The sequence below is a fragment of the Luteimicrobium sp. DT211 genome (assembly GCF_049844995.1).
Classification (GTDB): Bacteria; Actinomycetota; Actinomycetes; order Actinomycetales; family Cellulomonadaceae; genus Luteimicrobium.
This window is the reverse complement of record NZ_JBNCMC010000004.1, coordinates 282,988-398,330: the sequence shown is the minus strand read 5'-3', so window position 1 is coordinate 398,330 and position 115,343 is coordinate 282,988. Positions and strand designations below refer to the sequence as shown.

The window sequence follows — 115,343 nt, the reverse complement described above, 5'->3', positions numbered from 1 at the left end:
GCCGTTGAGGAGCACGCCGACCGTCAGCACGGCGACGGAGCCGGTAGTCGGGCCGAGCCCGAGGAGGACGAGCGCGAGCGCGCCGACGACGGCCGCGGCGGACAGCGCAGCCCTGCCTCCGACCCGCTCGACCACGGCCCCCGCGACGGCGACGGTCGCGAGGGCACCGACCGACCCGGCGAGCAGCACCAGGCCCAGCTCGGCGGTGCTGATGCCGAGCTCGGCCTTGACCGTCGGGATGCGCGCGAGCCAGCTCGAGAAGGTCAGGCCCATGAGGAGGAAGAGGCCGAGCAGGCCGAGGCGCGGGCGCCAGAGCTGGTCGGGCGCGGCATGCCGCGATCGAAACGATTCGAACGGCATGCCACGACCGCTCTTCGAATCGTTTCGAGGCATGGGGTCGATTGTGCGGGTACGCTGGCCGCGACGTCAACCGGATCAGGCCCTCGGGCGGTCCCGACGCCGCAGACCAGGGCGCCCCGCGCCGCGACCCGCCGGAGGAACCTGTTGCCGACGAACCCGCAGCCAGGCACGAGCGCCCCGCACGAGGGCACGAAGAACGGTCGGACGACCCTCTCCGAGGTCGCCGCGCTGGCCGGCGTCTCCGTGTCGACCGCGTCGCTGGCGTTCTCCGGCTCCGGCCCCATCGCCGACGCCACCCGTGACCGGGTCCTCGCCGCCGCGGCCGACCTCGGCTACACCGGCCCCTCCCCGCTCGGCCGGCAGCTGCGGTCCGGCCGGTCCGGGATCGTCGGGGTCGTCATCGGCGACCACGTCTCCCGCACCTTCCGCGACCCCGTCTCGATCAAGGTCCTCGACGGCCTCGTCTCCGAGCTGGGCACGCACGGCGTCGGTGTCCTGCTCGTCCCCGCGGTTCCCACCGACGGCGCCGCCGACCCCCTCGTGGCGTCCGCCGCGATGGACGTCGGGATCCTCGTCTGGGGCGCGCGCCGCGACGACCCCACGCACGACGCGCTCGTCCGGCGCGGCATCCCCGTCGTGATCGGCGAGGGAACCGCCAAGCCCGGCGCTCCCGTCGTCGGGCTCCAGGACAGGCAGGGCGCGGCCGAGCTCGGACGCCACCTGCGCGAGCTCGGGCATGAGCGCGTCGCCGTCGTCGCCCTGCCCGTCGCGTTCCCCGAGCGCACCGGTCCGGCCGACGCCGCGCGCCTCGCCGACGTCGAGAAGACGCCGACGCGCAACCGGCTCGACGGGCTCGCCGACGCGGGCATCCATCCGGTGGCGGTCTGGGAGACCGAGGCCTCGCTCGTCGAGCACGGCCGTACCGCCGGACGCGCCCTGCTCGACGTCCCTGCCGGTGAGCGCCCGACGGCGATCGTCGCCCAGTCCGACCTGCTCGCCGCGGGTGTCCTGCTCGCCGCGCGCGAGCTCGGCATCGACGTGCCGACCGAGCTGTCCGTGGCCGGGTTCGACGGCGTCGACCTCCCGTGGCTCGGCGCGGACGTCCAGCTGACGAGCGTCCTCCAGCCGTTCGAGGAGAAGGGCGCCGCGCTCGGGCGCTCGGCGCTCCAGCTGGTCGCGGGCGACGAGGTCGAGGACGTCCTGCTGCCCGTCGAGCTGGTCGTGGGCACGACGACGGGCCCCGCCCCGCGCTGACGCGCTACCGCACTACCTCGCGACGTAGTCGGGCCCCCGTATACCTCGCAGGGCAGCTCAGCGGAGCCGCACGACCGCCTGCGTCTTGGCAAGGACGCGCACACCGTCGAGCGCAACGGTCAGGTCGATCCGCGCGGTCCCTGCCTCGGGGTCGAGCGCGCCGACGACGCCGGTCACGGTGAGGGTTGCGGTGCCCGGGTCGGGCACGGGGACGGGGCGCGCGAAGCGAGTCTGGTAGTCGACCACGGCCCCGGGGTCGCCGGCCCACTCCTCGACGAGCGGCACGGCCACGCCCATGGACAGCATGCCGTGCGCGATGACGCCGGGCAGGCCGACCTCGGTCGCGAACCGCTCGTTCCAGTGGATGGGGTTGAAGTCGCCGCTCGCGCCGGCGTAGCGGACGAGGCGCGCACGGTCGAGCACGACCTCGCGGGTGCCGATCTCCTGGCCGACCTCGAGGTCGGCGAGCACGGGCGCGCTCATGCGTCCTCCCCTCGGACCGCGAGCGTGGACCGCACGGTCGACACGGGCTCGCCGGGGTTCCCGTCGGCGTCGGCGGCGAAGATCTCGCACCGCGTGCTGACCATCGTGATGCCGGCGCGCTCCCGGAGGGAGTCGACGTGCAGGACGGTCACCAGCTCGTCACCCGCGACGATGGGCCGGTGGTGGGTGAAGCGCTCGTCGGCATGGACGACGCGGGAGAAGTCGATTCCCGCGCCCGCGTCCTCGATGTACTGGGCCTCGGCGCGCTGCGCCACGACCACGGCGAACGTGGGCGGCGCGACGACGTCCGGATAGCCCGCACCCCGCGCAACGGCCACATCGTGGTGCGCGGGGTGGGTGGATCCGACGGCGTCGGCGAACTCGCGGAGCTTCTCACGCCCGACCGCGTACGGGGCGGTCGGTGGGTACTGACGGCCTTCGTACTCCGGGTTGACGGGCACGAGCGCTCCTTCGCGGGTCGCCGACGGTCACCGCCGGGTGGGTGCTACGAGACGCGACCGAGGGTCAGCGGGTCTCGCGGTGCGAGGTGTGCTTGCCGCAGCGCGGGCAGAACTTCGCCAGCTCGAGCCGGTCGGGGTCGTTGCGGCGGTTCTTCTTGGTGATGTAGTTCCGCTCCTTGCAGTCCACGCAGGCGAGCGTGATCTTCGGGCGAACGTCTTGGCTCTTGCTGGCCATGGCTGGTGCCACCTCTCGCGCCCCCGGAAGGCGCTTGTGCTGTGCAGGGCACGACGCCGGCCGTCGTACCACCAGGTCTGCGGCACGAGCCCGAGGGCCCGTCCACCAGAAGGAACAGGAACGCGACGCGACGTCGCCGCGAGCGCACCGTTCCGCGGTAGCGGAGGCGGGGATCGAACCCGCGACCTCACGATTATGAGTCGTGCGCTCTAACCATCTGAGCTACCCCGCCGCGTGGGCACCGCGGCGCCCGGAGGACCTATGGTCCCACGGCCGCGTGTACGGCACCAACAGAGCCCCCGATGGGAATCGGACCCATGACCTCAGTCTTACCAAGACTGCGCTCTACCACTGAGCTACGGGGGCAGCGCGGAAAACTCTACAAGACGCGAGGCCTGCGGCGAAATCCGTATCCTTCCCCGCCGCGGGCGGTGCCGCTTACGGACCATGACCACGCCCGCGGACCCGCCCCACCACGTCGACGAGGACGTCGCCGCGACCTACGACGCCGACTCCGCCACCAGGTCGTCGCCCGAGGTGCCGGGGTCGACGATCGACCTGCTGGCAGGGCTCGCGGCCGACGGCGCGGCCCTCGAGCTCGCCGTCGGGACCGGCCGCGTGGCGCTCCCGCCCGCGGCGTGCCCGTGCACGGGATCGAGCTCTCCGAGGCGATGGCGCCGCGGCTGCGGGCCCGGGACCCCGGCGGGACGGTCGGCGTCACCCTCGGCGACATGACCACGGCCCGGGCGCCGGGCACGTTCCGCGTGGCGCACCTCGTCTTCAGCACCGTGTCGAACGTCACGACGCAGGGAGGCCAGGTGGCGTGCTTCCGGAACGCGGCCGGCGAGCGCTACGTCCCGTTCGGTTCCGTCCGGTACACGTGGCCCGCCGAGCTCGACCTCATGGCCCGGCTCGCCGGGTTCGGGCTGCGCGACCGCTGGGCCGGCTTCGACCGCTCGGAGCTCACCGCGACGAGCCCCGTCGCACGTGTCGGTCTGGGAGAAGCCGCCGGCCTGAGGCGCGCCGGGCGCCCCGAGGACGACGAAGGCCCCGGACCGTGAGGTCCGGGGCCTTCGAGCGAGCGTGGCAGGTGAGGGATTCGAACCCACGTAGTCGATGACGGCTGATTTACAGTCAGCTCCCTTTGGCCGCTCGGGCAACCTGCCGTGGCGAGGCAACGATACCCGGAGCGGGCGCTCCGGAGAAATCCGTTCCCCGCCGTAGGCTCGCACGGTGACACCCCCTGCCCCCGACGCGCCCCCGCAGACCACGCCCGCCGAGACCGACGCCCGCCGCGAGCACCGTCGCGGGCTCGCGGCGGGCTTCGGGGCGTACCTCCTCTGGGGCGCGATGCCGCTCTACTTCCCGTTGCTCGAGCCCGCCGCGCCGCTCGAGATCATCGCGCACCGCGTCGTGTGGTCGCTCGTGTTCTGCCTGCTCCTGCTGCTGGCGACGCGGTCGTTCCCCCAGCTCCGGGCTGTGCTGCGCGACCCACGGCTGCTGACGACGCTCGGCATCGGTGCGGTGCTCGTCGCCGTGAACTGGAGCATCTACGTCTGGGCCGTCCTCGAGGACAGGGTCCTGGACGCGGCCCTCGGCTACTTCATCAACCCCGTCGTGACGGTGCTGCTGGCGGTCCTGGTGCTGCGCGAGCGGCTCCGGCCCCTCCAGTGGGTCGCGATCGGGCTCGGCATCGTGGCCGTCGTCGTGCTCACCGTGGGGGTCGGCCACGTGCCGTGGGTGTCGCTCGCGCTCGCCTTCTCGTTCGGCCTCTACAGCCTCGTGAAGAACCGGGTCGGTGGGCGGGTCGCCGCGGCGCCCGGGCTCGCGGCGGAGACCCTCGTGCTCGCTCCCTTCGCCGTCGGCTACCTCGTGTACCTGCAGGCCCAGGGCACCAACACGATGACGTCGCACGGCGCGGGCCACCTGCTGGCGCTCGCTTCCGCGGGCGTCGTGACCGCGGTCCCGCTCCTGCTGTTCGCGGCGTCGGCCCGGCGGGTGCCGCTGCGCGTCGTCGGGCTGCTGCAGTACCTGACGCCCGTGCTGCAGTTCCTCGTCGGGCTGCTGGTGTTCCACGAGACCATGCCCGTCGCGCGGTGGGTCGGCTTCGTCCTGGTGTGGGCGGCGCTCGTCGTCCTGACGACCGACGGGCTGCGGGCGGCGCGGGCGCTGCGGCTCGCCGACCCGCGCCGCCGCCGGGCGGCGACCGCCCCCGCCGCGCCTGCCGAGGGCGCTCCAGCCGATACGGTGGAACCGATCACCTGACCCGTCCGTCGCGCCGGCGCGCACGGACCGCTACCCGAGGGAGCAACCGTGGCCGATTCGTCGTTCGACGTCGTGAGCAAGGTCGACCGTCAGGAGGTCGACAACGCCCTCAACCAGGCCGGCAAGGAGATCGCGCAGCGCTACGACTTCCGCAACGTGGGCGCCTCGATCGCCTGGAGCGGCGAGAAGATCGTCCTGGTCGCGAACTCCTCGGAGCGCGTCCTCGCGATCCTCGACGTCTTCGAGACCAAGCTCATCAAGCGCGGGATCTCCCTCAAGTCGCTCGACGCGGGCGACAAGGAGCCGAAGGCGTCGGGCAAGGAGTACCGCCTCGAAGCGACCCTCAAGGAGGGCATCGCGAGCGACCAGGCGAAGAAGATCACCAAGATCATCCGCGACGAGGCGCCCAAGACCGTCAAGACCCAGATCACGGGCGACGAGGTCCGCGTGACCAGCAAGTCGCGCGACGACCTGCAGGCCGTCATCGCGCTGCTCAAGGGCGCCGACCTCGACGTGGCGCTGCAGTTCGTCAACTACCGCTGACGTGCGGCTCCTCGTCCTCGGCGGCGGGGGGTTCGTCGGGCAGGCGGTCGTCGAGGCCGGCCTCGCTCGGGGCGACGACGTCACGACCTTCACGCGCGGTCTGCTGCCCGTGCCCGCGGGGGTCCGCCGACTCCATGGGGACCGCACCGCGCCCGACGACGTCGCCCGGCTGGCGGCCTCCGCACCCACCGGCGGTTGGGACGCCGTCGTGGACACGTGGGCCGGCGCTCCGGGAGCCGTCCGGTCGTCCGCATCCGCGTTGGCGGACGTCGTCGGCCGCTACGGGTACGTCTCGAGCCGGGCGGTCTACGCTCCCCCGCTCGCCGTGGGGCTCGACGAGTCGCACCCGACCGTGGAGCCCGCGCAGGACGATGCGACCGTCGAGGACGCGGCCTACGGGGCGGTGAAGCGCGGCGGGGAGCTCGCGGTCACGGACGTCCTCGGCGACCGCGCGCTGCTGGCGCGCTGCGCCCTGGTCGTCGGCCCCGGCGAGGACCCGCCGAGGCTCCCCGTATGGCTCCGGCGCGCTGCCCGGGGCGGACCGCTGCTCGCGCCGGGCGCGCGCGACCAGCCCTGGCGCCTCGTCGACGTGCGGGACCTCGCCGCGTGGCTGCTCACCGCCCTCGCGCCGGGCTCCGACGTGCGGGGCCCCGTGAACGTCGCCGCGCCCGAGGACCACGCGACGACGGCCTCGGTGCTGGGCGCCGTCGTCGACGTTACCGGCGAGCACGCGATCCGGGCGAGCGGAGCGCCGGCTCGCCTCCGCTGGCGCTCCTGGGCGGAGCTCGAGGCGTCCGGCACGGACCGCTGGGCCGTGCTCCCCGGCTGGGTCCCCCGCACGCAGGAGACCGAGGGCCTGATCAGCACCGACGTGTCCCGTGCCGCCGCAGCGGGCCTGCGGTGCCGGCCGGTCGAGGAGACGGTCCGCGACACCTGGGCTGCGCTCACGCCTGCGTGAACCAGGCGCGCCTCCGGGGCGTCCGCTCCGTCCACGATCGGCAGGTGGAGAGTGAGGCCCGCGATCCGCCAGAGGCTCGACGGCAGCACGGTGAGCGGGACCAGCAGCGCCGCGACCCGCGCCCACCGAGGGACGCCGACGACGGGCTCGTGCAGACGGCGCCAGACCCCGGGGGCCCCTCGCGCGGGGCGGTGGACGAGTGTGGTCGACGAGGTGTTCATGCCTCGACCCTCGGCGACCTCGCCGCGCGAGGGCTCACCCCGCCAGGGGAACGACGTCCCCCGGCCGGGGGACCCTGCCACGGGCCGGACCGCGGCGTCAGCCGACCGTGACGTCAAGCTCCACGTCGACGTTGCCGCGCGTGGCGTTCGAGTACGGGCACACCTGGTGGGCGGCCTCGACCAGGGAGTCGGCCTGGTCCTGCGCCAGGCCGGGCAGCTCGACGCTCAGGACGACGGCGAGCCCGTAGCCCCCCTGCCCGTTCGGGCCGATCGAGACCTCGGCGGTCACCGAGTCGTCGGCGAGCGTGAGCCCCTTCGAGCGCGCGACGCCGCGCAGCGCCGAGTGGAAGCACGCCGCGTAGCCGGCCGCGAACAGCGCCTCCGGGTTGAGGCCGCCGCCGGGGCCGCCCATCTCCTTCGGGATCGCGAGGTCGGCGTCGAGCGTGGCGTCGGACGTGCGGACGTGGCCGTTGCGGCCGTCGCCGGTGGACAGGGCGGATGCCGTGTAGAGGATCTCCATGCCTGTACGAACCATTCCGGGACCGCTTCGCTTCCCGCGTCAGGCCTCCGAGCGCAGGGCCTTCTCGAGCCGCCGCAGCTCCTTCGCGCGCGACCGGGGCGTGCCGTCGGCGCGACGGTACGTGCGGCCGACGACGGCGACCAGCCAGTCCGCGAGGTACGCCCACGGGTCGGTGCACACGAGCAGCCAGCGGTGCTCGTCCTCGCTGCACCCGTCGTCGAGCAGCGCGTCCGCGACGATCGCGATGCCGTCCGCGTCGACGAGCGAGCCGACGGACTCCAGCAGCCGCCGCTGGACGACGGGCGCGACGCGGGCCCGCACCTGGCGCCGGAACGCCGCGCGCTCGTCGTCGGGCACGTCCTCGCCGCGCCACGAGGTGTCCACGCGCCGCACGAGCTCGCGCAGCGTCGCCGCGTCCCAGTGCTGCTCTTCCACGGCGCAGGACCGTAGCAGCGCGCGCTGTCCGGGGACCACGGCAATTCGCCGGCCTGTGGGGTCGCTGTGGGCCCGGCGACGCGCCGCCGAGCGCACGGGGACCTCCGCGTGACGCCTCGGTGAACTCTTGCCCAACCCGGGCACTTCACGTTCGTCAACTACCTACGGTCGACCGGGAGCGCCCGCTCCCCGACGGGAGGAGCCCACGCATGCCAGCAGCACGACCAGCCCGGTGGCGCGCGACGGCCGCCGCCGTCGGCCTCGGGCTGGCGACGCTCGGGCTGGCGGGCTGCACGGCCTCGGGGGCCGACGGCACCGGGAGCCCGACCACGCCGTCGGACGGCGTGAGGTCCGCGGCCGTCCACGCCGGGCAGAGCGACTGCGGCGCCGGGTGGACCGGCGGCCCGGCCGGCACCTGGCGCCTCGACGCCACCAACACGTCCACGGGCGGCATGGACGTGGCGGTCGCCGAGGCGGTCCCCGACATGACGCGGGCCCACGAGTACCTCGAGCTCGAGGCCCTGGGGCCCGGGGCGGCGGCCGCCGCCGAGGTCACGCTGGCGGCCGGGAGCTACCGGGTGGTCTGCGTCCAGGCCGACGAGGAGCCCGTGCTCGGGCCCGTCGTCCGCGTCACGGGGACGCTGCCCGCGGGCACCGCGGCGACGCCCGGGATCGTCCCGATCACCCAGGCCGACCTCGTCCCCGCCGTCAAGACGTACGAGGCCTGGGTCGGGGCGCACCTCGCGACGCTCGCCCGCGAGGTCGGCACCCTCGACGACGACGTCGCGCGGGGCGACCTCCGCGCCGCCCGGCGCGACTGGCTCACCGCCCACACGACGTACGGGACGCTCGGCGGCGCGTACGACGCGTTCGGCGACCTGGGCGACGCCATCGACGGGCTCCCCGCGACAGGGACGAGCGCCCTGGCCGACAGCGGCCTCACCGGGTTCCGGCGCGCCGAGGCGCTGCTCTGGGCCGGCCGGCCCGCGAGCGCCGTCCGGCCCGTGACCCGCGGGCTCGTCAAGGAGGTCGCGGCGTTGCGGGCCGACTTCCCGGCCGCGCAGGTGGACCCCGTCGACCTGGGGATCCGCGCGCACGAGATCCTCGAGGACGCCGTCCAGGTGCAGCTGACCGGGGCCGCCGACGGCGCCAGCGCGACGACGCTCGCCGAGGTCGAGGCGGCGGTGACCGGGACCCGCGAGCCGCTCACCGCGCTGCGGCCGCTGCTCAAGGCGCGCGGCGTCGACCTGACCGACGTCGACGACGCCCTCGACACGCTCGAGCGCACCGTGCGCGGCTACGACCACGACGGCCGCTGGACGGCCCGCACCGACCTGACGACCGCCCAGCGCGAGCGGCTCGACGCGGAGGCCGACGCCTGCGTCGAACGCCTCGCCGCCGTCGCCGCGCTCACCGACCCCCGGAGGGCCCTGTGAACCACGCCGACCTCGACGCGGCACGCGGCGGCACGCCGACGCAGCCCGACCGCGCCGACCCGCTCCCCGCGGGCGGGCCGGGACGGCGCACGTTCCTCCGCTCGGTCGCAGGGGCGGCCGGCGTCGTCGGGCTGGGGGCGCTCGCCCCCCGCACCGCACGCGCCGCCACCGACGCACCCGCCACGACGACCGACGACGGCGCCCGCGGCGTGCCGTTCCACGGCCCGCACCAGGCGGGGATCCTCACGCCGCTCCAGAAGCAGGCGGCGTTCCTCGCGCTCGACGTCACCGCGGGCTCGCGGGCCGAGCTCGAGGAGCTGTTCCGCACGCTCACGGACCGCGCGCGGTTCCTGACGACGGGAGGGACGCCCGCGGGCGCCGGCGCGGGCGCTCCCCCGGTCGACTCCGGGGTCCTCGGGCCCGACGTCGTGCCCGCGGGCCTGTCGATCACCGCGTCGGTCGGGGCGTCGCTGTTCGACCACCGGTTCGGGCTCGCCGACCGCCGGCCCGCCCGGCTGCGGCCCATGGACACGTTCCCCGACGACGCCCTCGACCGCGCGCGGTGCGACGGGGACCTGCTGCTGCAGGTCTGCGCGGACGACGCGGACGCCGTCGTGCACGCGGTGCGGGACATCGCCCGGGCGACGCGCGGCGCGATGCAGGTGCGCTGGCGCCAGGACGGGTTCGCGTCCCCGCCCCGGCCCAGCGGGACGCCGCGCAACCTCCTCGGCTTCAAGGACGGCACCGCCAACCCGTCGACGACCGACGGGGACGCCGTGCGAGACGTGGTGTGGACGCGCGCGGGGCGGGTGGCCGCGGTCGACGGGCTGCCCGCCGTCGTGGAGCCCGCCTGGACGGCCGGCGGGAGCTACCACGTGGTGCGGCTCATCCGGATGCTCGTCGAGTTCTGGGACCGGGTGTCCCTGCACGAGCAGGAGAACATGATCGGCCGCCGCCGCGACACGGGCGCCCCGCTCACCGGGACCCACGAGTTCGACGACCCCCACCTCGAGCGCGACCCCACGGGCGACGTCATCCAGATGGACGCGCACATCCGGCTCGCCAACCCGCGCACCCCCGGCACCGACGGGCTGCGGATGCTGCGGCGCCCCTACAACTACGACGCAGGCACGGACGCCAACGGCAACCTCGACATGGGGCTCGTGTTCGTCGCGTTCAACCAGGACCTCGACCGGCAGTTCGTCGCGGTGCAGAAGCGCCTCGCGGGCGAACCGCTCGTCGACTACATCTCACCCTTCGGGGGCGGCTACTACTTCGCGCTCCCGGGGGTGAGGGCGGCGGACGACTGGTACGCCAGCCGGCTGCTCGCCTGACTGCCCCAACCCCCCCACAGAGAGGCACCCCCATGGCTCTGTTCGCCACGCGGACGCGCACCGTCGCGTCCGCCGCAGCGATCGCCGGGCTCGCGCTCGCCGGCGGAGGCGTCCTGCCTGCCGTCGCGTCGAGTCACCACGCGACCGCCCGGAGCACCGTGACGACGACGTCGTCGCGGTCCAAGGGCTCGCCGGCGTCGTCCACGACGACCCCGATCCAGCACCTCGTCGTGCTGTTCGACGAGAACGTCTCGTTCGACCACTACTTCGCGACCTACCCGCAGGCCGCGAACACCGACGGCACGACGTTCACCGCCGCCAAGGGCACCCCGAAGGCGGACACGGCCAAGGCCGCCGGGCTGCTGACGAAGAACCCCAACCTGTACGCCCCGACCCGCCTGGCGTCCACGCAGGCCGTGACGTGCGACCAGAACCACAACTACGGCCCCGAGCAGCTCGCGATCGACAACGGCGCGATGGACAAGTTCGTGCAGAACACCAGCAAGGACACCTGCACCGGACAGTTCGGCGCCCCCGGCCTGGGCATGGACTACTACGACGGCAACACCGTCACCGGCCTGTGGAACTACGCCCAGCACTACGCCATGAGCGACAACAGCTGGGACGCCACCTTCGGGCCGTCCACGCCGGGCGCGCTCAACCTGGTCTCCGGCCAGACGCACGGCGCGATCTCCTACGACCCGACGACGGGCAAGCAGACCGCGACGCCCGACGCGTACGGCGTGAAGTCGCCCAACGCGGCCGGCGTCGGCACCGTGACGGCCGACCCCGACCCCGTCTACGACGACTGCGCGGACGCCGACCACACGTCCACCAACGCCGTCGTCGGGATGCAGGGCACCAACATCGGCGACCTGCTCAACGCCAAGAACGTCACGTGGGGCTGGTTCCAGGGCGGCTTCCGCCCCACGACCACCTGGGACGGGAAGACCGGCGACTACGCCAAGTGCGACGCCACCACGACCAACGTCGCGGGCGCGTCCGTCGTCGACTACTCCCCGCACCACAACCCGTTCGCGTACTACAAGTCGACGTCGAACCCGCACCACCTGGCGCCGTCGTCGACGGCCGCGATCGGTCACACCGACCAGGCGAACCACGAGTACGACCTGACCGACTTCGACACCGCGCTCGCGCAGGGCAACCTGCCCAGCGTGTCGTTCCTCAAGGCCCCCGAGGCCCAGGACGGCCACGCGTCGTACTCCGACCCGATCGACGAGCAGAAGTTCCTCGTCAAGGAGATCAACGCGATCGAGAAGTCCAAGTTCTGGGACAGCACCGCGATCGTGGTCTCGTACGACGACTCGGACGGCTGGTACGACCACGTCGCGCCCGCCGTCTCCAACGGGTCGAACGACGCCGCGAACGGCGACACCGGCCTGTGCACCTCGGTGACCACCGTCGCCGGCGGGTACGCCGACCGCTGCGGGCCCAGCCAGCGGCTGCCGCTCGTCGTCATCTCGCCCTACGCGAAGACGAACTACGTCGACCACACCCAGACGACCCAGGCCTCCGTCCTGCGGTTCGTCGAGGAAAACTGGAAGACGGGGCGGATCGGCGACGCGTCCTTCGACGCCACCGCCGGGTCGATCGGGTCGATGTTCTCCTTCGCAGGGAACAGCGCCGGCAAGGCTCCCCAGGTGGTCCTCAAGGACGACGGCTCCGTGAAGTCCGTCGTCGCCGCGCACGGCAACGGCAACGGCAACGGCAACGGCAACGGGAACGGGAACGGCCAGGGCAGCGGCCACGGCAAGCCGTCCAAGCCCGGCCACGGCGCGGGCAACGGGTCGGGCCGCGGCTCGCCCGGCTGCGCCACGTGGTTCTGATCACCGCACCGTGACAGGCAGCGCGCCTGCACGGTGAACGCGACGCCCGGGTCGGTCACGGCCCGGGCGTCGTCGTGTTCCCGACGACGGCACGCGCGAGGATCTCGCAGCTCTCCCGCCCGGGCCGTCGGGCCGTGCACGGGATCCCGGCCCCGCGACAACGGGCTCCCGGTCCGTCCGCGGCAGCGGACGGACCGGGAGCCCGTGTTCGGCAAGAGGGGGGTGGGGCGGGGGCCCCGGCGCCGGTCGACCGGTCAGAGGGCGGTGAGGATCACGGGACCGTCGGCGGTGATCGCGATGCTGTGCTCGACGTGCGCGGCGCGGCCGCCCGAGCGCGACAGGAGCGTCCAGCCGTCGTCGCCGTACCGGTACGCGCCGGAGCCGCCGAGGATGAACATCGGCTCGATGGCGATCGTCATGCCCGCGCGGAGCTCGCCGCCCTTGTGGCGGCGACCCTCGTTGGGGATGAACGGGTCCTCGTGCATCGTGTGCCCGATGCCGTGGCCGCCGTGGTCCTCGAGGTTCCCGTAGCGGCCCTTGCGGGCGATCTTGTCGATGGCGTAACCGATGTCGCCGATGCGGTTGCCCACGACCGACGCCCCGATCCCCGCCTCGAGGGCGCGCTCGGTGGTCGCGATGAGCTCGAGGTCCTCCGGCCGCGCGTCGCCGACGACGAACGAGACCGCCGCGTCGCCAGTCCAGCCGTCGAGCGTGGCCCCGCAGTCGATGCTCACGAGGTCGCCGGCCGCGATCGCGTACTCCGTGGGGATGCCGTGCACGACCTCGTCGTTCACGCTGGCGCAGATGACGCCCGGGAACGGCGTCGGCGCCCACGACGGGTGGTAGTCCAGGAACGGCGAGGTGGCACCGGCGCCGAAGATGACGTCGCGGGCGACCTGGTCGAGCTCCTTCATCGTCACGCCGACCGCGGCGGCCTCGCGGCACGCCTGCAGGGCGCGGGCGACGACGCGCCCCGCCTCCCGCATACCGTCGATCTCGGCGGGGGTCTTCAGTGCCACGGGCGTGCGCTCCAGTCGGTCGGGCTGCGGGGACGGTGGTGCGGGCTCAGTAGTAGGTGATGCCGCCCTGCTGGCCGGCCATGGCCTCGAGGCGCTGGATCCGGTCCGCCATGGGCGGGTGCGTCGAGAACAGCTTCGAGACTGCGCCCGCCTTGAACGGGTTGGCGATCATCAGGTGCGAGACGTCGACGAGCTTCTGGTCGGCGGGCAGCGGGGCGGCCTGGGTGCCGCTCTCGAGCTTGCGCAGCGCCGACGCGAGGGCCATCGGGTCGCCCGTCAGCGTAGCGCCGTCCTCGTCCGCGTCGTACTCGCGGGTGCGGGAGATCGCGAGCTGGACGACCGTCGCCGCGAGCGGTGCGAGGATCGCCAGCGCGAGCGCGGCGATCACGTTGCCGCCGTTGTTGTCCCGGCGGTCGCCGCCCCCGCCGAAGAAGAGCAGGAACTGGGCGAGCGACGTGATGACGCCGGCGACCGCGGCCGCGATCGACGACGTGAGGATGTCCCGGTTGTACACGTGCATGAGCTCGTGGCCGAGGACGCCGCGCAGCTCGCGCTCGTCCAGCAGGCCCAGGATGCCCTCGGTGCAGCACACGGCCGCGTGCTCGGGGTTGCGGCCCGTGGCGAAGGCGTTGGGCGCCTGGGTCGGCGAGACGAACAGCTTGGGCATCGGCTGGTTCGCGCGCGCGGAGAGCTCGCGCACGACCCGGTACATCACGGGCTGCTCCTGCTCGGTGACCGGGTAGGCCTGCATCGAGCGGATGGCGATCCTGTCCGAGTTCCAGTACCCGTACGCGGTCGAGGCGAGGCCGAGGAACACGAAGAACCACAGCATGCCCACCGAGTTGCGGAAGAACAGCGCCCAGATCGCGAGCAGGACGGCCCACAGCACGCCGAAGAGCAGCGCGGTCTTGAGGCCGTTGAAATGACGGTGTCCCATGGCCCCACGCTACCCGGGCAGGCTGAAGGCCGGCTGGGCGCCGTCGGTGGACGACGCCCGGCCGGCCTGGGTGGGGCTCAGTCCTTCGGTGTGGCGCGATCCAGCGAGATCGCGACCTGCTCGTCGCGCGGGACGACCTTGACGCGCTTGCGGCCGTGCGGCTCGCCCAGCCCGCGCTCGTGCTCGTCCAGGCGCAGCCAGCCGGTCCAGTCGATCGCGTCGACGCCGCGCTCCGCGAGGAAGTCGAGGATCGCCTGGGGGTCGCGGTGCGCGGCCTCGGGCAGCGGCGTCGTCGGGACGGCGTCCTCGGTAGCGGCCGCATCCGCTGCGTCTTCGACCAGGTGCCGGATCGTCTCCGACGCGTCCGACTTGGTGTGCCCGATCAGGCCCACCGGACCCCGCTTGATCCAGCCGGTCGTGTACACGCCGGGGATGTGCTCGCCGTCGATGTCGATGACGCGGCCCTCCCGGTTGGGCACGACGCCCTTGAGCTCGTCGAACGGCAGCTCGGCGAGCGGCGACCCGAAGTAGCCGACGGCCCGGTAGACCGCGCCGACCTCCCAGTCGTGGAACTCGCCCGTGCCCGACGCGGTGCCGTCCCCGTTGAGCCGCATGCGCTCCGTGCGCAGCCCCGTGACGCCCGACTCCTCGTCGCCCAGCACCTCGGCCGGCGCGTGGAGGAAGTGCAGGTGCAGCCGGCGCGACGCCGTGAACGAGGCCGGGTCCTTGAGCGTCCAGTCGGTGAGGGTCTTCACGACCTGCTTGGTCTGGTTCGACGAGCTGATCGCCGCCATCGACCCGTCGTCGAACTCGAAGTCCTCCGGGTAGACGATCACGTCGACGTCGGGCACGTGGCCCAGCTCGCGCAGCTCGAGCGGCGAGAACTTGGCCTGCGCCGGACCGCGGCGCGCGAACACGTGCACGTCCGTGACGGGGCTCGACCTGAGGATCTCGTACACGTTGGCCGGGATCTCGGTGGGCAGCAGGTCGTCCGCGTGCTTCGACAGGACGCGCGCCACGTCGAGGGCGACGTTGCCGGCGCCGAGCACGGCGACCTTCTGCTGGTCGAGCGGCCACGTCCGCGGCACGTCCGGGTGCCCGTCGTACCAGGACACGAAGTCGGCGGCACCGTACGAGCGGGGCAGGTCGATGCCCGGGATCGGGAGCGCCGCGTCGCGGATCGAGCCGGTCGAGAAGATCACCGCGTCGTAGAACTGACGCAGGTCGTCGAGCTTGAGGTCGACGCCGTAGTCCACGTTCGCGATCAGGCGGATGTCGCCGCGGCCCAGCACCTTGTGGAGCGCGTCGATGATCATCTTGATGCGCGGGTGGTCGGGGGCGACGCCGTACCGCACGAGGCCGAACGGGGCGGGCAGCCGTTCGAAGAGGTCGATGCTCACGTCGAGGTCGGTCTTCGACAGGATGTCCGAGGCGTAGATGCCTGCGGGGCCGGCGCCGACGACGGCGACGCGCAGGGGCCGGTTGCTGGTCACGTGGGATGACGCCTTCCGTACGGGGATTCAGACACTGGGTGTTCCGGACGCTGTGGTGTCCCCGACGCCGTCCGCGGACCGCTGCCGCTCACCTGCCGGGAGGCGGGCGGCTCGGCGTCCTGCGCCGGAGCCGGAACGGTGAGGCCGCAGCGTCGTCGAGGGTGTGCTCCCCCGAGTCTAGGACGCCGACCTTGCACGACCAGTGTGGCGTCCGTCTCGCGCCTCGGATAGGCCGTCTCAGCGGACGGACGAATGTGTCTGCGCGGGGTGCGACCGCTCAGCCTCCCGCGACCGCCGGGGCGCCCGAGATCTCCCGCACGGCGCGCTCGAGATCCTGCCGCGAGGCGGAGCCCGCCATCGAGCGCATCGGCCGGTACGCCGGAACGACCGCGAGCACGACCGCGCCCGACCGGACGGTCACCTGCACAGCGTCACGGTGACGCGCGCCGAACACCGCCGACGCCACGTGCACCGAGGCGACCTGGACGCGCGGCACGCTCCAGCGCGGCTCGTCGTCCTTGCCGACCCACACCTCCAGCCGGTCCGGGAGCACCGCCACGGCCACCACCGAACCGCCCTGGCCCGAGATCCCGCGACGCGAGGCACCGAGCGCGAGGGCGACGTCCGCCATCTCCGCCGCCGCCGACGCGGGGACCACGGCCGCGCCGGGCCGACGCCGCGCGACGCGTCGGGCGAGCGCACCGATCCGGCGCAGCACCACCGCCACCGTCACCACGACGACCAGCGCGACCACGAGCACCGCGATCACCCAGACCGCCGCGTCGCTGCCGTCGCGCCCCACCTGCACCGCGAGCCTCAGCACGCCGACGACCGCCACCGCGACCAAGACCCACAGGTACCCGCGCCGACGCCCTTCCGCCGCAGACCCGTCGTTCTTCGCCATGTCACTCCCCCTCCCGAGCCTCACGTCGACCCGCATACGGACGACAGCGGGGCGGTGGCACGTCGCCACCGCCCCGCCGTCGTCGTGCGATATCAGCCGCGGATACCCGACGCCAGCTGCGAGTCCACGTCCGACAGCGTCTGCGCCGCCTGCTCCAGGAAGTGCGCCATGCCCTCGATACCCGACACCGCCTGCGTCGTGCCGTGCGTGAACTGCTCGTACGACGTCTGGAACGCGCCCGACGCCTGGTCCGTCACGAACCCGCCCGCGACCAGGTTGTCCACGAGCTGCTTCAGGTGCTGCAGCGTGTCCGTCAGCTGCTGCTGACCGTTGCGCAGCTGCCCCGCCGCGTTCCGCATCTCGTCGTAGGTGACATTCACGTTCGCCATGACAAAGCTCCCAGGTTCGGTCCTCGCGAGCCCCTGCGGCCCGACTGCACGGCCACCATAGCCGCCCGGCCGCGCTCTCCGACATGGGGAGCCCTCCCCATGTGGACGACGACGCCGGCCGGTCCCGGACGACGGCGTCGCGCGGCCCCGCAGACGACGGAACGGCGCACGGGGACGGGCCCCGTGCGCCGTCCGCGCCCTGCGGAAGACGTCAGCCGCGGATGCCCGAGGCCAGCTGCGAGTCCACGTCCGACAGCGTCTGCGCCGCCTGCTCCAGGAAGTGCGCCATGCCCTCGATACCCGACACCGCCTGCGTCGTGCCGTGCGTGAACTGCTCGTACGACGTCTGGAACGCGCCCGACGCCTGGTCCGTCACGAACCCGCCCGCGACCAGGTTGTCCACGAGCTGCTTCAGGTGCTGCAGCGTGTCCGTCAGCTGCTGCTGACCGTTGCGCAGCTGCCCCGCCGCGTTCCGCATCTCGTCGTAGGTGACATTCACGTTCGCCATGACAAAGCTCCCAGGTTCGGTCCTCGCGAGCCCCTGCGGCCCGACTGCACCCCACCGTAACGGCCACCCCCAGCCACCCGACATGGGGAGCACTCCCCATGCCCTCGCCGGGATTTCGGTACGGTGTCAGGCACACCCGGCCACCCCGCCACGACCCACGGAGCATCATGTCCGAGCAGCACGACCGTCTCGTCGCCCGAGGCCGGCGCACCCGGCTCACGACGTCGGCCCTCACCTTCGTCGGCGGCGTCCTGGTCGTGGTCGGGATCGTCGGGCACCTCGCCGCGCTCGTATGGGTGGGTGCCGTGATCTTCGTCGTCGCGTGCGCCCTCACCGTGCTGGGAACCCTGTCGATCGCCCGCGCGTCGAGGAGCATCGCCACCCAGGACGCGGTGCGCGACCCCAGGAGCTGACTCACCGGCGCCCGCTCAGCGGCGGCGCGTCCGCAGCCAGACCAGGGCCTCGATCAGCGCCGTCACCGCGGCACCCGCGAGACCGCACCAGCCGACGACCCGCCACGTGGTGCCGTCGGACAACCCGGCTCCCACGGCACGGAAGTAGTCGAACGGGTCGCCCGTCCCCGTCCCCTCCCGCAGCAGCCATCCCGTCATCACGACGACGAACCCGATCGCCGCCCCGCCCACCGCACCGACGACGGCCATCTGCCAGGGTTCGGGACGCGCACGCCGAGCCATCGTTCCCCTTCCGAGTCCGGTCGCCGGGCCCGGCGACCGTTCGTGAGAACGGTACCGGTCCGCCGAGACGACGGAACGGCGCACGGGGACGGGCCCCGTGCGCCGTTCGCACCCTGCGGAAGACGTCAGCCGCGGATGCCCGAGGCCAGCTGCGAGTCCACGTCCGACAGCGTCTGCGCCGCCTGCTCCAGGAAGTGCGCCATGCCCTCGATACCCGACACCGCCTGCGTCGTGCCGTGCGTGAACTGCTCGTACGACGTCTGGAACGCGCCCGACGCCTGGTCCGTCACGAACCCGCCCGCGACCAGGTTGTCCACGAGCTGCTTCAGGTGCTGCAGCGTGTCCGTCAGCTGCTGCTGACCGTTGCGCAGCTGCCCCGCCGCGTTCCGCATCTCGTCGTAGGTGACATTCACGTTCGCCATGACAAAGCTCCCAGGTTCGGTCCTCGCGAGCCCCTGCGGCCCGACTGCACCCCACCGTAACGGCCACCACCACCCACCCGACATGGGGAGCACTCCCCATGCCCGTCAGGCGAACGACTCGCCCGACCCGAGCGCCTCGCCCGAGCGCCAGTACTGCAGCCCGCACCACAGCCCCACGAGCAGCAGCGGGACGCCGCCCGCGAGCAGCGCGGCCTGGAGCACCGCGAACGCGTGCGCGTCGCCGGAGGACATCTCGCCGTCCGGGGTGCTCGCGACGAGCCACGCGACCCCCGCCCCCATCGACACGGCCGCCGCGCCGAGCCCGCTCAGCCACAGGTCGAAGCGCCACCGGTAGTCGAACCACCGCCAGAACGCCGACGGACGCTCCGGGGCCGGCGCCCCCCGGCGCGCGCGGCGCGCCAGCGCGAGCTTCTTGACCAGGGAGACGAGGAGCACGCCCGAGACGAAGCCCGTCACGAGCCCGCAGAACCACCACAGCACCGCGAAGCTTCCGTCGTCGGGCTCGTCGAGGAACCATCGCCCGTCGAGGCCGACGCCGACGAACAGGACCGTCAACGCCACGAGGAGCACCAGCCAGGCGACGTGCCAGCCGATCCCCAGCGGCCGGATGCGGGCCACGTTCGTGCCCTGCGGCAGGAGCGTCGTGCGCTCGCGGGTCGAGCGCGCGACCCGCCCGCGCCGGCCCAGCTCGGCGACCCAGACCAGGCTCATCACGACCAGCCCGCCGACGACCACGCCCACCCAGCCGACCGCCGCGAGGGTGTCCGCGGCGGACAGCGGGCTCCCCGCGCGCGCGGCCCGGATCGTCGCGCCCCCCGCGACCACGACCCAGCCGACGAGCGCGACCGCGAGCACCACCGAGCCGTACCAGAACCAGCCGGCACCGGCGACCGCACGCCACGCCCCACCGCCGACGGGGATCGAGGCGTCCTCGAACGGCACCCCTCCGCCGGCGTCCGGCGCCTCGTCCGCGTCCCGCCCCGCGAACCAGGCCTCGAGCCGGGCCTCGTCGTCCGCGGCCTCGGGCCGCTGCTCGGGCGTCACGACCGGGGCTCCGCGGCACCGGCGACGTCCTGCGGCTCCGCGGCCCCGTCAGGCTGCGGGGTCGCGGGGCGACCCCGGCCCGGCGCCCAGCGGAGGGAGTCCACGATCTCGTCGAACAGCGTCGCGAAGGGCTCGACCTCCGGGATCGTGGGCACGTTGACGCGCAGCAGGAGCAGGACGCCTGCCGGGTCGGGCACCAGGTACTCCAGGTGCAGCGTGAAGTAGCTCGACTCCCCGACGGAGTCCCGCGTCAGGTCCGTCGTGCGCGCGACCGGCCCGTGCGCCATCTCCACGATCTCGCGGTCCGGGAACGCGGACGCGAGCGCGTCCGCGACCCGGCCCTCCTCGAGCAGTCCGGCGACGTCGTCCGGCCAGGCTGCGTCCGTGCCGACCACCGCCGCCGGGAAGGGGACGCCGGGCAGCAGCTCCAGCGCCAGGAGGAACGTGTGCGCGCCGACCTCGACCGCCTGCGCCACGGTCGCGAGGACGTCGTTCACGGCCTCGCGGCGGAGCCGAGCGAGCCGGTCGGCGCGGCCCACCCGGTCGCGGACGGTCCGGCGGACCTCGGCCTGGGCGCGGGCCGCGTCCTCCATGGGCACGCTGACCCACGATCCGGGGAGCACCATCCGCAGCCGGCCCTCGTCGAGGGTCAGGGGACGGGTCATGCGGGAGCCTCCTGCGTCGACACGCGCAGACCCCCGCAGAGCGACGCCGCCTCCGCGACCGTGTCCGCGAACGTCGACATGCTGTCCGGCAGCACCAGGACCTCGACCATGTCCGGGGTCCCGTGCGGGAACACGGACACGACGACGCGCTCCTGCAGCACCGGCAGGACGGCGTCGTCGTCCTCCTCCTGCTCCGCGATCTCGGTGGCGACCAGGTGGGCGCCGCGCGCGGGCCCCGCGGGCACGTCGTCGATCCCGAAGGCCTGGGCGAACACGGCACCGCTCGCGAGGGCGTCCTCGACCACGGCGTCCAGCTCGAGCTCGTACCCCTCCACGGTCACGCCGCGGTGGACCGTCACGGCGACCATCGCGTCCGCCAGCCCGCTCTCGGGCTGCCGGACCAGCACCGCCCCCAGCGCCCCCTCGGAGCGCCCCGGGCGCAGCACCTCCACGACGCGCGCGAGGTCCTCGGCGAGCGACGCCGCCACGCCGACGGCCGCGCCGGCAGCCAGGCCGGCCGCGAGCTCGCGGGCCCACGCCTCGTCGGCGGCGGACGGAACCTCGTGCCAGCCGTCCGGCAGCGCGAGGGAGAGTGCGGTGACGGAACCCACCGGGCTCCTTCCTGGGTCGGTGACGGTCAGACCATCTCGTCGATCGTGTCGGCGAGGTCCTTGATCGAGCCCAGCCCGGAGACCATGTCGCCGAAGCTGCCCTCCATCGGCCGCGTCCCGATCGCCGCCGACCCGGTGACAGTACCGAACGCGTCGCTGCCCGTCGCCGCCTGGTACACCCCGACGCCGGCGCGACCGAGCGAGAAGACCGCGTTGGCATGGGCGCCGAGCTGCAGGAGCGCGGTCTGCGCGTGCATCCCGTCGGTGAACAGGTTCGGGTGGTCCGCGGCCAGCTTGCCGAGCTTCTCGACGCTCTCGTTCTGGAAGAGCCACCGCTCGGCCCCGCCCTTGAAGGGGTTGGCCGGGAAGGCCTCCGTCGCCGACTGCTTGAGGATGCGGCCGAACGCGGGGAGCTTGTCCGCCGACGTCTGGAAGTCGCGGAACATCTCGCGCTGCGCGGTGCTCCGGACCCACGGCGACTTCAGCATGCCGAGCAGGCGCTGGCCCGTCGACTGGCCCATCGTCCGGTAGGCCGCCGTGAGCTCGCTCCCGACGCCCGCCGTCTCGCGCGCCGCGGTCGGGCCCACCCGCTCGGCGAGCGTGAGGACGGCGCGGCCCTTGACCGCGTCGGCGCCCAGCGCGAGCAGCTTGCCGCCGAAGATCGTGAGCGCCGCCATGCCCGCCGCGAGGAACAGGTCGCCCCAGCTCCCCTTGCCGGTCGCGACGTTGACGGCCGCCTCGACGACGGACAGCACCGCCCCCACGGCGGCCAGCACGATCAGCGCCTGGCCGAGGAACGGCACCCAGCCCAGGAAGATAGAGAGCACGCCCGCGATGTCGCAGACGACCTTGAAGACCTCGTACGCCTTGCCCAGGTAGAACGTGAACTTGTCCCACCGCGAGTCCTTGAGCCCGTGCACCCTCGAGCCCGACACGACCTCGACGATCGCGCTCCGCGCCGCCTCGGCGGCGACGTTCTTCGACGCCTCGGCGTCGTCCCAGATCTTCTGCGCCGCCGCGAGCTCGTCCTCCACGTCCTGACGCTCCTGCGTGGCCCGGTGCGCGATGCGCTTGGCGTCGGCGACGTCGTCGGGGTGGGACGACGACGCAGACGCGGTCGAGTCCGCGTTCTGCTGCGCGTGGAACTCGGAGCTCCGCGCGGCCGACAACGCGGCGTGGAGCGCCGCGATCCTCGCGACCTGGGGGTTCCCGTCGGCGCGCGCCTGGCTGAGCACCTTCTCGTACTTGGCCAGCGCGTCGCCGGTCGTGCGGTAGCGGTCGAGCGCCTTCGAGATGTCCTTCGAGACGTCGCGCGCGAGGCTGCGCGTCTTCTCCATCGCGAGCGACTTCTGCTCGACCTGGTCGGCGATCTTGTCGAGCGTGCGGGTGGAGCGCTGGATCGCGTCGGCGATCTCCTGGTACCTCGTCGCCTTCTTCGCGAGCGTGCCGGGGTCGCCCTCGATCTCCCCGTACTGCCGGTCCGACACGGTCAGCTCCCCGCCTTCTGCTCGAGCGCCTTCGCGAGGTCGCTGTCGACCTTGCTGAACGTGTCGACGATCTGCTGGACGATGCCCTGCAGCTTGCTCACGTCGTCGATCATCTCCGCGCGCTTCGCCTTCCAGCCGTCCGCGAAGTCCTGGACCTCGCTGCGCAGGCCGTCGTGGCCCGTGGCGTCGGCCGTGTCCTCGGAGTTGTCGTCGGCGTCGTTGAACTCGTCGAGGACCGACTTCAGGTCCTTCGCGAGGTCGCGCAGCTCGTCCATGTCGAGCTTCAGGTCGTAGCCCGCCACCCGTCACCCCTCTCCTCGTCGCGTCGCCCCGCGCCCGGTCCCCCCGAGCGTCCTCCGCACGGTAGGCGATCCTGCGCGGGCCGGTCGATGGGGAGCACTCCCCATCGACCGGCCCGCGCGGCCCCGGTCAGCTCGGGTCGTCGAGCACGAACGGCAGCTGCACCCGGATCGCCTTGCCGCGCGCGACCCAGGCGCCGCGCCCGGGCGGGAACTCGCTGCGCGGGGCGCGCGGGATCGCGGTGCGCAGCAGCGACTCGCCGTCCATCGGGTCGGGCTGCAGCAGCAGGCCGCGCCGCGCCGCCTTGACCTCCGCGAACAGCGGCCACGACGCGTTCCACGCCGACGTCTCGCCGTCGGCGATCACGAGGTGCCGGCTCGACCGGGCCGCCTTGACGAGCTCGACGATCGCCCGGTCGGCCGTCGACTGGAGGTACTCGTTGATCGACTCGACGACGACGACGATCCGGCCGTCGGTGTCCTCGTCCGTGAGTGCGGCCGTCAGGTCCGCGAGCAGCGACGCGGCGGCGTCCACGGTGACCGCCTTGTCGGCCCACGGCACCGTGCCCACGAGCGCCGAGCGGGCCGGGCCGACGAAGTACGCGCGCGTCTCCGGGTCGGCGCGCAGCACCGAGCGCACCAGCCAGGTGAGCGCGTTCGTCCGGCCCGACGCCGGCGGCCCGGCGACGAGCAGCGCGCCCTCGGGTGCGAAGGTCGCCGGCTCGAGGGTGACGGTGTCGAGGCCCAGCACCGGCAGGCCACCGACACTCGCGGGGAGGCGGGACGCCGGGTACTCGGCCGGGACGACCGCGACCTCGGGCGCAGCGCCGACGCCGGCGCGGCGCATCGCGTCGGCGAGCCGACCGGTCGCCGCGGCCTGCTCGGCGACGGCCGCGGTGCCGCCCAGGACCGCGATCTGCACCTCGACGTTGTCGACGATCGCGCGCCCGTTCGGCGACGACGGCGTGATGACGTCGCGCGGCGCGCCGAACGCGAGGTAGCCGTCGTCGACGAGGCGGTGCAGGACGTTGCGCTGGACCAGCGAGCGCACGTATGTCGGGACGGCGCCCGAGCGGTCCGCCGTGAACACGACGTGCACGCCGAGCTGACGACCGTTCGCGAGGATGTCGCGGAAGACGTCGAACCACTCCATCCGGCCTGCGCCGGCCTCGTACTGGTCGCGGAACTCGGGCAGGTTGTCGATCAGCAGCAGCAGGCGCGGCGTGTCCTTCAGGCCCGTGATGCGGCGGTACTCCGCGATGCTCGACGCGTTGGCGGCCGCGAACGCCTCCGCGCGCCGCTCGAGCTCGCCGCGCAGCGTCCGGAACAGCGACACGACCCGCTCGGAGTCGTCGCCGTTGATGACCGCGCCCACGTGCGGGAGCGCCTCCAGCATCCGCAGCGCGCCGGCCGCGAAGTCCAGCGCGTAGACGTGCACGGGCCCGCCGCGGGGCGTGATGCCGGCCGCGCCCGCGAGGGTGCGCAGCGTCGTCGACTTGCCCGCGCCGCTGGTGCCGTAGACGCCCAGGTGGCCGTCGACGTCGGGCAGGAAGTACACGGGCGACTGGACCTGCTGCTCCGGCCGGTCCGCGACGCCGAGCACCAGCTCGGTGTCGGTGCGCTGGTGCAGGCGCGCGAGGTCGTAGGTCGTCGCGAGCTCGTCCTGCCACGGCCGGCGCGGCGCCGGGATGCGGGCCCGCTCGGCCGCGTCCACGACCGCGCGGACGAGCCGCTGCTGGTCCGTGGGCCCGAGGTCCTCGAGCTCGGGGACCTTCTCGCCCTCGGGCTCCTCCCACCGCACCTCGCCGCCGAACCGCAGCTCGGCGACCTCGACGTCGAGCCGGTCCGGCTCGCGCGTCGTCCAGCCGCCCGCGTACGCCGACTGGAAGACCTGGAGCCGGCCCGGCCCGGTCTTCGCCAGCCCGCGGCCGGGCAGGCCCGGGTCGAAGTGCGCCGGCTCGGCGATGTCGACGACGTCGACCGCGTCGGTCTCGTCCGCCATCCGGAGCGCGACGCGCAGGTTCGTGTTGGCGCGCAGGTTGTCCTTGATGACGCCCGCGGGGCGCTGGGTCGCCATGATCAGGTGGATGCCGAGCGACCGGCCGCGCTGCGCGATGTCGACGACCCCGTCGACGAACTCGGGCACCTCGCCCACGAGGGCCGCGAACTCGTCGATCACGAGCACCAGCGCGGGCGGGCACTCGGGGTCGCCCCGCTTCTCGAGCTCCAGCAGGTCCTTGGCCTTCTTGCGGTTCAGCAGGTGCTCGCGGTAGTGCAGCTCGGCGCGCAGCGACGTGAGGGCGCGCCGCACGAGGTGCGGCGACAGGTCGGTCACGAGGCCCACGCAGTGCGGCAGGTTCACGCAGTCCGCGAACGCCGAGCCGCCCTTGTAGTCCACGAACAGGAACGTGACCCGGTCCGGGCTGTACTCCGCCGCCATGCCGAGCACCCAGGCCTGCAGGAACTCCGACTTGCCGGAGCCCGTGGTCCCGCCGACGAGCGCGTGCGGCCCCTGCGAGCGCAGGTCGAGCTGCATGGCGTCGACGCCCGCCGACCCGATGATCGCGCGGAGCGTGCCCGCCTTGCGGCGCTTCGGCTGCGCGCCGGGGGTGCGGTCGTGCAGGGACTGGTTCTGCTGCCAGCGGTCGACGACGGCGTCCGCGGACTCCGCCATGTCGTGCCCCAGCAGCGTGATGAGCGAGACCGAGCGAGGCAGGTCGCTCGAGTCCTCGACGATCGCGCCGGCGTCGAACACGGGCGCCATGCGCCGCGCGTAGTCGTACGCGGTCTGGGTGTCGACGACGTCGGCGCTCACGTCGACAGGCTGGATCCGCTCGCCGAGGCGCACCAGGCCGACGGCGGCCGTCCCGGACGTGTCGTACTCGAGGTAGGTGCGGCACGCGCCGGGCAGGCGGTCGACGCTGGGCGCGAGCCAGATCGGGTAGACGCCCGCGTCGGCGCCCGCCTCCGCGAGCTGGGTCAGCCGCGCGCGGTCCACGTCGGCGTCGTCCGAGATCAGCACCACGATCGCCGGGAGCGGGGCCTTCGTGCCCTCCTCGTCCTTGCCGACGGTCGCGCCGCGGTCCAGGGCGCCGTCGTCGGCCTTCATCGCGCCGCGGCGGCGCACGCCGCTCTTGGCGAGCCGCGTCTGGACGACGCCCTCGAGCTCGGCGAGGAGCACCGCGGCGCTCGACGGCGAGTCGGCGAGGTGCGGTCCCGTGACCGGCGACTGGGGCGACGACGTGTGCGGGACCCACGACAGCCAGCCGAGCTGGCGCGTCCAGGCCGGGCTCACGATCGCGGCGACCGCGAGCTCCGACGGCGAGTGCAGGCCCGTGAGCTGGACGAGCAGCGCGTGCAGCGTGCCCAGCGTGAAGGTGGGCGAGCCCGCGATGCCGAGCGCGCCGGCGTCGTGCAGGTTCTCGATCACCGGCACCCCGGGGACGGTCCGGTAGCGCTCCACGAGCGTGTCGAGCCGCTCCGTGTACTCCGGCAGCATGTCGCCGCGGCCGCCCTGCTTGACGACCGTCCGGCTCGGCATCGCGCCGACTCCCAGGCGGACGTTGAGGAACGACCAGTGCTCCGGCCGCCGCGTCCACAGCAGCGGCCCGCGCCGCACCGCCTCGGCGAGCGTCGCCGCGGTCGACGGCGCCTCCGCGAGCCGGCCCTCGTGCTCGGCCTTCGCCTGGGTCTCGAGCGTCGCCGCGAGGCCCTCGAGCCGCTCGTCGAAGCGCTCGACCAGGCGCTGCCGGCGGCGCACCTTCTGCTTCTTCTGGGTCGTGAAGTTGCCGATCAGCATCATCGGCGTCATGAACACGAAGATCAGGGACGTCGGGTTGTGCGTGATCATGTACATCGCGCCGCCCATGAGCAGCGGAGCGATCATCCCGATCAGCGGGAACGGCGAGCGCTCCTCCTCGGGCGGGGCGTCCGGCGCCGCCAGCTCCACCCCCGTGAAGCGCGGCTCGACGCGCGGCGAGCGGTTGAACGGCACCGGGCCTGCCGACGCCTCCACGCCCGACAGCACCGTGCCCGCGACCGGCTCGACGAGCAGCACGGTGTTGCCCATCGACAGCCGCACCTGGGCGTCGACCCGCACCCGCTGCACGAGGCCGCCGTCGATCTCGATGCCGTTCGCCGATCCCAGGTCGACGAGCTCGATCCCGCGCGCCACGTCGAGGCGCGCGTGCCGCTTCGAGACGAGCGCGTCGGTCAGGCGCACGTCGCACTCGGGCGCACGGCCGACCGTCCAGCTGCCCTCCGGCAGCTCGACCCGCAGCCCCGCGTCCGGGCCCTCGACGACCTGCACCGCGACGCGGGCCGGCGCCTGGCCGACGGCGGCGCCGGACCGGTGGGACCGGCCGTCGATGACCGCGACCGCCGCGCCCGAGCCGATCCACGCCTCGCCGACGGGCACGTCCGGGGGTAGCACCACCGGGCGCTCCTGGCCCGGGAGCTGGGCCTGCAGCGTCAGCGCCGGGCCGGCGTGGCCGCCGGGCGCGCCGACGTGGGCGCCGGCCGTGCCCGCCCCCGCGAGCGGGCCGCGCGGGTCCACGCGCGCGATCGTCCGCGCCACGTCCTGCACGGTCGTCGCCGCGTCCGCGGTCACCACGACGTCGTCGCTGGTGCCCTGCGTGCGGACGAGGGTCAGCTTGAGTCTCATCGGTCCTCTCCGGAGCCGTCCGCGGGCGCGTCGGCGGGGTCGAGATCGAGCAGGGGAAGGTCGTCGGACGTCACGAGGCGGCTCGCCACCGCGTACTCCACGAGGCGCGCGCGCCGGTTCTTCGCGTGCGAGGCCGGGCCGCCGCGCAGCCCCTTGACCCCGATCCGGTCGAGCTTGTCGCAGACGTTGTCGAGCTTGCGGTTGAAGCGGGTGGTCGCCCACCCGAGCCGCTTCGCGGCGTCGACCGACGACGGCAGCTCGGACAGCCCCGTGCCGCCGCGCCGCAGCAGCGGCTCCGCGAGCGCCACGATGAGCTGCCGCTGGCTCGTCGTGAACGGGACCAGCCCGATCGTGGCCTCGGTCGCCTCGCCCTCGCCCTCGCCGCGCAGCGCGTCCGTGTGGACGTCCGCGTAGGGGGCGTCGTCGAGCTCGGCCTGCAGCTCGTACGTCGTCGGGCCGGCGGTGAACACCACGGTGGTGCGCGGGAAGACGATCGGGATCCTCGTCCCCGGCGACAGCCAGGACTGGACGCCGCCGGACTCGTCGCACACGGTCGCCGACAGCAGCGTGCCCACGTTCGACAGCCACCACATGCCGTGCTCGCGCGTCACGACGAGGAAGCGCCGGTGCAGGTACGGGTTGTCGTCGACCTCGAGGTCGCCGTCCCGGCCGATCTCGAACGGCTGCTCCGCGTCGACCTCGAACCACTCTCCGCAGAACTCGATCCGCAGCCCCGCCATCACTCCCCCTTCAGGCATGCGCCGGTCGGCTCGAGGGAGGGCGTGCCGTTGCGGACCGCGATCACCTCGATGCAGACGTCGCCGCCCGAGCCGATCGGCGCCACGGCCTTGCGCTGGCTCGTCGGCTCGTACTCACCCTTGCGGATCGCCTCCACCACCCGCCACCTGAACGTGTCGCCGTCCTGGCCCCGGTAGGCCCAGGTGAAGGTCGCCGTCTTGCCGCCCTTGTCCGCGGTGCCCTTGAGCTTGGTCACCGACGGCACGAGGCCGCTGAGGTTGTCGTTCGCCGGACCCTCGTCGACCGTGCCCGCCGGGTGCTCGCGGGCGGGCGCCGACGCCTCCGGCTTCGCGGGGGCGTGGTTCCGCGTCAGCGCGTACGCCGTCGCTCCCCCGCCCGCGAGCGCCACCAGCGCGACGACCGCCGCGGCGACCTGCCAGCGCGGGCGCTTGCGGGGCGCGTCCGGGGCGGCCGGCTCGGCCGCCTCCTCCTCCGTCGTCACCCGCAGGACGGTGTCCTCGACGGGCTCGGGCGCCCCCGACGTGAGCAGCGACCCGCTGCCCGCTGCCCACACGGGCTCGGGCGGGGTGGCGGGGCGCGTCCGAGCCGCCGGGTCGGCGGCGACCGTCCGCGGGGCCGGCCCGCTGGCGTCGATCACCGCGAGCCGCTCCGGCTCCCGCGCGGGCCCGCGCACCGGCGCGGGCGCCGCCACGAACGTCGGGGGGACCGCCCGCGCCTGCGGGACGCCCGGGGCGCCCAGGTGCTCGACCGGACCGACGGCGTCGTCCGCGCGTCCGGCGGGGCCCCGCCCGCCGGGCGAGCCGGCCGGGTCGATCGAGACGACGCCGCGCAGCCGGGTCCCCGGCTCGTCGTCGTCGTCCGCCGCCGCGTCCGTGGAGTCGAACGCGACGACGCCGTTGTCCCCGAGCAGGTCGATGGGGGTCACGCCGAGCGCGAGCTCGATCTGCACCTGCTGGAGCGCCCGCGCGAAGTCGAGCACCGACGGGTAGCGCGACGCCGGGTTCTTGGCCATCGACGTCGCGAGGACGCGCTCGAGCGACTGCGGCACGTCCGACCGGCCGGTGGGCCGCAGGGGCGCCCCGCAGATGCGCTGCACGAGGTCCGCGCTGCCGTTCGACCCGCCCGGCACCTCGAACGGCGACCGGCCGGCGAGGAACGAGTAGAGCGTCGCGCCGAGCGCCCACACGTCCGTGCCGACGCCCGCCGTGGGCGGGTCGCCGAACGACTCGGGCGGTGACCAGGGGATCGACAGGCCCTCGGCGCGCGCGACGTCGTCGAGCGTCGACGAGATGCCGAAGTCCGTGAGCACCGGGTGCCCGTAGTCGGTACCGAGGATGTTGGCCGGCTTGATGTCGCGGTGCAGGATCCCCGCGCGGTGGGCGGTCTCGACCGCCCCGGCGATCTGCACGACCACCCGCAGGCACTCGGCGAGACCCAGGCGCTCCGTGCGGTACCGCGTGCCCAGGCTCGGGCGCGAGCAGTACTCCATCGCGAGGTACGGGCGCCCGTCGGACGCGATGTCGGCCTCGTAGATCGTGACGATCGACGGGTGGGTCGACAGGCGGGCCATCAGGTCGGCCTCGGCGTCGAACGCCGCGCGCTGCTGCGCGTTGGCCCACTCGTGGAGCAGCACCTTGACGGCGACCCGGCGGCGGGGTCGCTTCTGCTCGTACAGGAAGACGTCCGAGAAGCCGCCCGAGCCGATCAGCGAGACGTGCTCGAACCCCGGGATCGCGGGCGGGGCACTCGGGTTGCGGCGGGGGCTCACGGGACGTCCTCGAAGGCCAGCGTGATGCCATCACCGAGGTCGACGACGTCGCCCGAGACCACCAGCTGCGGGTCGCCGGGGTGCAGGCGGAGCGGGGACTGGCCCGGCCGCAGCAGGGTCGTCCCGTTGGTGGTGTTGAGGTCGACCGCCAGCACGTTCCAGCCCTCGAGCCGGACCTCGACGTGCGAGCGCGAGATGTCCTGCTGCGGGCTGGGCACGGTGACGATCCGGTGGAGCGCGGCGTCGCCGCCCCCGCCGGCGCCCTTCGGGGAGCGCGGGCGCCGCCCGACGACGAGCGGCCGGTCCAGCGGGAACACCTGCCCGGGCACCTCGCCGCCCGCGACGCGGACCCGGCCCAGCGGCGGCCGGGCGACCGTCTGCGTCTGCCCCGACAGGGCCGCGCCGCAGCTCGCGCAGTGCTCGCGCGACGGCGGGTTCGGGTGGCCCGACGCGCACAGGCGCGCCACGAGCGGGGGGCCGGCGACCGGCTGGTCGGCGGCCGGAGCCGCCGCCGGCGCGTTGGCCGGCGGGTCCGACGGCGCGACCGGCCCGGCGCCGAACGCGGGCAGGTCGCCCGACGCCGCGAGCTGGGCGGCGGCCGCCGCGGCGACCGCCCGCAGGTCGGCGACCGACGAGCCCATCACGGTGTGGCCGTCGTGGTCGAAGCCGTCCGGCCCGTCCGGCGCGCTCGACGCCGCCGGCTCGTCCGAGGCGGCCGGGGCCGGCGCGGGGGCGGCGGGGGCCGACACGTCGGTGTCGGGTGCCGAGGGTGCCGGGGTGAAGTCGCGCGGCACTCCCGAGACGAGGGCCGGCGAGCCGCCGGACGCCTCGGCGTCGTCGTCGGCCTCCTCGGCCCGGACCGCCGCCTCCTCCACCGACCGGTGGATCGTGGTCTCCCACAGCGACTCGTACTCGTCCGCGGCGGGCGCGGGCGGGGTCGGCGACTCGTCCTGCGGCGAGGCGGGGTCGTCGTCGGACGGCCCGGCGTCGGGGCCCGGCGACGGCTCCGACGGGACCGCGGGGTCGTCGGCGGTCGGGGCGTCAGCGGAGCCCTCGTCGCCCGCGCCCGGGGCGATGGTCTCCATCGGCGCGAGCGTCAGCTCGGACGGCGCCTCGGTCGTGCCGGCGAGTGCGGCGGCCGCGTCGACCGCGAGGGCGCGGACGGACGCGCCGGCCGTGAGCCCCGGGACGGCCGTCACGAGACCGCCGGCCGCGGCGGGCGCGGCCGGCACCTCGTCGGCCGCCGCGGGGGCGGCGTGCTCTGCCGGATCGGCCCGGTCGGCCATGGTCCCGGCCTCCGCCGACGGCGCCCGGCCGGCGGCCCAGGCGGGCGACCCCCAGCTCACGGCCTTCGCGCGGACGACGCCGCCCACGAGCGGCAGGGTCGTCGGCGCGGACGACTCGTCGACCTGCGTCTGGCCCGTCGCGCCCAGCCGGACGCTCACGCCGTCGACGCCCTCGACGGCGCGCTCGGTCCAGGTCGACACGTCGCGGCCGTGGAGGTCGGTCGGCCCGTCGCGCCCGTCGACGCGGACCTCGACGTCGCCACGGACGAGCACGTGCGCCCGCCCGCCCGACGTCAGCACGACCACGGCGAACGGCGGGAGCGCCGCCAGGCCGGCGTCGAACGTGCTGGACAGCACCTGGAGGGCGTCCATCACGCCCGCGGCTCCGTCGAGCGCGTCCCACACGGCCGCCGACCGCTCCGCCGGCGCGTACGGCAGGGCGACCAGCACGTCGCCCCGCACGACGACGCTGCCCGCGCCCGGCACGTAGCGCGCGGTCCGTGCCGGCGCTGCCCCCGTCGAACCGCTCATGCCTCTCCTCCGGTCGTGGCGGCCACCGGGGCCGCGTCCTCGAGCGCGCCGGCGGCCACCCGGTCGGGCGCCTCCTCCTGCCGGGGACGCGTGTCCTCGTCCGGCGGCGGGGGCGCGTGCGTGGCCCGCGGCGCCGTGCTCTCCGCGTCCGGCCCGGCGTCGACGGCGTCCACGACCAGGACCGTGATGTTGTCCCGGCCGCCCGCCGCGAGCGCCGCCTGCACGAGCGCGTCGGCCGCGGCCTGGGGCTCCGCGTGCGCCACGAGCAGCCCGGCGATGCGGTCGTCGTCGAGCTCGGTCGTGAGCCCGTCCGAGCACACGAGCAGTCGGTCGCCCGTGGTCAGCGGCAGGTACCAGTAGTCCGCGTCCGGCCGCGCGGCGGCGCCGAGCGCGCGCGTGACCACGTGCCGGCGCGGGTGGTGGGCAGCCTGCGCGGGCGTCAGCGCGCCCGCGTCCACGAGCTCCTGCACCTCGGAGTGGTCGACGCTGATCTGCTCGAGCCCGCCGTCCACCAGGTGGTAGGTCCGCGAGTCGCCGACGTTCGCGACGAGCCAGTACGGCAGCCCGTCCTGCTCTGAGACGACGACGCCCGTGAGCGTCGTGCCCGCCCCCCGGCCCTCGGGCGCGGCGATGCCGGACACGTCGTCGTGCGCGACGTGGAGCCGGTCCCGCACGTCCTGGGCCGAGACGACGCTCAGCCAGGACAGCGGGCGCAGCGCGTCGATCGCCATGGCGCTCGCCACCTCGCCGGCCTCGTGGCCGCCCATGCCGTCGGCCACGAAGAACGCCGACGGCGACGCCAGGTACGAGTCCTCGTTGAGCTTGCGCCGCGCGCCGCGGTGGGACGACGCGCCCCACCGGACCGACACCGGCGCCGCCTCGCTCACCACGAGCCTCCAGCCGAAGGGGGGCGGCGCGCGCTGATCACCGTCGACTCGTCGGGCAGGTCGCCGTGCACGACGACGGCCGCGTCGCCCAGGCGCACCGTCGCGCCCGCCGGGACGCGCACCTGCCGGCCGGGCTCGGCCGTGACGGGGGCCGCGCCGGGGGCCTCGACGGTCGTGCCGTTCGTCGAGCCGCGGTCCACCAGCCACAGCCCGGACGCGTCCACGCCGAGCTCCGCGTGCGTCTTGGAGACCGACCGGCCCGGGTCCGGCACGGCGACGAGCTGGGGGGCTGGACCGGCCTGCGACGGCGGCACCGCGGGGTCGCGCCCGAGCAGCGTCGGCCCGGTGACCCGCACGGTGGAGCCGTCCGGGAGCCCGAGGTCGAAGCCCGGAGCCGCGACGGCCGGCGGCCCCGCGGCGGCGGGCGGCGCCGCGGGCGCCCCGGCCCCCGGGATCCCGGTCACGAGACCCGGCATCGCCTGCACGGCGGGCGCGGCTGCACCGGGGGCGGGTGCCGCGGGGGGCGCCCAGCCGCCGGACGGCGTCGGCTGAGCCGGTGACTGGGGCGCCGCGCCGTACGGCGGTGCGGGCGTGAACGGCGGCACGCCCGCGTACGGAGCCGGCGCGGGGGCGGGCGCCGCGGGGGCGGCGGGCATGGCCGCGGCTCCCGGCCCGGGGCGCGGAGCCGGCGCGGCCGGCTCGACGCTCACGACGACGGCGCGCGCCGCCTTGTCCTGCCACCCCTGGCGGCGCGGGCTCGAGTCGAACACCGGGCTCAGGAGCACGAGGATCTCGCCGACCCAGCAGAGCAGCGCGAAGGCGCCGAAGACCAGGCCGCGGACGATGCCCCGGGCGACGCCGATCGGGCGGCCCGTCGCGACGTCCTGCGTCCGCAGGCCGAGCGCGAGCTTGCCGACCGTGCGGCCCGTCGTCCCCTCGAACGAGACGAGGACGAGGCCCGCCACGAGCGTGAGACCCCACGCCACGGCCTGGAGGGGGAACAGGTCGGACGGCGTGAGCGCCGTCGTGCCGGACGCGGCGTCGTCGCCCTTGTCGAGGACGCCCGGCAGCATGACCGCGACCGCGACCGCCGCCGGGATGCCGATGACGACCGCGTCGATCAGCCACGCCAGCACCCGGCGGCCGAGCGGCGCCGGGACCGGCCCGGTCGGTGTGGGCGGCGCCGTCGGGAAGCCCGGCAGCGTGTGCGCGGTGAGCGCGGCGGGCATCGACACCTGCCGGACGTCACCGGGCACGGACCCCGGCACCAGCCGCTCGGTGGTGTGCCCCGACGGCACGCCGGACAGGACCGGAGCCCCGCAGGACGGGCACAGGCCCGCACCGGGCGGGAGTGCCCCGCCGCAGCGCTGACAGAGGGTCACGGGGCTCATCGTGCGTCTCCCGAGGGTCGCGACCACCGGCGCCGGGGCCGGTGGTCGGGCTGAGGCGTGAGCGGGTCGTCCGCGACCGCCTTGGTCATGCTGTTCCGGCTCGCGCCGCTCCGGCCCACCCGTCGGACGGACCGCAGCGAGAACCGTGCCGCCATCCGCTTGCGCCAGGGGACCGACGCCCGCATCTGCGCGACCGCGGCCTCGATGCCGCCCCAGTATGCCTCGACGTCGACGTCGGTCGGCTCGCCCGTCCCGAAGACGGTCGCGTCGGCGTCGTGCGCGAGGGTCAGGGTGCCCGCCGACGGGTACGCGGCGTCGAGCGCCGTGCCCACCTCGCGTCGGGTCGCGCCGGCGGGCACCGGGTGCCCGAGGTCGACCGCGGCGTCGAGCACCTCGTGCCACCCGCCGGAGATCCGGTCCGCCGGGTCGCCCGCGCGGCGCCGCCGCAGCCGGCGGCGCGACTTGTAACCGAGGACGAGCGCGAACGGGAGCAGGATCAGCACGAGCGGGATCGCCACGGCCGCGCCGACCGCGACCGCGTGGCCCCAGTCGAACGGCGTGCCGTCCTGGTCCTTCTCCTTCTTCTTGTCGTCCTTCGCCTTGGCCGTGTCGGCCTGGTCGGGCTCCGACGGCGGCTCCGGGTCCTGCAGGACCGGCGGCTTGGGGACCTGTTGGCTGCGCGGCTGGGTCTGGACCTTGTTGTTCTCCTCGGGCACCGAGTCGAACGCGACCCAGCCCTTGCCCTGGAACGGGACCTCGACCCACGCGTGCACGTCGCTCCCGACCGCCGTGAAGTCGGTCCCGGCCTTCCAGCCGTCCTCCGCGTCGGGGTACACGCCCATGACCACGCGCGCCGGGATGCCGAGGGACTGCGCCATCAGCGAGTACGCGACCGCGAACTGCTCGTCGTCGCCGACCATCGTCTCGGCGCCGAGGAGGGTGTCGATGCGGTCCGCGGAGTGGCCGGGGCGCGACGCCGGCTGGTCGCCGATCCCGCTCGAGTACGTACCGCTCTTGAGCAGCGCGTCCCGCAGCCGCTGGAGCTGCGTGAGGGGATCGGTCGCGCCGCCGACGAACTGCTCCGCCTTGGCCTGGACCGACGGCGGGACGTTCGTGGGCTGCGGGAGCTCCACGTGCTGGATCGGGACGCCCTTGAGGTCGGCCTCCTTGGGCTGCGGCGACTCGACGGCCTGCACCGTGTAGGAGTCGCCGGCGCGCAGCTGGGCGGTCGTCAGCGCGGTCCCGGTGACGGCGTCGTAGTACGTGCCGTCCTCGAGCTCCTTGGCGCGGTCACCCCCGTACGAGATGCCCGTGAGCGCGCCCACGTCCGGGACCCACGGCCCGGCGTAGCCCTTGACCTGGACGTCCAGGGTCACCGGAGCGCCCGTCGCGTCGGACGCGACCTTCGCCCCGACGCGCACGAACGAGCCGGAGCTCTTGTCGTCGCTCGTCGCCGAGTAGACGACGCCGTCGTACGCGTCGAGCGTCGCGAGGCGGACCCGGGCACCGGCCGGCAGGCCGGAGACGGTGAGCAGCGCGTCGTCCTTCTCGTCCTTGACGTAGTGCCGGAACGCCGCGAGCGGCGTCACGTACTCGTGCAGGTCGGGCGGCGGGACGACGTCCTCGCGCAGGACCACGCGGCCGTGGTCGGGCGCGACGACCGGTCCGAGCGCGACCGCCGCGACGGCGGCGACGGCGAGCACGACGGCGCCCGTGCGGGCGCGGTGCACCGTCAGCCGGCGCAGGGCCTCCTCCGACGCCTCGGTGCTCGTCTCGCGGTCGCGCAGGCGCCCCTCGGTGGTCCGCCACGCGGACCACATCAGCGCCACGACGCCGAGCACGGTGCCCTGGACGACGGGGTGCGCGGCGACGATCGTGCCCAGCAGGATCGAGCCGACGAGCGCCGCGAGGACCGGGACCAGCGCCCAGACCGGGCGCTTGGCACGCCAGGCGATCGTGCCCGCGAGGACGCCCGCGAGGAGCAGCAGCACGAACGGGACGAGCGCGAGGTCGGGGAACGACGACAGGGGCGGCGCCGTCGTGACGAACGACTTCCACGAGAACACGGCGCCGCGCAGCAGGCCGCGCGCCGTCTCCGCGGTCGGGACGACGCCGGCGACGGTCGATCCGCCGAGCGCGAGCGCGCCGCCCGCGACGAAGTACACGACGATCGTCGCGGCGGCGACGGACAGCGTCGACCAGCGGAACGCGGCGCCGAGCCAGGCGACGAGCAGCCCGAGGGCCGCTCCTCCGACGGCGGGCGCCAGGTACCCGTGGCTCCCCCAGACCGGCTCGAAGCCGACGATCACCACGCCGAGCATGACGGCGAGCGCCGCCAGGTCGAGCATGCCGGCGCGCGTGCGGGCACGCGGGACCGCGTACTGCGGCTCGTCGTGGGGGAACCGGTCGCCGCGCGCCGCGCGCTGCGGGGCCTGGGCCTCGGCCGGGGCCGTGGACGTCGTGCGGCTCATGAGCCCGTCACCCGCCTCATCGCCGACGGGAGCTCCTCGAGCGAGCCGATCGTGAGGACGACGAGCTCCGCGATGTTGCGGCGCGCCGCGGACTCGCCGGGCACGCAGCGGACCGCGATGACCCGCACGTCCTGCGGGAGGCGCGCCGACGCGGCGCGGAGGTCGGCCGGGGGGACCCGGCTGCCGACGAGGACCGCGACGACGGACGCGTCCGCGACCGACTGCGAGGCGCCCCGCGCGAGCTGCGCGATGCCCTCCGCGAGCGACCGGGTCTGGACCCCGGCCAGGTCGTCGAGCAGGCGCGCGCGCGAGTCGCCGCGCAGCCGGGTGTCGTTGCTGAGCACCGTGAGGCCGCGGTCCTCGCGGATCGCCTGGAGGCCGAGCGAGCCGCAGACGCTCACCGCGAGCTCGAACTCGTCCGCGTGCGCGTAGTCCTCGGTGCGCGTCGACAGGATCACCGCGAGGTGCGAGCGCCGCGTCTCCTCGAACTGCCGCACCATGAGCTGGCCCGTCCGGGCCGTCGTCTTCCAGTGCACGTGGCGGCGGTCGTCGCCCGCCACGTAGTCGCGCAGCGCGTGGAACGACACGTCGGAGTTGGACAGGTCCTGGGTGGTCCGGCCCTCGAGGTCGCGCAGGAAGCCCGACGACGACCCCGTCAGCCCCGTGGTGCGGGGGTGGACGTAGAGCTGCTCCGCGTCCGTCCAGTCGACCTGGCGGCGCAGCAGCCCCAGCGGGTCGGCGCGCACCGAGCGGACCGGGCCGACGGGGATGACGGCGCGGCGCCGCGTCGGCACGGCGAACACGTCCTCGTGGACGCCCCCGGCGCGCAGGCGCGGGACGGGGAAGCTCGCTAGGCCGGCGCCCACCGGCAGCTCCATCACCGCGGGCAGCAGCGGCCGCGGCGTCGGGTTGCTCACCTGGATCCGCCCGACGGCGCGCTCCCCCACCACGACCCGGTGGCCAGCGAGGTCGAGGTCGACGGCGTACTGGAACCGTCCGAGGACGAAGACGACCGCCGCGAGGAGCACCACGGTGCCCACGAGCGCGAGCACCACGACCTCCGCCCAGTGGTAGCGCAGCCCCGCCCACCAGGCGAGCAGCGTCCCGATCGTGACCGTCCAGCCCAGCGGGCTCACGACGTCCGTCACGGGGCTCGCCCAGCGCGCGACGGTGCGCGCCGCCGGCGTGAGCGCCTCGACCACGGGCGCCACCGCGTCACGGACGGGCGCGAGCGCGCGCGCCACCCGTCTGGATCTCGTCCTCGTCATGCCTGCCATCCCCGCGACCTTCTCTTCCGACCGCTCAGACCGTCTGACGTTCCTGCGGCGCAGGCACGTCCGCGAGCACGCGCGCGAGGATGCCCTCCGCCGTCGTGCCCGTGAACTCCGCCTCGGGGTCGAGCACGATCCGGTGCGCCCAGACCGGCAGCGCGAGCTGCTTGACGTCGTCGGGCAGCACGTAGTTGCGGCCCTGGCTCGCGGCCCACACCTTGACCGCGCGCGCCATCGCGAGCGCGCCGCGGATGCTCACGCCGAGGCGCGCCTCCGGCACGCCGCGCGTCGCCTCCGTGATCCCGGCGATGTAGTCGAGGACGGCCGGGTCGACGTGCACCGTCGCCGCGAGGTCTGCCATCTCCGCCACGGCCTGCGTCGTCACGATCGGCGCCAGGGCCGCGGAACGGTCCCGCTGGGCCGAGCCCGCGAGGATCTCGACGGCGGCCGCACGGTCCGGGTAGCCCAGCGACGTCTTCATGAGGAAGCGGTCGAGCTGCGCCTCGGGCAGGCGGTACGTGCCGGCCTGCTCGATGGGGTTCTGCGTCGCGATGACCATGAACGGACGGCCCGCGGAGTGCGGCACGCCGTCGACCGTGACCCGGCCCTCCTCCATGACTTCCAGCAGCGCCGACTGGGTCTTCGGCGAGGCGCGGTTGATCTCGTCCGCGAGGACGATCGACGCGAACACCGGGCCGGGGTGGAAGTCGAACGCGCCGGTCTTCTGGTCGTAGATCGTCACGCCCGTGACGTCCGACGGCAGGAGGTCCGGCGTGAACTGGATGCGGCTGTGGCTGCCCTGGACCGACGCCGCGATCGCGCGCGCCAGCATCGTCTTGCCCGTGCCCGGCGCGTCCTCGAGGAGGACGTGGCCCTCCGCGAGCATGCACGTGAGCACCAGGCGCACGGTCGTCGGCTTGCCGAGGACGGCCTGGCCGACGTTGCCGGCGAGGCGGTCGAACGTCTGCGCGAACCACGCGGACTGCTCGGGTGTCATGGTCATCGTTCGGTCCTTGTCTTCTGGTCGTCTGGCGTCTGGAGGTGCGGGACGGCGTGACGCATCAGCTGCCGTTCCAGTAGGCGGGCGTCCCGCCGCCGCCCGAGGAGTTGGTCCCGACCAGAGCTCGCGTGTTCGAGTCCCAGTCGGCCTCGGTGCACAGGAGGGGCACCGAGCCGGTCACCGGCACGTTGTACGTGTGGCCGAACGACCACGTTCCACCGCTGTCGCCACACGCCACGTAGATGGTGCCCGCGCCCGAGAAGTTCTCGGTGTACAGCACGAGCCGCTTGCAGCTCGAGCTCGTGCAGTTGCCCTGCGGGGGCGAGTAGTTCAGGGTGCCGCCCTTCTGGATCCAGAGCTTCTGGACCGGAGGGGGCGGCGCGGCAGGGCTGTCGCTCGAGGACGCCTTGCCGGCGCTGCTCGTCTTCCCGTCCTTGGCGCCCTTGGTGGTCGCCGTGATCGAGACGGACTTCGAGTAGCCGACCGTGCCCGTAGTGACGGTGATCTTCTTGGTACCGCCCACCGCGACGGTGAACGACCCCGAGGCGGACCCCGTGACCGTGACCGTGGCCGACTGGCCGCTGTTGTTCGTGTACGACACGTCGAACGAGCCGGTGTACGACCCTCCCGAACCGGACCAGCCGTTCCAGGAGATCGAGGGCGACCCCACCGGCCCGTACGGCGCCGCACTTCCGCTGACGGTACTGCTCGCGTTGCTCTCGTCGACGCCGTCCACGGCCGGGACGGCGCGCACGTAGACGGTCGACGCCGTGCCGTTGCTGCCGCACGCGAACGTGTAGGAGGTGACGCTGGCGCCCCGGTCGGACCAGCTGCCGCTCCCGCACCGGACCTCGTAGTGGATCTCGCTTGCGGTGAGCCCGGCGCCGGTCGCCTTGCCCCACGTCGCCGTGACCTGCTTGTCGACACCTGTCGCGGCGACCTTGATGCTCGACGGCGCTCCCGGCTTGGCGAACGCCCGCACCGGCGAGGACGCCGGGCTCCACGGTGCATCGCCGAACTTGTCCGTGGCCTTGTTCTTGGCCCGGACCATGAACGTGTACCCCGTGGTGCTCGCACCGACCTCGATCGTGGCCGAGGTCGCAGAGCCTGCCGCCGTGACCGTCTTGCTGGTCGTCGAGCCCTGCACCACGGCGATGTCGTACCCGGAGATGTCGGCGCCGTTGTCGTTCGGCGTGCCCCAGGTGACCTTCATCTGGGACGTCGTCCCGATCGACGTGCGCGTGACGTCCGGCTTCGCGGGTGCGTCGGGCTTCCCCGCCGGGAACTCGGACGCCGAGGCGGCCGACCAGTCGGACGGCTTGTCCGCCTTGTTCACGGCCTGCACCTGCACCGTGTACGCGGTCCCGTTGGCGAGACCCTTCCACACCGTGGTCGTTCCGGTGACCCCGTCGATCTCGACGACCCCGCTCGCGGGCGCCGGAGAGATCAGCAGGTTCACGGACTGGATGGCCGAGCGGTCGCTGTAGGTCTGGTTCGCCCAGGACACGGTGAGCTCGCCGTCGCCGAACTCGAGCGTCGGCGCCGACGGCTGGTCGGGTCGCTGGTCGGGGCGCGCCGGGTCGGACTCCGGGGACGGCTCGGAGTCGGCCACCTCGTTGTGGGCGGTGACCGTGAACGTGTACTCCTGGTCGTTCGTCAGGCCCGTGATGGTGCAGGTCGTCGTCAGGCACTCCTGCGGCGGCGCGCCCGACGGCGTCACGGTGTAGTGGTCGATCTCCGCGCCGTTGTTGTTCGGCGGGGTCCACGACAGCGTCACCTGGTGCGACTCGATCGTCCCGATCTCCGGCTTGACCGGCGCGTCCGGACGACCCTGGACGGTCACGAGGACATGCCCCTCGACCTGGCGGTCCGGGTCCTTCGTCGCGTCCTGCACCGTGTACCGCAGGGCGATCTGCCCGTGGAAGTCTGCGCCGGGTGTGATCTGGACCTGGTTGTCCTTGACGACCGGTGTGCTGGCGTCGCTCTGCGTGTCCATCGTCACCGAGACGAGCGTCAGTGGCTTGCCCTCGACCGCGAACGGGTTCGTGTCGTTGTCGAGCACCGGGATCGTCAGAAGCTTGCCCTGCGGCGCCTTCTCGACGACGTCCTCGACGGCGACCGGGAGCGCCCGGTTGGAGGCGACGACGCTCACCGTGACCTTGCCCTCGACGTCGTGCCCCGCGTGGCCGTCGCCGACCGTGAACGGCACCGCCAGGGTGGTGCCCTTGGGCGTGTCGGAGTCGGCGACGACGTGGACGACCGAGCCGTCGATCGTGGCCTTGAGGCCGCGCGGGACGGCGCCGAGACGGTAGGTCAGCGGATCGTCGTCGAGGTCGGACGCGATCCCGGAGAGGTCTGCCTCCTGCCCGTCGGCGTCGCCGGTCCCGACCCGGACGGTCGGGCTGCCGGACAGCACCGGCGGCACGTTCTCCGGCGGCGTGACCTTGATCGGCACGGTGACGACGAGCGTGCGCCCCTTCGGATCGTCGGCCGTCTTCCCGTCGGTGATCTCGAACGACACGGAGGCGTTCCCGGCGAACCTGTCGTCGGAGACGAAGCGGATGGTGTGGGTGTCCAGGACGTCGCGCGAGCCGTTGACCGCCTTGACGTTCGACTCGGTCGTCAGGCGCGCGGTCAGGCCCTTGCCGACCTTCACCTGCTTGCGGACGTCGATGGTCAGCGGCTCGCCGCTCTTCACGGTGAGCGGCTGCACCGCGGGCCGCGGCGGCGTCGTGGCGGTCGGGTCCTTCTCGTCCGGGTCGTCAGGCTTGGCGACGGCACCCGGCAGCGCCGGCACCCACACGAACGCCTGGTCGGTGAGACCGTCCGGATCGGTGACCGTGTAGGGGAACACCTGGGCCTTGGAGGTGAGCGGGACGGAGATGCTCCCGTCCGGGCGAACGGTGACGCCCGGCTGCTGCGCCGTGACCTTCAGCGCGCTCGGCGAGCCGTCCGGGTCGGAGTCGTTCGCGAGGACGCCGACGAGCACCACCTTCTTGTCCGCCACGTCGGTGTCGGAGACGATGTCGTCCTGCGCGACGGGCGGCTGGAGCGGCGCCTGGCCGTCGACGGTCACGACGATGGTGCCCGTCGCCCGGCCCCCGCGCGTGTCGGCGACCGTGTAGTAGACCGCCCAGGTGCCCTTCTGCTCGGGTGCCGTGAACGCCACGAGGTTGCCCTCGCGCTTCGCGCTGATGCCGGGCGAGAGGCGCAGGTCGCCGGTGAGCGAGATCGCGTCGCCGTCCGGGTCGGAGTCGTTCTTGAGCGGTGCGACGCTCACCGTGCGCCCCGGCCGGACCGTGACCGTGTCGTTCACCGCCACGGGCGGCTGGTTGACGGTGGTCCGCGGGGCGATGCCGACGCGGATCGTGCCGACCGCGTCGAGGCCGCGCCGGTCGATGACCCGGTACTGGAACGAGTCCGTGCCCACCGAGCCCTCGCCCGCCGTGTAGACGATCGTGCCGGCGGTGACCTCGGCGGTCCCGAGCGACGGAGCCGATACCAGTCCGGTGAGCCGGACCGAGTCGCCGTCCGGGTCGACGCCGTCGAGCTTCGGGGCGATCGTCACGGTGCCGCCGCTGGTCGCCCGCGCCGTGATCGTCGGCGGGGCGGGCGGCGAGTTCTGCGTGTCGCCGAGCACGTGGATCGTGACCTGGGCGGAGTCTTCCTGCCCGTTCTTGTCCCGCACCCGGTAGATGAGGTAGGCCGTGCCGGGCTTCCCGGTCGCCTGGAAGCGCACGACGTCGTCAGAGACGAACGCTCGGCCCAGCGAGGCGGACGGCTCGCGCGCGAGCTTCTTCTGCAGGAGCAGCGCGAGACCGTCGGGGTGCGTGTCGTTGGTGAGCACGGGGATCGTCACGACGTCGCCGACGTGCACCGTCGCCTCGTCCGCGACGGCGTGCGGTGGGTGCAGCTTGTTCGGCGCCGGGATGGGGATCACCCGGACCTGGCCGGTCGCCGTGTCGGTGCCGTTCGAGACGGTGTAGTGGATGGTCACCGGCTCGTTGAGGTGACGCGCCTCTGCGATCCGCAGGACCGAGTGCCCCAGCACCGCCACGGTCACCGGGGCGTCCGCCGGGACGTCGACCGACTGCACGACGAGCACGCCGCCCGTCGGGTCGGAGTCGTTCGCGAGGACGTCGACGAGCGTCTGGCCGCCCGACGGGAGCAGCGCCGTGTCGGGGACCGCGACGGGCGGTCCCGCCTTCGTCTTCGGCGCGACCACGTCCACCCGGTAGACGCCCGTCGTCGCGGACGGGCCGTCGCTGAGCTGGTAGGTGCCGACGTACGAGCCGGGCTTGTCGGCGACGAGCTGGAACGACGCCGTCCCGTACGACGGGCTCACCTTGGCACCCGACGGCTGCGACACGCTGGCAAGGCGCAGCGCGTCGCCGTTCGCGTCGGTGTCGTTGCGCAGCGGGTAGATCGTGACGGGCTCGCCGGGGCGGGTCGTCGCATGGTCGCCCACCGCGACCGGCGGCTGGTTGCCCGACCCTTTGACGTCGACCCACAGCGTGCCGTGCGCCGTGCCGCCCATCCCGTCGCTCACGAGCAGCTCGACGGCCTTGCGGCCCGTGGAGGAGCCGGAGTCGCGATACTCCACCGTGCCGTCCGTCTGGTACCGGACCTCGTCGCCCTTGACCTTCGCCTCGGCGCCCCCGAGGAAGAGGTCGTCGCCGTCGGGGTCGCTGAAGAACGGCAGCACCTTGATGGTGGCCGTGCCGCCGCGGACGATCGTCAGCACCGGCTCGCCGGTCTGGTCCGGCTTGTGGTTGACGTCGTACGGAACGACCTTGAGCTGGACGGTCGCCGTGTCCTCGCCTCCGCGGCCGTCCGTCACCCGGTAACGGAACGTCGATGCGCCCTTCGACGTCTCGTCCGTCGTCGCGAGCAGCGCGTCGCCGCCCAGCACCTGCGAGACCACCGCGTTCGGCGGGCCGTCGCCCGCCACCTCCGCCGCAAGCACGTCGCCGTCCGGGTCGGTGTCGTTCATGAGGACGGGCAGCACGGTCGAACGGTCGGGGCGGACCCCGAACGTGTCGTCCTTGGCGACCGGGGGGTGGTTCTTCTCGGTGCGGTGCGTGATCGGCTTGTCGACCTGCTCCGGGGTGTCGTCGGCGGCGTCGGACGGATCGCCCTTCGCGTCCTCCGGGACCTTCTGCTCCCAGTCGTCGACCTTCTGGAACTCGTCGGCCGCCAGCCAGACCGTCCCGGCCGCCAGGTCGTTGAGGACGACGTTCGACCGGTTCACGCGGTACCGCAGGGTCGCCTCACCGCTCTCGATGTGCTGGTCGAGGTCGCGCATCGTCCCCGCGCAGTCGCGGACGACCTGCCCGGTGGTCGACCACGCCCCGTAGGTGCAGCCCCCGACCTGCACGGGCGCCGTCGGGCGGCCGGACGTCTCGTGCGTGACCGCCGCGGAGCCGTCGAGCGGCTGCGACACCAGGCCCGTGGTCGTCGCGTACGCGACCGTCGAGGAGTCCCCGCTCGGCTGCTGGAGGACCGCGTCGGCACCCGACACCGAGACCGCGCCGTCGCTCAGGTAGAGCTTCTGGGTGGTGGCGTCGAGGACGACGGGCGTGCTGCCGACCGCGGTCACGGAGAGCGCGTCGTTCGCGCCCACGCCCTTCAGATGGCGGCGGCCGACCTTCTGCGCGGTGCCCTGGTCCGTCGTGGTGATCGTCGTGAGCTGGCCCGAGGGGTCCGCCACGTGCACGGTGCCGTCCGTCCCGACGGCGAGCACGGCGCCCTTCTTCACGGTCGTCGCGGCAGGGGTCGTCTCGGGGTCGAACGAGGCCACGCCCGACGCCGGGAGCACCCACACCGTGCCCTTGTCCCCGTCCAGCACGGCCACCGCCGGGCCACCCAGCCCGACCTGGGCGTCGCCGGGCAGCTTCGCGGTGCCCTTGAGCTTGGCGCCCGCGACGTCGACGGGGCTCAGGGTCCCGAGGCTCGGGTCGTAGGCGAGCACGGTCTCGGCCTGCTGCAGCACGTCGACGGACGTGCCCGACGAGACGAGCGTCGCGTCGAGCGCCTGGGCAGCCGTGTTGAACCGGCCGAGCTCGGCGCCGGTGCCCCGGGTCACCCACACGCCGGAGTCGTTGAGGTCGACGTGGGCGGTCGCCTGACCGTCGTAGGTCAGCGCGAGCGCGATCATCGCGGTCGCGACGACCGACACCGTGCTCACGGAAACGACCGAGCGACGCCTGGCACCCAGGCTCTGAAGAATCCCCACTGCTTACCCTGTCGTTCGTGCGTGCGTCGGTCTGTGATCGGGCGCGAACGTCGTCTGCGTCACACCGGCAACACCGGCACCGATGGTACAGATCGCATCGTTGACCGGCGAAATGCCCGGGTCGCGGGGGTTCCGGTTCCGGCGGCGCGGTCGGCGCGTCAGTTCGGCCACGTGGTCGCGTCCTCCTTGTACGACACCCCGTCGACGATCACCCACGCGACGGCGCCGTTGTTGTGGCCGGCGACGCAACCCATCGTGGTCGTCTGCCCGGCGTTGAGCGTGACCTGCGAGCTGTGGCCCGCGACCGAGTGGTCCGCCCCGCCGTACGTCCACATGCACTCGACGGCGTGGCTCCCGCTCGGGAAGTCGGAGCTCGGCGTGACGTTGAACCGGTGGCAGACCGGGCCCGTGCAGCCGGAGACGTCCATCTGCGGGCCGCTCGAGACGACGACGTGCGGCTTGGTCGGTGACCCGGTGGCACAGGTCTGCTGCGAGGCGGCCGCGCCGCTCGTGGCCGTCACGGTGACGCAGAACCGGATCGAGCCCGGGTACGTGCCTCCGACGGCCTTCGACCCGGACTTCGCGGTCGTGTCGCCACTCACCGTGTAGTCGCGGCCGTTGCCGGACGTCGACCACGTGAACGTGACCTGGCCCGCCCCCGGGGTCGCCGTGACCTCGGGTGCCGGCAGCGGACCGTACGGCGTCGCGGTGGCCGGCGACGCCGGACCGGCGTTGCCCTCGTCGACACCCTCGACGTCCGGGACCGCGCGCACCTGGTAGGTGTACCTCGTCCCGTTGTCGCCGCACGAGACGGTCGCCTTCGTGGCGCCTGCGCCCGCGTCCGTCCAGCCGCCGCCGCAGGCGGTGTACTGGTACATGATCTCGTTCGCCCCGAGGCCGGGCGCGGACGCCGCGCCCCAGGTGAGCTCCACCTGGGAGTTGGCTCCGGTCGGCGAGGCAGCGAGCCCCGAGACCGAGCCGGGCGCCGCGAACGCGCGGATGGCGTCGGTGACGGGACTCCACTCGGCGTCGCCGAACTTCTCCGTCGCCTTGTTCTTGGCACGGACCCGGAACGTGTAGTTCGTGGTGTCGGCGCCGACGTCGACGGTCGCGCTGGTCGCGGACCCGCTCGCCGTGACGGTCTTGACGACGGTGCCGTTCTGCAGCGCCTGGACGTCGTAGCCCGAGAGCGCGCCACCGTTGTCGGACGGCGCCTCCCACGTGACCTGCATCTGCGACGTCGTGCCGAGCGACTTGCGCGCGACGGACGGCTTCGCGGGGGCTGCGGGCTTGCCCGCCGGCGTCTCGGTCGCGGACCACGCCCCCCAGTCCGACGGGTCCCGCGCGCCGTTGACGGCCTGGACCTGCACCTTGTACGCGACGCCGTTCTTCAGGCCCTTCCAGACCGTCGTCGTGCCGGTGATGCTGGGGAGCTGCGTGGCACCGTCCGGCGCCGCAGGCGAGATCTGCAGGTTCACCTTCTCGATGGCGGACCGGTCCGTGTAGGTCCGGTTCGTCCACGTGACCGTGAGCTCGCCGTCGCCGAACTCGAGCGTCGGGGCGTCCGGCGCGTCGGGACGCTCGTCGGGGCGGGCGGTGTCGGACGCCGGGGACGGCTCCGAGTCGCCCGCCGCGTTCGTCGCGACGACGGTGAACGTGTAGTCCTGGTCGTTCGTCAGGCCCGTGATCGTGCACGTCGTCGTGACGCACTTCTGCGGCGCGCCCGACGACGGCGTCACCGTGTACGAGGTGATGTCCGCGCCGTTGTTGTTCGGCGGGCTCCACGACAACGTCACCTGGTGCGACTCGATCGTGCCGACCTCGGGCTTGGCGGGCGCGTCCGGGTGTCCCTGGACCGTGACGAGCACCTGGCCGTCGACCTGGCGGTCGGGATCCTTGGTGGCGTCCTGGATCGTGTAGCGCAGCGCGATCTGGCCGTGGAAGTCGGCGTCCGGCGTGACGACGACCTCGTCACCCCGCACGACGGGGTGGCTCGCGCTGCCCGACTCCAGCACGACCGCCGTGAGCGTGAGCGGCGTGCCGTCGTCAGCGAACGGGTTCACGTCGTTCGCCAGGACCGGGATCGCGAGCTCCTGGCCTGCGAGGGCCTCGGGGACGTCGTCCTCGACCGCGACCGGCACGTGCCGGCCCGACGCCACCACCGCGACGTGGACCTGCCCCTCGACCGCCGGGTTGTGCCCGTCGGAGACCGTCACGGCGACGGTCCCGTCCGAGCCCTTCGCGAGCGACGGGTCCGCGGTCACGGACAGCATGCCGTCGGCGTCGACCTCGGCGTGCAGGCCCGAGGACGCCTTCGTGACCGTGAAGGTCAGGTCGTCGCCGTCCGGGTCCGTCACGACGCCCGCGAGGTCGGACTTGCCCGGCTCGGAGTCGCCCTGCCCGACGTCGACCGAGGGCGCGCCGGAGAACACGGGCGGCAGGTTCTCGGGCGACGTCACCGTGATCGGCACCGTCAGCGTCGCGACGTGCCCCTTCGGGTCGCCCGGACCGGTGCCGTCGGTCACCTCGAAGCCGAGGCTCGCCCGCCCGACGAACTTCGCGTCGGAGGTGAAGGTGATCCGGTGGACGTCGGTGACGACCCGGGTCCCGTTGACCGCCTTGACCTTCGCGTCCGTCGTGAGGCGCGGCGTCCTGCCGTCCGCGACGCGCACGAGCGACCGGATGTCGATCTTGAGCGGCTCGCCGCTGCGGACTGTGAGCGAGGGCGCGTCGGCGCGGAGGGTCGGCACGTCCGTCTGGATGGCCGGCACCCACACGAAGGCCGAGCCGGTCAGCCCGTCCGGGTCGGTGACCGTGTACCGGAACACCTGGTCCGCGTCGGTCAGCGGCACGCTCAGCACGCCGTCGTCGCCGACGGCCACGCCGGGCTGGGCCGTCGTGACGGTCAGCGTGCTCGCGGCGCCGTCGGGGTCGGAGTCGTTCGCGAGGACGGGCACCGCGACCGACGTCTTGCCCACGACGTCGGCGCCGGAGACGACGTCGTCCTTGGCGACGGGAGCCCGGAGCGGCGCCTTCCCGTCGACCGTCACGACGATCGCGCCGGAGGCCCGCGCGCCGTGCGTGTCCTGGATCGTGTAGAAGATCGACGACGTGCCGGCCTTGTCGGGCGCGGTGAGCACCACGAGGTTCCCCTTCGTCCCGGCCTTGAGCCCCTCCGGGGCCTGCAGCGTCGAGACGAGCGAGATGCGGTCGCCGTCGGGGTCGGAGTCGTTCGTGAGCGGCGCCACGGACACGGCCCGCCCGGGACGGACCGTCACGGCGTCGTCGACGGCGACGGGCGGCTGGTTGGTCGACGGCGGCGGCGCGATGCCGACGCGGACGGTTCCCGTGGCCTGCTGGCCGCGCCGGTCCTCCACCTCGTACTGGAAGGTGTCGGTCCCCGTGGACGTCTTCGCGGCCGTGTAGACGATCGTGCCGGCCGTGACCTTGGCAGCCCCCTTCGACGCGGGCGAGCCGATGCCGGTGAGGCGCACCGAGTCACCGTCGGGGTCGGTCCCGTCGAGCGGCGGCGTGATGGTGACCGAGCCGCCCGAGATGGTCCGCGCGAGGATCGTCGGCGGCTTCGGCGGCGAGTTCTCGGCGGCACCGAGGACGTGCACCGTCACCTGGGCGGAGTCCTCCTGGCCGTTCTTGTCCCGCACCCGGTAGATGAGGTAGGCCGTTCCGGGCTTCGCGCCGGCCTGGAAGCGCACCACCTGGTCCGAGACGAACGCGGTGCCCAGCGACGCCGCGGGCTCGCGCGCGAGCTTGGGCTGGAGCAGCAGCGCGAGCCCGTCGGGATGGGTGTCGTTCGCGAGCACCGGGATCGTGACGACGTCACCGACGTGCACCGTCGCCTCGTCGGCCGTCGCGTTCGGCGCGTGGAGACGGTTCGGCGGCGGCACCCGCACGACACGCACCTGCCCGACGGCGGAGTCCGTCCCGTTGGAGACCGTGTAGTGGACGGTCACGGGCTTCTCGACGTTCCGGGTCTCGGTGATCCGCAGCACCGAGTGGCCGAGGACCGCCACCGTGACGCCCGCGCCGTCGGGGACGTCCACGGACTGCACGACGAGCACGCCGCCTGCCGGGTCGGAGTCGTTCGCGAGGACGTCGACGAGCACCTGCCCGCCCGACGGCAGCAGCGCGGTGTCCGGGACCGCGACAGGAGGCCCCGACGCCTTGCCCGGGTCGACGACGTCCACGCGGTAGACACCCGTGGTCGCCGCCGGGCCGTCGCTGACCTGGTACGTCCCGACGTAGGAACCCGGCCGGTCGGCGACCAGCTGGAACGACCCGGCGTCGTAGTTGGGCGTGACCTTGGCCCCGGACGGCTGCTCGACCGTCGCGAGGCGCAGGCTGTCGCCGTTGGGGTCGGTGTCGTTGCGCAGCGGGTACACGGTGACCGGCTGCCCCGGCTGCGTGACGGCGTGGTCGCCCACCGCGACGGGCGGTTGGTTGCCGGCGCCCTTCACCTCGACCCACAGCGTGCCCTCGGTGGTCCCGCCGAGGCCGTCGGAGACGGTGACCGAGACGGCCTTGCGCCCGGTGGTCGCCCCCGCGTCGCGGAACTCGACGGTGCCGTCGCGCTCGAAGCGCACCTCGTCGCCCTTGGTCTTCGCCGTCGCGTCCGCGAGGTACAGGTCGTCGCCGTCGGGGTCGCGGAAGTACGGCAGGACCTTGATGGTGCCCGTGCCCCCGCGCACGATCGTGAGGACCGGCTCGCCCGTCTGGTCGGGCTTCCTGTTGGAGCTGTACGGGACGACCGTCAACCGGACGCTGGCGGTGTCCGAGCCCCCGCGCCCGTCGGTGACCCGGTACCGGAACGCCGAGGTCCCCGCGCCCGCGTCGTCCGTCGTGGCGAGGAGCGCGTCGCCGCCCATCACCTGCGAGACGGTGGCGTTGTCCGGACCGCGCCCGTCGAGCTGGGCCGCGAGCACGTCCCCGTCGGGGTCGGTGTCGTTCGACAGCACCGGCAGCACCGTCGACCGCCCGGGGCGGACGCCGAACCGATCGTCCTTGGCGACGGGCGGCCGGTTCTTCTCCGTGCGGTGCGTGATCGGCTTGTCGACCTGCTCCGGCTTGTCGTCCTTCGCGTCCGACTGCTCGCCCTTCGCGTTCTCCGGGACCTTCTGCTCCCAGTCGTCCACCTTCTGGAACTGGTCCGCGGCCAGCCACACCGTGCCCGACGCGAGGTCGTTGAGGACGACGTTCGACCGGTTCACGCGGTACCGCAGCGTCGACGCCGAGTCCAGCCCCGCGAGGTGCTGGTCGAGGTCGCGAGCGGTCCCGGCGCAGTCCCGGATCACCTGGCCGGTGCCCGACCACGCCCCGTACGTGCAGCCCCCTACCTGAAGAGGCGCCGCCGGACGCCCCTGGGCGGCGTGCGTCGTCGCCGACGAGCCGTCGAGCGGCTGCAGGAGGAGCCCCGCCGTGGTCGCGTAGGCGACCGCGGACGACGTGCCGCCCGGCTGCTGCAGCACCGGGTCGGTCCCCTCGACGGCCACGCTGTGCCCGGGCAGGTAGAGCGTCGACGACGTCACGTCGAGGACGATCCCGTGCGACCCGACCGCCGTGACCGAGAGGACGTCGCCCGGCGACACGCCGTCGAGGTGGTCGCGCGAGACGTGCTGCGCCGTGCCGTCGGCCGTCGTCGTGATGGTGAGGACCGTGCCCGACGGGTCCGCCACGTGCACCGTGCCGTCGGGACCGACCGCGAGCGCGCCGCCCTTCTTCACGGTGGCGACCGGCTCGGTGACGTCCTGGTCGAACGACGCGACGCCCTCCGCAGGCAGGACCCAGACACGCCCCTTCTCGGTGTCCAGTACGGCGGCCGCGGCGGCTCCCAGCCCGACCTGGGCGTCGGCAGGCAGCTTGGCCGTGCCCTTGAGCTTCGAGTCGGCGACGTCCACCGGGCTCAGCGTCCCGAGGCTCGGGTCGAACGCGAGGACCGTGGTCCCCTCCTGCAGCACGTCCGCCGACGTCCCCGACGAGACGAGGGTGGCGTCCAGCGCCTGCGCGGCCGTGTTGAAGCGCCCGAGCTCGGCCCCCGTCGCGCGGGTCACCCAGACGCCCGAGTCGTTCAGCTCGACCTTGGCCGTCGGCTCACCGTCGTACGCCAGCGCCAGCGCCACCATGGCGGTCGACACCACGGAGACCGTGCTCACGGACGCGACGGTCTTGCGCCGCGCGGAGAGGTACTGGAGGAGCCCCACGGTGTCGTCCTGCGTTCTTCGGTCGGCGGCCGTCAGGCCGACGAGAGGAGGTGTCGAGAAGCCGGACGGCTAGCTCCAGTTGATCGTCGGCGTCGTGCCGATGGGGCTGGCGACGATGTAGAAGCTGCCTCCCGGCTGCCCCCAGACGCACAGCTGGTCGCCCGAGTAGCTGCCCTTGCTGTCGGTCTTGAGCGACTTCCCCGAGGTGTCGTGGTTGTAGCCGCCCGAGCCGATCATCGAGCCGCCGCCGTAGCAGGTGACCGTGAACGACTTGTTGGCCTCAGCGCCCGTGATCGTGAGGTGGCCCCACGCGCACGAGTCGTTGCCGCAGTCGCCAGGCGTGCCGATGCTGTCCGGCAGCTTGTGCGTGGCGCCCGGGCTCGCCTTGAGCACCGGCGCTGGCTTCTTGCCCGACGTGTCGCTCGCGCAGGCCGAGTTCGGCGAGCCCTTCTTCGGCGTCACGGTGACGCAGATCTTCACCGTCTTCGAGTAGCCGACGGTGTACGACTTCGACCCGCTCTTGGCCGTGGAGCTGGCGCTCGCGGCACCGCTGATGGTGACCTTGGCCGCGTAGCCGATCCCGTTGCCCGACGTCGACCACGACACGGAGACCTTCTGGCCGCTGCCCGCCGCGCTCACCTTCGGCTTGGCGATCGGGCCGTACGGCGTCGCCGTCGCCGACGTGGCCGGACCGGCGTTCGCCTCGTCGAGCCCGTCGACGTTGGGCACCGCGCGCACCTTATAGGTGTACTTCGTCCCGTTGCTGCCGCACTTGACGGTCACGCTCGTGGCGCCCGGCGAGCCCGCCTTGGTCCAGCCGCCGCCGCACGCGGAGTACTGGTACTGGATCTCGCCTGCCTGCAGCCCCGTCGCCGTGGCCCTGCCCCAGGTCAGCGTGACCGTGCTGTTGGCACCGGTCGCGGCCGCTGCCAGGCTCGAGACGGCGCTCGGCTTCGCGAACGCGCGCACCGCCGCGGTCTGCGGGCTCCACGGCGCGGCGCCGAACTTCTCGGTCGCCTTGTTCTTCGCGCGCACCTTGAACGTGTAGTTCGTGGTGTTCGCGTCGACGCCGATCGTGACGCTCGTCGCCGAGCCCCCCGCCGTCACGTTCTTCACGGGGTTGCCGCCGCGCAGCACCTGGATGTCGTACCCGGTGATCTCGGCGCCGTGGTCGGCGGGCGGGGCCCACGTGACCTTCATCTGCGACGTCGAGCCGATCGACGTCCGCGTGACGCTCGGCTTGCCCGGGGCGTCCGGCTTGCCGGCCGGGACCATCGCCGCCGACGGCGCGGACCAGTCGGACGGGTCCGGGGCCTTGTTCACGGCCTGGACCGACACGGTGTAGGACACGCCGTTCGCGAGGCCCTTCCACACCGTCGTCGTGCCGGTGACACCCTGCAGCTCCGTGGTCCCGTCCGGGGCCGCCGGGGAGATCCGCAGGTTGACCGACTCGATGGCCGAGCGGTCCGAGTAGGCCTTGTTGGCCCAGTGCACGGTGAGCTGACCGTCGCCGAACTCGAGCGTCGGGGCCGCCGGCCGGTCGGGACGCGCGTCGGGGCGCGCCGGGTCCGACTCGGGCGACGCCTCCGACGGGCCGACCGAGTTGTTCGCGACGACCGTGAACGTGTACTCGGTGTCGTTGGTCAGGCCGGTGATGGTGCACGTCGTCGTGGCGCACTGCTGCGCCGCTCCCCCGGACGGCGTGACGGTGTACGACGTGATGTCGGCGCCGTTGTTGTTCGGCGGGCTCCACGACAGCGTCACCTGGTGCGACTCGATGGTCCCGATCTCGGGCTTGGCGGGCGCGTCGGGCCGGCCCTGCACGGTCACGAGGACCGTGCCCTCGACCTCGCGGTCCGGGTCCTTGGTCGCGTCCTGGATCGCGTACCGCAGCGCGACCTGGCCGTGGAAGTCGGCGCCCGGCGTCACGACGAGCTTGCCGCCGCGGATGACGGGCTGGCTCGCGTCGCCGCTCTCCACGCTCGCGGACACGATGGTGAGCGCCTTGCCCTCGTCCGCGAACGGGTTGGTGTCGTTCGCGAGCACGTCGATCGTCACCGGCTTGCCCTGCGCCGCCTTCTCGACGACGTCCTCGGTGGCGACCGGCAGGTGCCGCGTCGACGCGGTGACCGCCACCTGGACGGTGCCGGGGACGGGCTTGTGGCCGGGCTTGCCGTCCGTCACCGTGACCGGGACCTCCAGGCGGGTGCCCTTCGCCGTGTCCGGGTCGGCGACGACGTGCATGGTGCCGCCGTCGGTCGTGACCTTGATCCCGGCCGGGACGCGCCCGACCTTGAAGCTGAGCGGGTCGTCGTCCACGTCCGTCGCAAAGCTCGACAGGTCGACGTCGCCGCCCTTCGTGTCCCCCGCGCCGACCGACACGGTCGGCGTGCCCGTGAACTTCGGGGCCTCGTTGGCGGGCGCCGTGACCTTGATCGGGACGGTCAGGGTCGCGACGTGCCCCTGGGGGTCGCCGGCCCCCTTGCCGTCGGTCACCTCGAAGCTCAGGCTCGCCTGCCCGACGAACCGGTCGTCCGAGACGAACGTGACCGTGTGCGTGTCGACGACGTCGCGCGACCCGTTGACGGCCTTGACCTTGGCCTCCTCGGTGAGCTGCGGCGTCTTGCCGTCGGCGACGCGCACCTGGTCGCGGATGTCGACCTTGAGCGTCTCGCCGCTGCGGACCGTGAGCGGCTTGGCGTCCGGTCGGAGGGTCGGCTCGTCGACCTGCAGCGCCGGAACCCACACGAAGGCGGAGTCGGTGAGCCCGTCGGGGTCGGTGACCGTGTAGCGGAAGACCTGCTCGTCCTCGGTGAGCGGCACGCGGACGACGCCGTCCTTGCCCACCGTGACACCGCGCTGGGCGGTCGTCACGGTCAGGGCGCTCGCCGCGCCGTCGGGGTCGGAGTCGTTCGCGAGCACGGGCACGGAGACCGCCGTCTTCCCGACGACGTCCGAGCCGGAGACGATGTCGTCCTTCGCGACCGGCGGCTTCAGCGGGGCCTTCGAGTCCACCGTCACGACGATCGCGCCGGTGGCGCGCGCGCCGCGGGCGTCCTGGATCGTGTAGAAGATCGTCGTCGTGCCCTGCTCCTCGGGCGCGGTGAACGCGACGAGGCTGCCCTCGGTCCGGGCCTTGAGCCCGTCCTGCGTCTCGAGCGTCGAGGTCAGCGAGATCCGGTCGCCGTCGGGGTCGGAGTCGTTGGCCAGCGGGGCGACCGAGACCGCGCGCCCGGGCCTGACGGTGACCGTGTCGTCGGCGGCGATCGGCGGCTGGTTCGTGGTCGGCGGCGGGGCGACGCCCACCCGGATGACGCCCGTCGCCGTCTGGCCACGCCGGTCCTGGACCGTGTACTGGAACGTGTCGGTGCCGGTCGCGCTCTTGGCGGCCGTGTAGACGATGGTGCCGGCCGTGACCTTCGCGGTGCCCATCGACGGCGCGGAGCCGATGCCGGTGAGGCGCACCGAGTCGCCGTCGGGGTCGACGCCGTCGAGCTTGGGCGTGATCGTGACCGACCCGCCCGAGATCGTGCGCGCGACGACCGTCGGCGGCTTGGGCGGCGAGTTCTCCGCGCCGTCGAGCACGTGGACGGTCACCTGGGCGGAGTCCTCCTGCCCGTTCTTGTCGCGCACCCGGTAGATGAGGTAGGCCGTGCCGGCCTTCTTGGCGGCCTGGAACCGGACCACCTGGCCGGACACGAACGCGCTGCCGAGCGACGCGGCCGGCTGGCGCGCGAGCTTGGGCTGCAGGAACAGGTCGAGACCGTCGGGGTGCGTGTCGTTCGCGAGCACGGGGATGGTCACGACGTCGCCCACATGGACGTCCACCTGGTCGGCGGCGGCGTTCGGCGGGTGCAGCTTGTTCGGCGGCGGGACGGAGATCACGCGCACCTGGCCGACGGCCGAGTCGATGCCGTTCGACACCGTGTAGTGGAGCGTCACCGGCTCCTCGAGGTGCCGCGTCTCGGTGATCCGCAGCACGGAGTGCCCGAGGACCGCGACCGTGATGCCCGCGTCGTCGGGCACGTCCACGGACTGGGCCACCAGGACGCCGCCCGCCGGGTCGGAGTCGTTGGCGGTGACGTCGACGAGCGTCTGCCCTCCCGACGGCAGCAGCCCCGTGTCGGGCACCGCGACGGGAGGCCCGCTCGCCGCGTCGGGGTCCACGACGTCCACGCGGTACACGCCCGTGGTCGCGGACGGCCCGTCGCTGACCTGGTACGTCCCGACGTACGAGCCGGGCTTGGCGGCCGTGAACTGGATGGTGCCCGCGGCGTCGTTGCTCGTCACCTGGCTGCCGGCGGGCTGCGACTTCGAGGCGAGGCGGAGCGTGTCGCCGTTCGGGTCGGAGTCGTTGCGCAGCAGGTTCAGGGTGACCGGCTGGCCGGGCTGGGTCGTGGCGTGGTCGCCCACGGCCAGCGGCTTCTCGTTCGCCTCGCCCTTCACCTCGACCCAGAGCGTGCCCGTGACGTTCCCGCCGAGGCCGTCCGCGACCGAGACCGACACGGCCTTGCGACCGGTCGCCGAGCCCGCGTCGCGGTACTCGACCGTCCCGTCCGCCTCGAAGCGGACCTCGTCGCCCTTGGTCTTCGCCGTCGCGTCCGCGAGGTACAGGTCGTCGCCGTCGGGGTCGCGGAAGTACGGCAGCACCTTGATCTTCCCGGTGCCGCCGCGCGCGATCTGGAGCACCGGCTCGCCGGTCTGCTCGGGGTTGCGGTCCTTGGCGCTGTACGGGACGACGGTCAGGTGCACCTGGGCCGTCGCGGTCCCGTTCGGGCGTCCGTCCGTGACCTTGTAGCGGAAGGTCGACGTGCTCGCCTTCGCGTCGTCCTCGGTGGTCGCGAGCAGCGCGTCGCCGCCCATGACCTGCGAGACGGCGGCGTTGTCCGGCCCGCGCCCGTCGACCTGGGCGGCGAGCACGTCGCCGTCCGGGTCCGTGTCGTTCGCCAGCACGGGCAGGACGGTCGACCGGCCGGGGCGCACGCCGAAGCTGTCGTCCTTCGCGATCGGCGGGTGGTTCTCCTCCGACCGGTTCGTGATCGGCTTGTCGACCTGCTCGGGCTTGGTGTTCTTCGCGTCGGTCGGCTCGCCCTTCGCGTTCTGCGGGACCTTCTGCTCCCAGTCGTCGACCTTCTGGAACTGGTCCGCGGCCAGCCACACCGTGCCCGAGGCGAGGTCGTTGAGGACGACGTTCGACCGGTTCACCCGGTAGCGCAGCGTCGACGCCGAGTCCAGGCCCGCGAGGTGCTGGTCGAGGTCGCGCGTGGTGCCCTCGCAGTCGCGGATCACCTGCCCGGTCCCGGACCAGGCCCCGTACGTGCAGCCCCCGACCTGCACCGGAGCGGCGGGCCGCCCCGACGCCTCGTGGACCTGCGGCTTCGAGCCGTCGAGCGGCTGGGAGACCAGACCGTGGGTGGTCGCGTACGCCACGTCGGACGACGAGCCGCCGGCCTGCTGCAGCACCGGGTCCGTGCCGTCCACCTTCTCGGTGCCGCCGGGCAGGTACAGGGTCGACGTCGTCACGTCGAGGACGACCGCGCTGTCGCCGACCGCCGTCACCTGGAGCGTGTCCGTCGCGGACATCCCCTTGAGGTGCCGCCGGGACGTGTGCGCGGCGGTGCCCTCGTCGGTCGTCGTGATCGTCGTGAGCGTGCCCGACGGGTCCGCGACGTGCACGGTCCCGTCCTGGCCGACCGCGAGCGCGCCGCCCTTCTTCACGGTGAGGACGGCCTCGGTGACCTCCTCGTCGAACGACGCGACGCCCACCGCCGGCACGACCCAGACGCGCCCCTTCACGGTGTCGAGGATCGCGGTCGCCGCGCCGCCCAGCCCCGCCTGCGCGTCGGCCGGGAGCTTGGCGCTGCCCTTGAGCTTCGCGTCCGCGACGTCGACGGGGCTCAGGATGCCGAGGCCGGGGTCGAACGAGAGGACCGTCGTGCCCTGCTGGAGCACGTCCGCGGACGTGCCGGACGACAGCAGCGTCGCGTCGAGCGCCTGCGCCGCCGTGTTGAACCGCCCGAGCTCGCCGCTGCCGCGGGTCACCCAGACACCGGAGTCGTTGAGGTCGACCTTCGCGGTCGGCTCGCCGTCGTAGGTGAGCGCCAGCGCGACCATCGCGGTCGACACCACGGAGACCGTGCTCACGGATGCCACGGTCTTGCGTCGGGTGTACAGGGTGTGGAGGAGCCCCACTGCGTCGTCCTACGTCTCGGGTGTCTCGGTCACGTACGTCGGGTTGCGGTGCGGCGCACGTCACACAGACGAGGCGCCGGGCCACCATAACGGACCCTAGACGACCGGATGAAATACCCGCGATGGGGAGAGCTCCCCATCGACAGCCGCGCCGACGGCGACGGACAGGGGTCAGGCGGCGCGGTCGGCGAGCGCCTGCGCGAACGCCTCGAGGGCGTCCCGCACGGGCCCGGCGGGCACCGCGCGGAGCTCGTCGACGGCGTCCTGCGCCCACGCCAGCGCCTGGGCCCGCGTGCGCTCGACGACGGGGTGGGCGCGCAGCGCGGCGACGGCCTCGGCCAGGACGTCGTCGTCGGCGAGGTCGCCGTCGAGCAGCGCGAGGAGCGCCCGGTCCGCGTCGGTGGCCTCCGCCGACGCGACGAGCTCGCGCAGCAGGAGCACGGGCATGGTGGGGACGTGCTCGCGGAGGTCCGTGCCCGGCGTCTTCCCGGACTGGGACCCGTCGGACACGATGTCGAGCACGTCGTCGGCGAGCTGGAACGCGACGCCGGCCTTCTCGCCGAACCCGGCCACGGCGTCGACGACGGCGTCCGGGCAGCCCGCGAACAGCGCGCCGAACTGCGCCGACGTCGCGAGCAGCGACGCGGTCTTGTCGGACAGGACCTGCAGGTAGTGGGCGACGGGCTCGTCGCCGGCCCGCGGCCCCACGGTCTCGTGCAGCTGGCCCAGGCACAGGCGCTCGAACGTGCTCGACTGGAGCAGGACCGCCTCGGGCCCGAGCTGCGAGACGAGCCCGGACGCCCGGGCGAACAGCAGGTCGCCCGTGAGGATCGCGACCGAGTTCCCCCAGACCTGGTGGGCGGCGGTCGTGCCGCGCCGCACGGACGCGGAGTCCATGACGTCGTCGTGGTAGAGGGACGCGAGGTGCGTGAGCTCGACCACCGCCGCGGCGGTCAGCACCTCGTCGCGCGCGCCGTCGCCGAGCTCCGCGGTGAGCAGCGTGAGGTAGGGGCGCAGGCGCTTGCCGCCCGCGGCGAGCAGGTGGCGGGAGGTCTCGTCGACCAGCGGGTCCTCGTTGGCGACGGCGGCCGACAGCCGCTCCTCGACGAGCTCCATGCGCGCGGCCAGCCGGCCGCCGAGCGCGTCGTCGACGACGGGGATGACGGCGGTCACGGGGCCCGCGGGTGTGGAGGTCACGGGCACGACGATAGTGGGCCGACGCGTCCGGTGGCGCCTCGACGCACCCTTCGTGGGGCGCGTCACGCCGCGGGGACGAGCCGCGCGGCTGCCGCCACGGCCCGGTCCACCCAGTCGCCGCCGTGCGGGTCGTAGCAGTCGGAGAACAGGCGCAGCACCACGTCCATGACGGCGCGGCGGGGCAGGCCGTGCCGCACTGCGAGCCGCTGCAGCGCTGGCTGCTCGATCAGCCGGGTGAAGTAGCGGCCGAGCGTGTAGAACCCGCCGAGCTCGGCCCGCACGCGGGCGTCGTAGCCGGTCAGGAGCCGTTCCCGCTCCGCCGCGGACGGCGCGGCGAGCGCGCGCGCGACGACGTCGCCCGCGATCCGCCCGGCCTGCAGCCCGAACCCGATCCCCTCGCCGTTGAACGGGCTGACCATGCCCGCGGCGTCGCCGACGAGCAGCGCGCCGCGCGTCGCGAGGGGCGTCCGGTTGAGGCCCATCGGCAGGGCCGCGCCCCGCACCGGCGCGACCCGGTGCTCGGCGCCGACCCCCCAGTCCGCCGGGAGCCCCGCGAGCCACCGGTCGAGCGTGCGGCGGTGGTCGGCGTCGGCAGCGGACTGGCGGGCGGGGGTGGAGTGGACGGCGCCGAGGCCGACGTTGACGGTCCCGTCGGCCAGCGGAAACAGCCAGCCGTACCCCGACAGCGGCGCGGACGTGCGCGGCGCGCCCTCCCACAGCTCGACGTGCGACTCCATCCAGCGCTCGGTTCCGCCGTCGCCGGCGCCGCCCGGGGTGCCCCACGGCGACGACGCCGGCGGCCTCGCGTACGTCCGCACGGCCACGCCGATCGGGCGGTCCTCGCGGCGCTCCACGCCGAGCGCCACCGCGAAGCGCGAGGAGACGCCGTCGGCCGCGACCACGACGGGCGCCCGGTACGTCACCGGCTCGCCGGTGGCCCGCCCGCGCTCGTCCGCGGCGCGCGCGACGACGCCGACGACGCGGCCCGAGCGCGGGTCGAGCGCGGGCCCGACGACGTGCGTCCGCTCGAGCAGCGTCGCGCCGGCGCGCTGGGCGTGGCGCGCGAGGGCCTCGTCGAGCTCCGCCCGCGCGAGCGCGAGCCCGTAGGACGGGAAGCCTGGGACGTCGGGCCAGCGCAGCTCGTGCGCCCGGCCGTCGGCGACGAGCCGCAGGCCCGCGTTGCGCACCGCGCGCGGGAGGCTCACGCCGAGCCGCTCCAGCTCGCCGACCGCGCGCGGCGTCAGGCCGTCGCCGCACACCTTGTCGCGCGGGAACTGCGCCCGCTCGAGCAGCAGGACGTCGAGGCCCGCCGCCGCGCACCAGGCGGCCGTCGCCGAGCCCGCGGGGCCCGCGCCGACGACGATCACGTCGGCAGCGTCGGACTCCACAGCCCCAGGCCCTCCGCGGCTCACTCCGGTCGCGTCCCGCGGTGCAGCGCGACGACGCCGCCCGTGAGGTTGAGGTAGGCGACCTTGCCCCAGCCGGCGCGGAGCATGAGCTTCGCGAGCCCGACCTGGTCGGGCCAGGCCTCGATCGACTCGGCGAGGTAGTCGTAGGAGCCGCCCTCGCGCGTGATCGCGCCCGCGACCTTGGGCAGCGCCTTCACGAGGTACTCGGAGTAGGCCTTGCGGAACGGCGGCCACGTCGGCGTCGAGAACTCGCACACGACGATCCGCCCGCCCGGCCGGACGACGCGCAGCATCTCGCGCAGCGCGCCCTCGGTCTGGGTGACGTTCCGCAGGCCGAACGAGATCGTCACGGCGTCGAAGCTCGCGTCGGCGAACGGGAGCGCGGTCGCGTCGCCCGCGACGAACGGCAGGTCCGGGCTGCGCTTCTTGCCGACCTGCAGCATCCCGACCGAGAAGTCGCACGGGACGACCTGGATCCCCTGGTTCGCGTACGGCTCGCTCGACGTGCCCGTGCCCGCCGCGAGGTCGAGGACGCGCTCGCCCGGGCGTGCGTCGACCGCCCGCACCGTCGCCTTGCGCCACCGGCGGTCCTGGCCCACGGACAGCACGTCGTTCGTCAGGTCGTAGCGGCCCGCGATCGAGTCGAACATCGACGCGACGGCGTCCGGGTCCTTGTCGAGGCTGGCGCGAGGCATGCGGCCAGCCTACTGGTGCCCGCACGCGGCCCTCGGGTGTGCGGCACCTCACGCGCCGCCCGCCGCCGCTCGCGCCGCCCAGGACCCGGCCCGCGCCTACCCTGGAAGCGATGAGTACCCTCCCGGCCGGGAGCCGCGCCCCGCGCGACGTGCCCGGCGCAGCCCCCGCGCCGCTCGTCGTCCGTACCGCCGAGCTCGACCTCACCGACACCTCCCGGCCCGCCGACGACCCCGTGTCGCGCGTCCTCGCCGCACTGGCGTCCGACGACGACGGCGCCCTCCTCGACCTCCTGCCCGACGCCGCCACCCCCCTCGCCTGGGTGCGCCGCGGCGAGGGCGTCGTCGGGTGGGGCGAGGCGCTGCGGTTCACGACCTCGGGCCCCGACCGGTTCCGCGACGCCGAGGACCTGTGCCGGCGCACGCTCGCGAGCGCCGTCGTGCGCGACGAGCTCCAGCTTCCCGGGACCGGGCCCATCGCATTCGGGTCGTTCGCGTTCGGGCCCGAGGCCGGACCTGCCTCCGGCACGACCCGCAGCGTCGTGATCGTGCCGCGCGTCGTCGTCGGGCGCCGCGGCGGCCGCGCCTGGGTCACGACGATCGACCCCGCGGGCTCGATCGGCCCGGCACCGTCGGCCGAGCTCCTCGACCCCGCCGCCCGCACGGCCGTCGTCTCCCCCGGCGAGGTGCGCTACGCGCCCGGCGGGCGCGACCCGCGGGCCTGGGTGGACGTCGTCGGGCAGGGGGTGGCGCGGATCCGCGCGGGCGAGCTCGACAAGGTGGTGCTCGCGCGGGACGTGGTCGCGACGACCGAGCGGCCCCTGGACCCGCGGCACCTGCTGGGTCGGCTCGCGCGCGGGTACCGGGGCGCGTGGACGTTCAGCGTCGGCGGGATGGTCGGCGCGACGCCCGAGCTGCTGGCCCGCGCCGAGAAGGGGCTCGTGACCTCCCGCGTGCTCGCGGGCACCGTGCGGCGCACCGGCAACGACGACGCCGACCTGGCCCGCGCCGCGCACCTCGCCCACTCCTCCAAGGACCTCGAGGAGCACGAGTACGCGGTCCGCTCCGTGGCGCGTGCGCTCGAGCCGTACTGCTCGTCGATGAACGTGCCCGAGTCGCCGTTCGTGCTCGACCTGCCCAACGTCCTGCACCTCGCGACCGACGTGACGGGCGTCCTGCACGATCACGCGTCGAGCCTCGAGATCGCTGCGGCCCTGCACCCCACGGCGGCGGTCTGCGGCACCCCGACCGACGACGCCGCCGCGCTGATCGCCGAGATCGAGGGCATGGAGCGTGGCCGGTACGCCGGCCCGGTGGGCTGGTTCGGCGCCGACGGCGACGGCGAGTGGGGCATCGCCCTGCGGTCCGCGGAGCTCGGCACCGCGTCCGGCGACGACGAGTCCTCCGACGAGGCCGCCCACCGGATCCGCCTGTTCGCGGGCTGCGGCATCGTCGCCGCGTCGGACCCCGAAGCCGAGCTGCGCGAGTCCGACGCGAAGCTCGAGCCCCTGCGGTTCGCCCTCGCCGACTGACGCCCCCACCCCCACCCCTCCGCGCGAAGTAGACGAGCGGCCCGTCCACTTCGTGGTGGGGGCATGAGGACGCCCGCACGGTGAGGGGAGCACCGTGCGGGCGTCAGGTCGCGCGCGCCCGGGGGAAGGGCGCTGCGCGACGGCCCCGCCGGGCGGAGGGGGGTTCGCGCCGGCGGGACGTCTGAGGGGCTGCGTCAGCCCTGTCCGCCGAAGAAGTCGCCGAACGGGTTGTCGTTCGAGCCGGAGCCGTCCTGACCGGAGCCCGAGCCGGACCCGTCCTGGCCGCTCTGGCCGCTCTGGCCGCTCTGGCCGCTCTGGTCACCCGAGCCGCTCGAGCCGCTCGACGACGCCGTCTCCTGCTTGACCGCGAGGGTCACGTCGACGTCCTTGGACTTCCCGTCGCGGACGAGCGTCAGCTTCACGACGTCGCCGGCCGCGTGCGCCCGGACGAAGCCCGTGAGGGACTCGGCACCCGGCGAGGCCACGCCGTCGATCGCGACGATGACGTCGCCGGACTTGAGCCCGGCCTTGTCGGCGGGCGAGCCGCTCGTGACGTCGTTCACCTTCGCGCCCTGGCGGGTGACGCCGTCGGCGGTGGCCGTGGCGTCGGTGAGGGTGACGCCGAGGAACGCGTGGTCCGCGGTGCCGTCCTTGATCAGCTGGGACGAGATGTTCTTCGCGAGGTTGACCGGGATCGCGAAGCCGAGGCCGATCGAGCCGGACTCGCTGTCACCGCCGACGCTGTTCTGGGAGAGCGTCGCGATCGACGACGTGATGCCGATGACCTGGCCCTGCGCGTTGAACAGCGGGCCGCCCGAGTTCCCGGGGTTGATCGCCGCGTCGATCTGGATCGCGTTCGTCACGACGGCGTCGCTCGAGCCGCTGCCCGACGAGTCGCTCGACGACGTCGAGACGGGCCGGTTGAGCGCGGACACGATGCCGGTGGTCGCGGTGTTCGCGAGGCCGAGCGGGTTGCCCACGGCCATCACGGCCTCGCCGCTCGTCACCTTGGACGAGTCGCCGAGGGTCGCCGGCGTGAGGTCGGACGGCGCGTCCTGGAGCTTGACGACCGCGAGGTCCGTCGACGAGTCGGTGCCCACGATCTTCGCCTTGAAGATGCGGCCGTCCGCGAGCGTCACCTGGACGGTGTCGTTCTGGGCGCCCGAGACCACGTGGTTGTTGGTCAGCACGTGGCCGTCCTTGTCGAGGATCACGCCCGAGCCCTCGGCCTCGCCGTTGCTGAGCGTCACCGAGATCGACACGACGGACTTCGAGACGGTCGACGTCACGGCCTCCCAGTCGGGGTTCTGCGACGTCGAGCCCGAGACGGGCACGGTCGAGTCGCCCCGGGACTGGCTCCCGATGGACGCGATGCCCGAGGGGGTCGAGTTGTCGTCGAGCGCGTTCACCGCGACGGCCGTGCCGCCCGCGGCGAGGACCGCGGCGACGATCGCTGCGACGGCGACCGGCACCCAGGTGCGGGACCGCGTCGACGTCTTGGCCGGGTTCTCGTTGCCCGACGGCGGCTGCGGGGGAAGCCCGAACGCGGCGCCCGCGTACGGGTCCTGCGGGGCCTGGGCGGGCTGCGGCGGCTGTCCGTACGCGTGATGCTGCGGCTGCTGGCCGTACTGGCCCTGCGGCTGCTGGCCGTACTGGCCCTGCTGCTGCTGGCCGTACTGGCCCTGCTGCTGCTGACCCTGCGCGGCCGCCTGGCCGTACTGCGGCTGCTGCGGGTGCTGGCTCCCCGGCTGCTGCGGCGCCGGCTGCTGCTGCTGCTGGGGCGCGTAGGCGCCGTAGCGGGGCTGCGCGCTCGGCTGCTGCTGCACGGCCGGCTGCTGCGGGTGGCCGCCCTGCGCTGCCGGGGCCGCGGGCTGCGCCGGGGGCTGCGGCGCCGGCGGGACCAGGCGCGGGAGCTGCTGCGTGGGGTGCTCCTGCCCGGGCTGCGGCTGCGGCGCCGGCTGCTGGGCGGCGGGCAGCTCGGTGGTCGGCTGCTCCGGTGCGGGCTGCTCGGGCGTCGGCTGCTGTGCCTGGGCGTCCTGCGGCACGTCGGGACCGTTCTGGTTCTCGTCGTTCGTCGGCTGGCTCATGTCCCCTACTTCACACGATGGCTCTGGAACCGGACTGGAACGAACCTGGGAGTTCGCTTCGAGAACGGCGTGTTCCTGGATTCTCACCCAGCGACCGGACGGCTGCACGGACGGCGTCCTGCACGCGCCGGGCCAGCGCGTCGCCGGAGGCCGGGGCCCTGCCCGACCGGTCGACCTGCACCTCGACCACCCGGAGCCCCCGGGCCGCGTCGGCCAGCGCCGCGTCGAGCTCGCCGGCGCCGTGCCCGCTCGCCGCGTCCACCCGGACGTGCGACGCCCCGTAGGCGCGTGCCAGGAGCCCGAGGTCGATCGCGTGCGGGGTCGAGAACACCCGCTCGAACGTCGACCGCGCGGTCCGGTCCGTGGCGGCCAGCGCGCCAGGCTCGAGGGTCGAGAAGATCGACCCGCCGCCGTCGTTCGCGACGACGACCTGGAGATCGACGTCGTCGCCGGCGAGGTGGAGGCCGCCGACGTCGTGCAGGAACGTCAGGTCGCCGAGGTACGCACGAGTCGCGGCCCGGCCCACCCCGCCGTCGAGCCGACGCGCCGCGAGCGCGACTCCGACGGCGGTCGAGACGCTGCCGTCGATGCCTGCCAGGCCGCGGTTGGCGACCACGTGCGGGGGCTCGTCCCACGCGGCGACGAGGTCGAGGTCCCGGACCGGGCTGCTCGCGCCGACGACGAGCACGTCGTCCGGGCCGCTCGCGCGGGCCACCGCGTCGGCGAGGACGAGAGGGTCGAGCGCGGCGCCGTCGGCGGCGCGGAGCTCGTCGAGCGCCTCGCGCAGGGTCCGCCGGACGGCGCCGTCGGCCGCGCACCACCGTGCGGTCCAGGCGACGGCCCGGTCGTCGGAGGTGTCGGCCCGCTCGAGCCAGGGACCGGGGACACCCGGCAGGACGTGCGCCGCGGCGCGCGCGGCGTCCGGCCAGGGACCGGAGCCCCGCGCGACGACGACGACCTCGACCGGCTCCCCCGCCGGCGCGAGCGCGCCGGCGAGCAGTCGCTGCACGGGACGCGAGAGCGTCGGGTTGCCGAGCACGACGACCCGACGCACCTCCGGGCCGAGGACACCCAGCACCAGCCGGTGCGCGGCGACCGCCTGCGGCCCGCCCCACGCGCCCGACGACGGCTCCGCGAGCAGCGGCCAGCCCCGCGCCTCCGCGAGGCGTCGGGCGAGCGGCCCCGCGCCGTCGCCGGCGACGACCACGGTCTCGGCCACGGGCGCCGCGAGCGCGTCCGGCAGCGCGGCCACGTCCGCCTCCGACGGCGCCACGACCACCGACGGCGACGTGCCGTTCGCCGATGGTGACGTGCCGTTCGCCGACGGTGACGTGCGGTTCGCCGACGGCGACGTCGGGACCAGGGGCTCGCGATAGGCGAGGTCGAGGTGGACCGGACCCGCATGCCCGGACCGGGTCCCGCGGGCCGCGGCGACCGCGCGCGCCGCGAGGTGGTCGACGTCGCGCAGCTCGCTGGCGAGCCCGGACGGCGCCGGCACGTCGACGGTGAGCCGGGTCGCGCCGGCGAAGATCCCGACCTGGTCGGTCGTCTGGTTGGCGCGCGTCCCTCGGAGCTCGTGCGGGCGGTCCGCCGTGAGGACCAGCAGCGGCACGCCCGCGTGGTGGGCCTCGAGCACCGCGGGGTGCAGGTTCGCGACCGCGGTGCCCGACGTCGTCACGACCGCCGCGGGGACCGGCTCACCCCCGCCGAGCGCACTCCCGCGGGCGAGCCCGAGCGCGAGGAAGCCCGCGTCACGCTCGTCGACGCGGACGTGCAGGTGGAGCGCACCGGCGTCGGCGAGGTCGCTCGCCGCGTACGCGAGGGGGGCGCTGCGCGAGCCGGGGGCGACGACGACGTCCCGCACGCCCAGCGCGACGAGGGCCTCGAGCAGGCGCCGGGCCGCCGTGATGGCGGGCGGGTCGCCGGGCACGGCGTCCTCAGGATTCACGTCTCGAGGCTATCGGCTCGCGGGCGCTGCTCCACCCGGCGGCGCCCCGCCGGACGCCGCAACGAGCCGCCAGAATCCGTTGCCCGGAACGCTGCGAAGCATCAGATCCGGGAGGTTCGAGGACGGCGCCGGGCAAGGATCCGCGAGCTGACCCACCTCGGCGGGACACCGACGAGCCCGACGACGCACGCACAGCGTTTCCTACCGAAGAGCACGAGATCGAGGTCGCGTGCGTCGTCGCGCGGTGGCTGCTCGAACCTCGCTCGACCGGTGCGGCGGGATCTCCCGGCCGAGATCACCGGGGACCGCGTACGCGAACCGCTGACAGCTGGCGCCCCATCGACGGCAGGCCGATGGTTCCGGGGTGCGCCTCGGGGTCGAGCATGCTCAGCCCTCCACCGTGGTGCTCGACCACCGCTCCCCCGCCAGCGCCCGCACCCGGGCGAGCCGGTCGAGCCAGGCGGCGCGGACGCCGTCGGGCGGGGTCATGGCGGTGAGGCGCTCGACGTCGGGCTCGGGGCGGTGCCCGGGGCCGCCCGGGACGCGGATCGCCCCGCCGACCGGCAGGAGCGACGGCGCGACGTCGCGCTCGAACAGCTGGGCGGTGGCGAGCCCGCACGCGTAGGGCAGCTCGGGGAGCGCGGCGGCGAGCGCGAGACCGGCGGCCAGTCCGACGGACGACTCGAGCGCCGACGACACCACGACCGGCAGGCCGACCTGCTCGGCGAGGTCGAGGCACGCCCGCACGCCCCCGAGGGGCTGGACCTTGAGCACGACGACGTCCGCGGCGTCCGCGCGCACGACGGCGAACGGGTCCTCGGCCCGCCGGATCGACTCGTCGGCGGCGACGGGCACGGCGACGACGCGTCGGACGGCGGCGAGCTCGGGGACGGTCGCGCACGGCTGCTCGACGTACTCGAGCCCGCCCGCGGCGCGGTCGAGCAGCGGCAGCCGTCGGACGGCCTCGTCGACCGACCACCCCCCGTTGGCGTCGACGCGGATGCGCCCGCCGGGCCCGAGCGCGTCGCGCACGGCCTCGAGGCGCGCGATCTCCACCTCGATTGCCTCGGGCGCGCCGCGCGAGCCGTCGGGCTGCCGCGGCCGCTCGGCGACCTTGACCTTCGCGGTGCGGCACCCGCCCGACGCGAGGACGATCTCTCGCGCGCGCGCCGGCCCGACGGCGGGGACGGTGACGTTGACCGGGATCGCGGCGCGGCGCGGCGCGGGCCACCCGACGGTGGCGGCCTCCTCGGCCGCGCGCCACCAGGCGAGGGACTCGGCGTCGTCGTAGTCCCAGAACGGGGAGAACTCGGCCCAGCCGGCCGGTCCGCGGACGAGGAGCCCGTCGCGGACGTCGAGCCCGCGGAACCGCGTGCGCAGCGGCGTCGACCACACGACGACGGGCTCGTCGCCCGCCCCGGACGCGCTCACCACTCGCCCCGTTGGTGGCGCTCGGTCCGCTCGACGACCTCCTGCGTGAGGTGGAGCGCGACGGGACGCACCGGCCGGCCCTCGGACAGGGCGGTGAGCGCGGCGCCGTCGACGATCGCGACGATGAGCTGGGGCGAGAGGTCGAGGCCGAGCTTCGCGAGGAGGGCGGTGACGGCGTCGTCGAGCCCGTTGCGCGTCTCCGCGTACGCGCGCCCGAGCGCTGCGGACCGGCCCGCCGCGACGAGGTGCTCGTAGAACCCCCGGACGGCGACCTCGTCGCCGTCGGGCCCGATCGCGTCGACGATCCGCTCGGCCTTGCCGGCGGCGGTGGTCGGCACGTCCTCGCGCTCCACGACCTCGCGGGTGTGCTCCGTCCACCGCTCCACGATGAGGCGCCCGGCCGTCTCCACGAGCTCGTCGAGACCGGAGAAGTAGTAGGTGGTCGCGGCGAGCGGGACGTCGGCCCGCGCGGCGACCGTCCGGTGGGTCACGCCCGCGGGGCCCTCGGACAGGATCAGCTCGGCCGCGGCGCGCACGATGGCGTCGCGACGCTGGGCTCCACGGCTCTGCCGCCGGGGTGCCTGGGGCTTGCGGGTCGCGCGGGCCCCGGCCACCCGGGGCGTCTGGCGGGCGGGCTGGGCGGGTCGCGCGGGCTGGCGCGCCGGCCTGTTCGGGTCGGCTTCCGTCATACGTGTCCTCTCCCCTGCGAGTCCGGCCGGGCCTCCGCGACGACGCGCGCCGCGGCCCGGCCTCCGGCACCGTGACAGTCTCCCCGAAGACGGCGGCGGGCGACAGGCTCCGTCCGGCCCTCGGTACGTCCTGGGGCCGCACCCCCGACATCGGAAGTGGTACCAACGTACTACTACCGATCGGACCGGCGGCTCGCCTCACTAGCATGGTCGGCGTGACCGACGACGCCGCCCCCTCCCCCTCACGACCGGCCAGCCTCCCGCAGAAGGTGTCCGAGACGTTCGACCCCCGCCGGTGGCGCACCGTCGCCGGGTTCGAGGACCTCACGGACATCACGTACCACCGCGGCGTCGAGCGGGGGGTCACCGCCGACGGGACGGCGACGGCCCGCGACCTGCCCGTCGTCCGGATCGCGTTCGACCGGCCCGAGGTCCGCAACGCGTTCCGCCCGCACACCGTCGACGAGCTCTACCGCGTCCTCGACCACGCCCGCATGACGTCCGACGTCGGGACCGTGCTCCTCACGGGCAACGGGCCGTCGCCCAAGGACGGCGGGTGGGCTTTCTGCTCGGGCGGCGACCAGCGCATCCGCGGGCGCTCCGGCTACCAGTACACGACGTCGGTCGAGAACCCTGCCGGCGACGGCTCGATGCTCGGAGAGACTGCGGACGCCGTCGACCCTGCGCGCGCCGGCCGCCTGCACATCCTCGAGGTGCAGCGTCTGATCCGCACCATGCCCAAGGTGGTGATCGCCGTCGTGAACGGGTGGGCCGCGGGGGGCGGGCACTCGCTGCACGTCGTCGCGGACCTGTCGATCGCGAGCCGCGAGCACGCGCGGTTCAAGCAGACGGACGCGAACGTCGGCTCGTTCGACGGCGGCTACGGCTCTGCGTACCTGGCCCGGCAGGTCGGGCAGAAGCGGGCGCGCGAGATCTTCTTCCTCGCCCGCGAGTACTCCGCGCAGGACGCGTACGAGTGGGGGGCCGTGAACGAGGTCGCCGACCACGCGGACCTCGAGGACCTCGCGCTCGAGTACGCGCGCACCATCGCGACCAAGTCCCCCCAGGCGATCCGCATGCTGAAGTTCGCCTTCAACCTCGCCGACGACGGCCTCATGGGCCAGCAGGTCTTCGCCGGCGAGGCGACCCGGCTGGCCTACGCGACGGACGAGGCAGTCGAGGGGCGCGACGCGTTCCTCGAGCGCCGCGACCCCGACTGGTCACGGTTCCCGTACGCGTTCTGAGGGCTCCTGGCGCGCCTGTGAGCTCGAGGGCGGCTCGTCGAGCCGCCACGATCCGTTGCCTGACGCCTCCACGGACAACGGATCGTGGCGGTTCGGTGCAGTTTCACTCCGTGACGAAGAGGGCCGCGCCGCCGTAGTGTCCGCTCAGGACCGACCCGAGCTTGCGCTGGACGACCCGCAGAGCACGGATCGTCTCGGCGTCGTCGCGGCCGGTGGTCGTCTGCCACTCCGTCCCCGAGCCGTAGAGGTCCGACGCGAACACGATCTCGGTCGACACGAGAACGCGCGCCCAGTCGCGGGAGCTCAGGGGCGCGTCCTCGCGCAGAGCGTCCTCAAAAACGTCACACTCGCGCAGCATGGACGACGCATCCGCGAACCCCATGGCACGCGCGAGATCGTCGCTGGCACGTGCGGGGCCGCCCCATTCGCCGAGCGCGCGCCTCAGCAGCTCGACCTCCGCGGGATCGAGCAGACTGCTGGGACGGCGGAGATCGGTGCTCGCGCGGGGTCGCTCTTCCACGCGATCACGGTGTCATGTCGAAGAAGTAGCTCTCGACGGCACGCCGGAGGTCGTCGATGTCCTCACCGATCCGCAGTCGGGCTTCTGGGGGCCGAGGATGTCGAGGACGCCGTCGACGGACCTCTTCCACAGCGTCTAACAGGCGTCCCTGCCCCGGGAAGTGGGCCGTCGGGGAACAGTAAGCCGGGCGTGGGCCTTGCGGACCTCAGCGATCATGTCTTCCTTGCCCGAGGTCACGACCGCGCCGACGAGGAGCTCTCCCCACGGCTCACCACCACACCCGGGCCCGCGGCGCCCGCGTCGCGCAGTGCGCCCGCCAGCCCGTGCTCGCCGGCCCGCATGACGCGTGCGTGGGACCACGCGGCGAGCGGACGGGACCACGGCCCGAGCGGGTCGAGCCACCAGCGCGCGGTGCGCACGTCCCACCGCACCACGACCACGGTCGCCGAGGGTCCGTCGTCGGCGAGCGTCACGACGCCGACCCCCACGAGGTCGCCCGCGACCGCGAAGCGCGCCGACGACGGCGGCTCGACCGCCACGGCCTCGAGCTCCAGCCTCAGCCGCCGGCCGAACGGCGTGCGGAAGGCGAGGGCCGCGCGCGACCCCAGCCGTGCGTCGTCGTCGGTGAGGGCGAGCACGCTGCCCCGCAGCCCCGGCCACCAGCGCGGCCAGGACAGCTCGGGGGCGGCGAGCACGGCCCAGCACGCCTCGCGGGGGGCGGCGACCGACCAGCGCGACACGAAGGCGTGGTCGCGCCCGGTCCTCGGTGACGGCACCTCGCCAGTCTGCACCTGGCGGTGTCGGACGCGCCCGGCGCCCCACGGGTGCATTCGTCCCGCGCAGGTGGAAGGGTGGAGGCGATGCCCGACACGACCGCCCCGCCCGCGCGCAGCCCGTGGGTTCCGCCGCGGTGGCTGCGCTGGACGGTGGGCGTCGTCCTGGCGGTCGTCGCGTGCGCCGCGTGGGGCGTGACGACGGCGAGCGCCGAGCTGAGCCTCGGCCCGCACGAGGCCCGGTACGAGGTGACGACGAACGGGCTCGTCGTGGTCGACCTGGGCCCGCTCGGCACGGTCCAGCTCGACTCCCCGGCGCCGCTCGGGCTGGGCGCGCGGGTCGTCGTCAAGGAGATCCCCGCCGAGCTGACGTCGATCACCCCGGCTCAGAACCTCGACGCGCTCGGGACGGACGTCCAGTCGTACCTGCAGTTCTTCGCGACCCCCGACATCACGGTCCACCGGGCCGTGCGCGCCCTCGCGGTCGACGCGGCGTGGCGCACGCTCGCGGCGCTCGCCGTCGTCGCGCTCGCCGTGACCGCGCTCGTCCTCCTCCTCGGCCGTGCCCGACGACGCGAGCTCGCCGCCGTGGCCGGGCGCCACACCTGGGAGCTCACCGCGGGCGTGGTGGTCCTCGTCGCGACGGCGCTCACCCTGTCGTCGTCGCAGCCCGACACGTCCACGACGACGGCCGAGGACGGGAGCCCCCTGTTCGCGGGCACGCCGCTCGCGGGCGCTCGGATCACCGGCCGGCTCGCCGGCGTCGTCAACACGTACGGGCAGCAGCTCGTCACCGCCTACCAGAGCTCGGAGGGTTTCTACGCGAAGGCGGACCGCAGCCTCGAGGCGGCGTGGGACGAGCGCGACGTCGCGCAGGCGGCTGAGGACGCGCTCGCGGGGGCGGGCGTCGGACCGGCGCCGACGACGTCCCCCTCGACCCCCACGGCAGGGAGCGACGCGACGACCCCCAGTCCCAGCCCGACGGCGTCGTCGGACGTGCTGACGCTGCTCGTCATCTCGGACCTGCACTGCAACACCGGCATGTCGCCGCTGATCCGGACGGCGGTCGAGCGGTCCGGGGCGCAGGTCGTCCTCAACGCGGGCGACACCACGATCAACGGCACCGCCGTCGAGCAGGTGTGCGTCGACAGCTTCGCGAGCGCCATCCCCAAGAAGATCCCGACCGTCATGGCGAACGGCAACCACGACAGCCCGCTCGTCGCGAAGTTCGCGCAGGACGCCGGCTGGACGGTGCTCGACGGGTCGGTGGTCGACGTCAAGGGCCTGCGGATCCTCGGCGACCACGACGTCCTGCAGACCCGCATCGGGGTCGCGTCGCACCAGTCGGGCGACGTCAGCCCCGACGAGCAGGCCCAGGCCCTCGCCGGAGCGGCGTGCGACGCCGAGAAGGACGGCGAGCCGGGCGTCGACCTCCTGCTCATCCACGACCCGAGCATCGGCACGGTCCCCATGCAGACGGGGTGCGTGCCGGCCCAGGTCTCGGGGCACCTGCACCGCCGCATCGACCCCACGCAGATCGGCCTCGGGATCCGCTACGTCAACTCCTCGACGGCGGGCGCGACCCTCGGCCAGCCCACCGTCGGGCCCCTGCGGGGCACCGCCGAGATGACGGTGCTGCGGTTCGACAGGCAGACGCACCGGTTCATGGACTGGCAGCTCGTCTCGGTCACCAAGAAGGGCGTCGCGTCCGTCTCGGAGCGTCAGCCGTGGCCGGAGCCGACGGCCGTGGAGGTTCCCGCCTCGCCGCTGCCCCCGGGCGACTGATCCCCCGCCGGGCGGCCGCGGCGCGCCGGGTCTATGGTCCGCTCATGGCCGAGAAGAGCTGGCTGTGCGCTACCTGCCTGCGCGCCGGGACGAAGACCCCTGCCGTGACGATCGTCGACGGCACCGCCGTGTGCGCCGACCACCTGCCGGATGCGGCGAAGCCAGGCCGGCACGGGGCCGCGAACACCCTGTCCGGCGAGCTGGGCGACCTCGACGAGGGCATCCAGCACCACATGAAGTGACGCTCAGCCGGTGACCTCGCGGCGGTGCCCCGCGGCGAGGTCGCGGAGCCGGTCGAGGTCGAGCGCGTCGGCGGCCGCGACCGCGATCCGTACTGGCGTGCGCGCCACGAGCGTCGACGTCCGCACCCCGCCCTCCAGGACGGCGCGCTCACCGACCACCGCGCCCGGGCCGAGCTCCGCGACGACGGCACCGTCGACGTCCACCGTGAGGACGCCGTCGAGCAGGACGAACAGCGCGGTACCGGGCTCGCCCTGCCGGACGAGCACCTCGCCCGCGGCGAGCCGCTGGACCACCGGGCAGACGCCGCCGCGCATCACCCGGGTCGACATCTCGCGCTCGAGCGCGGTCTCCGCCGCGACGACGAGCGTCGGGGAGTCGTGCGCGCCCCACGGGGTCCGGGCCCCGAACGAGTGCGACTCCCAGGCCTCCTGGTCGGTCATGCCGCTCTTGAGCTCCAGGTGCCCGTCCGTGCCGTACACCCAGTGCCGGGGGAACGCGCTGGCCCCCGCGAGCTCGACCGCCGTCGTCCCGTCGGCGCGGAGGGTGACCGCGAGCGTGGTCCAGACCGTCGGCGCCGCCCACTGCACGTAGGGCGGGTCGGGCACAGGCCGCGGGATCGGCACGCCCGTGCGGCCGCCGACCGTCTGCACGACCCGCACCGCGTCCCCGCCCAGCTCCGGGTCGGGGCGCAGCGTCGGCAGCGACGTCGCCCGGAACGTCACGCCGAGCGGCCCGAGCCGCACCGTCGTCGACCCCATCACGAGGCCCGAGTCGGGCAGGTAGCCGGCGCTCGTCGCGCGGCGCGCGTCGTCGAACTCCGCCCACGCGACCAGGACGTTCGCGAACCGGAACGCGTCGGCCTCGCGCAGGGCGTGCACGTCGCCGACGTCCGTCAGCGCGTCCGGCGGCGGGTCGTCGTAGTGCGACAGGCGCAGGTCGAACCCGCGGCGGAGCAGCCCGGCGACCGACGCGCTGGGGATCCACGAGAGCGATGCGGCGACCGCCTCGACGCGCATGCCTCCATTCAACCGCGCCCGCCCCTGCCCGGCGACGGCGGCGAGTCCCCCCGGGAGGTGAACTCCGCTCCCCCGCCCGGCTCCGGGCGCGCGGATCTCACCCGTATCACCGACGCCGGCCGCGCCTACCCTTCGGGTATGGGCACCGGCCCCGGGCGCGCCGACGCGTCCGGCCCCTCCGTGCTCCCCGGCGACGTCCGGTCCCTCGACCGGGCCGTCGCCGCGCTGGAGCGCCAGCGCGCCGTCCTCGGCGACGCGGTGGTCGACGCCGCCCTGGCCCCGCTGCGCGCGCACCGCGTCCGGCTGGGCGCGTCGACGTCGGCCGAGCAGCGCAAGGTCGTGACCGTGCTGTTCGCGGACCTCGTCGACTTCACGGCGACGTCGGGCGCGCTCGACCCGGAGGACGTCCGCGAGCTCGTGCACGGCTACTTCGCGCGGTGGCGGGCGTGCGTCGAGGCCGAGAGCGGCACGGTCGAGAAGTTCATCGGCGACGCCGTGATGGCCGTGTTCGGACTCGGCCGGTCCGCCGAGGACGACGCCGAGCGGGCCGTGCGCGCCGCGCTCGCGATGCGGCGGGAGCTGGTGGTCCTCAACGCGGGCGCCGGCGCGGTCACCCCTCCCCCGCCCGCCCTGCGCATGCGGGTCGGGCTCGACACCGGGGAGGTCGTCGTCGGGACCCTGGGCGAGCGCGGCGACGACGACCTCGTCGTCGTCGGCGACACCGTGAACCGGGCCGCGCGGCTGCAGACCGCGGCCCCGCCCGACGGCGTCCTCGTCTCGGCGGCCACCCGGCGCCACGTGCGGGGCGTGTTCGTGCTCGAGCCTCGGCCCGGCCTCGCCCTCAAGGGCTTCGCCGACCCGGTCGACGCCTTCCTCGTCCGGGGGGCGCGGCCCCGCGCGTTCCGGCTCGACGCGGCGCGCGGCATCGAGGGCGTCGTCACGCCGACGGTCGGGCGCGACGCCGAGCTCGCCGCGCTGCGCCAGCACGTCGAGGAGGTCAGCGCCGGCGCCGGGTGGCGGCTCGTGACCGTCGTCGGGGACGCCGGCGTCGGCAAGACGCGCCTGCTGCGCGAGCTCGACACCTGGCTCGGCGAGCGCGCCGACGACGTCTGGTGGTTCCGCGGGCGGGCCTGGGCGTCGTCGCGGCACCGGGCCGGCGCGCTGCTGCGGGACGCGCTCGCCACGCGCCTCGGCGTGCGCGAGTCCGACCCGCCCGACGTCGCGCTGCGCGCCGTGCGCGCGGGTCTCGCCACCGCCCGCCCCTCCGCCGACGGTGACGCTCCGTCCGGCGACGGTGACGCGCCGTTCACCGACGGTGACGCCGACCGGCTCGCCGCATGGCTCGGGCTCGGGCCGCCCGTCGCCGTCGAGCCCCGCGCGCTGCGCGACGACGCCGAGCGGACCCTGACCCGGTACCTGCGGGCCCTCGCCGCGGACGCGCCCGTCGTCGTCCTGCTCGAGGACCTGCACTGGGCCGACGCCGCGTCGCTGCACTGGCTCGCCGGAGCGGGCGAGCGGCTCGCCGACGCCCGGGTCCTCGTCGTGGCGACCGCGCGGCCCGTCTTCCTCGAGGACGATCCCGGGTGGGCGGACGCGGCGCGGCCGCACGCGGTCCTGCTCCCGCTCGCTCCCCTCGACGACGACGCCACGGGCCGGCTGGTCCGGGCGCTGCTGGCCCCCGCCGGTGACGTTCCGCCGGAGGTGGTCCGCCTCGTCGGCGGGGCGAGCGAGGGCAACCCGTACTACGCCGAGGAGCTCGTCGGGTGGCTCGTGGAGCAGGGCGTCGTCGACGACGGCAGGCGGCCGTGGCGGATCCGGACCGCGCTGCTCGTCGATGCCGTCGCCCGGGTCCCGACGACCCTGCGCGCCCTCCTCCAGGCGCGGCTCGACGCCCTCGCGCCCGCCCAGCGCCGGGCGCTCGAGCGCGCCTCCGTCGTCGGGCGGGTGTTCTGGGACGACGCGGTCGAGGCGCTCGCCGAGCCCGGCGAACCCGACGACGACGACCGCTCGCTCGCCGACGCCCTCGACGCCCTGCGCGACCGGGGGCTCGTCGTCGAGCACGCGCCGTCGACCTTCGACGGCACCCGGGAGCTCGCGTTCCACCACGCCCTGCTGCGGGACGTCGCCTACGCCACCCTGCTCCGCACCCGCCGGAGCGTCTACCACGGTCGCGCCGCCGGCTGGCTCGCCCGCACCGCGGCGGCGGCCGGGCGCACGGACGAGCACGCCGCCCTCGTCGCCCGCCACCTCGACCGCGCGGGCGACCCCGCCGCGGGGTCCTGGTACGTCCGCGCCGGGCAGCGGGCCGCGCGCGTCTACGCCCTCGACGACGCGCTCACGCTCCTGGACCGCGCCCTCGACGTCGCGGACGACCCGCCCACCCGCCTCGACGCGCTCCTCGCCCGGGAGTCCGTGCTCGACCGCCGCGGCGACCGCATCGCCCAGGACGCCGACCTCGAGGCGCTCACCCTGCTGGTCGCCGCCGAGGACGCCCGCGACGCGGACGGGAGCGGCGCCGTCGTCGACCCGCGGGCGCGGCTCGGGGCGCTGCTGGCGCGGGTCCGCCGGGACCACGAGGCCAGCCGGTACGAGGCGGCGCTCGCCGGCGCCCGCGCCGTGGAGGATCGGGCGCGGGCCGCCGGGCTCGCGGACGTCCGCGCCGAGGCGGCACTCTGCGCCGGGCGGGCGCTCGCGTGGAGCGTCGGCGGCGCCGACGCGACCGCCGAGCTCGGACGCGCGCACGACCTGGCGCTCGCGGCGGACCTGCCCGCGGCGGCCGGCGAGGCGCTGCGGCACCTGGGCATCGTCGCCGAGGACGAGGGCCGGTACGCCGACGCCTACGACCTGGCCGCGCGCGCGAGGGCGCTGTTCGCGAGGGCGGGCGACGCGGACGGCGAGGCGGCCGCGCTCTTCCAGCTCGGCGTCGTGGCGTCCGAGCTCGGTCGCACCGGCGAGGCCCGCGCCGCGCTGGAGGGAGCCCTGCCCGTCTTCGACCGGTCGGGGCACCGCTACCGCGCGGCCGTGACGCGCAACGCGCTGGCCGAGGTCGTCGCGGAGTGCGGCGCCCTCGACGCCGCCTACGCGCTGCTCGTGGACGCGCTCGAGACGCTCAGGGACGTCGACGACCACGAGGGCGTGGCCGTGACGCTCCTCGTGCTCACCCGGGTCGACGTCGAGCTCGGCCGGTTCGCGGCGGCGCGAGGCCATGCGGTCGAGGCGCTCGACATCGCGGCGGAGGTCGGCTCGGACCTCCAGCGGTGCGACGCGCACTACCGCCTGTCGGTCGCGGCGCGGCTCGGCGGAGACGTCGCGGCCGCCGTCCGGCACGCGAGGGACGCCGTCGACGCCGGCGCCAGGGCCCCCGGGACCAACGAGGAGGCCACCGCGTGGCTCGGGCTCGGCCACGCGCTGCTCGCCCTGGGCGACGGCCCCGGCGCGGTCGAGGCGTTCCGGGCGGCGGGCCCGCGGCTCGAGGCGCTCGGCGTCGACGGCCGGGTCCACGAGAGCGGTGCCGGGCTCGCGGCCGCGCTGCTCGCCGTCGGGCGGCCGGGCGACGCTGCGGTCGCGGCCGAGCCCGGCGTCGCGGCGCTCCTCGCGGCCCCCGCGCGCGGTGGTTCCCCGGCCGGCGTGCTCGACGGCGCAGCGAGCCCCGCGACCGCGCTGACGTGCCTGGTCGAGGTGCTGCGGGCGGCCGGGGACCTGCGCGCAGGGGGGCTCCGGTCCACGGCCGCCGCCTGGGTCTCGGACCGCGCGCAGCAGATCGCCGACCCGGCGCTGCGCGCCCGCTTCCTCCGGACCCCGCCGCAGTCGCTGCTGCTCGACGCGGACGACGCCGCGGCGTCGTGACCGTGCCAGGATCGAGACCGTGCCGCCGAGCTCCCCCGCCCTCCGCCCCGCCACGCCCGACGACCTGGCCGCCGTCGCCCGCATCTACGCGCACTACGTCGAGCACACGCTCGCCACCTTCGACACCGAGCCGCCGACGCTCCAGGCGTGGCGCGACAAGCACGCGGCCCTCGTCGACGCGGGCTGGCCGTTCCTCGTGGCGACGGGCCCACTGCCGGGCGCGGACGAGCCGGCCGGCGAGCCGGAGCGCGTGCTGGGCTTCGCCTACACGTCGCCCTACCGGCCGAAGGCGGCCTACCGCCACACCGTCGAGGAGACCATCTACCTCGATCCCGCCGCCACGGGCCGCGGCCTCGGTGGGCCGCTGCTCGACGCGGTCCTCGACGCCGCGCGCGACGCGGGAGCCCGCGAGGTGATCGCCGTGATCGCCGACGCGGCCGACCCCGACGACCCGGCCGGGACGCTCCCGCGCACCGCGTCGGCCGTCCTGCACGAGCGGCACGGCTTCCGGGTGGCCGGCCGCCTCGAGGACGTCGGCCGCAAGCACGGGCGGTGGGTCGCCGTCACCCTCTACCAGCGGTCCTTGCGTCCGCCGACATGACGCCCGCGTCGACGGCGCGCCGCAAGGCCCCGAGCACGCCCGACGCGTCGAGCATGCCGACGACCCGACCGTCGGCCCCCTCGACGACAGCGACAGTCCCCGACTGCGACTCCGCGACGGCCTCCAGCGCGTGCGCGAGCGACGCGCCGAGCTCGACCGTCGGCAGCCCGTCGGCCGTCCCGCCCGCGGTCACGTCCCCGCGTTCGACGTGCGTGATCCCCAGCAGGCGCACCGGCGCGCCGTCGCCGACGAGCGCGCGCACCGCGTCCGACGCCGGCCGCGCCAGGATCTCGACCGGGTCCGCCAGCTGCTCGACGTGACCGCCGCGCGAGAAGACCGCGACCCGGTCCCCGAGACGGACGGCCTCGTCGATGTCGTGCGTGACGAACATGACCGTCGTGCCCAGGTCCCGCTGGATCCGCCAGAACTCGGCCTGGAGGCGGCGGCGACCCGCCGGGTCGACCGCGCCGAACGGCTCGTCCATGAGGAGCACGGGTGGGTCGGTCGCGAGCGCGCGCGCCACCCCGACGCGCTGCTGCTCACCCCCGGACAGCTCGTGCGGGTAGCGGTTCGCGTACCGGTCGGGCGCGAGGCCGACCAGCTCGAGCAGCTCCGCGACCCGGTCACGGGTCCGCTTGCGGTCCCACCGCTGCAGCCCGGGCACCGTCGCGACGTTCTGCGCCACCGTCCGGTGCGGGAACAGGCCCACGTTCTGGATCGCGTACCCCATCGAGCGCCGCAGCCGCACCGGGTCCGCGGCCAGCACGTCCTCGCCCCCCACGAGGATCCGGCCGCCGCTCGGCTCGACCAGGCGGTTCGTCATGCGCAGCGTCGTCGACTTGCCGCAGCCGGACGGCCCGACCAGCGCGAGGATCTCGTGCTCCTCGACCTCCAGCGACAGATCCTCCACCGCGACGGTCCCGTCGGGATACTCCTTGCGGACGTGCTCGAAGACGATTGCGGCGTCGGCCATGGAAAGAACCTACCCGGGAGCCCCGACGTCGACACGGCGTCCGGTCGTGGTTCCGTCGTGCGGCGGTGGTCCGGTCGGGCGCTTGGGGGGTGTGGCGCGTCGAGCAAGCGGGTGCGCCGTCGAGCAAGGGGGCGATCGCCGCCTGCTCGGCGGTGGAGGTTCTTGCTCGACGACGGCGCGCGGCGCGGCTACCGAGGCGCGGCCGACGGAACCACAGCCGACCGTCGGCGAGCGGTGCGTCACCACCGGCGGGTAGGTTCGGGCAGGTGCCTGGTAACCCGTGGTTCTCGTGGGACTACGTCACCGCCAACTGGGACGCGATCCGTGAGGCGCTGGTCATCCACGCGACGCTGACGGTGGAGGCGGTCGCGATCGCGATCGTCGTCTCGCTGCCCCTGGCGGCGCTGGCGACGCGCGTCCGGTGGCTCGCGGCGCCGGTCGTGGGGTTCGCGTCGACCCTGTACACGATCCCGTCGCTCGCGCTGTTCGCGATCCTCGCGCCGTTCATGGGGATCGGCCGCGCACCGGTGCTGCTGGGGCTGGTGCTCTACGCGCTGGTGATCCTCGTCCGGACGGCCGTCGCCGCGCTCCAGGGCGTCGACCCCGCCGTGCTCGACGCCGCGCGCGGCCTGGGCTACGGACGGTCGCGGCGGTTCTGGACGGTCGAGCTGCCGAGCGCGCTGCCGGGCATCATCACGGGCGTCCGGCTGGTCACGGTCTCGACGGTCGCGCTCGTCACGGTGGGCGTCGTCGTGGGCTACGGCGGCCTGGGGAACCTGCTGTTCCGCGGCTTCCAGAGCTTCTACCGGGCCGAGATCATGACGGCTACGGTGCTCTGCCTCCTCCTGGCGCTCGTCCTCGACGTGCTGCTGTGGCTCCTCGGGCGCGCCCTGACGCCCTGGCTGCGGGGGCGGGCCGCATGAACGTCATCAGCGAGGCGATCACCTGGCTCAACGACCCGCTGAACTGGACGGGACCCGACGGCGTCTTCGCGCTGACCCGCGAGCACCTGCTCATGACGCTGGCGGCGGTCGTGCTCGCGTCGGTCGTCGCGATCCCCCTCGGCGTCTGGCTCGGGCACAGCGGGCTGGGGCGCGGCGCGGCGGCCGTCATCGTCGCGGCGAACACGACCCGCGCGCTGCCCACGCTCGCGATCATCATCATCCTGGCGACGTCCGGCCTGTTCGGGGACACCGCGACGGTGATCGCGGCCGCGGTCTTCGCGCTCCCGGTCCTCCTGTCGACGACGTTCACGGGGGTGCGGGGCGTCGACCCGGCCGTGACGGACGCCGCGCGTGGCATGGGCATGGGCGCCGGGCGCGTGATCGGCCGCGTCGAGCTGCCGCTGGCCGTGCCCTACGTCGCGGCGGGCCTCCGGACGACGATCGTCCAGGTCGTCGCGACGATCCCCCTCGCGGCGCTCGCCGGGGGTGGTGGGCTGGGCCAGATCATCTCGCTCGGCTTCGGCACGCAGCGCTACGGGCAGGTCCTCGCGGGCGGCGTGATCGTCGCGGTGCTGTGCCTGCTCATCGACGGCGTGCTGGCCCTCCTGCAGCGCGCGGTGACGCCGTCGTCGGTGCGGGCGGAGTCGCGGGCGGCCGCCCGCGCGATCTGACCAGGAGGCCGTCGACGACGGCACCTCGGGCCCCGTCCGCGCCCCTGCGGGCGCCTCCCGGTTGCCCCTGTCGGTGGCGGGCGGTCGAATGGGGCAATGCGTACCCGAACACTCGCCGCAGGACTCTCGGCCGTCGCGCTCGCCTCGGTCCTCTCCGCGTGCGGCCAGGCCGGATCGTCCGGGACCCACCCGACGTCCTCCGCCAACGGCTCCAACGCCTCCGTCGCAACCTGCGAGCCCGTCGCGGGCGACCAGCTCGTCGTCCTCGAGGACGACAAGAAGCTCCAGAATGCCGACAACGTCATCCCGGCCCTCAACGCGAAGGCCGTCTCGGGCGACGACGCGATCGTCCCCCTCCTCGACACGGTGTCCGCCGCGCTCGACACTCCCGGGCTCATCGCCCTCAACAAGGCCGTCGACGTCGACCGTCAGACGTCGGTCCAGGCCGCCAAGGACTTCGTCGACCAGCACCAGCTCGCCGCGCAGGACTCCTCGGCGGGCAAGGGCACCAAGATCACGATCGGCGCCGCGAACTTCTCGGAGTCGGCGACGCTCGCCAACATCTACGCGGACGTCCTCAAGTCCGCGGGCTACGCGCCGACCGTCCGCGACGTCGGCTCCCGCGAGACGTACCTCAAGGCGCTCGAGAGCGGCCAGCTCACGATCGTGCCCGAGTACACCAGCACGCTCACGACCTTCATCAACGCCGCGCAGAACGGGGCGGACGCGAAGAGCCCGGCGAGCGGCGACCTCGACAAGACCGTCGCCGCGCTCACCGAGCTCGGGAAGAAGGTCGGCCTCGCCTTCGGCAAGCCCGCCGCCGCGCAGGACCAGAACTCGTACGCGGTGACCACGGCCTTCGCCGACAAGAACGACGTGAAGACGCTGTCCGACCTGGCGTCCAAGTGCGGCGGCCTGATCCTCGGCGGCCCGCCGGAGTGCACCACGCGCGACTACTGCCAGCCCGGCCTGGAGAAGGTCTACGGCCTGCAGTTCGCGAGCTTCAAGCAGCTCGACTCGGGCGGCCCGCTGACCAAGGCGGCGCTGCAGAAGGGGCAGATCTCGCTGGGCCTGGTGTTCAGCTCGGACGGCCAGCTCGCCGCCACCAGCTGACGGCCCGCGACCCGAAGACGACGAGGCTCGCCACCCGCACGGGTGGCGAGCCTCGTCGTCGCTCGGAGAGGGCGCGCGGCCGGGCGGCAGGCGCTCAGATCGCGTCGCGGTCCGGGTTGAGGGTGAGCAGCATGTGCCCGTGCACGGCCCCCTCGGGGCGCAGCGACGGGTCGGCGCCGCGGCCGGAGAACTTCTCGATCAGCGCCAGGACGTCGTCTCCGAGCTGCTCCATCTCCTCCGCGGTGACCCAGAGACCGGCGGTCGTCACGGTGACGGCGCGGACCCACTCGGGCGGCAACGGCCGCGGGTCGGTGAGGAAGTCGCTGAGCCGCGTTGCCTCGTGCTGCACGTAGCCCGCTGAGATGACGCCGGACTGGCGGACGGCGGCCGCGTCGTCGGGGTCGGGCTCGATCTTCCGCTTGCGGTGTGCGGGACGCCACGGCTTCTCGCGCCCACGGGGCTCGGAGCGCTCGACGTAGCCGGCCTTCTCGAGCGACCGCAGGTGGAACGAGCAGTTGGCGACGGTCTGGCCGGTGCGGGCGGCGACCTCGCTGGCGGTGGCCTCGCCGACCTCGTCCAGGATCGCGAGGATCTCGATGCGGAGCGGGTGCGCCAGGGCCCGCAGCATCGCCGGGTCGCCCGTGGTGAGCGACTCCTGCGAGGGCCGGACGGTGCGCGGGCTCTCGGTCATGCGTGCCTCCTCAGCGCACCCACCACACGGACGCGACGTCGCGGTACCAGTCGGCACCGCGCTCGGCCCGCTGCCGGGCGAGCGCCGCGTCGTGGCGGCGGGTCTCCTCCGCGCGACCGGCGGAGCGAAACGTGGTGGTGTTGCGCGGTGCGTGCTGTCGTCCGAACATCATCGTCTCCCTGAGCGTGTCGCCGGCCCCTCGCGGCCCGACACTCGCAACACTACGTGCGCAACATCCATTGCGCAAGAGTTATTGCGCAATGGATGTTGCGTGTGTTCGAGGGGCTCAGAGCCCGTACGTCTCCAGCAGCCGCAGCCACACCTCGCTCACTGTCGGGTACGCCGGCACGGCGTGCCACAGCCGCTCGAGCGGGACCTCGCCGACCACCGCGACGGTGGCCGCGTGCAGCATCTCGCCCGCCTCCGGCCCGACGAGCGTCACGCCGACCAGTACGCGCCGGGACTCGTCGACGACGGCGCTCACCCGGCCCGCGTACGACCGCCCCGTGACGTGCGCCCCCGAGACCCAGCCGAGGTCGTAGTCCACGACGCGGACGTCCAGTCCGGCCTCCCGGGCCTTGCGCTCCGTCAGCCCGACCCAGGCGACCTGGGGCCGTGTGAAGACGACCTGCGTCTGCGCGACGTGGTCGGCGCTGGCAGCGAACCGGCTCCACGGCTCGGCGGCCCGCGCGGCGGCGCGGTTCTCCTCGGTCGCCGGGACGGGGACGGCGTCGCCCGACCGGCCGCCGTCCGACGGCGCGGCGCCGAACGTCGCGGCGATCACGTCGCCCGCGACGCGCGCCTGGTACTTGCCCTGGTGCGTGGTCGCGACCCGGCCGGTCACGTCGCCGGCGGCGAACAGCCAGCCACCCTCCACGCCGCGCACGCGCATCGCCTCGTCGACCTCGAGGCCGTGCGCGGTGTCGGTCAGGCCGACGCTGTCCAGCCCGACGTCCTGCGTGCGCGGGACCCGGCCCGTGGCGACGAGCAGCTCGGCCGCGGTCACGTCGCGCTCGCCGGCCTCGTCCTGGTACGTCACCGTGACGGGACCGCCGACGCCGTCCCGGGCGACCCGCACCGGCGAGGCGCCCGTGCGCACGTCCACGCCGAGGTCGGCGAGCGACGCCGCGACCGCCTCGCCCGCGAACGGCTCGGCGCCGCCGAGCAGCCCGTGGCGCGCGAGGAGGGTCACGTGCGCGCCCAGGTCGGAGTACGCCGTCGCCATCTCGCACGCGACGACCCCGCCCCCGACCACCACGACCGACGCCGGGACCTCCTCCGCGGCCGTCGCCTCGCGGCTTCCCCAGGGTGCGGACTCGGCCAGGCCGGGGACCTCGGGGAGCACCGGGACGCTGCCCGTCGCCACGGCGACGGCGTACCGCGCCTCGACGACGGTCCGGTTCCCGTCCGGGTCCGTCACCTCGACCCGGCGGGGGCCGACCACCCGTCCGTGGCCGCGCAGGAGCGCGATCCCTGCGCCGTCGAGCCACTCGACCTGCCCGGCGTCGTCCCAGTCGTCCGTGATCTGGTCCCGCCACGCGAGCACCGGGCCCGGGTCGAGGGTGGGCGCCACGGTGAGGCCCGGCACATCCCGGGCCGCGGCCAGCGCCGCCCCGGGCCGCAGGAGCGTCTTGGAGGGCATGCACGCCCAGTACGAGCACTCGCCGCCGACCAGCTCGGCCTCGAAGATCGCCGTCGACAGGCCCGTGCGCCCGGCGCGGTCGGCGACGTTCTCGCCGACCGGACCGGCGCCGATCACGACGACGTCGTACTGGAGGGTGCCGGCGTCGGCGGACGGGGCGGGCGGCGCCACGGGCGCGGTGTTCTCAGCCATGGCCCCATCGTCGCCCGAGCAGGCGGTCTCGGCGCGCCCGGGGGCATCCCTGGCCGGTGCCCTGGCGCCCGCCCGGCGTGGCCGAGGTTCAGCTGAGCGCGACGCTGCCCGTCCCCGTGGGCACGAGCTCGACCCACGTCTCACCCGGCGCGAGCAGGATGTCCTTGCCGCCCGTGGTGACGCGCAGGACCGCGCCCGTCGACGACTTGGACCACTTCCCAGTGACGGCCTTGCCACCCGAGAGCACGGTCGCGGACCCGCTGCCCTTGAGGACCGTGTCGGGCACGGGGTTGCCGGCCGGGTCCTTGTACGAGGTGTTGACGACCTTGACGCGCAGCACGACGACGTTCGCTCCCGACAGCCGCACGCCCTCCGCTGACTTCGACGCCACGCCGCGCTCGTCGCGCAGGTAGACCTTCTTGCTCGCGTCGTAGGTCCACCCGGGGACGTAGGCCGGTGACATGTGGATCGTGGCCTTCTTCGCCGTCTTGCCCGACGTGACCGCCGTCGACTGCGCGAGGGACCGCGCGAACCGGAACTGCTGGGGCGGCGGCGTCGTGCGCGACGAGTTCGCCTGCCCGAAGAAGTCCTTGGTGTCCGCGAACACGTTGTGCGGCGCGGCCCGGTTCGGGTCGCGGTTGAACCCGGGGCTGCCGCCGTCCATCGTGAGGACCTGCGAGACCTTCTTCGCGGCGTTCACGAACGGCGTCTGCCCGCCCGAGAACGCGAACACCCCGTGCAGAGGAGCGACGATCGAGGGGTCCATCGGCCGGACCGACCGGATCGGCTCGATCCGGGACGGCGTCTTCGACTGGAAGACCGCGAGGAAGCGGGTGATGCCGCCCTCGACGACCTCCTCCCACACCGTGTCGGCCTGCTCGAGCCCGTACTGCGGCCGCGCGTCGGTGGAGTTCTCGATCTTCACGGCGAGCGCCGGGCGGTCCGCGACCTTGTCGGTCTCGACGCCGGTGAGAGGCCAGACGGTCGGGCCGGCGGGGCTCGGGGGCGCCGTCTTGTCGGCGGTCGGGACGCCGCCGGTGACGGTGGTCGTCGGGGCCGGGGACTTGTCGCCCGAGCACCCCGCCGCGAGGCCGACCGCGACGACGGTCAGCGCGACCGCAGCCACCCGGGCCCCGTGCCGCAACCTCCGGCGCGTGGTCGTCGGCGTCGCCCCAGCGTGCATGTCCACTCCCTCGCTCGACCGCTTCTCGCGCACACCCTACGTGCGGCACGTCCGCGGACGCCGGACGCCTACGCTGGACGGGTGCCGCGCGTCGTCGTCCCCCGTTCCGCCGCCGACCTGTACGCGTCGCTCGCGGACGCGCTGTCCGTCCCGCGCGGGCCCGGCGCTCTGCCCGACGACAGCGCCCCCGCCCCGATCGCCGTCGCCCTCCAGCCCCTCGCGCACCACGGGGCCGGCCTGCCGCCGGACGCGGCGCTCGTCGTGCGGACGTCCGGCTCGACGGGCACGCCGCGCGAGGTCGTCCTGACGCGGTCCGCTCTGCTCGCGTCGATCGGCGCGACGGCCGCCCGGCTCGGCGGGCACGGACGCTGGCTCCTCGCGCTCCCCTGGCACCACGTCGCGGGCGCGCAGGTCGTCGCGCGCTCGGTGGTCGCGGGAACCACCCCGGCGCACCTGCCCGACGAGCCCTTCACGCCCGCCCTGCTCGCCGACCACGCCGCCGCGTTCCTGGACGACCCGGCGACGGCGCGCGCGTACGTCTCCCTCGTCCCCACCCAGCTGCACCGCGTCGTCGACGCCGCTCTGGCCGCGGACCCCGACGGCCTCGCCGCGGCCCGGGCGCTCGCACGCTTCGACGCGGTGCTCGTCGGCGGCGCGGCCTCCTCCCCCGGCCTGCTCGACGCCGCCCGGTCGCTCGGGATCGCCGTCGTCGTCACGTACGGCATGTCGGAGACGTGCGGCGGCTGCGTGTACGACGGCGTGCCGCTCGACGGCGTCCGCGTACGCCTCGGCGAGGGCGGCCGGGTCGAGCTCGGGGGGCCGGTCGTCGCGGCCGGCTACCTGGGCGAGCGGGGCGCGAGCGCGTTCCGCGCCGACGCCGACGGCACGCGCTGGTTCGTGACGTCGGACCTCGGCGTCGTCGACGAGGCCGCGGGCTCTCCCGCCCGCCTGCGGATCCTCGGGCGCGCCGACGACGTCGTCGTCACGGGCGGCGAGAAGGTCGCGCCCCTCGCCGTCGAGCACGCGCTCGCGCCGCTCGGCGAGGCCTGCGTCGTCGGGGTCCCGGATCCCGAGTGGGGCCAAGCGGTCGTCGCGGTGCTCGTGCGGGCGGCGGGCGAGCGGGCGGCGGGCGAGCGGCCGGCTGGCGGCCGGGCCGACCCCGGGGCGCTGAGCCCGGCCGACGCCGACCTCCGCGACCGCGTCCGCACGCTCGCCCGCGACGCGCTCGGCCCCCACGCCGCGCCCCGGCACGTCCTCGTCACCGCCGCCCTCCCCCTGCGCGGGCCGGGCAAGGTGGACCGGCGCGGCCTCGCCGTGGCTGCGGGGGCCGTGGTGCGGGGCGAGCAGCACTGACGCCCCGATAACCTGGGCACATGGCCACACCCTCCGAGTGGGTCGCGGGCGCCCGCCCCCGCACCCTGCCGGCCGCCGCGACCCCCGTCATCGTCGGCTCCGGCGCCGCCGCGCAGACCGACGGCTTCTGGTTCTGGGGGGCGCTCCTCGCGCTGGGCGTGGCCCTCGCGCTGCAGGTCGGCGTCAACTACGCGAACGACTACTCGGACGGCGTCCGCGGCACCGACGTGGACCGCGTCGGCCCGACCCGCCTGACCGCGACCGGCCTCGCCCAGCCACGGCGGGTCCGGACGGCCGCGTTCGCGTCGTTCGCGATCGCGGGGGTGCTGGGCCTCGTGCTGGTCGCGCTGACGGGCACGTGGTGGCTCATCGCCGTGGGCGTGCTGTGCGTCCTCGCCGCCTGGTACTACACGGGGGGCAAGAACCCGTACGGGTACCGCGGCCTGGGCGACGTCGGCGTCTTCGTGTTCTTCGGGCTCGTCGCCGTCCTCGGGACGACGTACACCCAGCTCGCGTACACGGACAGCCCCCGCGTCACCTGGCCGTCGGTCCTCGGCGCGGTCGGCGTCGGGCTGCTGGCCTGCGCGCTCCTCATGGTCAACAACGTCCGCGACATCCCGACCGACCTGCCCGCCGGCAAGCGCACCCTGGCCGTGCGGCTCGGCGACTTCCGCGCCCGGCGCGCCTACGTCGGCGAGCTGTGGGTCGCGCTCGTGCTCGGCGTCGTCTGCGCGTTCTGGGCCCCGTGGTCGCTCATCGTGCTGGTGCTGCTCCTGCCCGCGGTGCTGCTGTCGATCCCCGTCCTCGTCGGGGCGCGCGGGCGCGCGCTCGTGCCCGTGCTCGCGGCGACCGGGTTCTTCGAGCTGGCCTACGGCGTCCTGCTGGGGCTCGGCCTGTCGCTCTGACCCACCGCGGCATCGTCGGTGCGGACGTCCCGCACGACGGCGCCGCTCACCACCCCCGAGAGCCCCCGGCGGTCCCGGGTGAGCGGGACCGACGCGACGGCGACCGCCGCGGTCAGGACGGCTGCCGCGCGGGCCGCGGCGGCGACATCGGGCACGTCCCAGGCTGCGGGCAGCGAGGCCACGATGACGCACGCGCCCCACAGTCCGCCCGGCACGGCCGCGCGCAGCACGGGCCGGGGCCGCCCAGACCACGCCGGCGCCAGCCAGGCCGCGCGCTGCCCCCACGAGGCCCGGCCGCCGACGAGCGCGGGCCACACGAAGACGACCGCGAACGGCACGACCGCGCCCAGCACCCAGTCCGCGGCGTCCTGCCCGGTCGGGAGCGGGCGCCCGGCGGCGTCGAGCGCCAGCCGGTAGGCCACGTCGAGCACCACCCCGACCGCCGCGAACGCCGCGGCGTCGAGCGCCATCCCGAACCACCGCCGCCACGCGGTCACGGGCCGCGGCTCCCCGCGGTGCGGCGCGAGGTCCCGCGGCCGGGGCAGCCACCGGAGCAGGAGCGGCGCGGCGAGGGCGCCGATCAGGCCGCCGAGCGTGTTCGTCAGGAGGTCGTCGACGTCGCCCAGCCGGTACGAGCACGGGATCAGCCCGAAGATCCCCGTGTACTGCGTCGTCTCGATCAGCAGGGAGGCCCCGAACGCGCTGAGGACCGTCGGGACGAGCCCCCAGCCCAGGAACCGCCGGACGATCGCCCCCCACGGCACGAACAGCACCACGTTGAGGACGACCTGCAGGACGGCGGGGCTGCGCAGGGCCACGGTGAGCGGTTCCCCGGCGGTCGCGTCGCGGATGTCGCGGACGAACTGGAAGGGGTCGAGCTGCGCGGAGGTGTACCCGTGGTCCGCGCACCACGCCGCGACGTCGCCGGTCGGGAGCGGGAGGAGGGTGTAGGCGACGAGCGCGACCCCGTACACGGACACCGCGGCGGACGCGGCCAGGCGCCGACCGTTCAGCGCCCCGTAGCGGCGGACCTGGAAGAGGACGATCGGGACGAGCAGCAGCCCGAAGAGCAGGACGCCGCCCACCACGCCGACGTACGCGGGCCACGTCCAGGTGCTCACCCGGTGAGGCTAGGGGGTGTCGTCGGGGGTCCGCGCGTCGGGGTTGGCGGCGGCGTCGATCGCCCGGTCCTCGGCGTCGGCGTCGTCCTCGATGCCCGAGCCCCGCGGGCCCTTCGCCGCCCGACGGCGCCCGGCCCGGTCCGCGAGCCACCCGGCGGCGACGTCGCGGGGTCCGCGGAAGGCGGCGTAGGAGACCATGAGGCCGATCAGGACCGCGACGACGAACCAGATCGGCCCCGTCAGCCCGACCAGCCACAGCACGACCCACGCAGCCGCGATGAGCGCGAGCCGGAGAACGGTGTAGACGAGCAGGGGCATGTGCTCAGGGTACGGGCCTAGGCTGGGACCATGTTCCGCGGTCTGCTCGTCCTCGTCGCGCTCGGCCTGCTCGTGTACGCGCTGACCGACTGCGTGACGTCGCAGGAGAAGAAGCCGGCCGGCGCACCGAAGGCGCTGTGGATCCTGGCGATCATTCTGCTGCCCGTGCTCGGCCCGGTCCTGTGGCTCGTGCTGTCCCGGAGCGCGGGGACGTCGCCGTCTCCGAACGGTGGCTCGCGCCCCGCCGGCCCCGTCGCCCCCGACGACGACCCCGACTTCCTTCGCCGCCTCGACCTGGAGCGACGTCGCCGCGAGCAGCGCGACCGCCGCTCCGCGCCGCACGACGACCCTCAGGACCCGCCGGCCTGATCGACGCCCCGCCGACGGTGACGCTGCGTTCGCCGACGGTGACGTAGGCGTCCGTGGTTCCGTCCGCGGGCGGGTTCGGACAGGCGGCTCGGACTGCGTCGCCCTCAGGCCCTTGGGGGCCTTCCGGCTCCTTGACGTCCTTCACCACCTGCCCGCACCCACCCGCTCACGCCGCCACCTCACCTCAGCAGCCCGGCCGCGCCGTCGTCGGGCATGCGGTTGGCCACGACCCGCCCCGCCGACCATGTGATGAGCCACCACCGGGTCGCGGACCATGCGGACAGTCACCGCGCCAGCGCCCGACCATGCGGGTACTCGCATGTTCGACGCCGAGAAGGGGTCTGCGCGCATGGTCGGCACCGGGCGGGGAGACCAAGTGCATGTTCGCCGCCGAACCGGTGGCCCACCGCATGCTCGGCACGCTGACGGGTCGGAGCCCAGCGCCGACGTCGAGGGTTCTGCGTCGAGAACGAGGGCTTTCGGCTCGTCTTCGGCGAGAAACCCTCGACCTCGGCGCACGTGCCGCCGTCGCGTCGGGGTTGACCGGAAGCCGGCCGCCCGTGGGGGTGGGACGACGGCGCAAGGGCGGGGCGGGGGTGTGGCGCGCGGTCGTGGAGGGCTTGGCGGGAGCCGGAGCGAGGAACGAGCGCAGGCGGATGGAAGACCGCGCGCCACACCCCCGGACCGCCCGCCCCAACCACGGGCGCCCAACGTCACCGTCGGCGAACGCAGCGTCACCATCGGCGAACCGAACGTCACCCTCGGCGAACGGGACCGCGACCGAGCAGGTCAGCTCGTGAGGCCCGAGTACGAGTGCTTGCCGTCGAAGATGAGGTTGACGCCGGTGAAGTTGAAGAGCACGCAGGCGTACCCGACGACTACGAAGTACGCGGCCCGGCGCCCGGACCAGCCGCGCGTCGTGCGGGCGTGCAGGTACCCGGCGTAGACGACCCAGACGATGAACGTCCAGACCTCCTTGGGGTCCCAGCCCCAGTACCGGCCCCAGGCGTGCTCGGCCCAGATGGAGCCGGCGATCAGCGTGAAGGTCCACAGCACGAAGCCGACGGCGTTGAGCCGGAAGCTGAGGACCTCGAGCTGGCCGGGCGTCGGGAGCGCCTCGAGCCAGCGGAACGCGCGGTGGTTGAGGACGGCGGACCCGTTGTCCCGGGAGTCGCGGAGCAGCTGCAGGACGGACGTGACGAACGCGACGGTGAGGATGCCGGCCGCGGTGATGGCGACGCCGACGTGGATGACGAGCCAGTAGGACTGCAGGGCGGGCTGGACGCCGTCGGCCTGGACGAAGAAGACCTCCTGCGCGAGGGCGAGGAAGAGCACCGCGAGCAGCGTGACGAACGCGCCGAGGAACCGCACGTCGCGGAACCGGCTCACGACGAGGAACACCGTGAGCGCGACGCACGCACCGACGAGCGTGAACTCGTACATGTTGGCCCACGGCGTCCGCCCCGCGGCGATGCCGCGGGTGACGATCGCGAGCACGAGGAGCAGCCAGCCGAGGGTCGCGGTCGACATGCCGATCGCGGCCGCCCGGCGGTTCACGGGCCGTTCGACGGCGGGATCGTCCGGCGCAGCACCGCCGCCGGCCCGCGCGGTCGCGTCGGCGTGCGAGGCGTCGACGTCGCCGGCCGCCCCGACGCCGACGAGCTCCTTGCGGCGGGTGCCGAGCCGCGCGACCGAAGCGAGGTCGCTGCGGGACTCGCCGAGCCTCGTCAGGTCGACGAGGAACGCGATCATCGAGACCGTGAGGACCGTCAGCGCCGCCCACACGAGGTGGGTGCTGAGCTCTGCGTAGCTCATCGGGGAGCCTTTCTCGGAAGGGTCGGCGTGGCGGTGGACGAGTCGGCGGGTGTGCGTCCGGCAGCGCTCGCGACGGCGGCATCGACCTCGCGCTGGAGCCCGGAGTCGTCGCCTCGGGCGAGGCCGGCGGCGTCTATCACTGTACGACGGCGGGTCGGGCCGGACCCGCCGTCCGGGGTGCCGCCGTCGTCGGCGGACTCGGATCCGGGGACGTCCTCGCTCCACACGCGCAGCCACACGCGCCGGCGCGGCGTGAAGAGCGAGAGCGCGAGGCCGAGGAGTGCCCCGAGCGCGAACACGAGGATCCAGGTGAGGGCAGGGTCGTAGCGCAGGTCGAGCGCCACGTACCGGGGCAGGGAGTCGAACGTGACCGTGCCGAGCCCGTCCGGCAGCTTGACGGTCTTGCCGGGCTGGATGGTGAGCGTCACGGGAGTGCCGTCCTTGGCGGACTCCGTCATGGCGCTCGTGTCGAGCCGGTAGACGTTCTGGGGCACCCCGTCGTCGAGCCCGAGGTTCCCGTGCCAGACGTTGAGCACGAGCATCGGGTTCAGCGGCTGCGGGTAGATGGACGCCTGGGTGGGGTCGTCGCTCGCGGCGGTCGGCAGGAGGAACCCGACGAGGCCGATCTGCTCGAGCCCCGGGGACACGTCGGGCACCTTGATGACGCCCTTCGACGTGTAGTTGGTGTCCTGCGGGATGAACACGACCGGGCCCGAGTACGCGACCTGGCCCTTCGCGTCCTTGACGGTGATGTTCGGCGCGTAGCCGTTGCCCTGGAGGTAGACCTTGGCGCCGCCGACGTCGAGCGGGTGGTTGACCCGGATCTTCTCCGCGGTCTCAGGCGCTCCGGGCTGGCGGACCGTCACGAACGCAGTGAAGTTGCGCGGCTCCGCCGTCGCCGTCGTCGTGAACTCGGAGGTGAACTTGTCGAGGGTCATGCTGAACGGGTCGAGCGAGCTCGCGCGGAAGAACGCGCCCGACTCGAACGTGTCGTAGTCGACGACGGAGTTCGCGAACCCGTGCCCCTCCGACACGATGACCTGGGCCCGATAGTGGAGCACCTGCCCCGTGCCGACGGCGACGAGCAGCCCGAGCAGGCACAGGTGGAAGAGGATGTTCCCGCTCTCGCGGAGGTAGCCGCGCTCGGCGGCGACGGTCCGGCGCCCCTGGGTGTCCGTGCCGGTCTCGACGCGGAACGTCGGCAGCCACCGGACCCGCCCGCGCAGGTGCCGCACGGCCGCCGCGACGACGGCGTCCGGGTCGGCGTCCGTGGTGGCGTGCGCCTGCGCGGGGAACCGGGCGAACCGGACGGGCGTCTTCGGCGGACGCTGGCGCAGGGCCTTGGTGTGGGCGAGCGCGCGCGGCACGATGCAGCCCACGAGCGACACGAACAGCAGGATGTAGATCGCCGAGAACCACACCGACGAGAACACGTCGAAGAACCCGAGCTTGTCGAGGATCTTCCCGGCGGTCGGGTTGTCCTGCAGGTACTGGGTGACGCCGGCCGGGTCGATCGACTGCTGCGGCAGGATCGAGCCCGGGACGGCCGCGACGGCGAGCAGCATGAGGAGCATGAGCGCGACGCGCATGCTCGTGAGCTGCCGCCACATCCAGCGCAGCGTGCCCTTCCAGCCGAGCTTCGGCATGACGGGGGCTGCGCCGTCGGCCCCCCGGCGTCCCGACGCGCGGGCGGCGCCCGGCGCGCTCGCGGGCGCGTCGTCGTCGTGCGCGACGAACGCGTCGTCGATGCCCTCCGGACGGTACGCGCGCGCCTCGCCGCGCTCGGTGGTCTTCTCGGCCTCGGTCACACCTGCACCCCGTACCTCGACGCCCAGCCGCCCAGCGCGGCCGTCCACGTGCCCCAGACCCCCGTCACCATCGCCAGCCCGATGAGCACGAGCAGGCCGCCGCCGATCCGCAGGAACGCGAGCCGGTGACGGCGCAGGAACTCCAGCATGCGCGTGCTCGACTGGAGCCCCAGCGCGACGAGCACGAACGGCACCCCCAGCCCGACGCAGTACGCGACCGCGAGCGCGGCTCCGCGGACGACGGTCGCCTGGTCGAGCGCGAGCGCGTACACGGCGGTGAGGGTCGGGCCGAGGCACGGCGTCCAGCCGAGCCCGAACACGATCCCGAGCAGCGGGGCGCCCCACAGCCCGGCGCGCGGCGTGACGTGGATGCGGCGCTCGCGCTGGAGGAACGGCAGCGCCCCGAGGAACGCGAGCCCCATGAGGATCACGACGACGCCCAGCACCCGGATGAGGACGTCCTCGGCCTGCCGCACCTGCGTGCCGAGCGCGCCGACGAACCCGCCGAGCACGACGAACACGAGGGTGAACCCGGCGACGAACAGTCCCACGCCCGCGACCACGCGCGCGCGGCCCCGGGCGACGCTCGTCGGGCCGCCCGACGCCGCCGCCACGGCGGACCCGGAGGCCGACCCGAGCGCGGTCACGCCCGCGTTCGACGCCGCCCACCCGCTCACGTAGCCGACGTACCCGGGCACGAGCGGCAGGACGCACGGGCTCGCGAACGAGACGAAGCCGGCGACGACGGCCACAGGCACCGCGAGCAGCATCGACCCGCTGAACGCCGTGGTCGCGAACCCCGACGACGCCTCGAGCATCCCGTCCGCGAGCATCACGGCGCTCACGACGTCGCGGCGGCAGTGTTGGTGCCGTCGCCGGAGCGCACGTCGTCGACGAGGCCCGCGAGCGTGGCCTTCGTCGTCGCGCCGAGTACGCGCGCGGCCACGCGGCCCTGCGCGTCGAGGACGACGGTCGTGGGGACGGCCTGGACCGGCACGACGCCCTGGAGCGTGGCGACGACCGAGCCGCTCTTGTCGGAGATCGACGGGTACGGGATCTTGAAGGTGCGCTGGAACGCCTGGGCGGCGCCAGCGTCGTCGGTCGAGTTGATGCCGAGGTAGTGCACGCCGTCGGTCGCGCTCGAGGCGAGCGACGCGAGGTCCGGCGCCTCCTTGCGGCAGGGCGCGCAGCCCGCGTACCAGGTGTTGACGACGACGACGTCGCCACGCCACTTCGAGGTGTCGACCTTGGTCCCGTCGAACGCGGTGCCGGTCAGCGTGACGGGCTCCGACCGCTCGCTGGGCGTCCACGTCTTGACCGAGCCGTCGCCCTGGACGAAGCCGAGGTTGCCGCCGTCGTTGCCCGAGCTCGACGTGCAACCGGCGAGCGCGAGAGCTCCGCCGACGAGGAGGGCCATGAGGGCGGCGAGGCGGGCAGGGCGAGGGCGCGGCACGGTGCCACCGTGCCGCCGGACCCTGGGCGCGCCCTGGGAATCCGGCCCCTCCGGGGCCCTGGAGGGCGCGTTCGTGACCACCGTCACGCCCCTGGCACCGCGGAGGCGCCCGGCAGGAGGTCGGCAGCGGGCTCGGCGTACTCGATCCCGACCAGGCGGTCGCCCTCGAACGTGAGCGACGTGACCGAGGCGAGCGAGCACTGGCGACGCCGCGGGTCGTGCCACAGCCGGCGGTGCTCGGCGGACAGCCGGGTCACCCAGACCGGGAGCTGGTGGCTCACGAGCACGGCCTCGTGCCCGCGCGCGGCCTCCCGGGCGGAGTCGACGGCGGCGCGCACGCGCGCGGCCTGCGCCTGGTACGGCTCGCCCCAGGACGGCCGGAACGGGTTCCACAGGTACTTCCAGTGCCGGGGGTGGCGCAGCGACCCGTCGCCGACGCCGAACGTCAGGCCCTCGAAGTGGTTGGCGGCCTCGATGAGACGGTCGTCGCTGCCGAGGTCGACGCCGAGGGCCTCGGCGAGCGGCGTCGCAGTCTCCTGGGCCCGCTGGAGCGGGCTCGCGACGACGTGCGTGACGTCGTGGCCGTCGGAGAAGTGCTCGGCGAGGCGCTGCGCCATGGCGCGCCCGCGCTCGGACAGCCGGTAGCCGGGGATGCGGCCGTAGAGGACGCCGTCGGGGTTGTGCACCTCGCCGTGGCGCACGAGGTGCACGACGGTCACGGTGGCGCCGGCGGAGGGGGCGGAGTCAGGGCTGGGCACGTCCCCGATTGTCGCAGAGCCGCCTGAGGGGCTGCCCCGCTCAGGCCCCCGCGGCGGCGCAGGCGTCGCGCACGCGCGCCATCGCGCCGCCGAGCGCGAGCAGCTCGTCGCGCGTGAGCACGTCGACGAGGTAGGTGCGCACGATGTCGACGTGGGTCGGGGCCGCCGCGACGAGCGCGTGCCAGCCGGCGTCGGTCATGGAGCAGTGCACCCCGCGCTTGTCCTCGGCGGCGGCCACGCGGCGCACGAGGCCGGCGCGCTCCATCCGGGAGACCGTGTGCGTGACGCGCGAGCGCGAGTACGCGAGGCGCTCGGCGAGCCGGGACATCCGGAGCGACCGGTCGGGCTGCTCGGAGAGCTGGACGAGCACGTCGTACTCGGGGACCGAGAGGGGCAGGCGACGCTCGTGCTCGCGCACGAGGACCTCCTGGAACCGGCCGACGCCTTCGAGGAAGTCGCGCCATGCGGCCTGCTGCTCGAGGTCGAGCCAGCGGTGGTCGGTCGGGGTGTTCACGGGGTGCATTGTGTCCCTGACGTGCGGAGATGTCCTAATGGAGCCCTTCGACGACGCGCTCGTGAGCTCGGCTTGACCGAGGTCCGGACCCGCGCCGTCGACGGGTGCCGGTCTCCGCAGCGAGCCTGATCTCGTCGAGGAGACGGTGCAGCGCCACGCCGTCGTCGAAGTCCGGGACGGTGCGCGAGCCGGTGCGGAGATCGTCGGCCAGCCGGGCGTACAGCTGCGCCACGCCGAAGCCTTCCGCGGAAGGCTCGATCCCGGAGGCCCGGCGGTAGCGGCCGGGGACCGGCAGCTCCGCGTAGGGACCGCCGGGGCCGGCGGAGCCGAGCAGGCGCAGCTCCCCGACCTGGATGCCGGCCACCGCGAAGGGCCCGCCGGAGACGAGGAGGAGGTCCCCGTCGGTCCCGGAGATCTCGATCCGGGTCCCGGCGTCCGTCGCCTTGCCGTCGTGGACGTGGGCCGAGACGACGGCGCCACCGGCCAGCGTCCCGTCGAGCGCCAGGTGGTCCGGGCTCGTCGCCTCGATCGTGGCCCCGGTCTCGGCGACCGTGCGGACGGGGTGCTGCACGGACAGGGTCGCCGAGAGCTCGCGGACCTCCCCGAGCAGGTGCTGCAGGGCGTCGAGCGTGTGCCCGCCGGCGACCTCCAGCGTCCCGGCGCCGTTGTCGCGGTCGAGGGTGTAGGCGGCCCACGCCGGGATCACGTCCCGTGCCCCGGACCCCCGGGCGGCGAGGACCGACGCCGAGGTCACGCGACCCACGCGGCCCGCGGCGACGAGGTCGCGGGCATAGGAGAGCGCGGGGGCGTACCTCGCCTGGAGACCGACCACGTGATGGACGCCCGCCCCGCGCGCCGCCGCCGCGAGCGCTTCCGCCTCGTCCGTCGTGCGGGCGAGCGGCCACTCGCAGTACACGTGCTTGCCGGCCGCCAGCGCCGCCCCGACGAGCTCGGCGTGCGCAGGAACCTTGACCGTGACGACGACCAGGTCGACCTCGGGGTGCTCGGCGAGCCGCCGCGCGTCGGCGAAGGCGTGCGGCGCCCCGAAGGCTCGGGCCGCGGATCGGGCGCTCTCCGTGCGGCTCGTTCCGACCGCCGTCAGCCGGTAGTCCGGGAGCGCCCGCAGGGCCGGGACGTGCGCCCGGGCCGCCCAGCCGCGGTCCGGGTTCGCTCCGACGATGCCGACGCGGATGCTCGTGTCCGTCATGACCCCACCTTCCCCTCCCGGCGACGTCGCGCTCGCGGCCAGCACTTGCAACGCCGTGTGACGCATGCCACATCCGGGCGGGGAATGCACGCCGTCGGCCCTCGGTTCAGTTGTATGTTCAACCAATCCAGGCCCACGCCCCTGAGGAGCACCCATGACCGCCATCGCCCTGCCCACCGGCGTCGTCCCCGGTACCTACGAGATCGACCCGTCGCACTCGTCCGCGAGCTTCACCGTCCGTCACGCCGGCATCTCCAAGGTGCGCGGCACGGTCGCCATCACGAGCGGCACCATCACCGTCGGCGAGTCGCTCCAGGTCTCCAGCGTCACGGCCGAGCTCGACGCCCGCACCGTGAGCACGGGCGACGCGAACCGCGACGGCCACATCCAGAGCGCCGACTTCTTCACCGTCGAGAAGTTCCCGACCTGGACCTTCAGCTCGACCTCCGTCTCCGGCTCCGGCGACGAGTTCGTCGTGACCGGCGACCTCACGATCAACGGCGTGACCAAGTCCGTCGAGCTCGAGACCGAGTTCACCGGTGCGGCCGTCGACGCGTTCGGTGCCGAGCGCGCCGCGTTCGAGGCCAAGACCGAGATCTCCCGCAAGGAGTTCGACATCACGTGGAACGCGGCCCTCGAGGCCGGCGGCGTGCTCGTCTCCGACAAGGTCAAGATCGAGCTCGACCTCTCGGCGCTCGTCAAGAAGGACTGACCCTTCCGACCACGCGCGAGCGGGTTGTCAGAACCTCACGAGCCTCCGGGCTCACGAGGTTCTGACAACCCGCTTCGTCGTTCAGCGCGCGAGCGCCCGGCGGACCCGCTCGGCGTCGAGCCGCCAGTACCCCTGGCGCACGCCGTCGACCGTCACGACCGGCACCAGCTCGCCGTACTCCTCGCGGAGCGCGGGGTCCGCGTCGACGTCCCGCTCGACGAACCGCTCCCCCGCCTCCGCGCACGCCCCGTCGACGACGGCGCGCGCGTCGTCGCACAGGTGGCACCCCTCCCGGACGTACAGGACGACGCGCGGCGCCGCGCCGTCGGGCACAGCAGAGGCTGCCGGGGGGACGGCAGGAGCGGGCTCGGGGGACGTCACCACCCCAGCGTAGGTGGCGCGTGCAGGTGGTGTGCAGGACCTGCACGAGCACCGACCGCGGCCCGTGAAGCACGGAGAACGCCCAGACGGCGCACCTAGGGTGGGGCGCATGTCACACGTCACGGGTCGCCGCCACGCGGTCGTCGCGCGCCCCCGGACGGCCGACGGCGAGCACGAGCACGTGGGCGACGCCGGCGGCGAGGTCGCCGCGTTCTTCGACGTCGACAACACGCTCGTCCGTGGCGCCAGCACCTTCCACCTGGCCCGCGCCCTCCACGCCCGCGGCTTCTTCCGCGCCCGCGACATCGCCCGGTTCGCCGTGCACCAGGCGCGGTACGCCGTCTACGGCGAGAACGCACAGCACCTCGACCGGGTCCGCGCCAAGGCACTGTGCCTCGTGGCCGGACACTCCGTGGACGAGGTCTGCAGCGTCGGCGAGCAGGTGTACGACGACGTCCTCGCCCTGCGGATCTTCCCCGGCACCAAGGCGCTCCTCGAGGCGCACCTCGCGGCGGGCCACCAGGTCTGGCTCGTGACGGCGGCACCCGTCGAGGTCGGCGGGCTGATCGCGCGCCGGCTCGGCGCGACCGGCGCGCTCGCCACCGTCCCCGAGCACGCCGACGGCGTCTACACCGGCCGGCTCGACGGCGAGCTCATGCACGGCGCCGCGAAGGCCCGCGCCGCACGCGACCTCGCCGCGCGGACCGGCATCGACCTGGAGCGGTCCTACGCGTACGGCGACTCGATGAACGACGTCGACCTGCTCGGCACCGTCGGGCACCCGTGCGCCGTGAACCCGGAGCCGCGGCTGCGCCGTCTGGCCCGGACCTCCGGCTGGGACGTGCGCGAGTTCCGGCAGCCGACGCGGCGCGCCGCCCGCACCGGCGTGAAGGCCGGGAGCTGGGTCGCCGCCGGCTGGGCCGCGACGTCGCTCCTGCGCCGCGCCTCGCGCCGCTGACCCCGCCGCGCTTCCCCGCGAAGCAGGCCTCCCCGCGGGGTACCTCGCGAAGTAGGCCTCGAGGCCGGACGCACGAAAGGGCCCGACCGCACGCGGTCGAGCCCTTGTCGCTCACGCCCGGCAGGCCGGGCGGGGCGTCACTTCTTGTTGCGACGCTGGTGACGCGTCTTGCGAAGCAGCTTGCGGTGCTTCTTCTTCGCCATGCGCTTGCGGCGCTTCTTGATGACGGAGCCCATAGGTCCTCGCAATGATCGAAGGTGTCAGATCGTCGGCTCGTCCACCGTGTCCCCCGACCCTGCGACGTGCGGCGAGCTGACAAGCTGACGACGCGGCCGAAGACGGCGGGACGAGACGAGACGAAGGCCGTGGACCAGCCTACCGCGCGGACCACGCAGGGCCGAAACCGGGTCAGTCCAGGTACGGGTCGAGGCCCAGGAGCGGGAACACCTCACGCCGGGTCGCGAGGATCGAGCGGTCCAGGTCGTCGGCCGGGTCGTACCCCTGCGACCAGGGCCGGAACGTGACCGGGTGGTCCCCCATGCGCCGGGGCGGGTCCTCGCCGGCGCCCTCCGCGATGTCGCGGCGCCACGCGTCGGGCAGCGCGGTGTCCGGGTCCAGCGGCCGGTGCACGACCTCCGCGACGACGTTCGCCCACGCGCGCGGGACCACGTCGATGACGGCGTACCCGCCGCCGCCCAGGGCGACCCACCGGCCGTCCGCGAGCTCGTGCGCGAGGGCGTGCACCCGCTCGACGGCGATGCGCTGGGCGTCGACACCCACGTGCAGGTCGGTCAGCGGGTCCTGGGCGTGCGAGTCGCAGCCGTGCTGGCTCACGACCGCCTCGGGCCGGAACGCCCGCAGCACGGCGGGCACGACGGCGTCGAACGCCCGGAGGAACCCGGCGCCGTCGGTGTGCCGAGGCAGGGCGACGTTGACGGCCGACCCCTCCGCCAGCGGTCCGCCGACGTCGGTCGGGAAGCCGGTGCCCGGGAAGAGGGTCTGGCCGCTCTGGTGCACCGACACCGTGAGGACGCGCGGGTCGTTCCAGAAGACGCTCTCCACGCCGTCGCCGTGGTGCGCGTCCACGTCCACGTAGGCGACCCGGGTCGCGCCGTCGTCGAGCAGGCGCCGGATCGCGGCGGCGGCGTCGTTGTAGACGCAGAACCCCGACGCCGCGTCCCGGCGCGCGTGGTGCATGCCGCCCGCGATGTTGACCGCGTGCCGGGCCTCGCCCGACCAGACGGCGCCCGCGGCCACGTACGAGCCGTGGAAGATCCGCGCCGCGGCCTCGTGCATGCCCGGGAAGACGGGGTCGTCCTCGGTGCCGAGCCCGCGCAGCGGGTCGGTGGTGCCGTGCTCCGACGCCGACCGCACGGCCGCGACGTACCGCTCGTCGTGCACGAGGGCGAGCTCGGCGTCGCTCGCGGGCGGCGGGTCGACGAGCTCGACGCCGGGCACGTCGAGCAGGCCGAGGGACCGAACGAGACTCATGGTCAGGTGCAGTCGGGACGGCGCCATCGGATGGCCGGGACCGAAGTCGTACCGCAGCAGCTCGGGGCTCCAGACGACGAGGGACCGGGCCGCCTCGGCGTCTGCCGGAGGATCGCCGGCCGGGCCGCCGACGGGGTCGGTGGCCGCGGCGTCGCGCGCGTCGAAGGGAACCGGCACGGGGATCACGCTAGTCTGCCGGGGCGGACGCGGCGAACAATCCCGCGGCGGCCCGGCCGCCGGGCCGAGCAGGCGGCCGCGACGGGCGGACGAGGGAGGGGCGTGGCCGAGGCCTTCAGCAGCCAGCTCGTGACGGCGCGCGGCGCCCTCGACCGGCTGGCCCGACGCTCCCCCGCGCGGCTCGCGGTCTTCTCGTTCGCAGGCGTCGTCGTGCTCTTCACCCTCCTGCTGCTGGGCCCGTGGGCGACCCGGTCGGGCAAGGGCGCCTCGGTCGTCGACGCCCTGTTCACCGCGACCTCCGCCGTGTGCGTGACGGGACTGACCGTCGTCCCGACCGGGGCGTTCTGGTCGCCGTTCGGCGAGGTCGTCATCCTGGTCGCGATCAAGGTCGGCGGGCTCGGCGTCATGACGCTCGCGTCGATCCTGGGGCTCGCGGTGTCGCGGCACCTCGGGCTCACGCAGCGGATGCTGGCCGCGACCGAGGTCAAGACGACGCGGCTCGGAGAGGTCGGCTCGCTCATCCGGGTCGTGATCATCACCTCGACCTCCCTCGAGCTGGCGGTCGCGCTCCTGCTCTTCCCGCGGTTCCTCGTCCTGCGTCAGTCGGTCGGCGAGGCCGCGTGGCACGCGCTGTTCTTCGGCATCTCGGCGTTCAACAACGCCGGGTTCGTGCCCACCGTCGAGGGCCTCGACGGCTACGTGGGCGACTGGGCCCTGTGCCTGCCGATCATCGTGGGGGTGTTCATCGGGTCGCTCGGCTTCCCCGTGATCCTCAACATCATGCGCAACCGCCGGCGCCTGTCCAGCCTGTCGCTCCATGCGAAGCTCACGCTCGTCACGGGCGGTGCGCTCGTCGTCGTCGGGGCCGTGCTGTTCCTCGCGCTCGAGTGGACGAACCCGGGGACGTTCGGCCCGCTGTCGGTGCCCGACAAGATCCTCGCGTCCCTGTTCCAGGGCGTGATGCCCCGGTCGGCCGGCTTCTCGACCGTCGACATCGGCTCGATGCACGAGACGAGCTGGCTCATCACCGACGCCCTGATGTTCGTCGGCGGCGGCAGCGCGTCGACCGCGGGCGGCATCAAGGTCACGACGCTCGCCGTCATGCTGCTCGCCATCGTCGCGGAGGCGCGCGGCGACCGCGACATCGAGGTGTTCCGCCGTCGCATCCCGCACGAGACGATCCGGCTGGCGATCGCCGTGACGTTCGTCGGCGCGACCGCGGTGCTGGTCTCGAGCCTGCTGCTCCTGGAGATCACCGGGTGGAGCCTCGACGTCGTGATGTACGAGGTGATCTCGGCGTTCGCGACCGTCGGCCTGTCGACCGGCGTGACCCCGCACCTGCCCGACGCCGGCAAGTACGTCCTGGTCGTGTTGATGTTCGTGGGCCGCACCGGGACGATGACCCTGGGCGCGGCGCTCGCGCTCCGTAGCCGCAGGCGCGTCGTCAGGATGCCCGAGGAGAGGCCGATCATTGGTTGACACGAGGACGGGTACGCCCGAGAAGCCTGCGGGTTCGCGGGTCCGCGAGGTGCGTCCGCGCGCCGAGGCGCGCGCCGGGGGCGTGCTCGTCGTCGGGCTCGGCCGGTTCGGGCAGTCCATCGCGACGTCGCTCGACCGCCTCGGCCAGGACGTCCTGGTTGCCGAGAAGGACCCCGACCTGGTCGCGCAGTGGTCGGGCCGGCTCGCCCTCGTGGAGGCCGACGCGTCGAACCCCGAGGCCCTCGAGCAGATCGGCGCCCGGGACTTCTCGGTGGCGATCGTCGCCGTCGGGACCGCGCTCGAGGCGTCCGTCCTCATCACGGGCAACCTCGTGGACCTCGACACCCCGCAGATCTGGGCCAAGGCCGTGTCCGCGGAGCACGGGCGCATCCTGCAGCGCATCGGCGCGCACCACGTCGTCTTCCCCGAGGCCGACGCCGGGAACCGCGTCGCCCACCTGGTCTCGGGCAAGCTGCTCGACTACATCGAGGTCGAGGACGGCTTCACGATCGTCAAGATGCGGCCACCGAAGGAGACGCACGGCTTCACGCTCGAGCAGTCCAAGGTCCGGTCCAAGTACGGCGTGACCGTGATCGGCGTGAAGTCGCCGGGCGTCGAGTTCCAGTACGCGACGCCCGACACCCGCATCTCCCCCACCGACCTGCTCATCGTGTCCGGGCCCGCCGAGCTGCTGGAGCGGTTCGGCGCCCGGCCGTAGCCGGGCGGGCTACGGCGTCCGACGGCGCAGCGTGAGCCCGCCCACCACGACCGCCCCCGCGATGAAGGCGACCAGGACGGCGACGTCCCCGGCGACGTCGCCGAGGGAGCTTCCCGCCGCGAGGTGCTGCATCGCGTCGACGCCGTAGGTGAGCGGGAACGCGCGGGAGATCCACTCGAGCACCGTCGGCATCTCGTCGCGCGGCATCAGCAGGCCGCAGAGCACGAGCTGTGGGAACACGATCAGCGGCATCATCTGCACGGCCTGGAACTCGGTCCGCGCGACGGCGGACGCGGCGAGCCCGAGCGTGCAGCCGAGGACGGCGTCGAGCACGGCGACCAGCACGACCGCCCCGACGGACCCGCGCACCGTCATCCCGCAGACCCACACCGCGAAACCGGTCACGACGAGCGCCTGCACGACCGCGACCGCGCCGAACGCGAGCGCGTAGCCGCCGACGAAGTCGCCCTTGCCGAGCGGCGACGCCATGAGCCGTTCGAGCGTGCCCGACGTGCGCTCGCGCAGGGTCGCGACGCTCGTCACCAGGAACATCACGATGAGCGGGAACAGCGCGACGAGGATGGGCCCGAACTGGTCGAGCACCGGCGTGCCGTGAAACATCCACGCGATCAGGCCGAGCAGGACGCACGGCAGCAGCACGATGAGGGCGATCGTCCGCGGGTCGTGGCGGAGCTGGGCGAGGACGCGGCGCGCGGTCGCCGTCGTCAGGGCCGGGGTCATCGTGCCCCCTCCTCGACGAGCGCCAGGAAGGCGTGCTCGACGTCGCGCGCGCCCGTCCGCTCGAGCAGCTCGGCCTCGGTGGCGTCCGCGACGACGGCGCCGTCGCGCATGAGGAGGAGCCGGTCGCAGCGGCTCGCCTCGTCCATGACGTGGCTCGACACGAGCAGGCTCGCGCCGTCGTCGCGCAGCCGGCCGAACAGGTCCCACAGGTCGCGGCGCAGCACCGGGTCGAGGCCGACGGTGGGCTCGTCGAGGACGAGCAGCTCGGGCGTCCCGAGGAGGGCGGCCGCGAGCGAGACGCGCGAGCGCTCCCCGCCCGACAGGTCGCCGACGCGGGTGCGCGCGTACCGGACGAGGTCGACCTGCTCGAGGACGCGCGCGGTGTCGCCCGACGGCGCGCCCAGCACCCGGGCGAAGTACCGCAGGTTCTCCGTCACCGTCAGGTCGGCGTAGACGCTCGGCGACTGGGTGACGTAGCCGACGCGGCGCCGCAGCTCGGGCGCGCCCGCGGGCCGGCCGAGCACCGTCACGCGCCCGCCGTGCACCTCCTGGACGCCGACGACCGCCCGCATGAGCGTCGTCTTGCCCGCGCCGCTCGGCCCGAGCAGCCCGACCACCTGGCCGGCGGGCACGCGCAGGTCCAGGCCGTCGAGGACGGTGTGCGGCCCGCGCCGGACCGTGAGCCCTGCGACGTCGACGGCGGCTTCATTCCCCATGTGGGGAATTATCCTCCCGCACGGTCTCCCCGGCAAGGTCTCCCGTGAGGTACCGCTGGAGCGTCGGCCCGACGAGCGCGGCGACGTCGTCCGCGGACATCGAGGCGACCGGCTCCAGCCCGATCACGACGCGGGTCACCAGCAGCCCCACCACCTGCGACGCGACGAGTGCGACGCGGACGTCGGCGTCCGGCGCGTCCAGCACGGAGGCGATGCTGCCGAAGACGGTCCGGCGCAGGTAGTCGACGAACACCCCGGCCGCGGGGTCCGCCGACAGCGCGCCCGACAGGACCGTCCGCAACCGCGCCCGCCCCTCCTCGCTGTCCCACACGCGGAGCACGAGGCGCGCGAGGCGCTCCCCCATCGTGTCGGTCGGCCCGTCCCCGAGCGCCCCGAGGACGACGCGCGGGTCGAGCCCCTGCGGCACGAGCCCGGCCGCGAGCAGGTCCGCCTTGGAGTCGAAGTAGTGCCGCACGAGGGCGGGGTCCACGCCCGCGCGCCGCGCGACGGCACGCACGCTCGCTGCGTCGAACCCCCGCTCGGCGAACTCCGCGCGCGCCGCCTCCAGGATCAGGCTCCGGGTGTCCTCACCCGCGGGCCGACGCCCGCGGCGGGCCGTGCCCGACGGGCGCTCGTCCAGGCTGTGCGACATGCGCCCAGCGTAGGACGCACGCCGACGGTGACGTCGGGTTCGCCGACGGTGACGTTGCAGCCACCGACGGTGACGTTGCAGCCGCCGACGGTGACGTTCGTCCACAGATCGATGCGCATCTTCGGTGGACGAACGTCACCGTCGGCGAACAGAACGTCACCGTCGGCGAACAGAGCGTCACCGTCGGCGACGGGTCAGGACGGGAGCGCCGCCAGGTCGGCGCGCAGCGGGACCAACCGCGTCAGCTGTGTGACGTGCGCGGGCGTCAGCTCGTCGAGGCTCGCGACCTGCAGGAGCTTCATGGTTCGGACCACCTGGTCGCGCAGGATCTCGACGGTCCGGTCGACACCGGCCCGCCCGCCGGCCATGAGGCCGTACAGGTACGCGCGCCCGACGAGCGTGAACCGGGCGCCGAGCGCGATCGAGGCGACCACGTCGGCGCCGTTCATGATGCCCGTGTCGATCGCGACCTCGAGGTCGCCGCCCACCTCCCGCACGACCTGCGGGAGCAGGTGGAACGGCACGGGCGCGCGGTCGAGCTGGCGCCCGCCGTGGTTGGACAGCACGACCCCGTCGACGCCGAGGTCGGCCAGGCGCCGCGCGTCCTCGACGTTCTGGACGCCCTTGACGACGATCTTGTTCGGCCACAGCCCGCGGATGATCGCGAGGTCGTCGAACGAGATCGACGGGTCCATGGCGGCGTCGAGCAGCTCGCCGACGGTGCCGCCGGTCGAGGTGAGGGACGCGAACTCGAGCGTCGGCGTCGTCAGCAGGTCGAACCACCACCACGGCCGCGGGAGCGCGTCGAGCACGGTGCGGGCCGTGAGCTGCGGCGGGATGGAGAAGCCGTTGCGCTTGTCGCGCAGGCGGGCGCCCGCGACCGGGGTGTCCACCGTGAAGAACAGGGTGTCGAAGTCAGCGGCCGCGGCCCGGCGGACGAGGTCGTATGAGACCTCGCGGTCGCGCATCACGTAGAGCTGGAACCAGTTCCGGCCGTGGGGGTTTGCCGCCCTGACGTCCTCGATGGACGTCGTGCCGAGCGTCGAGAGCGTGAACGGGATGCCGGCCGCGCCCGCGGCCCCGGCTCCCGCGATCTCGCCCTCGGTCTGCATCAGGCGCGTGAACCCGGTCGGTGCGATGCCGAACGGGAGCGCCGACGGGCCGCCGAACACGGTCGTGGACGTGTCCACGGTCGAGACGTCGCGCAGGATCGACGGGTGCAGCTCGACGTCCTGGAACGCCTGCCGGGCCCGGCCGAGCGAGATCTCGCCCTCGGCGGCGCCGTCGGTGTAGTCGAACGCGGCGCGCGGCGTCCGGCGCTTGGCGAGCGTCCGCAGGTCCTCGATGGTGAGCGCGGCGGCGAGCCGACGACGCCTGCCGTCGAGGTCGGGGCGCTTGAACCTGACGAGCTCGCGGAGCTCGGCGGGGCGGGGCAGCTGACGCTGGACCACGGTGGACCACCTATCGGGGCTGGTAGCGGGTGGGGGGAAAGCTCGCGGCGACGACGGCGCGCAGCGCCTCGAGGTCGCCGCTCACCATGCCGTGCGCCCGGGCCTGGACGAGCACGTTGCCGATCGCGGTCGCCTCGACCGGCCCGGCGAGCACCGGCAGGCCGGAGCGGTCCGCGAGCGCCTGGCACAGGAGCGCGTTCTGCGCGCCGCCGCCGACGACGTGGACGACGCGCACGGGACGCCCGGCGAGCCCGGCCGCGGTCGTGACGGCGTCCGCGAACGCCTGGGCGAGGCTCTCGACGATGCTGCGGACGAGCGCCGGCCGCGACGACGGGGCGGCCACGTCGTGCTCGCGGAACCAGTCCACGATCCGCGCGGGCAGGTCGCCGGGGGCGAGGAAGCGGTCGTCGTCCACGTCGAACAGGGGCACCGGCGCGGGGACCTCGGCCGCGGCCGCGAGGAGCGACTGCAGGGTGCTGGACTGCTGCGCCGCCGTGGCCGAGCGGTCCCAGGCACGGATCGACTCGGACAGCAGCCACAGGCCCATGACGTTGTGCAGGAACCGCACGCGCCCGTCGACGCCGCCCTCGTTGGTGAACCCGGCGCGCCGCGCGTCGTCGGTGAGCACGGGGGCGTCGAGCTCGAGCCCGACGAGCCCCCACGTCCCGCACGACACGTAGGCGACGTCCCGGTCGGCGGCGGGGACCGCCACCACGGCCGAGGCGGTGTCGTGAGACCCGACCGCTGTCACGGGCAGCGCCCGCCCGACGACGTCCGCGGCGTCTCCCGTGAGCACCCCTCGGGGCGCCCCGGGTTCCACGAGCGCGGGCAGGATCCGCTCGGGCACGCCCACGAGCCCGGCGAGCTCCCGGTCCCACTCCCCCGTCCGGACGTCGAGGAGCCCGGTCGTGGACGCGTTCGTCCGCTCGGCGCCGACCTCGCCCGTGAGCCAGTACGTGAGCAGGTCCGGGACGAGCAGCACCTGGTCGGCCACGTCGAGCAGGCCGTGCGCGCGGTCGACGGCGAGCTGGAAGACGGTGTTGAACGGCAGGTGCTGCAGGCCGTTCCGCCGGTACAGCTCCGCCGCTCCGACGACGCCGTGCACCGCCCCGACCCCCGCCGCCGTGCGCTCGTCGCGGTAGTGGTACGGGATGCCGAGGACGGCACCGTCGCGCAGGAGCGCGTAGTCCACGGCCCACGAGTCGATCCCGACGCTCACCAGCTCGCCGGGCGCCTCCCGCTCGGCCTGCGCGAGGCCGCCGAGAACGCCGCGGTACAGGCCGAGGAGGTCCCAGTGGAGGCCGTCGCGGGTGCGGACGGGCTCGTTGGGGAACCGGGCCACGTGCCGGAGCTGCAGGCGGGGACCGCGTCCGCCGCCGCCGTCGGGCAGGAAGGAACCGACGACGACGCGCCCGCTGGTCGCGCCGAGGTCGACCGCGGCGACCGCCGCGGCATCGTCGCTGCTCATCGCGCGTCTCAGCGCAGGAACGCGGCGGCGACGCCCGCGTCGACGGGCACGTGCAGGCCGGTCGTGTGGTCGAGGTCGGAGGTGCACAGCACGAACACGGCGTTCGCGACGTGCTCGGGCAGCACCTCACGCTTGAGCAGGGTCCGCTGCGCGTAGAACTCGCCGAGCTTGTCCTCCGACACCCCGTACACCGCCGCCCGCTTGGCGCCCCACCCGCCCGCGAAGATCCCCGAACCGCGCACGACGCCGTCGGGGTTGATCCCGTTGACCTTCACGCCGTGCTCCCCGAGCTCCGCGGCGAGGAGCCGCACCTGGTGCGCCTGGTCCGCCTTGGTCGCGGAGTACGCGATGTTGTTGGGCCCCGCGAACACGGAGTTCTTGGACGAGATGTAGACGATGTCGCCGCCGAGCCGCTGGTCGATCAGCACGCGCGCGGCGGCCCGGGACACGAGGAACGAGCCCTTGGCCATGACGTCGTGCTGGAGGTCCCAGTCCTTCGTCGTGGTCTCGAGGAGCGGCTTGGAGATGGACAGCCCGGCGTTGTTGACCACGAGGTCGAGGCCGCCGAACGCGAGGACCGCGGCGTCGACCGCGGCCTGCACCTGGTCCTCGTCCGTGACGTCGGCCTGCACGCCGACCGCGACGTCCGGTCCCCCGATCTCGGCCGCCGCCTCCTGCGCCCTCGCGAGGTCGAGGTCCGCGATCACCACGCACGCCCCCTCGGCGGCGAGCCGCGTGGCCGTGGCCTTCCCGATGCCCGACGCCGCGCCCGTCACGAGCGCGATCCGGGTCGCGAGCGGCTTGCGCTTCGGCCGGCGCGCGAGCTTGGCCTCCTCGAGGGCCCAGTACTCGATGCGGAACTTCTCGGCCTCGTCGATCGGCGCGTACGTGGAGAGCGCCTCGGCGCCCCGCATGACGTTGATCGCGTTGACGTAGAACTCGCCCGCGACGCGCGCGGTCTGCTTGTCCGCGCCGTAGCTGAACATCCCGACGCCCGGGACGAGGACGATCGCCGGGTCGGCGCCGCGCATCGCGGGCGGCTCCTCGCCGCGCGCCCGGGCGTCCGCCGCGCCCCGCTCGTAGTAGGCCGCGTAGTCGGCCCGGTACGCCTCGTGCAGCTCGGGCAGGCGGGCGACGACGTCGTCGAGGCCCGCCGTGGCCGGCAGGTCGACGACGAGCGGCTTCACCTTGGTGCGCAGGAAGTGGTCGGGGCAGCTCGTCCCGAGCGCGGCCAGCTCGGCCAGCCGCTCGGAGGCCAGGAACTCCAGCACCTCCGGACTGTCGGTGAAGTGCCCGACCTGCGGCCGGTCGGACGACGCCAGGCCGCGCAGGTGCGGGGCGAGCGCGGCCGCCCGTGCCCGGCGGGCGTCGTCGGGCAGGGGCTCGAAGCCCGCGCGCCGCCCGCCGAACGGCTCGGGGCGGCCGTGCTCCGCGATGTAGGCGGCGGCGGTGCCGACGATCCAGAGCGAGCGCTCCTCCGCCTGCGCGCTCGTGTCGCCCCACGCGGTGATCCCGTGACCCCCGAGGATCGCCCCGACGACGTCGGGGTTGTCTGACTTGATGCGGGCGATGTCGAGCCCGAGCTGGAAGCCGGGACGACGCCACGGCACCCACGCGACCTTCCCGCCGAAGATCTCGCGGGTCAGCGCCTCGCCGTCGGTGGCGGTCGCGATCGCGATGCCCGAGTCCGGGTGGAGGTGGTCCACGTGGGCCGCGTCGACGAGCGCGTGCATCGCCGTGTCGATCGACGGGGCGGCGCCGCCGCGGCCGTGCAGGCAGTAGTCGAACGCCGCGACCATCTCGTCCTCACGCTCGGCGCCCGGGTAGACGCCGGGGAGCGAGCGGAGGCGGTCGAGCCGCAGGACGGCGAGGCCCGGCTCGGTCAGGGTGCCGAGGTCGCCCCCGGAGCCCTTGACCCAGAGCAGCTCGACCTCGGAGCCGGTGACGGGGTCGACGTCGGTGCCCTTGGCGGACGTGTTGCCGCCCGCGTAGTTGGTGTTGCGGGGGTCGGCCCCCAGCCGGTGAGAGCGCTCGAGGAGCTCGGTCACGGTGCGGTGCGTCATCGTCAGGCCCCCCAGCTCGCCGCGGTGCCACCCACGCGGTCGGCCTCGATCTTCTCCTGGTAGCCGCTCGCCAGGTACGCGGCCATGGGGTCGGCGGGCAGGCCCCGGCCCTCGCGCCACGCGGCCAGCGCGGGCCGCACGTCCGTGCTGAAAGCGTCCATGAGGACGGCGTTCGCGGCGAGCACGTCGTGCGCCTCCTGGGCGGCGCCCAGCGCCTCGCGGTCGACGAGGAGCGCCTTGGCGGTGGCCTCCTGGACGTTGAGGACCGAGCGGATCTGCCCCGGGACCTTCGCCTCGAGGTTGTGGCACTGGTCGAGCATGAACGCCACGTCCGGGTTGGCGTACCCGCCGCCCTCGATCACCTCGAACAGGATCCGGAAGAGCTGGAACGGGTCGGCCGCGCCCACGATGAGGTCGTCGTCGGCGTAGAAGCGTGAGTTGAAGTCGAACGAGCCGAGCTTCCCGAGCCGCAGGAGCTGCGCGACGATGAACTCGATGTTCGTGCCCGGCGCGTGGTGGCCCGTGTCGAGGCAGACCTTCGCCCGGTCGCCGAGGGCGGCGGTCTGCACGTAGCTCGTCCCCCAGTCCGGGACGTCCGTGTGGTAGAACGCCGGCTCGAAGAACTTGTACTCGAGGACGAGCCGCTGGTGCTCGCCGAGCCGCGCGTAGATCGTCGCGAGGGACTCGGCCAGGCGGTCCTGGCGGGCGCGGATCGAGTCCTGGCCCGGGTAGTTGGTGCCGTCCGCGAGCCAGATCTTCAGGTCCCGACTCCCGGTCTCGTCCATCACCTCGATGCAGCGCAGGTGGTGGTCGATCGCCTTCTGCCGGATCCGCGGGTCGGAGTGCGTGAGCGAGCCGAACTTGTAGTCGTCGTCCTGGAACGTGTTCGAGTTGACCGTGCCGAGCCGGACGCCGCTCTCCTCCGCGTGCCGCGCCAGGTCGGCGTACGAGTCGACCAGGTCCCACGGGATGTGCAGCGCGACCGTCGGCGCGAGGCCGGTGAACCGGTGCACCTGGGCGGCGTCGGACACCTTCTCGTAGGGGTCGCGCGCCGTGCCGGGCGTCCCGAAGACGCGGAACCGGGTCCCGGAGTTGCCGAACGCCCAGGACGGGAGCTCGATGGCCTGCGCCGTGAGGGCGTCGGCGATCGTGGAGAGATCAGTCATGACATCCTTCATTCGTCATTGAAAGGTTTCATTCCTGAGGGAGAATCTAGGGAGCCGGCTGCGCGGTGTCAAGCCGATGGCCTGCGGATTCCCGGCCGACGACTGCGCGTTGCACCGTTTCACAATCCGTCCCGGCGCCGGGAGGCTGCGGCCGGCTCGCCGTCGTCACCCCTCCGCCCCCGCGCGGCCCAGCTGCTCCTCGAGCTGGAAGACCTGACCCAGCCGGGTCGAGCCCTGGTCCGGACGGCCCTCCAGCTCCTCGAAGAAGCGGGCCGAGTCGCGCTCCCAGGCCGTCGCGACGGGCGACCGCGCCAGGTACGCCTCCGACGCGGCCAGGTCGTCGGTCTCGAAGTAGCCGACGAGCAGCCCGTCGGGCCGGAGGAACAGCGAATAGTTCCTCCGGCCGGACGCGGCGATCTCGCGCAGCATCGCCGCCGGGACGGACCGGTGCCGGGCCACGTACGCGTCGAGCAGCTCCGGACGGACGCGCAGCTCGAAGCACACGCGCTCCGGCCGACCGTCTCCCGCCGCGGGCTCGGCCGCCGTGGTCGTCATCGGTCCGTCCCGTCCCGCTCAGAAGTTGAACTGGTCGACGTTGGAGGCGTTGAAGGCGGTCGGGTCGCCGAGCAGCACCTCGCCGTTCGCCCCGACCTTGTAGTCGCCGAGCTTCCCGGCCTTGAAGCTGTCGCCCTCCTTGCCGGTGATGGTGCCGTCGACGAGCGCAGCGGCGGCGTAGGCGGCGAGATACCCGAGGTCGGTCGGGTTCCAGAGGTAGAACTCCTTGACCGTCCCGTCCTTGACGTACTCCTTCATCTGGTTCGGGGTGCCGAGCCCGGTCAGAGCGACCTTGCCCTTCTTGTCGGAGGTCGACAGGTACCGGGCCGCGGCCGCGATGCCGACCGTCGTCGGGCTGATGATGCCCTTGAGGTTCGGGTGCGTCTGCAGGAGGGCGGCCGTCTTGTCGAACGACGTCTGGTCGTCGTCGTTGCCGTAGACGGTGTCGACGAGCTTGATGTTCGGGTGGTCCGCGGCGAGGTCCTTCTTCATGAGCGCGATCCAGGCGTTCTGGTTGGTCGCGTTCGCGGCGGCCGACAGGATCGCGATCTCGCCCTTGTCGCCGATCTGCTTGGCGATGCCGTCGACCTGCGCCTTGGCGATGCCCTCGGGCGACGCCTGGTTGACGAACACGTCCCGGTACTGCGGGTCGGTGTCGGAGTCGAACGTCACGACCTTGGTACCGCTCTGCTTCGCCTGGGTGAGCGCGTCGCCGATGGCCTTCGGGTCGTTCGCGGAGATGACGATCGCGCTCGCGTGCTGCTGGGCGGCCGTGTTGATGTACTGCACCTGCGCGTCCGGGCTGGCGGTCTGCGGGCCGACCTGCGAGTACTTCCCTCCGAGCTCCCCGACGGCGGTCTTGCCGCCGGCGTCGGACGCGTCGAAGTACGGGTTCCCGAGGTTCTTGGGGATGAAGACGACGTTGAGGTTCGAGCCGCCGCCGCCGCTGCCCGTGCCCGAGCCGGACGGCGTGCCGCCCGTGGAGGCCTTGGAGCAGCCGGTGACGGCGAGAGCGACCGTGAGCGCCGCGGCGCCGATGACGGCGGTGCGTCGAGAGATGGTGCGCATCGGAAGGTGTCCTTTCACTTCACTGTGAGACGACGGTCTGGGGTCCCGCGGCCGCACGTCTGGCCCGGGAGCGTCTGGCGGCGGCGTCGGAGATCCGGGCCAGGACGGGGGTGGAGATCACCGAGACCACGAGCAGCAGCCCGATGATGATGCTGATGACGTTGACGGTGACCCCCTGGAGACGGAGGGCGCTGGAGATGACGCCGATGAGAAGGACGCCCGCGATCACGCCGGGCAGACGCCCGCGCCCGCCGAAGATCGACACGCCGCCGAGCAGGACGGCCGCGATGACCTGGAGCTCGAGGCCCGTCGCGTTGTCGCCGCGGGCGCTGCCGAACCGCAGCGTGAAGTAGATGCCCGCGAGCGCCGAGACGGTGCCGGTGAGCACGAACAGGAGGAGCTTGGTCCGCCGTGCGGAGACGCCGCTGAAGGTCGCCGCCTCGCTGCTGAGGCCGATGTCGTAGACGCCGCGCCCGAAGGGCGTGAAGTGCAGCAGCAGGACGAAGCCGACCGCCAGCACGGCGAACACGATCATGACGCTCGGGATCCCGCTCGACCCGATGACCTGCGACGCCTTGCTCGTCCAGTCCTTGGGGAAGTCGGTCACGGCGGTCGTCCCGAGCAGCCCGACGGCGACCCCGCGGTAGAGCGCGAGCGTCCCGATGGTCACGGCGAGCGACGGCAGCCCGACGTAGCCCACGAGGAACCCGTTGAGCGCCCCGCAGACCACGCCGACCGCGAGCGCGACGAGGCAGGCGAGGGCCATGCCGGTCCCGTGCTCGTGGAGCAGCCCCATCGTCGCGCTCGACAGCCCCACGACGCTCGCGACGGACAGGTCGATCTCGCCCGTGATGATGACGAGGGTCATGGGGAGCGCGATGAGGAGGATCGTCGTGGTGTCGAGCAGCAGGTAGGTCAGCGTCAGCGTGTCGCCGAAGTACGGCACGTAGCTGTAGGCCCACATCGACACGATCACCACGAGGGCGATCACGGCGGCCTCGCGCGTGAGGAGCAGCCGCCGCCAGAGCGGGTGGGCGTAGGCGCGGTAGGTGGTCGTGCTCACTGCTCGTCCCTCGCTTCGATGAGTGTGCGGGCCTGTCGGTTCGCGAGGACGCGGTCGAGGACGATCGCGCCGATGATGAGCGCACCGACCAGGGCCTGCTGCCAGAAGTCGGAGATGCCGACCATGGGCAGCGCGCGGTTGATCGTGACGAGCAGCACCGCGCCGACCGCCGCGCCCCAGACCGTCCCGCTGCCCCCGAAGATCGCGACCCCGCCGATCACCGCCGCCGCGACGGCCTGCAGCTCGATGCCGGTGCCGGCGTCCGAGCTGACGGTCCCGTAGCGGGCCGCGTAGATGACACCTGCGAGCCCGGCGAGCGCGCCGCTGAGGACGAACGCGCCGATCACGCGGCGCCGCACGGGGAGCCCGTAGAGCACCGCGGCGTCGGGGTCCGACCCCACCGCGTAGAGCTCGCGGCCGCTCCGCGCGGTCTGGAGGAAGTACCCCACCGCGACGACGACGACGGCAGCAAGGACGAACAGGACCGGGATGCTGAGGAGCTGCTGCGTCCCGAGCTTGAGGAACCCGGCCGGCATGTCCGACGCGTTGATCTGGCTGCTGCCGGCCCAGGTGAGGACGATCCCGCGGTAGATGTACAGGGTCCCCAGCGTGATGACGAGCGCCGGCACCCTGCCCCACCCGACGATCAGCCCGTTGACGAGCCCGAGCACGGCGCCCACGACGAGCCCCGCGACGAACACCGCGATCACCGGCAGCCCGGGGTGGTCGATGAACAGCCGCCCCGTCATGTAGGCCGTGAGCCCGAGGATCGACCCGACGGACAGGTCGACGTTCCGCGTGATGATGACCACGGTCTGGCCGGCCGCGAGGACCAGCAGCATGGACGGCGTCAGCAGGAGGTCGCGCCAGCCGCTCGCGCTGAACACGAAGCCGGGGTTCTTGACGGTCGCCGCGAGGATCACGAG

The 115,343-nt window shown here is 74.2% G+C and carries 95 protein-coding genes and 3 tRNA genes (2 of these 98 only partly in view); 26 read left to right on the top strand and 72 right to left on the bottom strand.

Annotation, left to right across the window (positions count from 1 at the left end; genetic code table 11):
• Positions 1 to 393 carry the 5' portion of an MFS transporter gene (locus tag ACLQ14_RS12710; RefSeq protein WP_425813504.1) on the bottom strand. The gene continues 1,014 nt to the left of window position 1, outside the view, so 393 of the gene's 1,407 nt are visible here — the first part of the coding sequence; it begins with the start codon at positions 391 to 393; the stop codon falls past the left edge of the window.
• A gap of 111 nt (positions 394 to 504) precedes the next feature.
• Here ACLQ14_RS12710 and ACLQ14_RS12705 point away from each other — a divergent pair, with 111 nt between their 5' ends.
• On the top strand, positions 505 to 1,614 hold the full coding sequence (locus tag ACLQ14_RS12705) for a LacI family DNA-binding transcriptional regulator (RefSeq protein WP_425813502.1): 1,110 nt from the start codon (positions 505 to 507) through the stop codon (positions 1,612 to 1,614).
• Between the two features lie 57 nt (positions 1,615 to 1,671).
• On the opposite strand, the gene ACLQ14_RS12700 is transcribed toward ACLQ14_RS12705, so the two are convergent.
• The 5 genes from ACLQ14_RS12700 to ACLQ14_RS12680 form a co-directional block, all read right to left on the bottom strand.
• Entirely contained in the window at positions 1,672 to 2,097 is a 426-nt protein-coding gene (locus tag ACLQ14_RS12700; protein WP_425813500.1) for a MaoC family dehydratase, read from the bottom strand.
• On the bottom strand, positions 2,094 to 2,558 hold the full coding sequence (locus ACLQ14_RS12695; RefSeq protein WP_425813498.1) for an FAS1-like dehydratase domain-containing protein: 465 nt from the start codon (positions 2,556 to 2,558) through the stop codon (positions 2,094 to 2,096). Before ACLQ14_RS12695 ends, ACLQ14_RS12700 begins: the two co-directional genes overlap by 4 nt.
• A gap of 64 nt (positions 2,559 to 2,622) precedes the next feature.
• Positions 2,623 to 2,793, bottom strand: coding sequence for a 50S ribosomal protein L33 (gene rpmG / locus ACLQ14_RS12690; protein ID WP_036953345.1), 171 nt, complete (start codon positions 2,791 to 2,793; stop codon positions 2,623 to 2,625).
• Between the two features lie 158 nt (positions 2,794 to 2,951).
• Positions 2,952 to 3,025: transfer RNA gene (locus ACLQ14_RS12685), tRNA-Met, on the bottom strand.
• Between the two features lie 62 nt (positions 3,026 to 3,087).
• A tRNA-Thr gene (locus ACLQ14_RS12680) sits at positions 3,088 to 3,159 on the bottom strand.
• 81 nt (positions 3,160 to 3,240) lie between these two features.
• Between ACLQ14_RS12680 and ACLQ14_RS12675 the strand changes: the two genes are divergently transcribed.
• Both ACLQ14_RS12675 and ACLQ14_RS12670 read left to right on the top strand, forming a co-directional pair.
• Complete coding sequence (locus tag ACLQ14_RS12675) at positions 3,241 to 3,528, top strand: hypothetical protein (RefSeq protein ID WP_425813495.1); 288 nt, start codon at positions 3,241 to 3,243, stop codon at positions 3,526 to 3,528.
• Complete coding sequence (locus tag ACLQ14_RS12670; RefSeq protein WP_425813493.1) at positions 3,525 to 3,854, top strand: hypothetical protein; 330 nt, start codon at positions 3,525 to 3,527, stop codon at positions 3,852 to 3,854. The genes ACLQ14_RS12675 and ACLQ14_RS12670 overlap by 4 nt, the downstream gene beginning before the upstream one ends.
• Positions 3,855 to 3,877: 23 nt before the next feature.
• Here ACLQ14_RS12670 and ACLQ14_RS12665 read toward each other — a convergent pair.
• A tRNA-Tyr gene (locus ACLQ14_RS12665) sits at positions 3,878 to 3,959 on the bottom strand.
• Positions 3,960 to 4,026: 67 nt separating this feature from the next.
• On the opposite strand from ACLQ14_RS12665, the gene rarD reads away from it, so the two are divergent.
• The 3 genes from rarD to ACLQ14_RS12650 are packed head-to-tail and all read left to right on the top strand — an operon-like array spanning position 4,027 to position 6,559.
• Complete coding sequence (rarD, locus tag ACLQ14_RS12660; protein ID WP_425813491.1) at positions 4,027 to 5,058, top strand: EamA family transporter RarD; 1,032 nt, start codon at positions 4,027 to 4,029, stop codon at positions 5,056 to 5,058.
• A gap of 48 nt (positions 5,059 to 5,106) precedes the next feature.
• Complete coding sequence (locus ACLQ14_RS12655) at positions 5,107 to 5,601, top strand: YajQ family cyclic di-GMP-binding protein (protein ID WP_425813489.1); 495 nt, start codon at positions 5,107 to 5,109, stop codon at positions 5,599 to 5,601.
• Position 5,602: 1 nt separating this feature from the next.
• Positions 5,603 to 6,559 carry an NAD-dependent epimerase/dehydratase family protein gene (locus tag ACLQ14_RS12650; protein ID WP_425813487.1) on the top strand — a complete coding sequence of 319 codons (957 nt, stop codon included), beginning with the start codon at positions 5,603 to 5,605 and terminating at the stop codon, positions 6,557 to 6,559.
• A gap of 318 nt (positions 6,560 to 6,877) precedes the next feature.
• Here ACLQ14_RS12650 and ACLQ14_RS12645 read toward each other — a convergent pair whose 3' ends face one another.
• Complete coding sequence (locus ACLQ14_RS12645; protein ID WP_425813485.1) at positions 6,878 to 7,300, bottom strand: organic hydroperoxide resistance protein; 423 nt, start codon at positions 7,298 to 7,300, stop codon at positions 6,878 to 6,880.
• A 39-nt stretch (positions 7,301 to 7,339) separates the two neighbouring features.
• Positions 7,340 to 7,735 (bottom strand): hypothetical protein, encoded by a 396-nt coding sequence (locus ACLQ14_RS12640; protein WP_425813483.1) that lies wholly within the window; start codon positions 7,733 to 7,735, stop codon positions 7,340 to 7,342.
• A gap of 209 nt (positions 7,736 to 7,944) precedes the next feature.
• On the opposite strand from ACLQ14_RS12640, the gene ACLQ14_RS12635 reads away from it, so the two are divergent.
• From ACLQ14_RS12635 to ACLQ14_RS12625, 3 genes are read left to right on the top strand one after another with little or no spacing between them, the layout of a single operon-like run.
• Complete coding sequence (locus tag ACLQ14_RS12635; protein WP_425813481.1) at positions 7,945 to 9,171, top strand: imelysin family protein; 1,227 nt, start codon at positions 7,945 to 7,947, stop codon at positions 9,169 to 9,171.
• Entirely contained in the window at positions 9,168 to 10,505 is a 1,338-nt protein-coding gene (efeB, locus tag ACLQ14_RS12630; RefSeq protein WP_425813479.1) for an iron uptake transporter deferrochelatase/peroxidase subunit, read from the top strand. Before ACLQ14_RS12635 ends, efeB begins: the two co-directional genes overlap by 4 nt.
• A gap of 32 nt (positions 10,506 to 10,537) precedes the next feature.
• On the top strand, positions 10,538 to 12,352 hold the full coding sequence (locus ACLQ14_RS12625) for a phospholipase C (RefSeq protein ID WP_425813477.1): 1,815 nt from the start codon (positions 10,538 to 10,540) through the stop codon (positions 12,350 to 12,352).
• 254 nt (positions 12,353 to 12,606) lie between these two features.
• Here the strand turns inward: ACLQ14_RS12625 and map are convergent, their stop codons facing one another.
• From map to ACLQ14_RS12595, 6 genes are all read right to left on the bottom strand, one after another.
• On the bottom strand, positions 12,607 to 13,371 hold the full coding sequence (gene map / locus ACLQ14_RS12620) for a type I methionyl aminopeptidase (RefSeq protein ID WP_425813475.1): 765 nt from the start codon (positions 13,369 to 13,371) through the stop codon (positions 12,607 to 12,609).
• A gap of 46 nt (positions 13,372 to 13,417) precedes the next feature.
• Entirely contained in the window at positions 13,418 to 14,308 is an 891-nt protein-coding gene (gene htpX, locus ACLQ14_RS12615) for a zinc metalloprotease HtpX (protein WP_425813473.1), read from the bottom strand.
• Between the two features lie 77 nt (positions 14,309 to 14,385).
• Positions 14,386 to 15,801: an FAD-dependent oxidoreductase gene (locus tag ACLQ14_RS12610; protein ID WP_425813471.1), complete on the bottom strand. Its 1,416-nt coding sequence runs from the start codon at positions 15,799 to 15,801 to the stop codon at positions 14,386 to 14,388.
• A 277-nt stretch (positions 15,802 to 16,078) separates the two neighbouring features.
• Entirely contained in the window at positions 16,079 to 16,705 is a 627-nt protein-coding gene (locus tag ACLQ14_RS12605) for a hypothetical protein (RefSeq protein WP_425813469.1), read from the bottom strand.
• 92 nt (positions 16,706 to 16,797) lie between these two features.
• Positions 16,798 to 17,094 carry a WXG100 family type VII secretion target gene (locus ACLQ14_RS12600; protein WP_425813463.1) on the bottom strand — a complete coding sequence of 99 codons (297 nt, stop codon included), beginning with the start codon at positions 17,092 to 17,094 and terminating at the stop codon, positions 16,798 to 16,800.
• 211 nt (positions 17,095 to 17,305) lie between these two features.
• A complete protein-coding gene (locus ACLQ14_RS12595) occupies positions 17,306 to 17,602 on the bottom strand; it encodes a WXG100 family type VII secretion target (RefSeq protein WP_425813463.1) in 297 nt (98 codons plus the stop codon).
• A gap of 167 nt (positions 17,603 to 17,769) precedes the next feature.
• Here ACLQ14_RS12595 and ACLQ14_RS12590 point away from each other — a divergent pair, with 167 nt between their 5' ends.
• Positions 17,770 to 18,015 carry a hypothetical protein gene (locus ACLQ14_RS12590; protein WP_425813467.1) on the top strand — a complete coding sequence of 82 codons (246 nt, stop codon included), beginning with the start codon at positions 17,770 to 17,772 and terminating at the stop codon, positions 18,013 to 18,015.
• A 15-nt stretch (positions 18,016 to 18,030) separates the two neighbouring features.
• Here ACLQ14_RS12590 and ACLQ14_RS12585 read toward each other — a convergent pair whose 3' ends face one another.
• The 22 genes from ACLQ14_RS12585 to ACLQ14_RS12480 all read right to left on the bottom strand — a co-directional run bounded on the left by ACLQ14_RS12585 (position 18,031) and on the right by ACLQ14_RS12480 (position 60,816).
• Positions 18,031 to 18,297 (bottom strand): hypothetical protein, encoded by a 267-nt coding sequence (locus ACLQ14_RS12585; protein WP_425813465.1) that lies wholly within the window; start codon positions 18,295 to 18,297, stop codon positions 18,031 to 18,033.
• A gap of 125 nt (positions 18,298 to 18,422) precedes the next feature.
• Positions 18,423 to 18,719 carry a WXG100 family type VII secretion target gene (locus ACLQ14_RS12580; protein WP_425813463.1) on the bottom strand — a complete coding sequence of 99 codons (297 nt, stop codon included), beginning with the start codon at positions 18,717 to 18,719 and terminating at the stop codon, positions 18,423 to 18,425.
• Positions 18,720 to 18,824: 105 nt separating this feature from the next.
• Positions 18,825 to 19,784 (bottom strand): hypothetical protein, encoded by a 960-nt coding sequence (locus ACLQ14_RS12575; RefSeq protein ID WP_425813461.1) that lies wholly within the window; start codon positions 19,782 to 19,784, stop codon positions 18,825 to 18,827.
• Positions 19,781 to 20,449, bottom strand: a complete 669-nt coding sequence (locus ACLQ14_RS12570) for a hypothetical protein (protein WP_425813459.1) — start codon at positions 20,447 to 20,449, stop codon at positions 19,781 to 19,783. The genes ACLQ14_RS12575 and ACLQ14_RS12570 overlap by 4 nt, the downstream gene beginning before the upstream one ends.
• Entirely contained in the window at positions 20,446 to 21,060 is a 615-nt protein-coding gene (locus ACLQ14_RS12565; protein ID WP_425813457.1) for a hypothetical protein, read from the bottom strand. The genes ACLQ14_RS12570 and ACLQ14_RS12565 overlap by 4 nt, the downstream gene beginning before the upstream one ends.
• Positions 21,061 to 21,086: 26 nt before the next feature.
• Positions 21,087 to 22,547, bottom strand: a complete 1,461-nt coding sequence (locus tag ACLQ14_RS12560; protein ID WP_425813455.1) for a hypothetical protein — start codon at positions 22,545 to 22,547, stop codon at positions 21,087 to 21,089.
• Positions 22,548 to 22,549: 2 nt separating this feature from the next.
• Positions 22,550 to 22,849 (bottom strand): hypothetical protein, encoded by a 300-nt coding sequence (locus tag ACLQ14_RS12555; RefSeq protein ID WP_425813453.1) that lies wholly within the window; start codon positions 22,847 to 22,849, stop codon positions 22,550 to 22,552.
• Between the two features lie 127 nt (positions 22,850 to 22,976).
• Entirely contained in the window at positions 22,977 to 27,509 is a 4,533-nt protein-coding gene (locus ACLQ14_RS12550) for an FtsK/SpoIIIE domain-containing protein (protein ID WP_425813451.1), read from the bottom strand.
• Positions 27,506 to 28,249 carry a hypothetical protein gene (locus ACLQ14_RS12545; RefSeq protein WP_425813973.1) on the bottom strand — a complete coding sequence of 248 codons (744 nt, stop codon included), beginning with the start codon at positions 28,247 to 28,249 and terminating at the stop codon, positions 27,506 to 27,508. The genes ACLQ14_RS12550 and ACLQ14_RS12545 overlap by 4 nt, the downstream gene beginning before the upstream one ends.
• Positions 28,249 to 30,036 carry a protein kinase domain-containing protein gene (locus tag ACLQ14_RS12540; RefSeq protein ID WP_425813449.1) on the bottom strand — a complete coding sequence of 596 codons (1,788 nt, stop codon included), beginning with the start codon at positions 30,034 to 30,036 and terminating at the stop codon, positions 28,249 to 28,251. Before ACLQ14_RS12540 ends, ACLQ14_RS12545 begins: the two co-directional genes overlap by 1 nt.
• On the bottom strand, positions 30,033 to 31,853 hold the full coding sequence (locus tag ACLQ14_RS12535; RefSeq protein ID WP_425813447.1) for an FHA domain-containing protein: 1,821 nt from the start codon (positions 31,851 to 31,853) through the stop codon (positions 30,033 to 30,035). Before ACLQ14_RS12535 ends, ACLQ14_RS12540 begins: the two co-directional genes overlap by 4 nt.
• The gene (locus tag ACLQ14_RS12530) at positions 31,850 to 32,740 is read right to left on the bottom strand and encodes a PP2C family protein-serine/threonine phosphatase (protein ID WP_425813445.1); all 891 of its coding nucleotides are present in this window, start codon (positions 32,738 to 32,740) and stop codon (positions 31,850 to 31,852) included. The genes ACLQ14_RS12535 and ACLQ14_RS12530 overlap by 4 nt, the downstream gene beginning before the upstream one ends.
• A complete protein-coding gene (locus ACLQ14_RS12525; protein ID WP_425813443.1) occupies positions 32,737 to 34,122 on the bottom strand; it encodes an RDD family protein in 1,386 nt (461 codons plus the stop codon). The genes ACLQ14_RS12530 and ACLQ14_RS12525 overlap by 4 nt, the downstream gene beginning before the upstream one ends.
• Positions 34,123 to 34,127: 5 nt before the next feature.
• Entirely contained in the window at positions 34,128 to 36,602 is a 2,475-nt protein-coding gene (locus ACLQ14_RS12520; protein ID WP_425813441.1) for a transglutaminaseTgpA domain-containing protein, read from the bottom strand.
• Positions 36,599 to 37,870 carry a DUF58 domain-containing protein gene (locus ACLQ14_RS12515; RefSeq protein ID WP_425813439.1) on the bottom strand — a complete coding sequence of 424 codons (1,272 nt, stop codon included), beginning with the start codon at positions 37,868 to 37,870 and terminating at the stop codon, positions 36,599 to 36,601. The genes ACLQ14_RS12520 and ACLQ14_RS12515 overlap by 4 nt, the downstream gene beginning before the upstream one ends.
• A 34-nt stretch (positions 37,871 to 37,904) precedes the next feature.
• Entirely contained in the window at positions 37,905 to 38,876 is a 972-nt protein-coding gene (locus ACLQ14_RS12510; protein WP_425813437.1) for an AAA family ATPase, read from the bottom strand.
• Between the two features lie 58 nt (positions 38,877 to 38,934).
• Positions 38,935 to 45,060 (bottom strand): Ig-like domain-containing protein, encoded by a 6,126-nt coding sequence (locus ACLQ14_RS12505; protein ID WP_425813435.1) that lies wholly within the window; start codon positions 45,058 to 45,060, stop codon positions 38,935 to 38,937.
• Positions 45,061 to 45,266: 206 nt separating this feature from the next.
• Positions 45,267 to 51,323, bottom strand: a complete 6,057-nt coding sequence (locus ACLQ14_RS12500; RefSeq protein WP_425813433.1) for an Ig-like domain-containing protein — start codon at positions 51,321 to 51,323, stop codon at positions 45,267 to 45,269.
• A gap of 69 nt (positions 51,324 to 51,392) precedes the next feature.
• Positions 51,393 to 57,467, bottom strand: coding sequence for an Ig-like domain-containing protein (locus ACLQ14_RS12495; RefSeq protein ID WP_425813431.1), 6,075 nt, complete (start codon positions 57,465 to 57,467; stop codon positions 51,393 to 51,395).
• A gap of 219 nt (positions 57,468 to 57,686) precedes the next feature.
• Positions 57,687 to 58,631, bottom strand: a complete 945-nt coding sequence (locus ACLQ14_RS12490) for a polyprenyl synthetase family protein (RefSeq protein WP_425813971.1) — start codon at positions 58,629 to 58,631, stop codon at positions 57,687 to 57,689.
• A 143-nt stretch (positions 58,632 to 58,774) separates the two neighbouring features.
• Positions 58,775 to 60,100, bottom strand: a complete 1,326-nt coding sequence (locus tag ACLQ14_RS12485) for a geranylgeranyl reductase family protein (protein WP_425813429.1) — start codon at positions 60,098 to 60,100, stop codon at positions 58,775 to 58,777.
• Positions 60,101 to 60,120: 20 nt separating this feature from the next.
• Complete coding sequence (locus ACLQ14_RS12480; protein ID WP_425813427.1) at positions 60,121 to 60,816, bottom strand: demethylmenaquinone methyltransferase; 696 nt, start codon at positions 60,814 to 60,816, stop codon at positions 60,121 to 60,123.
• 110 nt (positions 60,817 to 60,926) lie between these two features.
• Here ACLQ14_RS12480 and ACLQ14_RS12475 point away from each other — a divergent pair, with 110 nt between their 5' ends.
• On the top strand, positions 60,927 to 62,345 hold the full coding sequence (locus ACLQ14_RS12475) for an isochorismate synthase (protein ID WP_425813425.1): 1,419 nt from the start codon (positions 60,927 to 60,929) through the stop codon (positions 62,343 to 62,345).
• A gap of 194 nt (positions 62,346 to 62,539) precedes the next feature.
• On the opposite strand, the gene ACLQ14_RS12470 is transcribed toward ACLQ14_RS12475, so the two are convergent.
• The 4 genes from ACLQ14_RS12470 to ACLQ14_RS12455 form a co-directional block, all read right to left on the bottom strand.
• Positions 62,540 to 64,432 carry a S1C family serine protease gene (locus tag ACLQ14_RS12470; RefSeq protein ID WP_425813423.1) on the bottom strand — a complete coding sequence of 631 codons (1,893 nt, stop codon included), beginning with the start codon at positions 64,430 to 64,432 and terminating at the stop codon, positions 62,540 to 62,542.
• 10 nt (positions 64,433 to 64,442) lie between these two features.
• Complete coding sequence (gene menD / locus ACLQ14_RS12465) at positions 64,443 to 66,380, bottom strand: 2-succinyl-5-enolpyruvyl-6-hydroxy-3-cyclohexene-1-carboxylic-acid synthase (RefSeq protein WP_425813421.1); 1,938 nt, start codon at positions 66,378 to 66,380, stop codon at positions 64,443 to 64,445.
• Positions 66,381 to 66,767: 387 nt separating this feature from the next.
• The gene (locus ACLQ14_RS12460; protein ID WP_425813419.1) at positions 66,768 to 67,811 is read right to left on the bottom strand and encodes an o-succinylbenzoate synthase; all 1,044 of its coding nucleotides are present in this window, start codon (positions 67,809 to 67,811) and stop codon (positions 66,768 to 66,770) included.
• Positions 67,808 to 68,500: a TetR/AcrR family transcriptional regulator gene (locus ACLQ14_RS12455; protein WP_425813417.1), complete on the bottom strand. Its 693-nt coding sequence runs from the start codon at positions 68,498 to 68,500 to the stop codon at positions 67,808 to 67,810. The genes ACLQ14_RS12460 and ACLQ14_RS12455 overlap by 4 nt, the downstream gene beginning before the upstream one ends.
• 215 nt (positions 68,501 to 68,715) lie before the next feature.
• On the opposite strand from ACLQ14_RS12455, the gene ACLQ14_RS12450 reads away from it, so the two are divergent.
• A complete protein-coding gene (locus tag ACLQ14_RS12450) occupies positions 68,716 to 69,744 on the top strand; it encodes a 1,4-dihydroxy-2-naphthoyl-CoA synthase (protein WP_425813415.1) in 1,029 nt (342 codons plus the stop codon).
• Positions 69,745 to 69,847: 103 nt separating this feature from the next.
• Here ACLQ14_RS12450 and ACLQ14_RS12445 read toward each other — a convergent pair whose 3' ends face one another.
• On the bottom strand, positions 69,848 to 70,264 hold the full coding sequence (locus ACLQ14_RS12445; protein WP_425813413.1) for a hypothetical protein: 417 nt from the start codon (positions 70,262 to 70,264) through the stop codon (positions 69,848 to 69,850).
• 233 nt (positions 70,265 to 70,497) lie between these two features.
• Entirely contained in the window at positions 70,498 to 71,040 is a 543-nt protein-coding gene (locus ACLQ14_RS12440; RefSeq protein WP_425813411.1) for a hypothetical protein, read from the bottom strand.
• 84 nt (positions 71,041 to 71,124) lie between these two features.
• Between ACLQ14_RS12440 and ACLQ14_RS12435 the strand changes: the two genes are divergently transcribed.
• Both ACLQ14_RS12435 and ACLQ14_RS12430 read left to right on the top strand, forming a co-directional pair.
• Entirely contained in the window at positions 71,125 to 72,822 is a 1,698-nt protein-coding gene (locus ACLQ14_RS12435) for a metallophosphoesterase family protein (protein ID WP_425813409.1), read from the top strand.
• A 44-nt stretch (positions 72,823 to 72,866) separates the two neighbouring features.
• Positions 72,867 to 73,064, top strand: coding sequence for a hypothetical protein (locus ACLQ14_RS12430; protein WP_425813407.1), 198 nt, complete (start codon positions 72,867 to 72,869; stop codon positions 73,062 to 73,064).
• A gap of 3 nt (positions 73,065 to 73,067) precedes the next feature.
• Here ACLQ14_RS12430 and ACLQ14_RS12425 read toward each other — a convergent pair whose 3' ends face one another.
• On the bottom strand, positions 73,068 to 74,081 hold the full coding sequence (locus ACLQ14_RS12425; RefSeq protein WP_425813405.1) for a cyclic nucleotide-binding domain-containing protein: 1,014 nt from the start codon (positions 74,079 to 74,081) through the stop codon (positions 73,068 to 73,070).
• A 138-nt stretch (positions 74,082 to 74,219) separates the two neighbouring features.
• Between ACLQ14_RS12425 and ACLQ14_RS12420 the strand changes: the two genes are divergently transcribed.
• A complete protein-coding gene (locus ACLQ14_RS12420; protein WP_425813403.1) occupies positions 74,220 to 77,927 on the top strand; it encodes an ATP-binding protein in 3,708 nt (1,235 codons plus the stop codon).
• Positions 77,928 to 77,946: 19 nt separating this feature from the next.
• Complete coding sequence (locus tag ACLQ14_RS12415) at positions 77,947 to 78,528, top strand: GNAT family N-acetyltransferase (protein ID WP_425813401.1); 582 nt, start codon at positions 77,947 to 77,949, stop codon at positions 78,526 to 78,528.
• Here ACLQ14_RS12415 and ACLQ14_RS12410 read toward each other — a convergent pair.
• Complete coding sequence (locus ACLQ14_RS12410) at positions 78,491 to 79,501, bottom strand: ABC transporter ATP-binding protein (RefSeq protein WP_425813399.1); 1,011 nt, start codon at positions 79,499 to 79,501, stop codon at positions 78,491 to 78,493. The two genes, ACLQ14_RS12415 and ACLQ14_RS12410, sit on opposite strands and share 38 nt — an antisense overlap.
• 266 nt (positions 79,502 to 79,767) lie before the next feature.
• Here ACLQ14_RS12410 and ACLQ14_RS12405 point away from each other — a divergent pair, with 266 nt between their 5' ends.
• From ACLQ14_RS12405 to ACLQ14_RS12395, 3 genes are all read left to right on the top strand, one after another.
• A complete protein-coding gene (locus ACLQ14_RS12405) occupies positions 79,768 to 80,424 on the top strand; it encodes an ABC transporter permease (protein WP_425813397.1) in 657 nt (218 codons plus the stop codon).
• Positions 80,421 to 81,116, top strand: a complete 696-nt coding sequence (locus ACLQ14_RS12400; protein ID WP_425813395.1) for an ABC transporter permease — start codon at positions 80,421 to 80,423, stop codon at positions 81,114 to 81,116. The genes ACLQ14_RS12405 and ACLQ14_RS12400 overlap by 4 nt, the downstream gene beginning before the upstream one ends.
• A gap of 96 nt (positions 81,117 to 81,212) precedes the next feature.
• Positions 81,213 to 82,229 (top strand): glycine betaine ABC transporter substrate-binding protein, encoded by a 1,017-nt coding sequence (locus ACLQ14_RS12395; RefSeq protein WP_425813393.1) that lies wholly within the window; start codon positions 81,213 to 81,215, stop codon positions 82,227 to 82,229.
• A 94-nt stretch (positions 82,230 to 82,323) separates the two neighbouring features.
• Here the strand turns inward: ACLQ14_RS12395 and ACLQ14_RS12390 are convergent, their stop codons facing one another.
• The 4 genes from ACLQ14_RS12390 to ACLQ14_RS12375 form a co-directional block, all read right to left on the bottom strand.
• Positions 82,324 to 82,920, bottom strand: a complete 597-nt coding sequence (locus ACLQ14_RS12390; protein ID WP_425813391.1) for a winged helix-turn-helix domain-containing protein — start codon at positions 82,918 to 82,920, stop codon at positions 82,324 to 82,326.
• A gap of 10 nt (positions 82,921 to 82,930) precedes the next feature.
• Positions 82,931 to 83,089: a hypothetical protein gene (locus ACLQ14_RS12385; protein WP_425813389.1), complete on the bottom strand. Its 159-nt coding sequence runs from the start codon at positions 83,087 to 83,089 to the stop codon at positions 82,931 to 82,933.
• Between the two features lie 117 nt (positions 83,090 to 83,206).
• Positions 83,207 to 84,754, bottom strand: coding sequence for a dihydrolipoyl dehydrogenase family protein (locus ACLQ14_RS12380; RefSeq protein WP_425813387.1), 1,548 nt, complete (start codon positions 84,752 to 84,754; stop codon positions 83,207 to 83,209).
• A gap of 88 nt (positions 84,755 to 84,842) precedes the next feature.
• Entirely contained in the window at positions 84,843 to 85,880 is a 1,038-nt protein-coding gene (locus tag ACLQ14_RS12375) for a DUF3048 domain-containing protein (RefSeq protein WP_425813385.1), read from the bottom strand.
• A 138-nt stretch (positions 85,881 to 86,018) separates the two neighbouring features.
• On the opposite strand from ACLQ14_RS12375, the gene ACLQ14_RS12370 reads away from it, so the two are divergent.
• On the top strand, positions 86,019 to 87,290 hold the full coding sequence (locus ACLQ14_RS12370; RefSeq protein ID WP_425813383.1) for an AMP-binding protein: 1,272 nt from the start codon (positions 86,019 to 86,021) through the stop codon (positions 87,288 to 87,290).
• 20 nt (positions 87,291 to 87,310) lie between these two features.
• Entirely contained in the window at positions 87,311 to 88,195 is an 885-nt protein-coding gene (locus tag ACLQ14_RS12365) for a 1,4-dihydroxy-2-naphthoate polyprenyltransferase (RefSeq protein ID WP_425813381.1), read from the top strand.
• Here ACLQ14_RS12365 and ACLQ14_RS12360 read toward each other — a convergent pair.
• Together ACLQ14_RS12360 and ACLQ14_RS12355 are read right to left on the bottom strand one after the other, a co-directional pair.
• Positions 88,159 to 89,316, bottom strand: a complete 1,158-nt coding sequence (locus ACLQ14_RS12360; RefSeq protein ID WP_425813379.1) for a VanZ family protein — start codon at positions 89,314 to 89,316, stop codon at positions 88,159 to 88,161. The genes ACLQ14_RS12365 and ACLQ14_RS12360 overlap by 37 nt on opposite strands.
• A gap of 9 nt (positions 89,317 to 89,325) precedes the next feature.
• Positions 89,326 to 89,634 carry a DUF4229 domain-containing protein gene (locus ACLQ14_RS12355; RefSeq protein WP_425813377.1) on the bottom strand — a complete coding sequence of 103 codons (309 nt, stop codon included), beginning with the start codon at positions 89,632 to 89,634 and terminating at the stop codon, positions 89,326 to 89,328.
• 30 nt (positions 89,635 to 89,664) lie between these two features.
• Here ACLQ14_RS12355 and ACLQ14_RS12350 point away from each other — a divergent pair, with 30 nt between their 5' ends.
• On the top strand, positions 89,665 to 90,003 hold the full coding sequence (locus ACLQ14_RS12350; protein WP_425813375.1) for a PLD nuclease N-terminal domain-containing protein: 339 nt from the start codon (positions 89,665 to 89,667) through the stop codon (positions 90,001 to 90,003).
• 789 nt (positions 90,004 to 90,792) lie between these two features.
• Here the strand turns inward: ACLQ14_RS12350 and ccsB are convergent.
• The 7 genes from ccsB to ACLQ14_RS12315 all read right to left on the bottom strand — a co-directional run bounded on the left by ccsB (position 90,793) and on the right by ACLQ14_RS12315 (position 97,558).
• Positions 90,793 to 91,818: a c-type cytochrome biogenesis protein CcsB gene (gene ccsB / locus ACLQ14_RS12345; RefSeq protein ID WP_425813373.1), complete on the bottom strand. Its 1,026-nt coding sequence runs from the start codon at positions 91,816 to 91,818 to the stop codon at positions 90,793 to 90,795.
• Positions 91,815 to 93,626, bottom strand: a complete 1,812-nt coding sequence (gene resB / locus ACLQ14_RS12340) for a cytochrome c biogenesis protein ResB (protein ID WP_425813371.1) — start codon at positions 93,624 to 93,626, stop codon at positions 91,815 to 91,817. Before resB ends, ccsB begins: the two co-directional genes overlap by 4 nt.
• Positions 93,623 to 94,459 carry a cytochrome c biogenesis CcdA family protein gene (locus tag ACLQ14_RS12335; RefSeq protein ID WP_425813969.1) on the bottom strand — a complete coding sequence of 279 codons (837 nt, stop codon included), beginning with the start codon at positions 94,457 to 94,459 and terminating at the stop codon, positions 93,623 to 93,625. The genes resB and ACLQ14_RS12335 overlap by 4 nt, the downstream gene beginning before the upstream one ends.
• 8 nt (positions 94,460 to 94,467) lie before the next feature.
• A complete protein-coding gene (locus ACLQ14_RS12330) occupies positions 94,468 to 95,079 on the bottom strand; it encodes a TlpA family protein disulfide reductase (RefSeq protein ID WP_425813369.1) in 612 nt (203 codons plus the stop codon).
• 83 nt (positions 95,080 to 95,162) lie between these two features.
• The gene (locus ACLQ14_RS12325) at positions 95,163 to 95,837 is read right to left on the bottom strand and encodes a histidine phosphatase family protein (protein WP_425813367.1); all 675 of its coding nucleotides are present in this window, start codon (positions 95,835 to 95,837) and stop codon (positions 95,163 to 95,165) included.
• A gap of 40 nt (positions 95,838 to 95,877) precedes the next feature.
• Positions 95,878 to 96,360, bottom strand: coding sequence for a MarR family winged helix-turn-helix transcriptional regulator (locus ACLQ14_RS12320; protein ID WP_425813365.1), 483 nt, complete (start codon positions 96,358 to 96,360; stop codon positions 95,878 to 95,880).
• A gap of 25 nt (positions 96,361 to 96,385) precedes the next feature.
• The gene (locus ACLQ14_RS12315; protein ID WP_425813363.1) at positions 96,386 to 97,558 is read right to left on the bottom strand and encodes a Gfo/Idh/MocA family protein; all 1,173 of its coding nucleotides are present in this window, start codon (positions 97,556 to 97,558) and stop codon (positions 96,386 to 96,388) included.
• Positions 97,559 to 97,712: 154 nt separating this feature from the next.
• Here ACLQ14_RS12315 and ACLQ14_RS12310 point away from each other — a divergent pair, with 154 nt between their 5' ends.
• A complete protein-coding gene (locus ACLQ14_RS12310; RefSeq protein WP_425813361.1) occupies positions 97,713 to 98,270 on the top strand; it encodes a YceI family protein in 558 nt (185 codons plus the stop codon).
• A gap of 81 nt (positions 98,271 to 98,351) precedes the next feature.
• On the opposite strand, the gene ACLQ14_RS12305 is transcribed toward ACLQ14_RS12310, so the two are convergent.
• On the bottom strand, positions 98,352 to 98,651 hold the full coding sequence (locus ACLQ14_RS12305) for a glutaredoxin family protein (protein ID WP_425813359.1): 300 nt from the start codon (positions 98,649 to 98,651) through the stop codon (positions 98,352 to 98,354).
• Between the two features lie 109 nt (positions 98,652 to 98,760).
• On the opposite strand from ACLQ14_RS12305, the gene ACLQ14_RS12300 reads away from it, so the two are divergent.
• Positions 98,761 to 99,609: an HAD family hydrolase gene (locus ACLQ14_RS12300; RefSeq protein ID WP_425813357.1), complete on the top strand. Its 849-nt coding sequence runs from the start codon at positions 98,761 to 98,763 to the stop codon at positions 99,607 to 99,609.
• A 137-nt stretch (positions 99,610 to 99,746) separates the two neighbouring features.
• Here the strand turns inward: ACLQ14_RS12300 and ACLQ14_RS12295 are convergent, their stop codons facing one another.
• Positions 99,747 to 99,845: a 30S ribosomal protein bS22 gene (locus tag ACLQ14_RS12295; RefSeq protein ID WP_003792170.1), complete on the bottom strand. Its 99-nt coding sequence runs from the start codon at positions 99,843 to 99,845 to the stop codon at positions 99,747 to 99,749.
• 172 nt (positions 99,846 to 100,017) lie between these two features.
• Positions 100,018 to 101,160: an acetoin utilization protein AcuC gene (locus tag ACLQ14_RS12290; protein ID WP_425813967.1), complete on the bottom strand. Its 1,143-nt coding sequence runs from the start codon at positions 101,158 to 101,160 to the stop codon at positions 100,018 to 100,020.
• Positions 101,161 to 101,379: 219 nt separating this feature from the next.
• Between ACLQ14_RS12290 and ACLQ14_RS12285 the strand changes: the two genes are divergently transcribed.
• Together ACLQ14_RS12285 and ACLQ14_RS12280 are read left to right on the top strand one after the other, a co-directional pair.
• A complete protein-coding gene (locus ACLQ14_RS12285) occupies positions 101,380 to 102,756 on the top strand; it encodes a TrkH family potassium uptake protein (protein ID WP_425813355.1) in 1,377 nt (458 codons plus the stop codon).
• 49 nt (positions 102,757 to 102,805) lie between these two features.
• A complete protein-coding gene (locus tag ACLQ14_RS12280) occupies positions 102,806 to 103,474 on the top strand; it encodes a potassium channel family protein (protein ID WP_425813353.1) in 669 nt (222 codons plus the stop codon).
• Between the two features lie 9 nt (positions 103,475 to 103,483).
• On the opposite strand, the gene ACLQ14_RS12275 is transcribed toward ACLQ14_RS12280, so the two are convergent.
• The 11 genes from ACLQ14_RS12275 to ACLQ14_RS12225 form a co-directional block, all read right to left on the bottom strand.
• A complete protein-coding gene (locus tag ACLQ14_RS12275) occupies positions 103,484 to 104,215 on the bottom strand; it encodes an ABC transporter permease (RefSeq protein ID WP_425813351.1) in 732 nt (243 codons plus the stop codon).
• The gene (locus ACLQ14_RS12270; protein ID WP_425813349.1) at positions 104,212 to 104,931 is read right to left on the bottom strand and encodes an ABC transporter ATP-binding protein; all 720 of its coding nucleotides are present in this window, start codon (positions 104,929 to 104,931) and stop codon (positions 104,212 to 104,214) included. The genes ACLQ14_RS12275 and ACLQ14_RS12270 overlap by 4 nt, the downstream gene beginning before the upstream one ends.
• A complete protein-coding gene (locus ACLQ14_RS12265) occupies positions 104,921 to 105,583 on the bottom strand; it encodes a TetR family transcriptional regulator (RefSeq protein ID WP_425813347.1) in 663 nt (220 codons plus the stop codon). The genes ACLQ14_RS12270 and ACLQ14_RS12265 overlap by 11 nt, the downstream gene beginning before the upstream one ends.
• 194 nt (positions 105,584 to 105,777) lie before the next feature.
• Positions 105,778 to 107,034 carry an alpha-hydroxy acid oxidase gene (locus ACLQ14_RS12260; RefSeq protein WP_425813345.1) on the bottom strand — a complete coding sequence of 419 codons (1,257 nt, stop codon included), beginning with the start codon at positions 107,032 to 107,034 and terminating at the stop codon, positions 105,778 to 105,780.
• Between the two features lie 10 nt (positions 107,035 to 107,044).
• Positions 107,045 to 108,502, bottom strand: coding sequence for a rhamnulokinase (locus tag ACLQ14_RS12255; protein WP_425813343.1), 1,458 nt, complete (start codon positions 108,500 to 108,502; stop codon positions 107,045 to 107,047).
• Positions 108,503 to 108,510: 8 nt separating this feature from the next.
• On the bottom strand, positions 108,511 to 110,565 hold the full coding sequence (locus ACLQ14_RS12250) for a bifunctional aldolase/short-chain dehydrogenase (protein ID WP_425813341.1): 2,055 nt from the start codon (positions 110,563 to 110,565) through the stop codon (positions 108,511 to 108,513).
• A gap of 2 nt (positions 110,566 to 110,567) precedes the next feature.
• Positions 110,568 to 111,731: an L-rhamnose isomerase gene (gene rhaI, locus ACLQ14_RS12245; RefSeq protein WP_425813339.1), complete on the bottom strand. Its 1,164-nt coding sequence runs from the start codon at positions 111,729 to 111,731 to the stop codon at positions 110,568 to 110,570.
• Between the two features lie 165 nt (positions 111,732 to 111,896).
• Positions 111,897 to 112,286 (bottom strand): L-rhamnose mutarotase, encoded by a 390-nt coding sequence (locus ACLQ14_RS12240; RefSeq protein WP_425813337.1) that lies wholly within the window; start codon positions 112,284 to 112,286, stop codon positions 111,897 to 111,899.
• An 18-nt stretch (positions 112,287 to 112,304) separates the two neighbouring features.
• Entirely contained in the window at positions 112,305 to 113,354 is a 1,050-nt protein-coding gene (gene rhaS / locus ACLQ14_RS12235) for a rhamnose ABC transporter substrate-binding protein (protein ID WP_425813335.1), read from the bottom strand.
• Between the two features lie 19 nt (positions 113,355 to 113,373).
• Positions 113,374 to 114,417, bottom strand: coding sequence for an ABC transporter permease (locus ACLQ14_RS12230; protein WP_425813333.1), 1,044 nt, complete (start codon positions 114,415 to 114,417; stop codon positions 113,374 to 113,376).
• On the bottom strand, positions 114,414 to 115,343 hold the 3' portion of the coding sequence (locus ACLQ14_RS12225) for an ABC transporter permease (RefSeq protein ID WP_425813331.1). It continues 156 nt past the right edge of the window; only the last 930 of its 1,086 coding nucleotides appear in the window; its start codon lies off the right edge, out of view; its stop codon occupies positions 114,414 to 114,416. Before ACLQ14_RS12225 ends, ACLQ14_RS12230 begins: the two co-directional genes overlap by 4 nt.

Bases quoted from the DNA above. Each gene is read 5' to 3' on its own strand.
- ACLQ14_RS12475 (WP_425813425.1), top strand. From the start codon at position 60,927: ATGAGTACCCTCCCGGCCGGGAGCCGCGCCCCGCGCGACGTGCCCGGC.
- ACLQ14_RS12380 (WP_425813387.1), bottom strand. From the start codon at position 84,754: ATGGCTGAGAACACCGCGCCCGTGGCGCCGCCCGCCCCGTCCGCCGAC.
- ACLQ14_RS12265 (WP_425813347.1), bottom strand. From the start codon at position 105,583: ATGTCGCACAGCCTGGACGAGCGCCCGTCGGGCACGGCCCGCCGCGGG.
- ACLQ14_RS12605 (WP_425813469.1), bottom strand. From the start codon at position 16,705: ATGGCGAAGAACGACGGGTCTGCGGCGGAAGGGCGTCGGCGCGGGTAC.
- ACLQ14_RS12250 (WP_425813341.1), bottom strand. From the start codon at position 110,565: ATGACGCACCGCACCGTGACCGAGCTCCTCGAGCGCTCTCACCGGCTG.
- ACLQ14_RS12400 (WP_425813395.1), top strand. From the start codon at position 80,421: ATGAACGTCATCAGCGAGGCGATCACCTGGCTCAACGACCCGCTGAAC.
- ccsB (WP_425813373.1), bottom strand. From the start codon at position 91,818: ATGAGCTACGCAGAGCTCAGCACCCACCTCGTGTGGGCGGCGCTGACG.
- ACLQ14_RS12420 (WP_425813403.1), top strand. From the start codon at position 74,220: ATGGGCACCGGCCCCGGGCGCGCCGACGCGTCCGGCCCCTCCGTGCTC.
- ACLQ14_RS12355 (WP_425813377.1), bottom strand. From the start codon at position 89,634: ATGCCCCTGCTCGTCTACACCGTTCTCCGGCTCGCGCTCATCGCGGCT.
- ACLQ14_RS12270 (WP_425813349.1), bottom strand. From the start codon at position 104,931: ATGGGGAATGAAGCCGCCGTCGACGTCGCAGGGCTCACGGTCCGGCGC.
- ACLQ14_RS12310 (WP_425813361.1), top strand. From the start codon at position 97,713: ATGACCGCCATCGCCCTGCCCACCGGCGTCGTCCCCGGTACCTACGAG.
- ACLQ14_RS12625 (WP_425813477.1), top strand. From the start codon at position 10,538: ATGGCTCTGTTCGCCACGCGGACGCGCACCGTCGCGTCCGCCGCAGCG.
- ACLQ14_RS12510 (WP_425813437.1), bottom strand. From the start codon at position 38,876: ATGACCATGACACCCGAGCAGTCCGCGTGGTTCGCGCAGACGTTCGAC.
- ACLQ14_RS12240 (WP_425813337.1), bottom strand. From the start codon at position 112,286: ATGACGACCACGGCGGCCGAGCCCGCGGCGGGAGACGGTCGGCCGGAG.
- ACLQ14_RS12350 (WP_425813375.1), top strand. From the start codon at position 89,665: ATGTTCCGCGGTCTGCTCGTCCTCGTCGCGCTCGGCCTGCTCGTGTAC.
- ACLQ14_RS12480 (WP_425813427.1), bottom strand. From the start codon at position 60,816: ATGCCTCGCGCCAGCCTCGACAAGGACCCGGACGCCGTCGCGTCGATG.
- ACLQ14_RS12395 (WP_425813393.1), top strand. From the start codon at position 81,213: ATGCGTACCCGAACACTCGCCGCAGGACTCTCGGCCGTCGCGCTCGCC.
- ACLQ14_RS12580 (WP_425813463.1), bottom strand. From the start codon at position 18,719: ATGGCGAACGTGAATGTCACCTACGACGAGATGCGGAACGCGGCGGGG.
- ACLQ14_RS12670 (WP_425813493.1), top strand. From the start codon at position 3,525: ATGACCACGGCCCGGGCGCCGGGCACGTTCCGCGTGGCGCACCTCGTC.
- ACLQ14_RS12320 (WP_425813365.1), bottom strand. From the start codon at position 96,360: ATGCACCCCGTGAACACCCCGACCGACCACCGCTGGCTCGACCTCGAG.
- ACLQ14_RS12255 (WP_425813343.1), bottom strand. From the start codon at position 108,502: ATGAGCAGCGACGATGCCGCGGCGGTCGCCGCGGTCGACCTCGGCGCG.
- ACLQ14_RS12550 (WP_425813451.1), bottom strand. From the start codon at position 27,509: ATGAGACTCAAGCTGACCCTCGTCCGCACGCAGGGCACCAGCGACGAC.
- ACLQ14_RS12425 (WP_425813405.1), bottom strand. From the start codon at position 74,081: ATGCGCGTCGAGGCGGTCGCCGCATCGCTCTCGTGGATCCCCAGCGCG.
- ACLQ14_RS12590 (WP_425813467.1), top strand. From the start codon at position 17,770: ATGTCCGAGCAGCACGACCGTCTCGTCGCCCGAGGCCGGCGCACCCGG.
- ACLQ14_RS12365 (WP_425813381.1), top strand. From the start codon at position 87,311: ATGGCCACACCCTCCGAGTGGGTCGCGGGCGCCCGCCCCCGCACCCTG.
- ACLQ14_RS12585 (WP_425813465.1), bottom strand. From the start codon at position 18,297: ATGGCTCGGCGTGCGCGTCCCGAACCCTGGCAGATGGCCGTCGTCGGT.
- ACLQ14_RS12535 (WP_425813447.1), bottom strand. From the start codon at position 31,853: ATGAGCGGTTCGACGGGGGCAGCGCCGGCACGGACCGCGCGCTACGTG.
- ACLQ14_RS12490 (WP_425813971.1), bottom strand. From the start codon at position 58,631: ATGGAGCTCGTCGAGGAGCGGCTGTCGGCCGCCGTCGCCAACGAGGAC.
- ACLQ14_RS12315 (WP_425813363.1), bottom strand. From the start codon at position 97,558: ATGACGGACACGAGCATCCGCGTCGGCATCGTCGGAGCGAACCCGGAC.
- ACLQ14_RS12675 (WP_425813495.1), top strand. From the start codon at position 3,241: ATGACCACGCCCGCGGACCCGCCCCACCACGTCGACGAGGACGTCGCC.
- ACLQ14_RS12455 (WP_425813417.1), bottom strand. From the start codon at position 68,500: ATGACGGAAGCCGACCCGAACAGGCCGGCGCGCCAGCCCGCGCGACCC.
- htpX (WP_425813473.1), bottom strand. From the start codon at position 14,308: ATGGGACACCGTCATTTCAACGGCCTCAAGACCGCGCTGCTCTTCGGC.
- rhaI (WP_425813339.1), bottom strand. From the start codon at position 111,731: ATGACTGATCTCTCCACGATCGCCGACGCCCTCACGGCGCAGGCCATC.
- ACLQ14_RS12385 (WP_425813389.1), bottom strand. From the start codon at position 83,089: ATGTTCGGACGACAGCACGCACCGCGCAACACCACCACGTTTCGCTCC.
- ACLQ14_RS12645 (WP_425813485.1), bottom strand. From the start codon at position 7,300: ATGGAGATCCTCTACACGGCATCCGCCCTGTCCACCGGCGACGGCCGC.
- ACLQ14_RS12635 (WP_425813481.1), top strand. From the start codon at position 7,945: ATGCCAGCAGCACGACCAGCCCGGTGGCGCGCGACGGCCGCCGCCGTC.
- ACLQ14_RS12430 (WP_425813407.1), top strand. From the start codon at position 72,867: ATGGCCGAGAAGAGCTGGCTGTGCGCTACCTGCCTGCGCGCCGGGACG.
- rpmG (WP_036953345.1), bottom strand. From the start codon at position 2,793: ATGGCCAGCAAGAGCCAAGACGTTCGCCCGAAGATCACGCTCGCCTGC.
- ACLQ14_RS12300 (WP_425813357.1), top strand. From the start codon at position 98,761: ATGTCACACGTCACGGGTCGCCGCCACGCGGTCGTCGCGCGCCCCCGG.
- ACLQ14_RS12275 (WP_425813351.1), bottom strand. From the start codon at position 104,215: ATGACCCCGGCCCTGACGACGGCGACCGCGCGCCGCGTCCTCGCCCAG.
- ACLQ14_RS12570 (WP_425813459.1), bottom strand. From the start codon at position 20,449: ATGACCCGTCCCCTGACCCTCGACGAGGGCCGGCTGCGGATGGTGCTC.
- ACLQ14_RS12520 (WP_425813441.1), bottom strand. From the start codon at position 36,602: ATGAGCCGCACGACGTCCACGGCCCCGGCCGAGGCCCAGGCCCCGCAG.
- ACLQ14_RS12335 (WP_425813969.1), bottom strand. From the start codon at position 94,459: ATGCTCGCGGACGGGATGCTCGAGGCGTCGTCGGGGTTCGCGACCACG.
- ACLQ14_RS12545 (WP_425813973.1), bottom strand. From the start codon at position 28,249: ATGGCGGGGCTGCGGATCGAGTTCTGCGGAGAGTGGTTCGAGGTCGAC.
- rhaS (WP_425813335.1), bottom strand. From the start codon at position 113,354: ATGCGCACCATCTCTCGACGCACCGCCGTCATCGGCGCCGCGGCGCTC.
- ACLQ14_RS12390 (WP_425813391.1), bottom strand. From the start codon at position 82,920: ATGACCGAGAGCCCGCGCACCGTCCGGCCCTCGCAGGAGTCGCTCACC.
- ACLQ14_RS12515 (WP_425813439.1), bottom strand. From the start codon at position 37,870: ATGACGAGGACGAGATCCAGACGGGTGGCGCGCGCGCTCGCGCCCGTC.
- ACLQ14_RS12470 (WP_425813423.1), bottom strand. From the start codon at position 64,432: ATGAGCCAGCCGACGAACGACGAGAACCAGAACGGTCCCGACGTGCCG.
- ACLQ14_RS12410 (WP_425813399.1), bottom strand. From the start codon at position 79,501: ATGGCCGACGCCGCAATCGTCTTCGAGCACGTCCGCAAGGAGTATCCC.
- ACLQ14_RS12595 (WP_425813463.1), bottom strand. From the start codon at position 17,602: ATGGCGAACGTGAATGTCACCTACGACGAGATGCGGAACGCGGCGGGG.
- ACLQ14_RS12600 (WP_425813463.1), bottom strand. From the start codon at position 17,094: ATGGCGAACGTGAATGTCACCTACGACGAGATGCGGAACGCGGCGGGG.
- ACLQ14_RS12295 (WP_003792170.1), bottom strand. From the start codon at position 99,845: ATGGGCTCCGTCATCAAGAAGCGCCGCAAGCGCATGGCGAAGAAGAAG.
- ACLQ14_RS12435 (WP_425813409.1), top strand. From the start codon at position 71,125: ATGCCCGACACGACCGCCCCGCCCGCGCGCAGCCCGTGGGTTCCGCCG.
- ACLQ14_RS12700 (WP_425813500.1), bottom strand. From the start codon at position 2,097: ATGAGCGCGCCCGTGCTCGCCGACCTCGAGGTCGGCCAGGAGATCGGC.